The sequence below is a fragment of the Tropicibacter sp. S64 genome (assembly GCF_049803835.1).
In the GTDB taxonomy this organism is placed as follows: Bacteria; Pseudomonadota; Alphaproteobacteria; order Rhodobacterales; family Rhodobacteraceae; genus Pacificoceanicola.
Genome location: NZ_JBNAGK010000008.1, coordinates 57,064 through 168,720, shown reverse-complemented (window position 1 = coordinate 168,720; position 111,657 = coordinate 57,064). Strand labels below are relative to the sequence as shown.

The 111,657-nt window shown below is 65.9% G+C and carries 105 protein-coding genes and 1 tRNA gene (2 of these 106 cut by a window edge); 55 read left to right on the top strand and 51 right to left on the bottom strand.

Translation table 11 applies throughout. The features are described from left to right. The 4 genes in view from ACP159_RS14255 to ACP159_RS14240 are tightly spaced (at most 34 nt apart) and all read left to right on the top strand, a layout consistent with a single transcriptional unit that may run on beyond the window. On the top strand, window positions 1-1,350 hold the 3' portion of the coding sequence (locus ACP159_RS14255) for a GcvT family protein (RefSeq protein ID WP_425100402.1). It extends 1,098 nt beyond the left edge of the window; only the last 1,350 of its 2,448 coding nucleotides appear in the window; its start codon lies beyond the left edge, outside the window; its stop codon occupies window positions 1,348-1,350. A gap of 30 nt (window positions 1,351-1,380) precedes the next feature. After that, window positions 1,381-2,928 carry a trimethylamine methyltransferase family protein gene (locus ACP159_RS14250; RefSeq protein WP_425100401.1) on the top strand — a complete coding sequence of 516 codons (1,548 nt, stop codon included), beginning with the start codon at window positions 1,381-1,383 and terminating at the stop codon, window positions 2,926-2,928. Window positions 2,929-2,939: 11 nt separating this feature from the next. Continuing rightward, a complete protein-coding gene (locus tag ACP159_RS14245) occupies window positions 2,940-3,881 on the top strand; it encodes an NAD(P)-dependent oxidoreductase (RefSeq protein ID WP_425100400.1) in 942 nt (313 codons plus the stop codon). A 34-nt stretch (window positions 3,882-3,915) separates the two neighbouring features. Next, entirely contained in the window at window positions 3,916-4,554 is a 639-nt protein-coding gene (locus ACP159_RS14240) for an REP-associated tyrosine transposase (RefSeq protein WP_425100399.1), read from the top strand. Between the two features lie 18 nt (window positions 4,555-4,572). On the opposite strand, the gene ettA is transcribed toward ACP159_RS14240, so the two are convergent. Then, window positions 4,573-6,228 carry an energy-dependent translational throttle protein EttA gene (gene ettA / locus ACP159_RS14235; RefSeq protein WP_425100398.1) on the bottom strand — a complete coding sequence of 552 codons (1,656 nt, stop codon included), beginning with the start codon at window positions 6,226-6,228 and terminating at the stop codon, window positions 4,573-4,575. A gap of 308 nt (window positions 6,229-6,536) precedes the next feature. Between ettA and ACP159_RS14230 the strand changes: the two genes are divergently transcribed. The 3 genes from ACP159_RS14230 to dacB all read left to right on the top strand — a co-directional run bounded on the left by ACP159_RS14230 (window position 6,537) and on the right by dacB (window position 11,323). Continuing rightward, window positions 6,537-8,978, top strand: a complete 2,442-nt coding sequence (locus ACP159_RS14230; RefSeq protein WP_425100397.1) for a methyl-accepting chemotaxis protein — start codon at window positions 6,537-6,539, stop codon at window positions 8,976-8,978. A gap of 160 nt (window positions 8,979-9,138) precedes the next feature. Then, window positions 9,139-9,726: a nicotinate-nucleotide adenylyltransferase gene (locus ACP159_RS14225; RefSeq protein WP_425100396.1), complete on the top strand. Its 588-nt coding sequence runs from the start codon at window positions 9,139-9,141 to the stop codon at window positions 9,724-9,726. Window positions 9,727-9,817: 91 nt separating this feature from the next. Then, window positions 9,818-11,323: a D-alanyl-D-alanine carboxypeptidase/D-alanyl-D-alanine endopeptidase gene (gene dacB, locus ACP159_RS14220; RefSeq protein WP_425100395.1), complete on the top strand. Its 1,506-nt coding sequence runs from the start codon at window positions 9,818-9,820 to the stop codon at window positions 11,321-11,323. A 48-nt stretch (window positions 11,324-11,371) separates the two neighbouring features. Here the strand turns inward: dacB and ACP159_RS14215 are convergent, their stop codons facing one another. Together ACP159_RS14215 and ACP159_RS14210 are read right to left on the bottom strand one after the other, a co-directional pair. Next, entirely contained in the window at window positions 11,372-11,800 is a 429-nt protein-coding gene (locus ACP159_RS14215; RefSeq protein WP_425100394.1) for a L,D-transpeptidase, read from the bottom strand. Between the two features lie 161 nt (window positions 11,801-11,961). Beyond that, window positions 11,962-12,384, bottom strand: a complete 423-nt coding sequence (locus tag ACP159_RS14210; RefSeq protein ID WP_425100393.1) for a tellurite resistance TerB family protein — start codon at window positions 12,382-12,384, stop codon at window positions 11,962-11,964. A 104-nt stretch (window positions 12,385-12,488) separates the two neighbouring features. Between ACP159_RS14210 and ACP159_RS14205 the strand changes: the two genes are divergently transcribed. Further along, on the top strand, window positions 12,489-14,066 hold the full coding sequence (locus ACP159_RS14205) for a lysine--tRNA ligase (protein WP_425100392.1): 1,578 nt from the start codon (window positions 12,489-12,491) through the stop codon (window positions 14,064-14,066). A 4-nt stretch (window positions 14,067-14,070) separates the two neighbouring features. Here the strand turns inward: ACP159_RS14205 and ACP159_RS14200 are convergent, their stop codons facing one another. Further along, window positions 14,071-14,754, bottom strand: coding sequence for an ImmA/IrrE family metallo-endopeptidase (locus ACP159_RS14200; RefSeq protein ID WP_425100391.1), 684 nt, complete (start codon window positions 14,752-14,754; stop codon window positions 14,071-14,073). A 163-nt stretch (window positions 14,755-14,917) separates the two neighbouring features. Here ACP159_RS14200 and ACP159_RS14195 point away from each other — a divergent pair, with 163 nt between their 5' ends. After that, window positions 14,918-15,334 (top strand): DUF4864 domain-containing protein, encoded by a 417-nt coding sequence (locus ACP159_RS14195; RefSeq protein WP_425100390.1) that lies wholly within the window; start codon window positions 14,918-14,920, stop codon window positions 15,332-15,334. A gap of 227 nt (window positions 15,335-15,561) precedes the next feature. Then, window positions 15,562-17,853: a glycosyl hydrolase family 28-related protein gene (locus tag ACP159_RS14190; RefSeq protein ID WP_425100389.1), complete on the top strand. Its 2,292-nt coding sequence runs from the start codon at window positions 15,562-15,564 to the stop codon at window positions 17,851-17,853. A 70-nt stretch (window positions 17,854-17,923) separates the two neighbouring features. Here ACP159_RS14190 and ACP159_RS14185 read toward each other — a convergent pair whose 3' ends face one another. Beyond that, complete coding sequence (locus ACP159_RS14185) at window positions 17,924-18,406, bottom strand: HugZ family protein (protein WP_425100388.1); 483 nt, start codon at window positions 18,404-18,406, stop codon at window positions 17,924-17,926. Window positions 18,407-18,425: 19 nt separating this feature from the next. Then, on the bottom strand, window positions 18,426-19,094 hold the full coding sequence (locus ACP159_RS14180) for a hypothetical protein (RefSeq protein WP_425100387.1): 669 nt from the start codon (window positions 19,092-19,094) through the stop codon (window positions 18,426-18,428). Between the two features lie 216 nt (window positions 19,095-19,310). Here ACP159_RS14180 and parA point away from each other — a divergent pair, with 216 nt between their 5' ends. Both parA and ACP159_RS14170 read left to right on the top strand, forming a co-directional pair. Next, complete coding sequence (parA, locus tag ACP159_RS14175) at window positions 19,311-19,952, top strand: ParA family partition ATPase (protein WP_425100386.1); 642 nt, start codon at window positions 19,311-19,313, stop codon at window positions 19,950-19,952. Between the two features lie 24 nt (window positions 19,953-19,976). Next, complete coding sequence (locus ACP159_RS14170) at window positions 19,977-20,825, top strand: DUF6206 family protein (protein ID WP_425100385.1); 849 nt, start codon at window positions 19,977-19,979, stop codon at window positions 20,823-20,825. Between the two features lie 165 nt (window positions 20,826-20,990). Here the strand turns inward: ACP159_RS14170 and fsa are convergent, their stop codons facing one another. Then, complete coding sequence (gene fsa / locus ACP159_RS14165; RefSeq protein WP_425100384.1) at window positions 20,991-21,644, bottom strand: fructose-6-phosphate aldolase; 654 nt, start codon at window positions 21,642-21,644, stop codon at window positions 20,991-20,993. Window positions 21,645-21,701: 57 nt separating this feature from the next. Here fsa and ACP159_RS14160 point away from each other — a divergent pair, with 57 nt between their 5' ends. After that, window positions 21,702-23,924, top strand: a complete 2,223-nt coding sequence (locus ACP159_RS14160; RefSeq protein ID WP_425100383.1) for a primosomal protein N' — start codon at window positions 21,702-21,704, stop codon at window positions 23,922-23,924. Between the two features lie 96 nt (window positions 23,925-24,020). Here ACP159_RS14160 and ACP159_RS14155 read toward each other — a convergent pair whose 3' ends face one another. The 14 genes from ACP159_RS14155 to ACP159_RS14090 all read right to left on the bottom strand — a co-directional run bounded on the left by ACP159_RS14155 (window position 24,021) and on the right by ACP159_RS14090 (window position 35,792). Next, the gene (locus ACP159_RS14155; RefSeq protein ID WP_425100382.1) at window positions 24,021-24,452 is read right to left on the bottom strand and encodes an acyl-CoA thioesterase; all 432 of its coding nucleotides are present in this window, start codon (window positions 24,450-24,452) and stop codon (window positions 24,021-24,023) included. After that, window positions 24,449-25,210: a TIGR02186 family protein gene (locus ACP159_RS14150; protein ID WP_425100381.1), complete on the bottom strand. Its 762-nt coding sequence runs from the start codon at window positions 25,208-25,210 to the stop codon at window positions 24,449-24,451. Before ACP159_RS14150 ends, ACP159_RS14155 begins: the two co-directional genes overlap by 4 nt. Window positions 25,211-25,214: 4 nt before the next feature. Then, the gene (locus ACP159_RS14145) at window positions 25,215-26,120 is read right to left on the bottom strand and encodes a sulfite exporter TauE/SafE family protein (RefSeq protein ID WP_425100380.1); all 906 of its coding nucleotides are present in this window, start codon (window positions 26,118-26,120) and stop codon (window positions 25,215-25,217) included. An 86-nt stretch (window positions 26,121-26,206) separates the two neighbouring features. Then, window positions 26,207-27,172, bottom strand: a complete 966-nt coding sequence (locus ACP159_RS14140) for an ABC transporter permease (RefSeq protein ID WP_425100379.1) — start codon at window positions 27,170-27,172, stop codon at window positions 26,207-26,209. A 3-nt stretch (window positions 27,173-27,175) separates the two neighbouring features. Continuing rightward, the gene (locus ACP159_RS14135) at window positions 27,176-27,802 is read right to left on the bottom strand and encodes a LysE family translocator (RefSeq protein WP_425100378.1); all 627 of its coding nucleotides are present in this window, start codon (window positions 27,800-27,802) and stop codon (window positions 27,176-27,178) included. Next, entirely contained in the window at window positions 27,802-28,896 is a 1,095-nt protein-coding gene (locus ACP159_RS14130; protein ID WP_425100377.1) for an ABC transporter permease, read from the bottom strand. Before ACP159_RS14130 ends, ACP159_RS14135 begins: the two co-directional genes overlap by 1 nt. Before the next feature lie 99 nt (window positions 28,897-28,995). After that, window positions 28,996-30,597 carry an ABC transporter ATP-binding protein gene (locus ACP159_RS14125; RefSeq protein ID WP_425100376.1) on the bottom strand — a complete coding sequence of 534 codons (1,602 nt, stop codon included), beginning with the start codon at window positions 30,595-30,597 and terminating at the stop codon, window positions 28,996-28,998. A 98-nt stretch (window positions 30,598-30,695) separates the two neighbouring features. Next, window positions 30,696-31,700, bottom strand: a complete 1,005-nt coding sequence (locus ACP159_RS14120) for a BMP family lipoprotein (protein ID WP_425100375.1) — start codon at window positions 31,698-31,700, stop codon at window positions 30,696-30,698. Window positions 31,701-31,844: 144 nt separating this feature from the next. Further along, a complete protein-coding gene (locus ACP159_RS14115; protein WP_425100374.1) occupies window positions 31,845-32,258 on the bottom strand; it encodes a GNAT family N-acetyltransferase in 414 nt (137 codons plus the stop codon). After that, entirely contained in the window at window positions 32,248-32,835 is a 588-nt protein-coding gene (tsaB, locus tag ACP159_RS14110) for a tRNA (adenosine(37)-N6)-threonylcarbamoyltransferase complex dimerization subunit type 1 TsaB (protein ID WP_425100373.1), read from the bottom strand. The genes ACP159_RS14115 and tsaB overlap by 11 nt, the downstream gene beginning before the upstream one ends. Window positions 32,836-32,851: 16 nt before the next feature. Continuing rightward, a complete protein-coding gene (locus ACP159_RS14105) occupies window positions 32,852-33,415 on the bottom strand; it encodes a NifU family protein (protein ID WP_425100372.1) in 564 nt (187 codons plus the stop codon). Between the two features lie 72 nt (window positions 33,416-33,487). Further along, window positions 33,488-34,183: a hypothetical protein gene (locus ACP159_RS14100; protein WP_425100371.1), complete on the bottom strand. Its 696-nt coding sequence runs from the start codon at window positions 34,181-34,183 to the stop codon at window positions 33,488-33,490. 172 nt (window positions 34,184-34,355) lie between these two features. After that, window positions 34,356-34,811, bottom strand: a complete 456-nt coding sequence (locus tag ACP159_RS14095; protein ID WP_425100370.1) for a universal stress protein — start codon at window positions 34,809-34,811, stop codon at window positions 34,356-34,358. Window positions 34,812-34,928: 117 nt separating this feature from the next. Further along, entirely contained in the window at window positions 34,929-35,792 is an 864-nt protein-coding gene (locus ACP159_RS14090) for a branched-chain amino acid aminotransferase (protein WP_425100369.1), read from the bottom strand. 301 nt (window positions 35,793-36,093) lie between these two features. Here ACP159_RS14090 and fdhF point away from each other — a divergent pair, with 301 nt between their 5' ends. The 3 genes from fdhF to ACP159_RS14075 all read left to right on the top strand — a co-directional run bounded on the left by fdhF (window position 36,094) and on the right by ACP159_RS14075 (window position 40,575). Continuing rightward, window positions 36,094-38,868 (top strand): formate dehydrogenase subunit alpha, encoded by a 2,775-nt coding sequence (gene fdhF / locus ACP159_RS14085; RefSeq protein ID WP_425100368.1) that lies wholly within the window; start codon window positions 36,094-36,096, stop codon window positions 38,866-38,868. 181 nt (window positions 38,869-39,049) lie between these two features. Then, a complete protein-coding gene (locus tag ACP159_RS14080) occupies window positions 39,050-40,261 on the top strand; it encodes a Zn-dependent hydrolase (protein ID WP_425100367.1) in 1,212 nt (403 codons plus the stop codon). 128 nt (window positions 40,262-40,389) lie between these two features. Beyond that, window positions 40,390-40,575 (top strand): hypothetical protein, encoded by a 186-nt coding sequence (locus tag ACP159_RS14075; protein ID WP_425100366.1) that lies wholly within the window; start codon window positions 40,390-40,392, stop codon window positions 40,573-40,575. A gap of 15 nt (window positions 40,576-40,590) precedes the next feature. Here the strand turns inward: ACP159_RS14075 and ACP159_RS14070 are convergent, their stop codons facing one another. The 4 genes from ACP159_RS14070 to ACP159_RS14055 all read right to left on the bottom strand — a co-directional run bounded on the left by ACP159_RS14070 (window position 40,591) and on the right by ACP159_RS14055 (window position 44,486). Next, complete coding sequence (locus ACP159_RS14070) at window positions 40,591-41,286, bottom strand: response regulator transcription factor (protein WP_425100365.1); 696 nt, start codon at window positions 41,284-41,286, stop codon at window positions 40,591-40,593. Next, the gene (locus ACP159_RS14065) at window positions 41,283-43,178 is read right to left on the bottom strand and encodes a hybrid sensor histidine kinase/response regulator (RefSeq protein WP_425100364.1); all 1,896 of its coding nucleotides are present in this window, start codon (window positions 43,176-43,178) and stop codon (window positions 41,283-41,285) included. The genes ACP159_RS14070 and ACP159_RS14065 overlap by 4 nt, the downstream gene beginning before the upstream one ends. Before the next feature lie 133 nt (window positions 43,179-43,311). After that, entirely contained in the window at window positions 43,312-43,593 is a 282-nt protein-coding gene (locus ACP159_RS14060; RefSeq protein WP_425100363.1) for an NfeD family protein, read from the bottom strand. Further along, a complete protein-coding gene (locus ACP159_RS14055) occupies window positions 43,593-44,486 on the bottom strand; it encodes an SPFH domain-containing protein (protein ID WP_425100362.1) in 894 nt (297 codons plus the stop codon). The genes ACP159_RS14060 and ACP159_RS14055 overlap by 1 nt, the downstream gene beginning before the upstream one ends. 258 nt (window positions 44,487-44,744) lie before the next feature. Between ACP159_RS14055 and ACP159_RS14050 the strand changes: the two genes are divergently transcribed. The 10 genes from ACP159_RS14050 to ACP159_RS14005 all read left to right on the top strand — a co-directional run bounded on the left by ACP159_RS14050 (window position 44,745) and on the right by ACP159_RS14005 (window position 53,585). After that, window positions 44,745-46,709, top strand: coding sequence for an AMP-binding protein (locus ACP159_RS14050; RefSeq protein WP_425100484.1), 1,965 nt, complete (start codon window positions 44,745-44,747; stop codon window positions 46,707-46,709). Between the two features lie 130 nt (window positions 46,710-46,839). Continuing rightward, the gene (locus ACP159_RS14045) at window positions 46,840-47,652 is read left to right on the top strand and encodes an ABC transporter ATP-binding protein (RefSeq protein ID WP_425100361.1); all 813 of its coding nucleotides are present in this window, start codon (window positions 46,840-46,842) and stop codon (window positions 47,650-47,652) included. Between the two features lie 47 nt (window positions 47,653-47,699). Further along, complete coding sequence (locus tag ACP159_RS14040; protein ID WP_425100360.1) at window positions 47,700-48,269, top strand: hypothetical protein; 570 nt, start codon at window positions 47,700-47,702, stop codon at window positions 48,267-48,269. Between the two features lies 1 nt (window position 48,270). After that, the gene (locus tag ACP159_RS14035; protein ID WP_425100358.1) at window positions 48,271-49,224 is read left to right on the top strand and encodes a branched-chain amino acid ABC transporter permease; all 954 of its coding nucleotides are present in this window, start codon (window positions 48,271-48,273) and stop codon (window positions 49,222-49,224) included. Window positions 49,225-49,314: 90 nt separating this feature from the next. After that, complete coding sequence (locus ACP159_RS14030; protein WP_425100357.1) at window positions 49,315-49,563, top strand: hypothetical protein; 249 nt, start codon at window positions 49,315-49,317, stop codon at window positions 49,561-49,563. Continuing rightward, complete coding sequence (locus tag ACP159_RS14025; RefSeq protein WP_425100356.1) at window positions 49,556-49,819, top strand: hypothetical protein; 264 nt, start codon at window positions 49,556-49,558, stop codon at window positions 49,817-49,819. The genes ACP159_RS14030 and ACP159_RS14025 overlap by 8 nt, the downstream gene beginning before the upstream one ends. An 80-nt stretch (window positions 49,820-49,899) precedes the next feature. Further along, entirely contained in the window at window positions 49,900-50,976 is a 1,077-nt protein-coding gene (locus ACP159_RS14020) for a branched-chain amino acid ABC transporter permease (protein WP_425100355.1), read from the top strand. 106 nt (window positions 50,977-51,082) lie between these two features. Next, window positions 51,083-52,375, top strand: a complete 1,293-nt coding sequence (locus ACP159_RS14015) for an ABC transporter substrate-binding protein (protein ID WP_425100354.1) — start codon at window positions 51,083-51,085, stop codon at window positions 52,373-52,375. Between the two features lie 144 nt (window positions 52,376-52,519). Further along, window positions 52,520-53,344: an ABC transporter ATP-binding protein gene (locus ACP159_RS14010; protein WP_425100353.1), complete on the top strand. Its 825-nt coding sequence runs from the start codon at window positions 52,520-52,522 to the stop codon at window positions 53,342-53,344. Between the two features lies 1 nt (window position 53,345). Continuing rightward, window positions 53,346-53,585: a hypothetical protein gene (locus tag ACP159_RS14005; protein WP_425100352.1), complete on the top strand. Its 240-nt coding sequence runs from the start codon at window positions 53,346-53,348 to the stop codon at window positions 53,583-53,585. Between the two features lie 8 nt (window positions 53,586-53,593). On the opposite strand, the gene ACP159_RS14000 is transcribed toward ACP159_RS14005, so the two are convergent. Next, on the bottom strand, window positions 53,594-54,418 hold the full coding sequence (locus ACP159_RS14000; RefSeq protein ID WP_425100351.1) for a hypothetical protein: 825 nt from the start codon (window positions 54,416-54,418) through the stop codon (window positions 53,594-53,596). Window positions 54,419-54,522: 104 nt separating this feature from the next. Between ACP159_RS14000 and ACP159_RS13995 the strand changes: the two genes are divergently transcribed. Both ACP159_RS13995 and ACP159_RS13990 read left to right on the top strand, forming a co-directional pair. Continuing rightward, on the top strand, window positions 54,523-55,695 hold the full coding sequence (locus ACP159_RS13995; protein WP_425100350.1) for a phenylacetate--CoA ligase family protein: 1,173 nt from the start codon (window positions 54,523-54,525) through the stop codon (window positions 55,693-55,695). 115 nt (window positions 55,696-55,810) lie between these two features. Next, entirely contained in the window at window positions 55,811-57,493 is a 1,683-nt protein-coding gene (locus ACP159_RS13990) for a peptidoglycan-binding domain-containing protein (RefSeq protein ID WP_425100349.1), read from the top strand. Between the two features lie 146 nt (window positions 57,494-57,639). Here the strand turns inward: ACP159_RS13990 and ykgO are convergent, their stop codons facing one another. Then, window positions 57,640-57,765 carry a type B 50S ribosomal protein L36 gene (gene ykgO / locus ACP159_RS13985; RefSeq protein ID WP_170125850.1) on the bottom strand — a complete coding sequence of 42 codons (126 nt, stop codon included), beginning with the start codon at window positions 57,763-57,765 and terminating at the stop codon, window positions 57,640-57,642. Between the two features lie 94 nt (window positions 57,766-57,859). Further along, window positions 57,860-57,934: transfer RNA gene (locus ACP159_RS13980), tRNA-Val, on the bottom strand. Window positions 57,935-58,202: 268 nt separating this feature from the next. Here ACP159_RS13980 and ACP159_RS13975 point away from each other — a divergent pair. Beyond that, window positions 58,203-59,063, top strand: a complete 861-nt coding sequence (locus tag ACP159_RS13975; RefSeq protein ID WP_425100348.1) for an N-formylglutamate amidohydrolase — start codon at window positions 58,203-58,205, stop codon at window positions 59,061-59,063. Between the two features lie 132 nt (window positions 59,064-59,195). Here the strand turns inward: ACP159_RS13975 and hemF are convergent, their stop codons facing one another. The 4 genes from hemF to clpS are packed head-to-tail and all read right to left on the bottom strand — an operon-like array spanning window position 59,196 to window position 62,271. Next, window positions 59,196-60,086: an oxygen-dependent coproporphyrinogen oxidase gene (gene hemF / locus ACP159_RS13970; RefSeq protein ID WP_425100347.1), complete on the bottom strand. Its 891-nt coding sequence runs from the start codon at window positions 60,084-60,086 to the stop codon at window positions 59,196-59,198. Window positions 60,087-60,111: 25 nt separating this feature from the next. Then, window positions 60,112-60,915, bottom strand: a complete 804-nt coding sequence (locus tag ACP159_RS13965) for an SDR family NAD(P)-dependent oxidoreductase (protein ID WP_425100346.1) — start codon at window positions 60,913-60,915, stop codon at window positions 60,112-60,114. Between the two features lie 18 nt (window positions 60,916-60,933). Then, window positions 60,934-61,929, bottom strand: a complete 996-nt coding sequence (locus tag ACP159_RS13960) for a class I SAM-dependent methyltransferase (RefSeq protein ID WP_425100345.1) — start codon at window positions 61,927-61,929, stop codon at window positions 60,934-60,936. An 18-nt stretch (window positions 61,930-61,947) separates the two neighbouring features. Further along, a complete protein-coding gene (gene clpS / locus ACP159_RS13955; RefSeq protein WP_425100483.1) occupies window positions 61,948-62,271 on the bottom strand; it encodes an ATP-dependent Clp protease adapter ClpS in 324 nt (107 codons plus the stop codon). Window positions 62,272-62,391: 120 nt separating this feature from the next. Between clpS and ACP159_RS13950 the strand changes: the two genes are divergently transcribed. Then, window positions 62,392-63,090 (top strand): HAD family hydrolase, encoded by a 699-nt coding sequence (locus ACP159_RS13950; protein ID WP_425100344.1) that lies wholly within the window; start codon window positions 62,392-62,394, stop codon window positions 63,088-63,090. 55 nt (window positions 63,091-63,145) lie between these two features. Here the strand turns inward: ACP159_RS13950 and iolB are convergent, their stop codons facing one another. The 8 genes from iolB to ACP159_RS13910 all read right to left on the bottom strand — a co-directional run bounded on the left by iolB (window position 63,146) and on the right by ACP159_RS13910 (window position 74,740). After that, window positions 63,146-63,970 (bottom strand): 5-deoxy-glucuronate isomerase, encoded by an 825-nt coding sequence (iolB, locus tag ACP159_RS13945; protein WP_425100343.1) that lies wholly within the window; start codon window positions 63,968-63,970, stop codon window positions 63,146-63,148. Window positions 63,971-63,988: 18 nt separating this feature from the next. Then, window positions 63,989-64,192: a hypothetical protein gene (locus ACP159_RS13940; RefSeq protein ID WP_425100342.1), complete on the bottom strand. Its 204-nt coding sequence runs from the start codon at window positions 64,190-64,192 to the stop codon at window positions 63,989-63,991. Next, a complete protein-coding gene (gene iolD / locus ACP159_RS13935; protein ID WP_425100341.1) occupies window positions 64,189-66,051 on the bottom strand; it encodes a 3D-(3,5/4)-trihydroxycyclohexane-1,2-dione acylhydrolase (decyclizing) in 1,863 nt (620 codons plus the stop codon). Before iolD ends, ACP159_RS13940 begins: the two co-directional genes overlap by 4 nt. A 95-nt stretch (window positions 66,052-66,146) precedes the next feature. Next, window positions 66,147-68,057: a bifunctional 5-dehydro-2-deoxygluconokinase/5-dehydro-2-deoxyphosphogluconate aldolase gene (locus ACP159_RS13930; RefSeq protein WP_425100340.1), complete on the bottom strand. Its 1,911-nt coding sequence runs from the start codon at window positions 68,055-68,057 to the stop codon at window positions 66,147-66,149. Window positions 68,058-68,246: 189 nt separating this feature from the next. After that, complete coding sequence (locus tag ACP159_RS13925) at window positions 68,247-69,281, bottom strand: LacI family DNA-binding transcriptional regulator (RefSeq protein ID WP_425100339.1); 1,035 nt, start codon at window positions 69,279-69,281, stop codon at window positions 68,247-68,249. 112 nt (window positions 69,282-69,393) lie between these two features. After that, window positions 69,394-70,107 (bottom strand): OmpA family protein, encoded by a 714-nt coding sequence (locus ACP159_RS13920; RefSeq protein WP_425100338.1) that lies wholly within the window; start codon window positions 70,105-70,107, stop codon window positions 69,394-69,396. An 11-nt stretch (window positions 70,108-70,118) separates the two neighbouring features. Further along, window positions 70,119-72,497 carry a DUF4384 domain-containing protein gene (locus tag ACP159_RS13915; protein WP_425100337.1) on the bottom strand — a complete coding sequence of 793 codons (2,379 nt, stop codon included), beginning with the start codon at window positions 72,495-72,497 and terminating at the stop codon, window positions 70,119-70,121. A 35-nt stretch (window positions 72,498-72,532) separates the two neighbouring features. Beyond that, window positions 72,533-74,740: an SH3 domain-containing protein gene (locus tag ACP159_RS13910; protein ID WP_425100336.1), complete on the bottom strand. Its 2,208-nt coding sequence runs from the start codon at window positions 74,738-74,740 to the stop codon at window positions 72,533-72,535. Between the two features lie 271 nt (window positions 74,741-75,011). Here ACP159_RS13910 and ACP159_RS13905 point away from each other — a divergent pair, with 271 nt between their 5' ends. The 5 genes from ACP159_RS13905 (at window position 75,012) to ACP159_RS13885 (ending at window position 80,657) form a co-directional block, all read left to right on the top strand. Then, the gene (locus tag ACP159_RS13905) at window positions 75,012-75,713 is read left to right on the top strand and encodes a dihydroxy-acid dehydratase (RefSeq protein ID WP_425100335.1); all 702 of its coding nucleotides are present in this window, start codon (window positions 75,012-75,014) and stop codon (window positions 75,711-75,713) included. Window positions 75,714-75,762: 49 nt separating this feature from the next. Continuing rightward, window positions 75,763-76,548 (top strand): DUF6478 family protein, encoded by a 786-nt coding sequence (locus ACP159_RS13900; RefSeq protein WP_425100334.1) that lies wholly within the window; start codon window positions 75,763-75,765, stop codon window positions 76,546-76,548. Window positions 76,549-76,570: 22 nt separating this feature from the next. Next, the gene (locus ACP159_RS13895; protein ID WP_425100333.1) at window positions 76,571-76,948 is read left to right on the top strand and encodes a hypothetical protein; all 378 of its coding nucleotides are present in this window, start codon (window positions 76,571-76,573) and stop codon (window positions 76,946-76,948) included. Window positions 76,949-77,210: 262 nt separating this feature from the next. Then, complete coding sequence (locus tag ACP159_RS13890; RefSeq protein WP_425100332.1) at window positions 77,211-78,872, top strand: DUF6504 family protein; 1,662 nt, start codon at window positions 77,211-77,213, stop codon at window positions 78,870-78,872. 327 nt (window positions 78,873-79,199) lie between these two features. Then, entirely contained in the window at window positions 79,200-80,657 is a 1,458-nt protein-coding gene (locus ACP159_RS13885; RefSeq protein WP_425100331.1) for a serine hydrolase, read from the top strand. A 351-nt stretch (window positions 80,658-81,008) separates the two neighbouring features. Here the strand turns inward: ACP159_RS13885 and rpsU are convergent, their stop codons facing one another. Continuing rightward, entirely contained in the window at window positions 81,009-81,215 is a 207-nt protein-coding gene (rpsU, locus tag ACP159_RS13880) for a 30S ribosomal protein S21 (protein ID WP_005614280.1), read from the bottom strand. Window positions 81,216-81,411: 196 nt separating this feature from the next. On the opposite strand from rpsU, the gene ACP159_RS13875 reads away from it, so the two are divergent. Further along, window positions 81,412-82,092 (top strand): COQ9 family protein, encoded by a 681-nt coding sequence (locus ACP159_RS13875; protein WP_425100330.1) that lies wholly within the window; start codon window positions 81,412-81,414, stop codon window positions 82,090-82,092. An 88-nt stretch (window positions 82,093-82,180) separates the two neighbouring features. Next, a complete protein-coding gene (locus ACP159_RS13870; RefSeq protein ID WP_425100329.1) occupies window positions 82,181-83,164 on the top strand; it encodes an NAD(P)H-quinone oxidoreductase in 984 nt (327 codons plus the stop codon). Window positions 83,165-83,217: 53 nt separating this feature from the next. On the opposite strand, the gene ACP159_RS13865 is transcribed toward ACP159_RS13870, so the two are convergent. After that, complete coding sequence (locus tag ACP159_RS13865; protein ID WP_425100328.1) at window positions 83,218-84,072, bottom strand: DUF2189 domain-containing protein; 855 nt, start codon at window positions 84,070-84,072, stop codon at window positions 83,218-83,220. A 309-nt stretch (window positions 84,073-84,381) separates the two neighbouring features. Then, window positions 84,382-85,353 carry a DMT family transporter gene (locus tag ACP159_RS13860; protein WP_425100327.1) on the bottom strand — a complete coding sequence of 324 codons (972 nt, stop codon included), beginning with the start codon at window positions 85,351-85,353 and terminating at the stop codon, window positions 84,382-84,384. A gap of 132 nt (window positions 85,354-85,485) precedes the next feature. Here ACP159_RS13860 and ACP159_RS13855 point away from each other — a divergent pair, with 132 nt between their 5' ends. Next, complete coding sequence (locus tag ACP159_RS13855) at window positions 85,486-86,433, top strand: ABC transporter ATP-binding protein (protein WP_425100326.1); 948 nt, start codon at window positions 85,486-85,488, stop codon at window positions 86,431-86,433. Beyond that, window positions 86,430-87,191: an ABC transporter permease gene (locus ACP159_RS13850; protein ID WP_425100325.1), complete on the top strand. Its 762-nt coding sequence runs from the start codon at window positions 86,430-86,432 to the stop codon at window positions 87,189-87,191. The genes ACP159_RS13855 and ACP159_RS13850 overlap by 4 nt, the downstream gene beginning before the upstream one ends. A 352-nt stretch (window positions 87,192-87,543) precedes the next feature. Here the strand turns inward: ACP159_RS13850 and ACP159_RS13845 are convergent, their stop codons facing one another. Next, window positions 87,544-88,605, bottom strand: a complete 1,062-nt coding sequence (locus tag ACP159_RS13845; protein ID WP_425100324.1) for a YeeE/YedE family protein — start codon at window positions 88,603-88,605, stop codon at window positions 87,544-87,546. Window positions 88,606-88,790: 185 nt separating this feature from the next. On the opposite strand from ACP159_RS13845, the gene ACP159_RS13840 reads away from it, so the two are divergent. The 3 genes from ACP159_RS13840 (at window position 88,791) to ACP159_RS13830 (ending at window position 91,411) form a co-directional block, all read left to right on the top strand. Next, window positions 88,791-90,020 (top strand): MFS transporter, encoded by a 1,230-nt coding sequence (locus tag ACP159_RS13840; RefSeq protein ID WP_425100323.1) that lies wholly within the window; start codon window positions 88,791-88,793, stop codon window positions 90,018-90,020. A 60-nt stretch (window positions 90,021-90,080) separates the two neighbouring features. Then, window positions 90,081-90,956, top strand: a complete 876-nt coding sequence (locus ACP159_RS13835; RefSeq protein ID WP_425100322.1) for a 50S ribosomal protein L11 methyltransferase — start codon at window positions 90,081-90,083, stop codon at window positions 90,954-90,956. A 107-nt stretch (window positions 90,957-91,063) separates the two neighbouring features. Then, entirely contained in the window at window positions 91,064-91,411 is a 348-nt protein-coding gene (locus ACP159_RS13830) for a hypothetical protein (RefSeq protein WP_425100321.1), read from the top strand. 108 nt (window positions 91,412-91,519) lie between these two features. On the opposite strand, the gene ACP159_RS13825 is transcribed toward ACP159_RS13830, so the two are convergent. Further along, window positions 91,520-91,729, bottom strand: a complete 210-nt coding sequence (locus ACP159_RS13825) for a DUF1127 domain-containing protein (protein ID WP_425100320.1) — start codon at window positions 91,727-91,729, stop codon at window positions 91,520-91,522. A gap of 323 nt (window positions 91,730-92,052) precedes the next feature. On the opposite strand from ACP159_RS13825, the gene ruvC reads away from it, so the two are divergent. The 5 genes from ruvC to ACP159_RS13800 all read left to right on the top strand — a co-directional run bounded on the left by ruvC (window position 92,053) and on the right by ACP159_RS13800 (window position 95,516). Then, window positions 92,053-92,541, top strand: a complete 489-nt coding sequence (gene ruvC / locus ACP159_RS13820) for a crossover junction endodeoxyribonuclease RuvC (protein WP_425100319.1) — start codon at window positions 92,053-92,055, stop codon at window positions 92,539-92,541. Next, window positions 92,538-93,209: a Holliday junction branch migration protein RuvA gene (ruvA, locus tag ACP159_RS13815; RefSeq protein ID WP_425100318.1), complete on the top strand. Its 672-nt coding sequence runs from the start codon at window positions 92,538-92,540 to the stop codon at window positions 93,207-93,209. Before ruvC ends, ruvA begins: the two co-directional genes overlap by 4 nt. Window positions 93,210-93,212: 3 nt before the next feature. Then, window positions 93,213-94,241, top strand: coding sequence for a Holliday junction branch migration DNA helicase RuvB (gene ruvB / locus ACP159_RS13810; RefSeq protein ID WP_425100317.1), 1,029 nt, complete (start codon window positions 93,213-93,215; stop codon window positions 94,239-94,241). 151 nt (window positions 94,242-94,392) lie between these two features. After that, window positions 94,393-95,031 carry a hypothetical protein gene (locus tag ACP159_RS13805; protein WP_425100316.1) on the top strand — a complete coding sequence of 213 codons (639 nt, stop codon included), beginning with the start codon at window positions 94,393-94,395 and terminating at the stop codon, window positions 95,029-95,031. Window positions 95,032-95,147: 116 nt separating this feature from the next. Continuing rightward, the gene (locus ACP159_RS13800) at window positions 95,148-95,516 is read left to right on the top strand and encodes an STAS/SEC14 domain-containing protein (RefSeq protein WP_425100315.1); all 369 of its coding nucleotides are present in this window, start codon (window positions 95,148-95,150) and stop codon (window positions 95,514-95,516) included. Between the two features lie 42 nt (window positions 95,517-95,558). On the opposite strand, the gene trpS is transcribed toward ACP159_RS13800, so the two are convergent. Then, window positions 95,559-96,587, bottom strand: a complete 1,029-nt coding sequence (gene trpS, locus ACP159_RS13795; protein ID WP_425100314.1) for a tryptophan--tRNA ligase — start codon at window positions 96,585-96,587, stop codon at window positions 95,559-95,561. A 72-nt stretch (window positions 96,588-96,659) separates the two neighbouring features. Between trpS and ACP159_RS13790 the strand changes: the two genes are divergently transcribed. Beyond that, window positions 96,660-97,346 (top strand): rhomboid family intramembrane serine protease, encoded by a 687-nt coding sequence (locus tag ACP159_RS13790; RefSeq protein WP_425100313.1) that lies wholly within the window; start codon window positions 96,660-96,662, stop codon window positions 97,344-97,346. 4 nt (window positions 97,347-97,350) lie between these two features. Here ACP159_RS13790 and ACP159_RS13785 read toward each other — a convergent pair whose 3' ends face one another. The 4 genes from ACP159_RS13785 to ACP159_RS13770 form a co-directional block, all read right to left on the bottom strand. Continuing rightward, the gene (locus tag ACP159_RS13785; protein WP_425100312.1) at window positions 97,351-98,838 is read right to left on the bottom strand and encodes a phospholipase D family protein; all 1,488 of its coding nucleotides are present in this window, start codon (window positions 98,836-98,838) and stop codon (window positions 97,351-97,353) included. An 8-nt stretch (window positions 98,839-98,846) separates the two neighbouring features. Then, a complete protein-coding gene (gene murJ, locus ACP159_RS13780) occupies window positions 98,847-100,400 on the bottom strand; it encodes a murein biosynthesis integral membrane protein MurJ (RefSeq protein WP_425100311.1) in 1,554 nt (517 codons plus the stop codon). A gap of 268 nt (window positions 100,401-100,668) precedes the next feature. Then, a complete protein-coding gene (locus ACP159_RS13775; protein WP_425100310.1) occupies window positions 100,669-103,482 on the bottom strand; it encodes a [protein-PII] uridylyltransferase in 2,814 nt (937 codons plus the stop codon). Then, window positions 103,442-104,632, bottom strand: a complete 1,191-nt coding sequence (locus ACP159_RS13770) for a penicillin-binding protein activator (protein WP_425100309.1) — start codon at window positions 104,630-104,632, stop codon at window positions 103,442-103,444. Before ACP159_RS13770 ends, ACP159_RS13775 begins: the two co-directional genes overlap by 41 nt. 114 nt (window positions 104,633-104,746) lie before the next feature. Between ACP159_RS13770 and rsmI the strand changes: the two genes are divergently transcribed. Genes rsmI through ACP159_RS13750 form a run of 4 tightly spaced genes read left to right on the top strand, consistent with a single transcriptional unit; the run spans window position 104,747 to window position 107,912 of the window. Beyond that, window positions 104,747-105,583, top strand: coding sequence for a 16S rRNA (cytidine(1402)-2'-O)-methyltransferase (gene rsmI, locus ACP159_RS13765; protein WP_425100308.1), 837 nt, complete (start codon window positions 104,747-104,749; stop codon window positions 105,581-105,583). A gap of 28 nt (window positions 105,584-105,611) precedes the next feature. After that, the gene (locus ACP159_RS13760; RefSeq protein ID WP_425100307.1) at window positions 105,612-106,025 is read left to right on the top strand and encodes a YraN family protein; all 414 of its coding nucleotides are present in this window, start codon (window positions 105,612-105,614) and stop codon (window positions 106,023-106,025) included. A gap of 58 nt (window positions 106,026-106,083) precedes the next feature. Next, complete coding sequence (gene gshB / locus ACP159_RS13755) at window positions 106,084-107,019, top strand: glutathione synthase (protein ID WP_425100306.1); 936 nt, start codon at window positions 106,084-106,086, stop codon at window positions 107,017-107,019. Then, window positions 107,016-107,912 carry an alpha/beta hydrolase gene (locus tag ACP159_RS13750; protein ID WP_425100305.1) on the top strand — a complete coding sequence of 299 codons (897 nt, stop codon included), beginning with the start codon at window positions 107,016-107,018 and terminating at the stop codon, window positions 107,910-107,912. The genes gshB and ACP159_RS13750 overlap by 4 nt, the downstream gene beginning before the upstream one ends. Here ACP159_RS13750 and ACP159_RS13745 read toward each other — a convergent pair. Next, on the bottom strand, window positions 107,882-109,396 hold the full coding sequence (locus ACP159_RS13745) for a YifB family Mg chelatase-like AAA ATPase (protein ID WP_425100304.1): 1,515 nt from the start codon (window positions 109,394-109,396) through the stop codon (window positions 107,882-107,884). The two genes, ACP159_RS13750 and ACP159_RS13745, sit on opposite strands and share 31 nt — an antisense overlap. Window positions 109,397-109,766: 370 nt before the next feature. Here ACP159_RS13745 and ACP159_RS13740 point away from each other — a divergent pair, with 370 nt between their 5' ends. The 3 genes from ACP159_RS13740 to coaBC form a co-directional block, all read left to right on the top strand. After that, a complete protein-coding gene (locus tag ACP159_RS13740; RefSeq protein ID WP_425100303.1) occupies window positions 109,767-110,645 on the top strand; it encodes an RNA polymerase factor sigma-32 in 879 nt (292 codons plus the stop codon). Beyond that, on the top strand, window positions 110,642-111,436 hold the full coding sequence (locus ACP159_RS13735) for a ChaN family lipoprotein (RefSeq protein ID WP_425100302.1): 795 nt from the start codon (window positions 110,642-110,644) through the stop codon (window positions 111,434-111,436). The genes ACP159_RS13740 and ACP159_RS13735 overlap by 4 nt, the downstream gene beginning before the upstream one ends. Before the next feature lie 64 nt (window positions 111,437-111,500). Beyond that, on the top strand, window positions 111,501-111,657 hold the 5' portion of the coding sequence (coaBC, locus tag ACP159_RS13730; protein ID WP_425100301.1) for a bifunctional phosphopantothenoylcysteine decarboxylase/phosphopantothenate--cysteine ligase CoaBC. Its footprint extends 1,040 nt past the window's final position; the window shows 157 of its 1,197 coding nt (coding positions 1-157); its start codon is at window positions 111,501-111,503; its stop codon lies off the right edge, out of view.

The window sequence follows — 111,657 nt, the reverse complement described above, 5'->3', positions numbered from 1 at the left end:
GGCGGAGGCGCGGGGAAGGTGCTGGCCGAATGGATCACCGAGGGGCAGACGGAATGGGACATGTGGTCCTGCGATCCGCGCCGCTTCACAGATTACACCGACCCCGACTACTGCGTGCAGAAAGGGATGGAGGTCTACGGCAACGAATATGCCATGCATTTCCCGTGGCACAGGTGGCCCGCCGCGCCGGACCGCAAGGTCTCGCCGGTGCATGACCGGGTCAAGGCGTTGGGTGGTCAGATGGGCGCTTATGCCGGATGGGAGCGGGCGAACTGGTTTGCCGCGCCGGGGGATGACACCTCCGAGGCGGCGACGCAGACCTGGGAGCGCAGCGGGCCGTTCGAGGCGCGTATCCGCGCCGAGTGCGAGGCCGTGCGGGACGGCGTCGGCGTGCTCGACCTGCCGGGGTTCTCTCGGTTTCATCTCACCGGCGCGGGGGCCGGGGACTGGCTGCTCGGTCAGATCGCCGGAGGGCTGCCGAAGCCGGGACGGCTGTCGCTGGCCTATTTCCCGGACAGCCGTGGGCGGATCGTCACGGAAATGTCCGTGGCCTGCAACGGCGTGGACGACTACACGCTGATCACCGCCGCCACAGCGCAATGGCACGACTACGAATGGCTGAAGCGGACCCTGCCGGCGGGGCTGACCCTGCGGGACCGCTCGCGGGACCTTTCGACGCTGATCGTCACCGGGCCGGAGGCGCGGGCGCTGTTCGAACGCATCGGCACGGAGGCCGACCTGTCCCTGCCCTGGCTTTCGCATCAGGCGGCGACGGTTGCGGGCAAGCCCTGTGCCTTGGCGCGGGTGTCCTTTGCCGGGGAGTTGGGCTGGGAAGTCCATGCTCTGAACGAACATATCCCGGCAATCTACGAAGCGGTACTGGGTGCGGCTGCTATGCCGTTTGGCATGTTCGCGCTCAATTCCTTGCGGATCGAGAAGGGGTATCGCGCCTGGAAGGGCGATCTCTCCACCGATTACAGCCTTGTCGAGGCTGGTCTGGAGCGGTTCATCAAGCTGGACAAGCCGCAGGATTTCCCGGGCAAGGCGGTGCTGGCGCGGCAGATGGCGGAGGGCACGGCGAAGCGGTTCGTGACCCTGAAAGTCGAGGCGGGCGCGGCGGATGCGCCTTACATGTCAACGCTTTGGCATGAGGGCAGCGTGGTGGGGGAGACCACCTCGGGGGCCTGGGGCTACCGGGTTGGCGCATCGCTGGCGCTGGGGATGCTGCGCAGCGATCTGGCGGTGCCGGGAACGAGGGTCGAGGTCGACATCTTCGGCAGGCGCTGCGCGTCGGAGGTGATGCCGGAGGGGCCGCTTTGGGATCCGAAAAACGAAAGGCTGCGGGCCTGAGACGGCCCATTTTGAGGAAAGGTCAAGATCGTGACGGCACCCATTGAAATCCATGATCGCAAGCGGCGGCCCGGTGGCCGGGCCGCCCGGGTGGCGACCCGCAGCGCGCCTCTGGCGGAGGACCGGCGCCCGGTTCGGGCGGGTCTGTCCGGTGGGCAGTACAATCCGCTGACCGAGGCCGAGGTGCTGCGCATCCACCATGCGGCGCTGGACGCGCTGGAGCAGGTCGGCCTGTCGCAGGCGCCGGAGAGCGGTGTCCAGGCGATGGTGGCGGCGGGGGCTATTCAGGGCGAGGACGGGCGGCTGCGCTTCCCGCGGGCGCTGGTTGAGGACATGATGGCGAAAGCGGCGAAGGAGATCACGCTTTATGGCCGGGACGAAAAACACCACCTGACGCTGTCCGGGACTCGGGTGCATTACGGCACCGCCGGGGCGGCGGTGAACATCGTCGATCCGTTCACTGGCGACTACCGGCCCTCGACGGCAAGGGACCTGTACGATTCGGCCCGTCTGGCGCACAACCTTGACAACATTCATTTCTTCCAGCGGACCATGGTGTGCTGCGACGTGCCGGACCTCGTGGAGATGGACCTGAACACCGCCTATGCGGCGGTGGCGGGGACGACCAAGCACGTCGGAACGTCAATCTCCGATCCCATCGGCGTGGAGCCGGTGTTCGAGCTTCTGCACATGGTGGCGGGGTCGGAGGCGGCTTGGCGGGAGCGGCCTTTCGTGTCGCTCTCCTGTTGCTTTGTCGTGCCACCGATGAAGTTCGCCACGGAAAGCTGCATCACCATGGAGGCGGCGATCCGGAAGGGCATGCCGGTGCTGCTGCTCTCGGCGGGGCAGGCCGGTGCGACGGCCCCCACGCCCATCGCCACGGCCATCGTGCAGGCGGTGGCGGAGTGCCTCGCGGGCGTGGTCTATGTCAACGCCATCGCACCGGGGCATCCGGCGATCTTCGGCACCTGGCCGTTTGTCTCGGACTTGCGCACGGGTGCCATGTCCGGCGGCTCGGCGGAGCAGGCGCTTCTTTCGGCGGGCTGCGCCCAGATGCACCGCTTCTACGGCATCCCCGGCGGCGCGGCGGGCGGCATGTCGGACGCCAAGGTGCCGGACATGCAGGCGGGCTGGGAGCAAGGCATCATCAACGTACTCTCCGGCCTGTCGGGGCTGAACATGATCTACGAGGCGGTGGGCATGTATGCGTCCCTGCTCGGCTTTTCGCCGGAGGGCATGGTGCTCGGCAATGACGTGATCGGCCAGGCGCTGCGCTGCGTGCGGGGGATCGACGTCAGCGAGGACAGCCTGTCGCTCGATGTGATGAAGGCGGTCTGTCTGTCTGGCGGCCCGGGGCATTACCTCGGCACGGACCAGACGCTGTCGCTGATGCAGACGGAGTACCTGTACCCCGAAATCGGCAACCGCATGACGCCGAAGGTCTGGGAGGAGGCCGGGCGGCCGGAGCTGCTCAAGGTGGCGCACGACCGGGTGCAGACGATCCTGCAGGCGGCGCCGACCATGGTAGCGCCTGACATCGACCGCGCCATCCGCGCCCGTTTCAATATCCGGTTCTGAGGGAGACGGGGATGCAGGTCGGGTTTATCGGGCTGGGGAATGTCGGCGGCAAGCTGGCGGGGAGTCTGTTGCGCAACGGGATTGCGCTGCAGGTGCATGATCTGGACGCGGGCCTCGTGGCGGGGTTCGTGGCGCGGGGGGCGGTTGATGGCGGGTCTCCGGCGGACATGATGGACGCCTGTGACGTGGTCATTACCTGCCTGCCGTCGCCTGCCGCCTCGGCGGCTGTGGTGGCTGCGATGCTGCCGCGGATGCGGGCGGGCAAGACGTGGATGGAGATGTCCACCACGGATGCGGACGAGGTGGTGCGGCTGGGCGCCTTGATCGCGGAAACCGGCGGTCTGGCGGTGGAATGCCCGGTGTCGGGCGGCTGTCACCGGGCGGACACGGGCAATATCTCGATCTTCGCGGGTGGTCCACGGGCGGCGGTGGACCATGTCATGCCGCTGCTGAAACACCTGGGGCGGCGGATCTTGCACACCGGGCCGCTCGGGTCGGCGTCAAAGCTGAAGGTCATGACGAACTACCTCGCCACGGTGAACCTCTTGTCGCTCTGCGAGGCGCTGACCGTGATGAAGGCGGAGGGGCTGGACCTCGGGGTGACCTACGAGGCCATCAAGATCAGCTCCGGGACGTCGTTTGTGCATGAGACGGAAAGCCAGCTGATCCTGTCGGGATCGCGGGACGTGAACTTCACGATGGACCTCGTGCAAAAGGACATCGGGCTGTTCCAGAAGCTGGCAGATGACGGCGGCGTGCCGCTGGAACTCTCTCCGCTGATCATCGCGATGATGACGGATGGGCAGCGGCGGTACGGCGTCAGGGCGCAATCGGACCGGATGATCGAGCGGCTGGAAGAAGCGACGGGCTTGAGCATTCTGGCGGACGGGTTCCCGATGGAACTGATTGACGACGAGCCGGAGGAGGAGGGGTACGAGGTGCGGCGCCGGTAACCTTGTGTTGAGGGTCGTGACGTAGCGTGGCGGGATGCCGCGCTATGTTCGCCCACAGGTCCGAGGGGCCAATGTCTTTTTCACGGTTTGCCTTGCGGAGCGGGGCGGAACATTGCTTGTCGATCACGTGGACGTTCTGCGCGAGGCGGTGAAAGTGACACGGGACAGGCGTCCCTTCGGGATAGACGCGTGGGTTGTGCTGCCGGATCACATGCACGCGGTCTGGACGCTGCCTTTCGATGACGCGAATTACTCGGAGCGCTGGGGTGCAATCAAGGCGCGGTTCTCGAAGTTCGTGCGGTTGAAACTTGGGGAGACGGTGGGTTGCAAACCCACCCATGTCGATCAACTTCGGACGCAGCGGTCGCGGAGCAAGGTCGACAAGCAGGATGCCGGGATTTGGCAACGGAGGTTCTGGGAGCATCATATCCGGGATGAAGCCGACTATGCCGCACATCTGCGGTATTGCTGGAGCAATCCCGTGCACCATGGATTGGTCGAAAAAGCCGGGGATTGGCCGTTTTCATCGTTCCATAGAGAGGTTCGGCTGGGTTTGGCCGACCCGGAGTTTGTCGGTGAGTTGCACGAAGGAAGGTTTGGCGAGCCGGTGGGTTGGAAACCCACCCTACATAGTGCCGGTCCGTCACGCCAAAGGGGTAGGGTGGGTTTGTAACCCACCCATGCACCGCCCTTACCGTGTAAATTTCTTGTGCTTCATGCGCTTCGGCTCCAGTGCATCTGCCCCGAGACGCCGCTTCTTGTCCTCTTCGTAGTCTGTAAACCCGCCCTCGAACCATTCCACATGCGCGTCGCCCTCGAAGGCGAGGATATGGGTGCAGATGCGGTCGAGGAAGAAGCGGTCGTGCGAGATCACCACGGCGCAGCCGGCGAAGTCGACAAGAGCGTCTTCGAGGGCGCGGAGGGTTTCGACGTCGAGATCGTTCGTCGGTTCGTCGAGCAGGATGACGTTGCCGCCCTCCTTGAGCAGGCGCGCCATGTGGACGCGGTTGCGCTCGCCGCCAGACAGCTGGCCGACCTTCTTCTGCTGATCGCCGCCCTTGAAGTTGAAGGCGCCGCAGTAGGCGCGGGAGTTCATCTCCGCGTCGCCGAGCTTGATGAGTTCGGCGCCGCCGGAGATGGCTTCCCAGACGGTGTCGTTGGCCTTGAGGTCGTCGCGCGACTGGTCGACATAGGCGAGCTGCACGGTGTCGCCGAAGGAAATCTCGCCCGCGTCCGGCTGCTCCTTGCCGGTGAGCATCTTGAACAGCGTGGATTTACCCGCGCCGTTCGGGCCGATGACGCCGACGATGCCGCCCGGCGGCAGTGAGAAATTCAGCCCTTCGATCAACAGCTTGTCGCCCATCGCCTTCTTGAGGTTCTCGACCTCGATGACCTTGGAGCCAAGGCGCTGGCCGTTCGGGATGATGATCTGGGCGCGCGACAGCTTTTCGCGCTCGGACTGGTTCGCCATCTCGTTGTAGGCCTGGATACGGGCCTTGGACTTGGCCTGACGCGCCTTCGCACCCTGCCGCATCCATTCGAGTTCGCGCTCCAGCGTCTTCTGCTTGGCCTTGTCCTCGCGGGCTTCCTGCTCAAGCCGCTTCGCCTTCTGCTCCAGCCAGGAGGAGTAGTTGCCCTCGTAGGGAATGCCCCGGCCGCGGTCGAGTTCGAGGATCCAGCCGGTGATGTCGTCGAGGAAGTAGCGGTCGTGGGTGATGATGAGGATGGTGCCCTTGTAGTCGATCAGGTGGTTCTGGAGCCAGGCGATCGTCTCGGCGTCGAGGTGGTTGGTCGGTTCGTCCAGCAGCAGCATCTCGGGCGCCTCGAGCAGCAGCTTGCACAGCGCCACGCGGCGCTTCTCGCCGCCGGAGAGGGTTGCCACATTGGCGTCGTCGGGCGGGCAGCGCAGGGCTTCCATGGCGACGTCGATCTGGCTGTCGAGATCCCACAGGTTCTGGCTGTCGATCTCGTCCTGAAGCCGCGCCATCTCGTCGGCGGTCTCGTCGGAGTAGTTCATGGCGAGTTCGTTGTACTTGTCGAGCAGCGCCTTCTTGCCCGCGACGCCAAGCATCACGTTGTCCCGCACGGAAAGCGATTCATCGAGCTGCGGCTCCTGCGGAAGGTAGCCAACGCGTGCGCCCTCGGCGGCCCAGGCTTCGCCGGAGAAGTCCTTGTCGATTCCCGCCATGATCCGCATCAGCGTCGACTTGCCCGCGCCGTTGACGCCGACGACACCGATCTTCACCCCCGGCAGGAAACTGAGACGGATGTTTTCGAAGCACTTTTTGCCACCCGGATAGGTCTTGGAGACACCGTCCATGTGATAGACATACTGGTAAGAGGCCATGATCCGCTCCGCTTGCAATGACGAGATTTCGGCGCTCAGTACCCTTTTGCGCGCTGCGGCGCAATCGGCCTGCGGAAGGCGGGCGTCGCCCGTCCGGCGGGCAAGAAAAAACTGTCCTGTGCCGGAGGATGGCGATGCGGTCCTGCCAAGGCTTTGGTGCGCCGCACTTTTTCGGACTTCGTTCCGGGCTCTCCCCAGGTGTCGGACCATTTCGCGATTAATTCGATATAAAGAAGTCACGGTCATGAGTGTGTCCGGAGCGCAGGCAGGATTGCCGCGACCGCATGACCCGCACCGGAGAGTCGCCGATGACCGATACACCCCAAAAAACGCCCGCCAGTTTCTGGGCCAGGATGCCCCTCACCCGCAAGTTGCCGATCATGATCGCGGTTCCGACGATCCTGCTGGCCATGGCCATGTCGGGGTTCAGTTTCTGGCAGGCCAGCACCGCGCTGTCCGAGCGGCGGCACATGATCTTCGAGGACGTGCTCTCCAGCCGCGAAGACGCGTTGCGCACCTGGATAAATGAAGTCAACGTCGACATCACTGCGCTTGCGTCGGAGCTCAGTGTCCGCGAGGCCGTTCAGTCGATGACCCGGGCCTGGGACGCGGTGGATGCCTCGACAGGGGACGCCGGTGCCTACCTGCGAAAGACCTATGTCGACGAGAACCCCAACCCGGTCGGTAGCAGGGATCTGCTGGACGACGCCGGGGACCGCACGCCGTGGAGCGGGCTGCACAGCCGGTTCCACGAAGCCTTTCGCACGGTCCAGCAAAAGCGGGGCTACTATGACCTTTTCCTCTTCGATACCCGCGGCAACGTGATCTACTCGGTCTTCAAGGAGGTGGATTTCGCGACCAACGTGATTGACGGCCCCTACGCCGACAGCGGCCTCGGCGCGGTGTTTCGCGAGGCGCTGACGTTGAAGGACGGGCAGCAGGCGCTCTCCTCTTATGCCGCCTATGCCCCGAGCAAAGGCGCTCCGGCTCGGTTCGCCGCCGCCCCTGTCTTTGACAAGACCGGCACACTCGTCGGTGTGGTCGCTCTGCAGATCGGCATCGACGCGGTGACCAATATCCTGAAAGCGTCAAATGCCCTGGGGGAGACCGGCCAGATCAATGCCTTCAACGACAGCGGCCTGGCGCTCTCGGCGTCCCGGTTCGAGGGCGGTCACGTGATCCTTCAATCCCTGAAAAGCAATCCGCTGGTCAAGGCGGCGCTCGAAGGGGTCGAACTGGATGAGATGAGGGCGACGGGACTGAATGGTCATCCGGTCGAAGCCTGGTCGCGCAGCTTCGATCTGGACGGCTTCCGCTGGCACCTGATCTTCGAGCAGGACGAGGCGGAGGTGCTGCGTGTCGAGAATGCGCTGCTGCTCACCACGCTGGGGCAGGTTGCCGTTCAGCTTCTGGTCGTCGTGGCGGTGGCATTCCTGATTGCCCGGGTGTTGACGCGGCGGATCAGCGCCCTGCAGGGCAGCGTGCAGCGCGTGGCCGGGGGCGATTACCGGACCGAGGTCGCGGAGGTGCGGACCGAGGACGAGATCGGCCAGATCGCCCGGGCCTTCAACCGCTTCAAGCGCCAGTTGGCGGAAGGCGAGGAGGCGCGTGCCGAGCGCGATCGCGCGACCCGGCACCAGGAACACGTCATGGAGGTGCTGGGCCAAGGCTTGAACGCACTGTCGAGCGGCCAGTTGTCCTGCCAGATCGAGGAGAATCTCGGGGCGCAATACGAGCGGCTGCGAGTGAATTTCAACGACACGGTCGACGCGCTGACCCTGGTGATCGACGAGCTGCGCGCCAGCGCCGAGTCGATCGACGTGGATGCCCAGGTGCTCAGCGAGGGTGCCGACAACCTCTCCGCCCGGACCGAGAACCAGGCTGCGACGCTGGAGGAAACCGCTGCGGCGATGGAGGAGATCACCAAGAGCGTCCAGTCCACGGCTGGCGGCGCGAAGGAGATCGTCTCCGCGATCGCCTCGGCCCGCAAGCAGGCGGAGCACGGCGAGCAGGTCCGCAACCGGGCGGTGGATGCCATGGGCGCCATCGAAGCCTCGTCCAAGCAGATCAGCCAGATCATCCAGGTCATGGAGGACATCGCCTTCCAGACCAACCTTCTGGCGCTCAATGCCGGGGTCGAGGCGGCGCGGGCGGGCGAAGTCGGTCGCGGCTTTGCAGTGGTGGCGTCCGAGGTGCGGGCGCTGGCACAGCGCTCCTCCGACAGCGCGGCGGAGATCCGCAACCTGATCGTCAATTCGAATGAAAGCGTCAGCAACGGCGTGCGGCTGGTGTCCGACATGGGGGCCTCGATCGAGCGGATCCTGAACGAGGTCGTGCAGGTGTCGGGACGCGTCAACGACATCGCCGCCGGAGCGTCCGAGCAGGCCACGGGTCTGTCGGAGATCAACAACGGCATCACCATGCTCGACCAGGTGACGCAGCAAAACGCTGCGATGGTTGGTGAAAGCGCCGCCGCCGGTCGGGCGCTGCAATCGAAGGCGGCGGACCTGCGCTCGTTGGTCGCGCGGTTCGGCGACGGCGGTCCGGCCAAACGGCGGGCACCCGCGGTGAAGGCGCCGGAGCCTTCGGTCCATGCGGACACGTCCGACCTTGGCTGGGACGCTCTCGATCCGGTGACCATCCCGCTGGACGAGACCCCGCCCGCAAGAGCCACCGGGACCGCCGGGCCGCGGCTGAAGATCGCCGGCGCCGCGCGTCCGGGCAGCGTCGACCTCTGGGACGAGTTCTGACGGCACCCCATCCGTGTCCGGAGTGGGTCGGCGAGGCGGTCCCTGCGGGGGCCGCCTTGTCCGCCCTGGCTTGATGTGACGCGTGCAACCGCCTATTCCGGCGAATGCGGTGTGACGCCGACCGCGGCTCGGGACAGGGAAAATGCGCTCAGAGGACGGGATGATCTTGCGCCCCAGCATGCGGGTGGGGCTGCTCGGCGGGTCGTTCGATCCGCCACATGCCGGGCACCTGCACCTGTCGCGCGAGGCGCTCCGGCGCTTCGGGCTGGACCGCGTGGTCTGGCTGGTCAGTCCCGGCAACCCGCTGAAACCCGATGCGCCCGCGGCGCTGGCCCGGCGAATGGCGGCGGCCCGGGCGCTGGTCGATCATCCACGGATCATCGTCAGCGATTTCGAGGCCCGGGCGGGCTCGCGCTATACCGCCCGAACCCTGTCCCTGATTCAGGCGCACTGGCCCGGGGTGCGGTTCGTGTGGTTGATGGGGGCGGACAACCTGGCGCAGATCCACTGCTGGCAGGACTGGCGCCAGATCATGGGTCGGGTGCCGGTGGGGGTGCTGGCCCGGCCCGGGGCGCGGCTGGCCGCGCGGGCCTCGGTGGCGGCGGCGGTCTATCGCGCCGCGCGGCTTCCGGCGACCGAGTCGCAGCTGCTCGGGCTGGCGGAGCCGCCGTGCTGGTGTTTCATAAACATCCCCATGCGCCCGGAAAGCTCCAGCGCAATCCGCGCGCGAGGGGAGTGGACGCCGTGAGCGCCAGACGCGCTGCGCGGGCGTCAAAATGTGATCACCGGCCCGGGTTCAGGGCCTTGCGACCCCTGCTGCCTTCCGATTAGATCGCGGCATGACGAAAGAGATTTCCAGACGCGGATTCCTGCGGGCTGCCCTGACTTCGAGCGTGGTCCTGGCGGCGGGGCCAGTGTTGGCCAATCCGCCCGAGCGCTCGCTTCGCCCGATTGCCCGCGGCACCGACTTCCTCAAGCAGATCCAGACTCCCGCCGAGGCGCTGATCAGGCAGGCGAAACTGGGCGGCGACGTGGCCTTCAGCGTGGCCGACGTGAAGACCGGGCATGTGCTGGAAGAGTACAATGCCACGCTCGGGCAGCCGCCCGCCAGCGTGGCCAAGGCGCTGACAGCGGCTTATGCGCTGGAAACCCTGGGCCCGGGCCATCATTTCGTTACGCGGCTGATCGCGACCGGCGGGATCAGCGACGGGGTGATCGCGGGCGATCTTGTCCTCGCCGGTGGCGGCGATCCCGATCTGGACACCGACGGGCTGGCGGCGCTGGCGGCGGACCTGAAGGCGGCGGGCATCCGCGAGGTCAAGGGCGCTTTCAAGGTCTGGGGCGGTGCGCTGCCGGATGTGCGGACCATCGACACCGGGCAGCCGGATCACGTAAGCTACAGCCCGGCGGTGTCCGGGCTGAACCTCAACTACAACCGCGTGCATTTCGAGTGGCGCCGGTCCGGTGGCACATACACCGTGACCATGGAGGGCCGCAGCGAGGCGCACCGCCCGGCGGTGCAATTCGCGCGGATGGCCGTCGAGGCGCGCAGCCTTCCGGTCTACACCTACGCCGACACCGGCGGGCGCGACGAATGGACCGTGGCAAAGGGCGCTCTGGGCGACGGCGGGGCGCGGTGGCTGCCAGTGCGCAAGCCGGAACTCTATGCCGGCGAGGTCTTCCAGACCTTTGCCCGATCCCACGGTATCGTGCTGAAAACGCCCGAAATCTTGCGGGATCTGCCGGAGGGCGAGACCGTGGCCAGCCACGAGAGCGCGCCGCTGCGGATCATCCTGCGCGAGATGCTGAAATGGTCCACCAATCTGACCGCCGAGACCGTCGGCCTCGCCTCAACGATCAAGCGGACCGGGACGCAGCCGAAGGATCTGCGCGAGTCGGCGGCGGCGATGAATGCCTGGGCCAGGGAGCGCTTCGGGCTGACCTCGATGGCCTTCGTCGATCACTCGGGCCTCGGCGAGGACAGCCGGATCAGCGCACCGGACATGCGGGCCGCCCTGGGCCATCTGCGCGAGACCAGCGGTCTCAAGGCGCTGATGAAGCCGTTCCATTTCCGAGACGAACAGCGCAGGCCTATGCCGGATCACCCGGTCGAGGTGCATGCCAAGACCGGAACCCTGAACTTCGTCAGTGGTCTGGCCGGCTATGTGGACCTGCCCGACGGTACCGAGCTGGTGTTCGCTATCTTCGCCTCCAACGAGGCGGAACGGGCCAAGCTGAGCCGGGACGAGCGCGAACGTCCGCCCGGCGGCGCCGCCTGGAACGCACGGGCGAAATCCCTGCAGCAGGGGCTGATCGAACGCTGGAGCGTGCTGTACGGCGCATGACCGCCCGGTCTGGCGGTCATGGTGACGGATGGACGGTGCGCCGTGGCGTCAGTTCTGGATCACGACGCGCATGTTCTGCTTGCCGACGAGTTGGGTCAGCTCGAACAGGCGGGCGGCGTGATCCGGATGCAGGCGCACACAGCCGGCGGAGGCCGGACGGCCAAGGCGGCTGATCTGGTTGGTGCCGTGGATCGCGTAATTGCCGTTGAAGAAGATGGCGTAGGGCATCGGCGCGTTGTTGTACAAGCTGGACTTGTGGTACTTCGACAGCCACTTTGCCGACCAGGTGCCGCGCGGCGTGTACTTTCCCTGGCGCGCGGTGGAAACCGGCCAACGGTAGGCGACCTCGCCATTGTAGACCACGGTCATGGTCTGCGCGGATATGTCGACCTTGGCCACCAGCGGCGCGGCGGCGCCCATGATTGGCATGAGGCTCAGCAGGAGGATGCCGAGGATGGTGAGTGTCTTTCTGTTCATGGTGACCCCCGAAACGAAATGCGGATTATCCCGACCCTGAAAATGTTCAAACAGCTTACAATACCGGGGGTTACCGGTCAGTCAGGGAATCCTGACCCGCCGGACATTTTTTGCCTCGGGTTTGACACAGATGCGTTTCGAATTGCCGGATTGTTTCGCGATCACCCGGGCAGGTGCCGGGCCCGCGCCCCGCGTTCGATGGCGGCGGCGTGCAGGCGGTCGATGTTGAGCTCGTAGCGGATCTCTTCGAGCAGGCGCAACTCGGCCTCGCGCAGGGTGCCATCGGCGGCGGCGACGTCGCAGGCCAGGGCATAGGCGGTCTCGAACAGCCGTTCGGGCAGGTTGTCGCGGATCAGGCCGAAAAGCGCGTCGAGGCCGTCCTCCTGTTCGAACAGGTCGAAGACGAGGCGGGCCATGTCGCTGACCCGGTCGGCATCGTAGTCGCCGAAGATCGGCAGGTTGTCGACCGCGCTCTCGATCTTGACCAGCTCGGCGGTGCGCACGTTCTCGTCAGACGCGGAGACGGCGATCATCAGGGCCACGAGGCTGTCCTGCGGGCTGAGCGGATGCGAAATGTCGGTCATGGCTTGGCCTTTCAGGGCGAATGCGGCGTTGCGGCGCAATTTATTGACGTCATGGCCCCGGGGCAATAGGAAGCGCACTCGATATCCCAACTGGAGTGTTTCAGATGTCCGAGATTCGCGAAGCTGCGATGAACTCGAAAGCGTGGCCCTTCGAGGAAGCCCGCCGGATTCTGAAACGCTACGAGAAGACGCCGCCGGAGAAGGGATATGTGCTGTTCGAAACGGGCTACGGGCCGTCCGGCCTGCCGCATATCGGCACCTTCGGAGAGGTGCTGCGGACGACCATGATCCGCCGAGCCTTCGAGGCAATCTCGGACATTCCGACGCGGCTGATCTGCTTTTCTGACGATCTCGACGGGATGCGGAAGGTGCCGGGCAATGTCCCGCAGCAGGAGATGCTGCGCGAGCATCTGCAAAAGCCGCTGACCTCCGTGCCCGATCCGTTCGGCACGCATGAGAGCTTTGGCCACCACAACAACGCCATGCTGCGCCGCTTCCTCGACACGTTCGGCTTCGAATACGAGTTCTACTCGGCGACCGAATTCTACCGCAGCGGACAGTTCGATGACGTGCTTCTGCGAGCGGCGGAACGCTATGATGACGTCATGGCCATCATGTTGAAATCGCTGCGCGAAGAGCGGCGGCAGACCTATTCGATCTTCCTGCCGATCCATCCGGAGACGGGCCGGGTGCTTTATGTGCCCATGAAGCATGTGGATGCAGCGAAGGGTGAGATCACCTTCGACGACGAGACCGGAAAGGAATGGACCCTGCCGGTGACCGGCGGCAACGTGAAGCTGCAGTGGAAGCCGGATTTCGGAGCCCGTTGGGCGGCACTGGGTGTCGACTTCGAGATGTACGGCAAGGACCATTCGACCAACACGCCGATCTATGACGGCATTTGCCGGGTGCTGGGACAGAAGGCGCCGGAGCATTTCACCTATGAATTGTTCCTCGACGACCAGGGCCAGAAGATTTCCAAGTCCTCCGGCAACGGGATTTCCATCGACGAATGGCTGACTTACGCCTCTACGGAGTCGCTGTCGTATTTCATGTACCAAAAGCCGAAAACGGCGAAGCGGCTGTATTTCGACGTCATTCCAAAGGCGATGGACGAGTATCACCAGCAGCTTCGGGCGTATCCGGATCAGGATGTGACGGCGCAGTTGAACAACCCGGTCTACCATATCCACAACGGCGCTGTGCCGGAGAGCCGGATGGTGGTGCCGTTCTCCATGCTGCTCAACCTCGCCAGCGCGGCGGGGGCGCACGACAAGGAGGCGATGTGGGGCTTCATCCGACGCTACGCGCCGGATGCCTCGCCCGAGACGCATCCGGACCTCGATGCGGCGGCGGGGTATGCGGTCAAGTACTACGAGGATTTCGTCAAGCCGACGAAGACCTTCCGCGCGCCGACCGACGCGGAGCGGGCGGCGATGGAAGACCTCGCGGCGCGGCTGCGGGCCTGGGACGGGGCGACCGACGACGAATCGCTGCAGAGCCTCGTGTTTGCTGTTGGCAAGGAACACGGGTTCGAGCCGCTGCGCGACTGGTTCAAGGCGCTCTACGAGGTGCTGCTCGGCCAGAGCCAGGGACCGCGGTTCGGCGGCTTCATCGCGCTTTATGGCGTCGACGAAACCGTGGCGCTGATCGCAGATGGCCTGGCGGGCAAGCTCGGCTGATCGGTCAGGAACCGATGCGACGCGCGTAGCCTCCGAAGGATGGGACCGGCGGCACCTCCGCCTTGGGTTTTGCGGCTTCGACCTCGGCCTTGGCGGCGGCAACCTTGAACGGGTCGTGGTCGTCCGCGCGGCGCTGCGGCATGGTTTCCGCCGCCTTCGTCAGGTCCAGCCATTTCGCCCGGTCATAGACCGCCTGGGTGGGCACGTTGAGCGTTTCGGCCACAAGCTGTGCTTTGCCGTCGTACCAGAGGGTCTTGAACGTGTCGGCGGGCATCAGCAGGTCGAAAGCGAAGATTCGCGCCTCCCGCAGGGCCTTGCCATCGGTGGGGTGATAGAGCGCCTGAATACCGACGCCGGGATGCAGCTCCCGCGTTTTCGGAATGTGCAGCAGCCAGTGGCCGAGGCCGGTGGCGAGGGTCATCCGGTCCTGCCGGGTCTTGCCCAGTTTCGGCAGCCAGATCACCGGGTGCCGGTCCAGCGGCACGTCGAGAAGAATTTCGTTCGGACTTTCCGAATATTCCACGTCGACGTTCAGAGCGCGGCAGAGCTTGTCCAATGGACCGCCGTCGCGGAGGGTAAGGCCCGGGTTCTGTGACATCATGTCGTCGATCGTCTGAACGATTTCCTCCTCCGTCATGTCGGCGGCAATCGGTTCGATATAGGGGTATCTTGGGTAGGCCCTTGGCATGTAATGGTCCTCTTGAATGGGTATCTGCAGCTGGGCTGTGTGCACGGCTTTCGTGCTTTTACACCCGAAGGCTTTACAGACCGCCAAACAAATCCGTCGCTTTTGACCCGAATGCGCGGCGTTCTATCTAGTCAGGGAGAGAGCGGCTTTCGGGAGGTGTGAAATGCTCAGGCTACTGAAGGGTGTGGCGCTCGCGGCGATGTTGGCCGGGGCGGTGCAGGCGCAAGACGGGATGGCCCCGGGCAGCGCCATCGAGGGGACGATCCGCAGCCAGGTCGATGCCTTTCTGACGGACGATTTCGGGACCGCCTTCACCTTTGCCGGGCCGGGTATCCAGCGCATGTTCGGCACGCCGGAGAATTTCGGCGCGATGGTGCGCAATGGCTATCCGATGGTGTACCGGCCGGAAGACCTGCGGTTCGGCGAGTTGCGCGAGATCGGCGGGGCGCTGTGGCAGAAGGTCTTCGTGGTCGATGCGGAGGGTCGCACGCATGTGCTCGACTACCGGATGGGCGAGTATGACGGCGGCTGGCGGATCGACGGGGTCCAGATTCTGGAGGCTCCGGAGGTGAGCGCATGAGGATGTGAGGTCCCGGCGCGAAGGCCGGGACTGCGTGGCGCCCCGACTCTTGAGGCAGTGAGCGTTGACTTTCTCCCGGCGCGAAAAATCGACTCCGCCCCCTCGCTGCAAAAGTCGGGGCTCTTGCAGCGGGCACCGTACGGTGGTGCAAAGGGGCGTTAACTTCACGATAAGTATTTCTCTTTCCGACCGAGGCAGCGTGGCCTCTCGCGTGGAAAGGGACTCCGATGAACAAAGCGATCACCGACGGTATCGTCTTCATGCCCCCGGCGTTTGCCGCAGGCAATCTTGCACAATTCTCGCGCGGGGACGGCACCCCGGGATCGGCGACGTACAACAACCTGCCGACTGCCGCCTTCGTGCCCGCCGATGCGGACTTTGCCGGGTGCCTCGAGATCCAGAAAACCGACACGACGCAGAAGCTGCGGTACATGGGGCAGACGCCGATCTATCCCGGCTGCTACCTGCGGATCACGGTCCGGATCAAGGCCATTGCCGGATCGCTGGCCAACGTGCGGATCGCGGGCTGGCCGGGCAATGCCAGCGAGTCCATGGTGAGCGGCGTCACGACCACCGGCCCGATCACTCCGCTGACCACCTACGGCGAGGTCGTCACCGCGACCGCCATCGTCGGGACCGGCGTGCGGGGCGGTGTGGACATGGCCTGGGGGCCGACCGCGACCTATGGCCATTTCGGTATCGACCTGACCGGCGCCAGCGGCGGCGTCTTCCGCATCGACGACATCGTGATCGAGGACATCACCGAGGCCTTCCTGCGCGACATGATCAATGTCGTGGACGTGCGTGACTACGGTGCGGTCGGCAATGGCGTGACCGACGACAGCGCGGCTTTCGAGGCGGCGGATGCGGATGCGGACGGGCGCAAGATCTTCGTTCCGGCGGGCACGTACCGACTGAACCAGTCGGTCGAGATCAACAACCGCATCGAGTTCGAAGGCAAGGTCAGCATGCCGACCGATGCGATCCTGTCTCTGACCAAGGATTTCGAGCTGCCGACCTATATCGACGCCTTTGGCGGGGATGAGGAACTGGCGCTGAAGAAGGCGATCCAGTCGCTGATGAACAACGCCGATCACGAGAGCCTGGACCTGGGCGGGCGGCGCATCTCGATCAACGGACCGATCGACGTGCATGCCGCCGTGCCGAACCGCGACACCTACGCGCAGCGCCGGGTGATCCGCAACGGCCAGCTGCGTGCGGAGGACAGCACTGCCTGGAACACCCAGACGGTGACCAGCACGGCGACCTATTCGGCGAACAACCAGTGGAAACTGACCAACGTCAACAACATCGCCAATGTGCAGGTCGGCAGCCATGTGACCGGCGCCGGTGTGGGCCGCGAGATCTATGTCAAGGCGGTCAATATCGGGGCGCAGGAAGTGACCCTGTCGCAGCCGCTCTCGGATGCGGTGGGCACGCAGACCTACACGTTCACCCGCTACAAGTACATTCTGGATTTCAGCGGCTTCGACCGGATCAACGTGTTCGAGATCGAGGGCGTCGAGTTCCAGTGCAACGAGCGCGCCTCCGGCATCCTGCTCGCGCCGCTCGGCACGATCAACGTCATCCGCAACTGCGTGTTCAACCGTCCGCTGAATCGGGGCATCACCTCGCCCGGCGACGGCTGCCAGGGGATGCTGATCGACCATTGCCAGTTCATCTCGAACGAAGGTGACATCTGGGCACAGAACCGCCAGTCCGTCGCGATCAACACCAACGCCAACGACGTGAAGATCCGCAATTGCCGCGCCTCGCAGTTCCGCCATTTCGCGGTCATCAGCGGCGCGCATTCGGTGATTTCGGGGAACCACTTCTTCCAGGGAGACCCGAACCCCAACGGCATCCGCACCGCCGGCATCGTCATCGCGATCCGCGCCTGCAACTGCCAGATCACCGGCAATTACATCGACAATTGCTTCATCGAGTGGACCAACGAGCGCGAGCCGGAGCCGGATTTCTCCGGCGGGTTCGGGTTCGCGGGGCTGTCGATCACCAACAACATCATGCTGTCGTCGGAAGTCGCCTCGTGGTTCTCGTCCATCGTGGTCAAGCCCTACGGCACCGGCCACTACATCAATGGGTTGAACGTCTCGGGCAACACCTTCCGCTGCGTGAACGCCTATATCGACCGCGTGGAGCGGGTGGATACCTCCTTTGCCAACCTCAACCTCGGCAACATGAAGAACGTCTATTTCACCGGCAACACCTATCACAACGTGACCAAGGGCGCGGAGAACCCGCTGCTGGTGACCCACGGCCAGAACAGCCATGCGCAGGTCTGGGAAGTGGACACGGACGACCGGCTGCCGTTCGGCGGGCAGGCGATGGAGATCGAGAGCCTCGTGGTGCGCTCGCGCCCGCGTGATGCCAACAACGTCTCGCAGTTCCATAACCCTTATGCGGCGGGTGAGCAGGGCACGAAGAAGGACAAGGTCCATGTGCTCTGGCCGGTGCCGATGATGGGAGACGTCACCCTGCGGGTGCGCATGGACAAGTAAACCCGCGTTGGCGGGATTTAGACCGGCCGTGTGCCGGTCCGGGCCGGGCCTGCCTTGCGCGGGTCCGGTCCTAGTGTTTGAGGTCGTCCGGGGTGAGGTGAAACGCCTTGCCGAAGCCGCCAATCAGGAAGGCCCCGTTTGGGTCGATGCGCATCAGGGCGAAGTCCGCGAAGCCGATGTAGAGTTTCGCTTTCGGCTGTCTCACCAGGTAGTGCGTTGCAAGGGCGGCATGGTCCGGGTCGCCGTGGTGGATGAACCGCGCGGTTCCCTGAAGGCTCAGGCGCGGGTGGGTCAGCGGATCGCCCTTGGCCTTTGGCTCCCCAACCATGAGCGAACAGAGCGGATTGGCCTTGAGCGCCTGCGTGTGGCTGGCCAGATCGGACACCAGCGCCAGCGGCAGGCCATCCGGCCCCGGCACCACGGCGATGCGGCTGACCAAGGGGGCGCCTGTCGATGGGTCAAGCACTGCCAGCGCGCCGAAACGGGCAGTGGTCATCAGGTCCCGCGCCAGGGCGCGCGCCTCGTCATCGGTGGGGCGGATCGGGGAGGCCATGGGGCGAGAGTAGCGGCTTTCAGAAATTCTTCCAGATGCCGAATTTCACACCCATGGAGGAATCGCCGGTGACCCCGTAGGTCGCCCCGGTCTCCACCATGATGCCCCGCCGTCCGAGCGGAAACACGTAAGACGGCACGATGCGGACAAAGGCCGGATCGTCGGCGGGCTGGCCGGTCTGGACCTGCAACAACACCTTGCGGTCATGGGCGAGATTGCGGCCCCAGGTGAAGTCGATCTTGTAGTCGGTCAGGCTGGTGTCGATCTGCACCTCCGCCAGCGCGTCCATGGTCAGCCAGCCGCGCTGCAGCCCCCACCCGACGGACAGCCCGGGGCGCAGGACCGTGCGGTCACCGATCTGGCCGAACCCGAATGCCACGGCGACTTTCGGCCCGGACTCGCGGTCGAGGAGGGGCCATTGCAGGAAGGCTACGGTCTTGCCCGCGCCGGAGACTGATCGGCCCAGGTCCAGCCCGAGCGTCAGCCGGTCCGTCATGCCGTATTCGAGGTAGAAGGTGTAGTATTGCTGCGTCGGGTTAGGCGAGGTCCAGTGCTCGAGGTTCTGCGGCCAGGCCAGTTGCACCCCGGTGCTGAGGAACCCGGTGCCGCGCTCGCGTGGCCATGCCCCAGCCAGTGCGCCGGTAGCGGTGGCGAGCAGGAACAACAGCGGGAGCAGCAGACGGCGCAAGATCGGACCCTCGGGACAATGTCGCCATCTTCCCGGAATGTTGGTTAAGGCCGGGTTAAGGCCCGGCAAAGTGAGGCCGGTCATGCCCCGGCACCCGGACGTTTCGTGACAATGCGACACTGCGGCAGGTGCCTGGCCCGCCCCACGGGTTTTCCGGGCTGGATTCTCCTATACTGCGTGTGCACTGTGGTGAGACACACTCCGAAGGGACGGACCATGGCGGGACAAGTCATCACAGTGGCGCAGCAGAAGGGCGGCTCGGGCAAGACCACCACGGCGGTCAACCTCGGCGTGGGTCTTCAGGCTTTGGGCCACCGCGTCGCCTTCATCGACCTCGACCCGCAGGGTAGCCTCGGGCGTTGGTTCATGACCCGCGCGGAGAGCCATCCGGACCGGCTGGAGGGCATGGACTTCGCCACCTCCTCGGCCTGGGGCATCTCCTACGAGGTGCGCAAGATGACGGCGGATTTCGATTTCGTCATCGTGGACACGCCGCCGAAAGCGGACAGCGACCTCAGGCCCGCGCTGAGGGTGGCGGCATTGGTGCTGGTGCCGGTCTCGGTCAGCCATGTCGACCTCTGGGCGACGGAAGGTGTTCTCGACCTTGCCCAACGCGAAAGCGCGGAGACGCTGCTTGTGATGAACCGCACCCGTACCAGAACGCGCCTTGGTGCCGACGTGGCAGAGGCCGCGACGCAGATGCATGCGCGGATCGCCGAGGCGGGCTTCGCCAATCGCGTGGTCTATGCCGAGTCGCTCGGGCTTGGCCTCGGCGCGCTGGAGATGCCGAAAGGCCCGGCCCACGCCGAGGTACAGGCCCTGACGGCAGAGGTGGCGCAGGTTCTGGCAAACGGGTAAGGACGGCGCAAAGGAGTGCCGACCATGACCGACCTTGCGACCCTTGCCGAGCTGATCCGCGCCGACAGTGCGTCGCGGGGGCAGACGATCTCGAAGCTCGGCTACTTCTGTGCGCCGTTCCAGCCTGCCGACGGGCCATTGGCAGACAAGGTCATCAAGGTCTACCGGAGCCTGCCGGATGCCTCGGCGCTGGACCGGCTCAAGCGCTGCCACGACCACTACGTCGAAGCGCTGAACATGGCCGATGTCGGCCTGCCGGAAACCGAGTTCCACTTGCTCGACATGGACGGCGCCCGCATCCCGGTGATCGTGCAGCAGGCGCTGCCGACCGACCGGCTGATGCGCCCGCTGATGCAGACCGGCACGCGGGAGGAGACGCTGGAAATGATGGAGGCGGCGGGCGTCGTCATCGCCCGTTTCTGGCACTGGTCCCGGCGCTCCAACAGCCGCATCGGGTTCCACCCGTCGATCCGCAATTTCGCCTATGTGGATGGCACGGCGCGGTTCTTCGACACCTTCCCGCCGCTGATCCACTACTCGCGGGACGAGATGGGGCAAATGCTGCTGCTGTTCTCGGAAAAGCGCCTGATGCGGATGGTCGGTCCCCTCCTGCAAAAGAAGGTCACCGGCATCCAGGACGAATGGTACTCCCCGCCGGAAACGCTGGTTGGCCTCGTCGGCAGCGCCTGCCGCCTGCGTCCGGAACTGGCGAAGGATTACCTCGCCTGGGGCCGTGACTTCGCCAGCCGCGCCATGCAGCCCTGGGCGGACGAGGCCCTCGGGGGCCTGAAAACCCCGCCGCGCCTTCCGGGCTACTGGACCGGCTTCCGCAAACTTCTCGGCCTGCAAGGCGAGCCCAACATCGGAAAATGAAAAGGGCGGAGCGCTCATCGAAAAGCGCACCGCCTCAACTTCTTTGGTCCGAAAATACCGCGGGGTCCGGGGCAGCGCCCCGCAAGAAAATTTTCCCCGCGCCGCAGGCGCGGTGTCCGCCCTTCGGGCGGACGGGTCGCCTCCCCGAAGGGGAGGCGAAACACCTCAGACGATCTTGATCCCGGCGTCCTTGATGTCCTTGAGGAAGGCGTCGAGCCCCTTGTCGGTCAGCACGTGGTTCGCCATCGCCTTGATGACCGCGGGCGGCGCGGTGGCCACATCCGCGCCGATCAGCGCGCAATCCTTCATGTGGTTCGCGGTGCGGATGGAGGCGGCGAGGATCTGGGTCTCGTAGCCGTAGTTGTCATAGATCTCGCGGATGTCGCCGATCAGCTCCAGCCCGTCGATGTTGATGTCGTCGAGACGCCCGATGAAGGGAGAGATGAAGGTCGCCCCGGCCTTCGCCGCGAGCAGCGCCTGGTTAGCGGAGAAGCAAAGCGTGACGTTGACCAACTTGCCCTCGCCGGTCAGCACCTTGCAGGCTTTCAGCCCGTCCCAGGTCAGCGGCACCTTCACGGCGATGTTCTCCGCGATCTCGGCCAGCTTGCGGCCCTCGGCGATCATCGTTTCCGCATCGACGGCGGTGACTTCGGCGGAGACCGGCCCGGAGACCATGTCGCAGATTTCCTTCGTCACTTCGAGGATGTCCCGGCCGGACTTCTTGATCAGCGAGGGGTTGGTGGTCACGCCGTCGACCATCCCGAGATCGTTCAGCTCACGGATGGCGTCGACGTCGGCGGTATCGACAAAGAATTTCATGGGGGCAGCTCCCTTTGATGGCTTGGCCTTTGCTGCCTCGGGCTTTACCCCTTTTCCATGGCCCGCAAAACCCTCCTTCCGCATGAATCGGACATCGGATTCTACGAGACCGGCACGTTGGTTGCCGTGCTGACCGCGCAGCCGCTGGACCGTCCGCTCGACTACAAGGCGCCGGAGGGTGGCTGCTTCCTGGGGGCCTTCGTCGAGGTGCCGCTGGGTCCGCGCAAGGTGCTGGGCGTGGTCTGGGGACCGGGGCTGGGCGGCTTCGATATCGCCAAGGCGCGGTCGATCATCCGCGTGCTCGACACGCCGCCGATGCGCGAGGAAATGCGGATTTTCCTGGAGAAATGCGGGGCGTATACGCTCACGCCGCTCTCCCTGATGCTGCGGCTGGCGACGCGCGCGCCGGGGCTGTGCGATGCGCCGTCGATGCGCAAGGTCTACCGGCGCGGCGATGGCACGCCCTCCCGGATGACCGACGCCCGGCAGCGGGTGATCGAGGCGGCGGAGGAGATGGGCGGGCTGGCCCTGACCCTGAAGGAACTGGCGGACTCGGCGGGCGTGACGACGCAGGTGGTCAAGGGCCTGTTGCCCTCGGGAGCAATCCTCGAAGAGGAAAGCCCGCGCGACACGCCCTTTCCGAGGCTGCACCCGGACTACGGCTCCAAGCCTCTGACGGAGGATCAGGAGGCGGCCGCGGCACAGCTCCGGGCGGCGCAGGTGTCGCACGAGTACCGCACGACCCTGCTCAAGGGAGTCACCGGCTCGGGCAAGACGGAAGTCTACCTGGAAGCGGTGGCCGAGGCGCTGCGGCAGGGCAGGCAGGCGCTGGTGCTCCTGCCGGAGATTGCCCTCTCCGCCGAATTTCTCGCCCGGGTCGAGGCCCGTTTCGGCGCAAGGCCCGCGGAGTGGCACTCCGGCGTGACCATGACCGAGCGGCGTCGGACCTGGCGGATGGTGGCGGAGGGCCATGCGCAGCTGGTCGTCGGTGCCCGCTCGGCGCTCTTCCTGCCCTACCAGAACCTCGGCCTGATCGTCGTCGACGAGGAGCACGATACCTCCTACAAACAGGACGAGGGCGTGATGTACAACGCCCGGGACATGGCGGTGCTGCGCGCGTCGATCCTCGGGGCGCAGGTGGTGCTGGCCTCGGCCACGCCCTGTCTGGAAACCTGGGCCAATGCGGATGCGGGCAAGTACGACCGGCTGGTGCTGACTTCGCGGTTTGGCGAGGCGGTTCTGCCGGAAATGAAGGCACTGGACATGCGTCCGGAAAAGCTGCCGTCCAACCGCTGGATCTCCGCCCGGATGGAAACCGCCGTGCGGCAGCGGATGGAGGCCGGGGAGCAGGCGCTGCTGTTCCTCAACCGGCGCGGCTATGCCCCGGTGACGCTCTGCCGGGCCTGCGGTCAGCAGATCGGCTGCCCGCATTGTGACGCGCGGATGGTCGAACACCGCTTCCTGCGGCGGCTGGTCTGCCACCAATGCGGCGAGTCGACCCCCATCCCGGACCGCTGCCCGTCCTGCGACGCCGAAGACAGGCTGGCCCCGGTCGGACCGGGGGTGGAGCGGCTGGCGGAGGAGGCGACGACGCTGTTTCCGGATGCCCGCATCGCGGTGCTGTCCTCGGACCTCTACGGCACGGCGCGGGAGCTGAAGGAGCAGATCGTTCAGATCGCGGAGGGCGGCGCGGACATCATCATCGGCACGCAGCTGGTGGCGAAGGGGCACAACTTTCCGCTGTTGACACTTGTGGGGGTGATCGACGCGGATCTGGGGCTGCAAGGCTCGGATCTCAGGGCAGCCGAACGCACGTTCCAGCTGATGCGGCAGGTGGCGGGACGGGCCGGACGGGCAGACAAGCCTGGCGTCGCGATGCTGCAGACCTACCAGCCCGAACACCCCGTCATTCGCGCCATCCTTGGCGGCGACGAGGAGGCGTTCTGGAAAGCGGAGGCGGAGGAGCGCCGGGCGGCGGGGATGCCGCCCTATGGCCGGCTGGCCGGGATCATCCTGTCTGGGGGTGAGGCGCAGCAGGTTTTTGACCTCGGAACCCACCTGGCCCGGAACGACGCGCCGCTCCGTCGGGTCGGGGCGGTTGTCTATGGGCCTGCGCCCGCGCCGATTGCCCGTGTGCGGGGACGCCACCGGGTGCGGCTGCTGGTGAAGGCGGAGAAGGGCGTGGCCCTTCAGGCGGCCCTGCGGGAGTGGGTTGCCGGGGTGACGCTGCGGGGCGACCTGCGTCTGGCGATCGACATCGACCCGCAGAGCTTCTTTTGAGGGGGTGCGGGGCAGAGCCCCGCCCTACAGGCTGTCCCGAAAGGCCGATGACGGGCGGTCCCTGCGTAGGGCGGGGCTGCGCCCCGCATCCGTCCCTCAGGTGACAATGCGCTCGAACACCCGGCGCAGGTCGCCGGGCAGCGCCAGCGGTTTGCCGTCCGCATCGGTCAGCACCATGGCAAAGAGACCCTCCGCATTGGCGCTCTCCCGATCCCCGGCGAACAGGCCGACCTCGAAGCGCAGGGAGGAGCGGCCCAGGTGCCCGATCCTGAGCCCCGCGGTCACCGGGTCCGGAAAACCCAGTTCGGCGTGGTAGCGCATTCCCGTCTCCACCACCACGAACCGATACGCACCCGGGCCGCGGAGGGTGATCCCTTGGCCGATTTTCCAGTAGCTCACCGCGGTATCGACCAGCGCGAGATAGGCGGCATTATTCATGTGGCCCAGCTCGTCGTTGTCCGCCCAGCGGGTCTGCAGCGGCAGGAAGGCGCGGTAAGCGCCACGGGTTCCCGGCGGCGGCCGGCTCATCCGGACCTCAGCAGGCGGAAGGCGGTGGACGCGCCCCAGCCAGCCGCGATGGCGATGGCGAGGGACATCAGCCCGTAGGCCAGCGGCTGCCTGCGGGCCAGTTCGTAGAGCCAGCGTTCCAGCCCGACCTTGCGCACCGCGATCACCGTGTCGAAGGAGGACACGACGCGCCCGCCGCGGGTCAGGAAGATGCGCATGGGATAGCTGCCTTCGACCAGGTTCGCGGGCATGGCGATGGCGGTGTCGAAAAGGGTGGATTCGCGGATCTGCACCTGGCTTTCGAGAAGCTGGTAGGTGCCCTTGTCCTCGCGAATGCGGATCACCGCCGCCGAGAAGGCTTGCGGATCCTGCACCTGCATCGGGGCACCGACGGAGCGGATGGCCCGCGGGATCGAGATCTTGTGGCGTAGGTCCTCGACATCCGAGATCACCTCGTCCCATGGGCCGGAGGTGGCAATGGCATAGAAGGACGGCGCGGCGTCGACGTCCACGGACTCGGTGTTGACCCAGATGCCGAAGCGCCGCTCCTTGCGGCGCACAGTCAGCGGCTGCAGCGGTCCCGCGAGGGTGATGATGACCTCAAGCGGCGCGCCTTCCGGGATCGGTTCCTCGCGCTTGATCGCGCCGAAGATCAGGATGTCGGAGCCATCGAAATCGGTGGAGATGGAGACCTCGTCCTGGCTCAGGCCGAGCACCACCTCCTCGGCCCGGAGCGGCAGGGCAATCAGCAGGAGGGCGAAGGCGAGCAGGACGCGCATCGGCCTACATCCCGGCAATGCTGAACACCTCGGAGGGTTTCAGCAGCAGTTCGAGACCCAGCTTGGCGCAGACCAGCAGCACCAGCCCGGCGAGCAGGATGCGCAGTTGCTCGGCCTTGAGCTTCGCGCCGATTCCGGTGCCGAACTGCGCGCCGATCACCCCGCCGAGCAGCAGCAGCACCGCAAGGACGATGTCGACGGTGTAGTTGGTGGCCGCGTGCAGCATGGTGGTAAACGCGGCGACGAAAATGATCTGGAACAGGGACGTGCCGACGACCACCTTGGTCGGCATGCCAAGCAGATAGATCATCGCGGGCACCATGATGAAGCCGCCGCCGACACCCATGATCGCCGCCAAAACGCCGACCAGCATGCCGACGAGCAGTGGCGGGATGACGGAGATATAGAGGCCGGAGGTGCGGAAACGGACCTTCAGCGGCAGGCCGTGGATCCAGTTGTGCTTCTTGCGCTGCGGGCGGACGCCGGATTTCGAACGGCGCAGGGCGCGGACGCTCTCGATCATCATCAGCCCGCCGATGACGCCGAGGAAGACGACATAGAACAGCGAGACGAGCAGGTCCACCTGTCCGAGTTTCTTGAGATAATTGAACAGCCAGATGCCGAAACTCGCCCCGACGAGGCCACCGATGAGCAGGACGGAGCCCATCTTCAGATCGACCGTCCGGCGTTTGAAATGCGCGAGGACGGCGGAGAAGGAGGAGGCGACGATCTGGTTCGCACCGGTGGCGACGGCCACGGCGGGCGGGATGCCGATGAAGAACAGCAGCGGCGTCAGCAGGAAGCCCCCGCCGACGCCGAACATGCCGGACAGCACCCCGACAAGGCCCCCAAGCCCGAGGATCAGCAGGATGTTGACCGAAACCTCGGCGATGGGGAGGTAGATCTGCATGTCGTCAGTCTGCGCTGCCGCACCGTCAAAGGCAACGGGTCGGCACAAGGTTTCGTGTGTGTTCGCGGGCGTTTGCCCGGTCTGGGTCAGCGTTCCTTGACGTAGGGCTCGCCGCCCGCGCGGGGCGGGATCGCCTTGCCGACGAATCCGGCGAGGATCACCACGGTCAGGATGTAGGGCAGGGCGTCCATGACCTGCACCGGCACTGTAAACGCACCGAGGTCAATATTCTGATAACGCAGGGCTACCGCCTGCAGGAAGCCGAACAGCAGGCAGGCGCCAAGCGCGTACCAGGGCCGCCACTTGGCGAAGATCAGCGCGGCGAGCGCGATATACCCCCGGCCCGCGGTCATCTCGCGCACGAAGCCGGCTTGCAGGCCGGTGGCGAGGTAGGCGCCCGCGAGCCCGCAGAGCACGCCGGTGATGACCAGTGACGAGTAGCGCAGTCCGGTGACGGAGACGCCGGCGGTGTCTACCGCCTCGGGGGCTTCGCCGACGGCGCGGAGGCGCAGGCCGTAGCGCGTGCGGTAGAGCACCCACCATGTCAGCGGCACTGCCAGCAGCGAGACATAGACGAGGATCGAATGGCCCGAGAGCATGTCGGCATAGATCGGGCCGAGCACCGGCACGCCCCGGAGCGCCTCGGCGAAGGGCAGGTGGATCGGCGCGAAGCGTCCGCCTTCGAGGAGGGCAGGTGTCCGGCCGCCCTGTCCGAACCAGACTTGCGCGATCAGCACGGTGATGCCTGAGGCGAGGAAGTTCAGCGCCACGCCGGAGATCAACTGGTTGCCCCGGAAGGTGATGGAGGCGAGGCCATGAATGGCCGAGAGCGCCATGGAGGCGGCGATGCCCGCCAGCATGCCGATCCAGACCGAGCCGGAGGTGAAGGCGAAGGCGGCGGAGAAGAAGGCGGCGATCAGCATCTTGCCTTCGAGGCCGATGTCGATCACGCCGGAGCGTTCCGAGAACAGCCCGGCGAGGCAGGCCAGCAGGAGCGGCGTGGAAAGGCGGATGGTGCTGCCGCCAACCTGGATGAGGGTGTCGAGATCCATATGTCAGTTCCTTGCCGTGGCGAGCCGGAAAGCAAAAAAGGTGAAGAACAGGCCGAGGGTGGCTTCGATGCCGCGGCGCGCCCGGGTGTAGACTGCGCGAACCGGCGCGGCGGAGAGCGCGAGCGCGTAGGCACCATGCCCGGCGAGCGAGATCAGGAAGGCGCCGAACAGGAACGCCGCAACGACAGGCGCGGGGGCGCCGTGGGTGGCCCCGACAGAGGCAATGGCGATCCAGAAGACGATGGCCTTGGGGTTGGTGATCTGCATCAGGTATCCGGTGAGAAAGGCCCGGGCGCGGCTCAAGGGGGGCATCTGCGCCGGGATCACGCGCGGCGGATGGGCGGCTTTGCGGAACGCGCCGAAGGCGAGCCACAGCAGGTAGGCCGCGCCAATCAGGCGCAGGATCGTCACCGCCCAGGCGGCTTGCTGCATCAATGCGCCGACCCCGGCGAGGGTCAGCGCGGCCAGCGTCGCGGCGCCGCAGGCGACCCCGACGGAGGCGATTACTGCGGAGGCCCTGCCCCGGGAGAGCGCCACGCCGAGCAGCATGGCCACCGCAGGCCCGGGGGAGAGGACGGCAACCAGCAGGATGGAATAGGCGGCCGCGAAGCCGGGGAGGTGGTCGAGCATCACCGGGCCTCCTTGCCGAACAGCAGGAACAGCTTTTCCAGCGGCATCCGCACCATGTTGTCGAGCGCCCCGGTGAAGAGGATCACCAGCGCCTGGATCACGGTGATCAACTCGCGCGGGATCGAGGTCCAGAGCGCCAGTTCCGCGCCGCCCTGGTAGAGGAAGCCGAAAAGCAGCGCCGCGAGGAAGATGCCAAGCGGATGCGAGCGGCCCATGAGGGCCACGGCGATGCCGATGAACCCCGCGCCTTCGGTGGCGTTCAGGACGAGACGTTCGGCTTCGCCCATGGTGGTGTTCAGCGCCATCAGCCCGGCGAGGCCGCCGGAGATCAGCATGGCAACGACGATGATGCGAACGGGCGAGATGCCGGCGTATTTCGCGGCGGTTTCGGAATGGCCGAAGGCGCGGATCTCGTAGCCGAGCCGGGTGCGCCAGATCAGGAACCAGAAGCCGATGCAGGCGGCGACGGCGAGGAAGAAGGTCACGTTGGCCGGGGAGCCGCGGAACAACGGATTGCCGGCGGTGGCGAACATGTCCTGGAACGTGGGCAGATGCGTCGGCGCGGGGAAGTTTGCTGTCGCCGGGTCCATGGCGCCGGTGGGGCGCAGCAGGTTGACGAGGACGTAGTTCAAAACGGCGGCGGCGATGAAGTTGAACATGATCGTGGTGATCACGATGTGGCTGCCGCGCTTCGCTTGCAGGTAGGCCGGGATGAGGGCCCAGGCCGCACCGAAGAGCGCGGCGGCGACGGTCGCCCCGACCAGCGCCAGCGTCCAGTGCGGCCAGGGGATAAACAGGCAGGCCAGCGCCACGCCGAGCCCGCCGAGCATGGCCTGCCCCTCGCCGCCGATGTTGAACAGCCGGGCATGGAAGGCGATGGCAACGGCGAGGCCGGTGAAGATGAAGTTGGTGGTGTAATAGAGCGTGTAGCCCCAGCCGGACGACCGCATCAGCGCGCCGTCCACCATCAGGGTGAAGGCGGCGACCGGGTCCTCGCCGATGGCGAGGATCACCAGCGCGGAGATCAACGCGGCGAGGATGATGGAGAACAGGGGCACGAGAACCGCGTCGGCCCAGGCGGGCATTCTGGTCATGGGGTGCGTCCTTCGGTGGTCTGGTTCGCGCGGTGGATGTCGGATGCCTCCGGCGGGGATATTTGGAGCAATTGGAAACAGGGCACGGAGCGGGACGTCCTAGTCATGCGCGTCTGCCTTCTGGTCTGCCTGCGCCTTCAACTGGTCGTCCACAGCCTCGATGGGGCGCTTCCCCTTGGTGTCGGTGACGCCCGCCATCAGAAGGCCAAGCTCGGTCTGGTCGGTCTCGGCGGGCAGGCGCTCGCCCATGATCCGGCCGTCGAACATCACCGCGATGCGGTCCGAGAGCGACATGATCTCGTCCAGTTCGACCGAGACCAGCAGGATCGCCTTGCCCTCGTCGCGCAGGCGGACGATCTGCTGATGGATGAATTCGATCGCACCGATGTCGACGCCTCGCGTGGGTTGGCCGATCAGCAGCAGGTCCGGGTTGCGCTCGATCTCGCGGGCGAGGACGATTTTCTGCTGGTTGCCGCCGGAGAAGTTCGCAGCGGCGAGGTTCGGGTTCGGCGGGCGCACGTCGAAGCGCTCCATCTTCTTCGCCGCTTCCGCCTTGATCGCGGCATTGTCCATAAGGATGCCGGTCTGGATCTCCGGGTCGCGGTGGTAGCCGAAGACGGTGTTCTCCCAGGCGGTATAGGGCAGGATCAGCCCTTCATGGTGGCGGTCTTCGGGAACGTGGGCGATGCCCCGGGCGCGGCGGCTCTGGCCATCGGAATGCTTGCCGGTGAGGTCGATCTCCTGGCCATTCATGCGGATCGTGCCGGTGGCGTCGGCATAGCCGCCGAGGACTTCGAGCAGTTCGGACTGGCCATTGCCGGAGACGCCCGCGATGCCGACGATCTCGCCGGCGCGGACGGTGAGCGAAATCCCCTTGAGCCGTTCGACCCCGGCGCTGTCCACATGGCGCAGGTTCTCGATTTCGAGGACGTTGCCACCCGGGTGGGCCGGTTTCTTGTCGACCCGCAAGAGGACCTTGCGGCCGACCATCAGCTCCGCCAGTTCCTCCGGCGAGGTTTCCGCTGTCTTGACCGTCGCGGTCATCTCGCCGCGCCGCATGACGGAGACGGTGTCCGTGATTTCCATGATTTCACGCAGCTTGTGCGTGATGAGGATGATCGTCTTGCCTTCCTTGCGCAGCCCTTCGAGGATACGGAAGAGGTGGTCGGCTTCCGCCGGTGTCAGCACCCCGGTGGGCTCGTCGAGGATGAGGATGTCCGCTTCGCGATAGAGCGCCTTGAGGATCTCGACCCGCTGCTGGTGGCCGACGGAGAGGTCTTCGATGAGCGCGTCGGGATCGACGTTGAGCTCATACTCCTCCGCGAGCGATTTCAGAACGCCGCGTGCCCGCGCGAGGCTCGGCCGCAGCATCGGGCCGTCCTCCGCCCCGAGGATGACGTTTTCAAGGACGGTGAAGTTCTGCACCAGCTTGAAGTGCTGGAAGACCATGCCGATGCCGGCGGAAATGGCAGCCTGGCTGTCGGGGATCTCGGTCTTCTTGCCACCGATGAAGATGTCGCCACTGTCGGCCTTGTAGAAGCCGTAGAGGATCGACATCAGCGTGGACTTGCCCGCGCCGTTCTCGCCGATGATGCCGTGGATGGTGCCACGTTCGACGCGGATCGAGATGTCCTTGTTGGCCTGAACCGGGCCGAAGGCCTTGGAGATGCCTTTGAGTTCGATGGCGGGGGCTTGGGTCATGTCGCGCCTTGTGTTGGTGCCCTGCGACGGTGGCAAGGGCCTCTGGCGGATAGAATACGGGCCGGGATGGCGACACCCCGGCCCGCTGGGTCGTCAGATCAGAAGGTCAGCGCCGGGCAGGTGTCGTCCGACGAGTAGTCGTGCACGGAGACTTCGCCTGCGATGATCTTCTCGCGCGCCGCGTCGATGGCAGCCTTCATCTCGTCCGAGATCAGCGTCGCGTTGTTGTCGTCGAGCGCGTAGCCGACGCCTTCCTCGGCCAGGCCGAGGACCTGGACGCCGGTTTCGAGGTCCGCACCGGCGGTCATCGCCTTCTCCACGGCCACATCCACGCGCTTGAGCATGGAGGTCAGGACCTTGCCCGGGTGCAGGTAGTTCTGGTTGCTGTCGACGCCGACGGAGAGGATGCCCTCGTCCGCCGCGGTCTGGAGCACGCCGAGGCCGGTGCCGCCCGCAGCGGCAAAGATCACGTCCGCGCCCTGCGAGATCTGCGCCTTGGCCAGTTCGGAGCCCTTCACCGGGTCGTTCCAGGCCGCCGGGGTGGTGCCGGTCATGTTGGCGATGACGGTGGCATCGGGGTTCACGGCCTTCGCGCCCTGGGCATAGCCGCAGGCGAACTTGCGGATCAGCGGGATGTCCATGCCACCGACGAAGCCGACGGTGCCGGACTTGGAGGCCATCGCGGCGGCCATGCCGACGAGGTAGGAGCCTTCATGCTCGGAGAACAGGATCGACAGGACGTTCGGGTGCTCGCCCGGATCGACGAAGCCGTCGATGGTCACGAACTTGGTGTCCGGGTAATCGGCGGCGACGGAGGCGATCGGCGAGGACATGGAGAAGCCGGTGGTCACGACCGGGTTGAAGCCAGCCTCGGCAAAGCGGCGCAGGGCCTGCTCGCGCTGGGCTTCGGACTGCAGCTCGATGTCCTTGTAGCTGCCGCCGGTGGCTGCCGCGAAGGCTTCGGCGCCATTGTAGGCCGCTTCGTTGAAGGATTTGTCGAACTTGCCGCCGAGGTCATAGATCAGCGCCGGATCGGCGAGGGCAGCGCCCGCGCTGAGCGCGAGGGCGCAAGCGGTGCCGAGGGTCTTTGCGAAAAAGGTCATGAAGGTGCTCCCAGTCGGTTAAGCGGGCGGCCCTCTTGGCGGGGACGCCTTGTGGAATGCCCGTGATTAGGGCGCGTGCCCGGGAAATGGTCAACCGATTCTTGAAGAATTGTCGCGGCTTGCCGGGGCCAAGTCCTGCTGACGTCAGGGCAAATCCAGCCGCATGACCAATGCGTCGACAGCTTTTCCGGGGGAGCGGTGGTAGTATCCGCGCCTCACACCGACCTGCACGAAGCCTTTTGCGCGGTAAAAGGCGAGGGCGGGCGTGTTTTCGACGGAGACTTCCAGGAAGACACAGGCGGCGTCGCGCCTGGCGATGTCGCACAGGAATTGGGCAAAGGCCCGGGAGGCTTCGCCGCTGCGCTGGTGGTCCGGGTCGGCGGCAAGGGCGAGGATTTCCGCCTCCCCGGCGATGACCTGCCCGAGGACGAAGGCGTGGTCCGTGTGGCTCAGCAGGGCATTGGGTTGTTCGAGCGTGGCGGTGATCTGCGCGGCGCTCCAGGGGTCGAGATGCCGGTAGGCGCGGGCGGAGATGTCCGCCACCTCCTCAGGAGTCAAGGATCACCGGCGGCAGGTCGCGCGACGGGGCGGCATCGGCGGGGCGGATGTAGAGCGGCGCGGGGCGGGGCGCATCGGCCGGTGCCTGCGCGGCGAGGCGGGCGATCATGACGACGTGGTCTGAAGGCGCGTGTTCGGTGGACAGGGCGAAGGGCATGTTCGGCATGCCCGCGGACAGGGCGGGTTCGCGCATCCTGTCATGGTCCATCAGGTAGACCTGCCCACGCGGCGCAGGCACGGCGGTCTGGGCCCAATTCGACAGGTGCATGGTCGTCCGGAACAGCGAGACACCGACCGCCGGGATGCCCAGTCCCAGCGCAAGGCCCCGGGCCGCGCTGACGGAAATACGAATGCCGGTGAAGTTGCCGGGGCCGATGCCGACGCCGAGGGTATCGAGGTCGGACCAGGATTTGCCCGCGTCCGCGAGGGTCTCTTCTAGCAGCGGCATCAGCCTTTCGGCCTGACCCCTGGCCATCTCTTCGTGGCGCGTGGCGAGGACCTCGGAGCCGCACAGCAAAGCGGCGGCGCAATGCGCCGCCGATGTATCGAATGCCAGAACGGTCTTTTCAGACGGCATGGTTTCGTGCAGTCGCTCAGACCGCAACCGGGCGTACCTCGGTCACTTCCGGGATGTAATGGCGCAGCAGGTTCTCGATGCCCATCTTGAGCGTCAGCGTGGAGGAGGGGCAACCGGCGCAGGCGCCCTGCATGTGCAGGTAGACGACGCCCCGGTCAAAGCCGTGGAAGGTGATGTCGCCGCCATCCTGTGCCACCGCCGGGCGCACGCGGCTGTCGAGCAGTTCCTTGATCTGCGTGACGATTTCGCCATCCTCGCCGTCGTGGGAGGCATGGCCGCCCGCCTGCGCGGCGCCATCGCTCATCACCGGCTGACCGGACTGGAAGTGCTCCATGATCGCGCCGAGGATCGCCGGTTTCAGGTGATCCCAGTCGATGGTTTCGGCCTTGGTCACGGTGACGAAATCCGTGCCGAAGAAGACGCCGGTGACGCCGTCGACGGCAAAGAGTCGCTGCGCGAGGGGGGAGGCCCCGGCACTCTCGGCACTGGGGAAATCGGCGGTGCCCATTTCGAGCACGGCCTGGCCCGGAAGGAACTTCAAGGTTGCCGGGTTGGGCGTGGATTCGGTCTGAATGAACATCTGTCTCGCACCTTTCGTGGCTTGCCCCCTATATGCGCCTCGCGGCGCTAAGCGTCAAGGTTTGGAACGATTCTAAGTTCGTCGCCGCCGGGCGAGGGCAAGACCCGGGAACAGCGCCGCTACGAGCATCGGGAGTGTCGCGGGCAGTGGCACGGCGGCGGTGACGTAGCCCCAGGCTATCGAGTCAATGCCCCAACCGTCCGCCCCGAAGTCGTCGAAAGGAAAACTGACCTTGGTCACGGATTCGGACGGGCTGAACACAAAGCCCCGGAACTCAGCGACATTCCCCGACCCGCCCGTTCCGTCCATGGTCTGGGATCCCGATCCGTAGTCGATGAGACGGACCGGGCTGTCGATCATATAAAAGGAGAGGTATGCCAGGGCGCTTTCGAAGGTCAGGGACAGGACGGTGAGACCGCTGAAAGGACCGTCATCTGCCAGTTCGAGGGCATAGCTGCCAATCGGATCGGACCCGCCGATCGTGCCCGCGCCGGTTTCGATTTTCGCCGGGCCGCCGCCGACACCGATGCCCGCAATATGCAGACCGCCGTAGCCGATGGTGCCGTCAATCTCCTGCCCGCCAGCGTATCCCGTCTCGAAATCGAGGACGTACTGCGGCGCCGCAATTTGCGCGGTGCCGAGCCTGAGGGTATAGGCTGCGACGTTGCCGGAGGGGGTTGTGGCCTCGGTATAGGTGGCGGCGCAGGGTGCCGTTGCGCTGCAGGCGCAGGCGCAAATCAGAAGCGGGCGAAGAAATCGAACGGGCATGAAAGCGCCTCCACAAGCGGAACCAGACGTCATCAAGGGTACGACTGGCGGCTGTTCATTGTCAAAGCCGGGCGAGGCGATGCCGGGGACAGTAACAGAGGTCACCTGTGCCGTAGCGGAAAATGGCGGTCCCGGGCGAAAAAGCCTGCACGGCGAGGAAGAGGCGGTCAGGTCAGGTGACGGCCTTCAGCCGTTCGCGGCTCATGTCACCGGGCACGATGGTGATCGGGATCGGCAGGGACCCGGCGTTCTTGGTCAGTTGCGTGACGAGGGGGCCGGGGCCCTTCTTGTCTGCCGCCGCGCCGAGCACCAGCACGCCGATTTCCGGGTCATCCCGAACCTGTTCCAGAATTTCCGTCAGCGGATCGCCCTCGCGAATGACCAGTTCGGGATCGACGCCCTGCTTGTCGCGCATCCATTTGGCGAAGACTTCGAAATGCGCCTCGATGCGCTCGCGGGCCTCCTCGCGCATGATGTCGCCGACGCCGATCCAGTGGTTGAACTCGTCCGGCGGAATCACCGAGAGAATCTCCACACCCGCGCCGGTGTGTGCGGCACGCATGGCGGCGAACTGCATTGCGTTCAGGCATTCTCGGCTGTCGTCGAGCACGACGAGGAACTTGCGCATCTTGGGTCTCCTGCGGGGGAACCGTGGCAGAGCCGCCGCTGTCTGTCCAGCACCCATGCGCGGGCCGCCGGACGCCGCTGTTTGCCTGACGGCAAGAGCGCCCCGCCCGCCGTCCCGTCAGGTCGCGCTCTGTGCCCAGTCCCAATACATCTCGCGCACGCGGCGTGTCACGGGGCCGGCCTGATACTCGGTGTCCTCGAAGCCGGTGACGGCAGTGACCTTGCTCATGTTGCCCGAGAGGAAGACCTCGTCGGCGGCGCGGAAGTCGTCGAAGGTCAGCACGGTCTCGTGCACCTCCATGCCGTCCGCCTTCATGTTGGACAGGTGACGCGCCCGGGTGATCCCGGCGAGGAAGGTGCCGTTGGCGATAGGGGTAAAGACCGCGCCGTCCTTCACCATGAAGACGTTCGCCGTGGCGCTCTCGGCGACGTTGCCCATGGCGTCCGCCACCAGAGCGTTGCCGAAACCGCGCGAGCGGACTTCCGTCAGCATCCGGGCGTTGTTCGGGTAGAGGCAGCCCGCCTTGGCGTTGACCACGGCGCTCTCCATCACCGGACGGCGGAAGCGGGTCATGCCGAGTTTCACCGTGGCGGTGTCGTCGGCGAAGGGGATCTCTTCGAGACAGATGGCAAAGCCGGTTTCGTCCTGTTGCGGCACGATGGCGGTGATGTCGCCGTTGATGCCCCAGTACATCGGGCGGATGTAGACGGCGGCGTCCTTCGGGTAGGCTTTCAGGCCCTCCCAAACGATCTGCACCATGTCTTCGGTCGAGACGGTGGGCTTGAGCATCAGGGCTTCGGCGGAGCGGTTCACCCGCGCACAATGGGCGTCAAGGTCGGGGCAGACGCCGCGCACATACCGCGCACCGTCGAAGACGCCGGAGCCGAGCCACGCGCCGTGATCCGCCGCGCGGATGATATGCGCGTCGCCGTCGTGCCACTGGCCGTTGTAGTAGGTGCGGATGTTCTTGCCTGTGGCCATGTCGTTCTCTCCCGTGAATTTTGCGCGGAGGTTAGGCGGGGCGGGAAGGGAGGTCCAGAGGGTCTGGCGGTGTGATCGTTTCGGGTCTTGGGTTGAGTTTTTGGGCCAAGAAAAAGCAGCGGCGCGTGGTGCGCCGGTGGACCAGGGTATTTGAGCCAAGAAGAAACGGGGCGGGGTGTTTGGAGCGAGGTTGCCGCCTATCGGAAACGCGAAGGGCCGCAAAAATGCCGACAGGAGTCGGGATTGATCTGCGAAAGCCGCCCGCGACATGGTTTAAGGACCGCGACAAAGGAGACGCGCGATGTCCGATACGATCCGATTCACGCTCGATGGCGAAGAGGTTGTGGCCGAGAAGGGGCTGACGATCTGGGAGGTGGCCAATGGCCGGGGGCTGAAGATCCCGCACCTGTGCCACAAGCCCGCGCCCGGGTATCGCCCGGACGGCAACTGCCGCGCCTGCATGGTAGAGATCGAGGGGGAGCGGACCCTGGCGGCGTCCTGTATTCGCGAACCCTCCGAAGGGATGGTGGTCAACACCGCCAATGCGAGGGCCACCTCGGCGCGGAAGATGGTCATGGAACTGCTGCTCGCCGACCAGCCGGAGCGGGAGGCGGCGCATGACAAATCGAGCCACCTGTGGGACATGGCGGAATTGAACGGGGTTTCGGAGTCGCGTTTCCCGACGCTGGAGGCGGAGCGCATCCCGTTGCTCGACGACAGCCATGTGGCGATGCGCGTGAACCTTGACGCTTGCATCCAGTGCAACCTGTGCGTTCGCGCCTGCCGCGAGGTTCAGGTCAATGACGTGATCGGCATGGCGGGGCGGGGGCATGATGCCTATCCGGTGTTCGACGTGTCGGACGAGATGGGGGCCTCCACCTGCGTGGCCTGCGGCGAATGTGTGCAGGCCTGCCCGACCGGTGCGCTGATGCACGCCACGGTTGTGGATGAGGCGCAGGTCGGCGACAGCAAGGACTACGACAGCGCGGTCGAGAGCGTCTGCCCGTTCTGTGGCGTCGGATGCCAGGTGTCGCTCAAGGTCAAGGACGGCAAGATCAAGTATGTCGAGGGCATCAATGGCCCCGCGAACGAAGGGCGGCTTTGTGTCAAAGGGCGGTTCGGTTTCGACTACATCCACCACGAGCATCGCCTGACGAAACCGCTGATCCGTCGTGACGATGCCCCCGCAAAGGGGCTGAATGTCGATCCGGGCAACTGGCAGGAAGTCTTCCGCGAGGCGACCTGGGAGGAGGCCATGGAGAAAGCCGCCGGGGGGCTGGCGAAGCTGCGCGAGCAGGGCGGCAAGACCGTCGCGGGCTTCGGCTCTGCCAAATGCTCGAACGAGGAGGCCTACCTCTTCCAGAAGCTGATCCGGCAGGGTTTCGGCCACAACAACGTCGACCACTGCACGCGGCTTTGCCATGCGTCCTCCGTCGCGGCGCTGATGGAGAACGTCGGCAGCGGCGCGGTGACGGCGACCTTCAACGAGATCGAGAACGCGGATGTGGCCATCGTCATCGGCTGCAACCCGATCGAGAACCATCCGGTGGCCGCGACCTACTTCAAGCAGTTCACCAAGCGTGGCGGCAAGCTCATCGTCATGGACCCGCGCGGCGTCGGCCTGCGCCGGTTCGCAACGCATATGCTGCAGTTCAAGCCCGGTGCGGATGTGTCGATGCTGAACGCGATCATGCACACCATCGTGGAAGAAGGCCTCTACGATCAGCAGTATATCGAGGCCTATACCGAAAACTGGGAGGCCGAGAAGGAGCACCTGAAGCAGTTCCCGCCGGAGAAGATGGAGGTGCTCTGCGGCATCCCCGCCGAGACCCTGCGACAGGTCGCGCGTGATTTCGCCACCGCCAAGGCGGCTATGATCTTTTGGGGTATGGGCGTCTCGCAGCACATCCACGGCACGGACAACTCGCGCTGCCTGATTTCGCTGGCGCTGATGTGCGGGCAGGTGGGTCGGCCCGGCGCGGGTCTGCACCCGCTGCGCGGCCAGAACAACGTGCAGGGCGCGTCCGATGCGGGGCTCATCCCGATGTTCCTGCCGGATTACCAGACGGTGACCGACGACGGGGTGCGCAGCGCCTTCACCGAGGTCTGGAAATCGGGCGATTTCAGCGCCGAGAAGGGGCTGACCGTGACGGAGATCCTCGACGCGGTGCACGCGGGCGAGATCAAGGGCATGTACGTGCTCGGGGAAAACCCCGCCATGTCCGACCCGGATGTGGAGCACGCCCGCGATGCGCTGGCGAAGCTGGAGCATCTGGTGGTGCAGGACATCTTCCTGACGGAAACGGCGAATTTCGCCGATGTTATCCTGCCGTCCAGCGCCTTTGCCGAGAAGTCCGGAACCGTGACCAACACCAACCGGCAGGTCCAGATGGGCCGCCCCGCCGTGCCGCCTCCGGGCGAGGCGCGGGAGGATTGGGCGATCACGGTGGATCTGGCGCAACGGCTTGGCCTTGCATGGGACTACGCCAGCCCGGCGGATGTCTTCGCCGAGATGAAGCTCAACATGAAGTCGCTGAACAACATCACCTGGGAGCGGCTGTCGCGGGAGAACGTGGTGACCTATCCGTCGCTGTCGCCGGAGGACCCGGGGCAGGCGATTGTCTTCGCGGACGGCTTCCCGCGCCCCGAGGGCCGCGCGAAGTTCACGCCGGCTTCCGTCATTCCGCCGGACGATCTGCCCGACGCGGAGTATCCCATGGTGCTGACCACGGGTCGGCAGCTGGAGCACTGGCACACCGGGTCCATGACTAGGCGCTCGAAGGTGCTGGACGCTGTGGAGCCGGAGGCGAACTGCTCTCTGCACCCGTCCACGCTGCGCAGGCTGGGCGTGGAACCGGGCGGCATGGTGCGGCTGTCGACGAAACGCGGCTCCATCGAGATCATGGCGCGGGCGGACCGGGCGATTGCCCCGGACATGGTGTTCCTGCCCTTTGCCTATGTCGAGGCGGCCGCGAACATCCTGACCAACCCGGCGCTCGACCCGTACGGAAAGATCCCGGAGTTCAAGTACTCCGCGGTGCGCGTCGAGAATGCCGAAGCGCTGGCGGCCGAATAGGACGGGTCCGGCGCTCGTTGGCCGCCCTTCGGGCGACAACATCGCCCCGCCCGCCGTCCCATGGAAACGCGCCCTCGGGCGCGTTTTTCTTTTGAGTATTTGGGAAGAGAAGAAATTATCATGATAAATTGACACCCGGGCCCTGGGAGCGCAGACTCGGGCGGGAAAGGAAGGTGTCCTGATGATCCCCGTGAACCCCGACCGCTTCTTGCAGGATTTGCATTCGCTCCGCGCCATCGGTGCGTCCGGCGTGGGCAAGGGCGTTGTCCGTCCGGCTTACTCCGCTGCCGACATCGAGGCACGGGACTGGCTGGCACAGCGCATGATCGACGCCGGGCTGACACCGCAGTTCGATCCGATGGGCTCCTTGTTTGGTCTGGTGGAGGGGCCGTCGCTGCTCATGGGCTCGCATTCCGATACCCAGCCTGAAGGCGGCTGGCTCGACGGCGCCTTGGGTGTGATCGCGGCGCTGGAGGTGGCGCGGGCCGCGAAGGAAAGCGGTGGGCCGCCGGTCTCCGTCGTGTCCTTTCAGGACGAGGAAGGCCGCTTCGGCGTCACCACGGGCAGCGCGGCCTGGTCCGGTGTCCTGCCCGCCGAAAAGATCGGGGCGTTGACCGATCCCAAGGGTATCACCCTGCCTGAGGCCCGCGCGGCAATGGGTGACAGGCTCGGCGGATGGGTCGATCCGAAGCGGTTCACCGGCTTTCTCGAGATGCACATCGAACAGGGGCCGCTGCTCGACCAGACCGGCGGCAAGATCGGCGTGGTCGAGGCGATTGTCGGCATCCGCGACCGGGTGATCCGCTTCGAGGGCCAGCAGAACCACGCCGGAACCACCCCGATGGCCCTGCGCCGCGATGCCTTTCAGGCACTGGGCCGGTTCAACACGCTGATCAACGAGCGCTTCCGCAATGTCGTCACCCCGGCCACGGTCTGGACCATCGGCCACGTCAGCCTGCACCCGAACGCGCATTCGGTTGTTCCGGGCAAGGTGGCCTTCTCGATGCAATGGCGCGATGGCGAGGCGGAGCGGTTGCGGCGGATGGAGGAGATCATCCGGGAAAGCGCGGAAGAAGTGGCGCAGGCGATGGGCATGACGCTGGCGTTTGGTCCGATGCTTGGGGTGGAGCCGGTGGCCATGGATCGGGCCATGCGGTCCGCGCTGGCTGAGGCGGCGGAGGCGGAGGTGCCGGAGCAATGGCGGCAGATGCCCTCCGGCGCCCTGCACGACGCCTCCAACATGGCGCGGCTGATGCCCGCCGCGATGCTCTTCGTGCCGTCGATCGGTGGCATTTCCCATGATTTCGCGGAGGATACGGCGGAGGCGGATCTGGTGTCCGGTCTCAATGTGCTGGCGCGAGCGGTGGCGCGGATGCCGGCATCGACGGGCTGATCCCGGGCCGCGTGCGCAAGCGACGTGTTTTCCGGCTTCCGACGGCTGGCAAAGGCGGTGCGCGGCACATGTCGGACGGGACGCGGATGGAGCGGCGTACTACGGTGGTACAGGATCGGGAGGCGTGTATGGATATCGTATCGCTGGGATTTTACGCGATGGTCTGCGGGCTTCTGGGTCTGGCGGGACCGAAGCTGGGGCGGGCGCCGATGCGGCTTGCGATCGGCGCTGTGGTTGGCGTGGTGGCGGTGACGCTGCTGCCCGTGATGAGGGGCGCTTTGGGTCTGGACGGCTACGTGATGGCGCTGCCCTGAGAGCGCGGGGCCCTGTCAGCCCCAGTCCACTTCCCCGAGGAAGATGTAGCCCGCGCCATAGATCGTCTTGATCAGCCGCGGGTTTTTCGGGTCCTCGCGCAGCTTGGTCCGCAGCCGCGAGATGCGCACGTCCATCGCCCGGTCGAAACTCTCCCCAGCCGCTCCGCCGAGCATTTCCTGCATCTGCGCTCGGGTGATCAGACGCTTCGGGCTTTCGAGGAACAGCCGCAGGACTTCGCCCTCGGCCTGGCTGATCGGGGTTTCCGTGCCGTCCGCATCCTCCAGCGAAAAGCGGTCGAAATGCGCGGTCCAGCCGTTGAAACGAGCGGTCATGCCCGGTTGCGCGCGTTTCGGGCCGCGCAGGCGGGCGCGGACGCGGGCGACGACTTCGGAGGGGTCGAAGGGCTTGATGATGTAGTCGTCGGCGCCCAGCTCCAGCCCGGTAATGCGGTCCTGCACCTGGGCGCGTCCGGAGATGATGATCACCGAGGCCCCCTGTTCCAGCGCGAGGCGGTGCACGAGGCTCAGCCCGTCGCGGTCCGGCAGGCCGAGGTCGACAAGGCAGATGTCGGGCGTGGTGCGCCGCAACGCGGCCTCGAATTCGGTGGCGCGGGCGAAGGTCAGCGTGCGGTAGCCCGCCTCCGTCAGGGCTTCGGACAGCATCTCGCGGATGGCCGGTTCGTCGTCGAGAATGGTGACAAGGGCGCTCATGCCTCGGCTTTAGCCTTGCCGAGGAAGGCGGTCAAATCCTCCGCCGTGAAGGGTTTGCGCAGCACCGGGCCATGCGCCCGGGCCTTCGCGTGCAGCGGGTGCGATTTCGGCAGCGCGGTCATCAGGCGCAGCGGGATGCCGCCCAGCCGGTCGATGAGGGAAACGCCGGGGTCCTCGCCTTCGAGGCTGATGTCGGAAAGCACCAGCGAAAGCCCCGGCAGCCCCTCCGCCAGGGTCAGGGCCTCGCTGACGGAGGTCGCCTCGACCACGGCGAAGCCCATGCCGGTCAGCATCTCGCGAACCGAGGCCCGCAGGTCGGCGCTGTCTTCGACCAGCAGGACCAGATCGCCGATGCCGGGTTCCGGCAGCGGCGGAGCCTCGCGCAGGGGCAGGCGTAGCGTGACACGCGCCCCCTCCGCCGTGTTCGACAGCCGCGCCGAGCCGCCAGCGAGCTTGGTCATGTCGTAGACCATGGCGAGGCCGAGGCCGGAGCCTTCGCCGCCCTTGGTGGTGAAGAACGGGTCCAGCCCGTGGTCCAGCGCGGCGGGGGAAAAGCCGGGGCCGGTGTCGCTGACGGTCAGTTCGAGCCAGGTGCCTTGCACCGCCCGCACCTCGATGCGGATCGTGCCCTCCGACCCGCAGGCGTCGCGGGCATTCAGCACGAGGTTCAAGAGGGCGTCCTGCAACAGCCCCGGGTCCGCCATGTAGCGGCCCTCGGTCTCCATCCGGGAGACCAGCGCGATGCCCGGCGGCAGCGAGGGGGTTGCCAGCGTGGCCAGGTCATCGAGGAAAGCCCCGAGATCGAGCGGGCGCGGCTGCCAGCTGCGCTGGCTGGTTATGTCGGCGATCCGTCCGAGCAGGTCGCCGCCGCGCCGGGCGGCGGAGAGCGTCGCGGTGATCAGCGGCTGGGCCGCCTCGTCCTGCGTCATGCGGGCGAGTTTCGATTGCATGCCGAGAATGATCGTCAGAAGGTTGGAGAAATCATGCGCCATGCCGCTGATCAGCTGCGCGGCCATCTCGCGGCGGCGGGTCTGCTGCAGGGCGGCGCGGGTCTGGGTCTCTTCGGTGATGTCCTGGGACAGGATATAGACGCCGGGCTCCAGCGGATCGGGGGTGAAGGCGGCGCGGATGCGGCGGGAGCTGTCCTCGTCGGTGAATTCGAAAACACTCGGCTGGCCCTGCATCGCGCTTTCGAGGTGTGGACGGACGCGCTCGTAAGCCTGCGGACCGAGGGTGTCGGCGATATGCCGCCCGATGATCTCCGACGGCCGCCCCGGCATGACGGAGGCAAGGCGGCGGTTGGAGAAGGTGTAGCGCCCGGAGGCATCGACGCGGGCGATATGGGCCGGCATCATCTCGGTGGTGGTGCGGGTGCGGGCCTCGATCTCCTGCAACTCGCGCCGGGCTTCCTTGAGGGCGCTGTTGCTTGCGGCCAGTTCGCGGTTGGTCTTGGCCAGTTCCTCGGAGCGTTTCAGCACCTCCTCGGACAGGGTCTCGGAGCGGCTGCGCAGCAGCGCCTCCTGTGACTTGGTGTCGGTGATGTCCGTGTAGACGGTGACCCAGCCGCCCTGCGGCAGCGGCGCCCCCTCGACACTGATCGTGCGGCCATTGGCGCGGGTGCGTTCCATGTAATGCGGCTGGAAGGCGCGGGCGATTTCCGTGCGGGTGGCGATGAACGCCTCGGGATCGTCCACCGGGCCATACTCGCCGCGCAGCGTCAGGTGGCGGATCGTGTCCTCGAAGCGGGCGCCGGGCGTGGTGTGTTCCGGCGGCAGGTCGAACATCTCGGCAAAACGGGCGTTGCAGACCGCGAGCCTGAGGTCGCTGTCGTAGATGGTCAGGGCCTGCTGGATCAGGTTCAGCCCGGCTTGGGTGAGGGCGGTGGTGCTCATGGCGGCGACGGTATGCGGGATTGATCGGCGCGAAAAGGGGCCCGGACGCCGCGCCGCCTGCCGGGGCGGCGGCGCTGTTCCTTCGGAAGGCGCCCCGCCCACCCCGGCGATCCCTCGGGCTGGCCCGGGGACGTCAGTCGTTGATGTCGCGGTCCCAGACCTTCACCTGCCCGCGGCGCACCCCGACGGCCTTGCGCAGCACCAGCCAGGAGAGCAGCGACAGGACCGCGAAGTAGACGAGCAGCCGCGGCAGGCTGGCGGCCAGCCAGAGCGCCAGCCCGCCGCCCACCAGAAGCGTCAGCCCGGTCAGCCCCGCTCCCAGCGCGAACCCGAGGAACAGGAAGGCCGGCACCAGCATTTCGAGGATACCGAGACCCAGCGCCGCCACCATCCAGAGCCACCACAGCGACCACATCAGCTGCGCCCCTTGAGCATCCGGAAGGCGTCGCCGAAGGCTTCGAGCGCCTGGGCCGGCACCACGATGGTCTGCTTGCCCGATCCTGCGCCAAGCGCATTCAGGGCCTCGACCTGTTTCAGGGCCACCTGATATTGCGCGGCCTCGACGCCGTGCTCGGCAATCGCCTTTGCTACGACGCCGGTGGCATAGGCTTCTGCGTCCGCCTGAACGCGGCGCGCCTTGGCGGCCTGCTCGGCGGCGTAGAGTTCCGCATCGGCGTTCAGTTCCACCGCGCGCTTGCTGCCCTCCGCCCGGGTCACCTGGGCCCGGCGCTCGCGTTCGGCGTTCAGCTGTTGGAGCATCGCGTCGCGCGTCGCCTGGTCGAGGTTGACGTCGAGGATCTCGGCCCGTGTCACCTCGATCCCCCAGTCATCCACCGCGTCCATCACGTTCAGCTTGATCGTCTGGATCAACTGGCCCCGGTTGGCCTGCACTTCGTCGAGGTCCATCTGGCCGATGTTGGCCCGAACGATCCCCGCGACGGTCGTTGCGATGGCGGCGTCGACGTCGCGGATGCGGTAGACGGTCTTTTCCGGCTCGGTGATGCGGTAGAAGACCGAGGTGTCGACCTGCACCAGCACGTTGTCCCGGGTGATCGCATCCTGCGAGGCTGTGGGCAGCTGGCGTTCGAGAATGGAAATCTTGTGCGCGACCTTGTCGAGGAAGGGGATCACGAAATTGATCCCCGGCCCGAGAACCGCCCGCAACCGGCCGAACCGTTCGACCACATGCTTTTGCGACTGCGGGACGATGCGCACTCCGAGCCAGATCGCGACCAGAAGGAAAGCCGCGAGGAACAGCAGCGGCAGGCCTTCCTGGCCGCCGGTGGCAATGACGTCTTCCACGTTCATGAAAGTCCTCCTGAACAGACTTTCGGCACCTTAAGGCGCAGGCAGACGCCGCGCAATCGCGGCGACGGCTCCGCCGCGGCGGCATGGCGGAGCCGTTACAATTCGTAAGATTTGGGAAATGTTCAGGAAAACGTTGACCGGCAACCTGACCCACGACCAAGATGGTCACCAGAATCGCGGATAAGCGATCCGGCCTTTGAGGAGAGGCCGAATCTGGGTGCCGGGAACGGCATGACGGGAGGAAAAGCATTGGTTCAGATGGCGATGGGCGCAGAAGGCTTGCGCTCGGTCCCTGCCTTGTTGGCACGCAACGTGCGGGAGTTCGGGGATGCCCCGGCCTACCGGGAAAAGGAATTCGGCATCTGGCAAAGCTGGACCTGGAAGGAGGCCGCCGAGGAGATCGAGGCGCTGGCGCTGGGCCTGATGAACCTCGGGGTGAACTCCGGCGACCACGTCGCCATCATCGGCCGCAACCGCCCTTCGCTCTACTGGTCCATGGTTTCGGCGCAGATGTGCGGGGCGGTGCCGGTGCCGCTCTACCAGGACGCGGTCGCGGAGGAGATGGAGTATGTGCTTGGCCACTGCGGCGCGCGCTTCGTCATTGCCGCCGACCAGGAGCAGGTCGACAAGGTCATCGAGATTCAGGACGACCTGCACCAGTTCGAACACATGATCTATGTCGATCCGCGCGGAATGCGGAAGTACGATCACACGACCTTGCACGACTACAGCCATGTGCAGGCGCAGGGGCGCGCGGCGCGGGACGAGTTCATCAAGGAGCTGGAGCGGCGGCGCGGTGCCCTGGGTTATGACGACAAATGCGTCATGCTCTACACCTCCGGCACCACGGGCAAACCGAAGGGCGTGGTGCTGTCCAACCGCAACATCATCGAGGCGGCGAAGTCCTCCGCCGAGTTCGATAACCTGCGCCGGGACGACGAGGTGCTGGCCTATCTGCCGATGGCCTGGGTTGGCGATTTCATCTTCTCCATCGGGCAGGCCTACTGGAAAGGCTTCTGCGTCAACTGCCCGGAGTCGGCCGATACGCTGCTCACCGACCTGCGGGAAATCGCCCCGAGCTACTATTTCGCGCCGCCGCGCATCTTCGAGACGCAGCTGACGCAGATCATGATCCGCATGGAAGACGCGGGCGCGACGAAACAGAAGATTTTCCGGTATTTCATGGACCACGCCCGCAAGGTCGGCCCCGCCATTCTGGACGGCAAGCCGGTGAGCGGCATGGACCGGCTGAAATACCGGCTGGGCGAGTTCATGGTCTACGGGCCGCTTAAGAACGCCATGGGGTTTTCAAAGGTGCGTGTGGGGTACACGGCGGGGGAGGCGATCGGGCCGGAAATCTTCGATTTCTATCGCTCGCTGGGGATCAACCTGAAACAGCTTTATGGTCAGACGGAGGCCTCCGTCTTCATCACCGTGCAGCCGGATGGCGAGGTGCGCTCCGATACGGTCGGCGTGCCCGCGCCAGGGGTGGAAATCCGGATCGCCGAGAATGGCGAGGTCTTCTACCGCTCTCCGGGGACCTTCGTGGAGTATTACAAGAACCCCGAAAGCACCGCCGACACGAAGGACGCCGAGGGCTGGGTCGCGACGGGGGATGCGGGGTTCTTCGAGGAAGGCTCCGGGCATCTGCGAATCATCGACCGGGCGAAGGACGTGGGGCAGATGGCGGACGGGCGGATGTTCGCGCCCAAGTATGTCGAGAACAAGCTGAAGTTCTTCCCGAACATCCTCGAGGCCGTGGTCTTCGGCGCCGGGCGGGACCGCTGCGTGGCCTTCATCAACATCGACCTGACGGCGGTCGGGAACTGGGCGGAGCGCAACAACATCGCCTATGCGAGCTATCAGGAGCTGGCGCAGCACCCGCAGGTGCTCGACACGATCCAGGGCCATATAGAGGAGGTGAATGCCTCCGTTGCGGAGGATGACATGCTGGCGGGCTGCCAGATCCACCGCTTCCTCGTCCTGCACAAGGAACTGGACGCGGATGACGGCGAGATGACCCGGACACGGAAGGTGAAGCGCAAGGTGATCGGCGAGAAGTTCGATGATCTGATTGCCGCGCTCTATGATGGCTCGGAGACGGTCTATACCGAGACCGAAGTGACCTACGAGGATGGGCGCAAGGGCAAGATCAAGGCGACGCTGACTTTGCGCGATGCAAAGGTGGTGCCGGTGGCGCCCAAGGCGATGGCGGCGGAATGACGGCTGTGCGGCGCTCGTTCTGCGAACATCGCCCCGCCCGCCGTCCCATCGGGCGCGTCTTGCCCGGTGTTGCGTCCGCGGCACGGGTTGCAGTGGGTATTTGGACCAAGAAGAAGACAGGGGCGGGCGCGTGAAGGATACCGAAGGATACGTCACGGCGGACGGACGCCAGATTGGCGGCGTCTTGATGGAGCTGAAGAACATCACGCTGAAGTTCGGCGGGGTGACGGCGATTTCCGATATCTCCTTCGACATCCGCGAGGGGGAAATCCGGGCGATCATCGGCCCGAACGGCGCGGGCAAGTCGTCCATGCTCAACATCATTTCGGGATTCTACACACCCACCGAAGGCGAGCTTTGGTACAAGGGTGCGAAGCGGCCCGCCATGAAGCCTTACGAGGTGGCGCGGATGGGGGTGGCACGGACCTTCCAGAACATCGCGCTGTTCGAGGGAATGACGGTGCTGGACAACGTGATGACCGGGCGGCTGACCAAGATGCACGCCGGTATCGCGGCGCAGGCGCTGTGGTATGGCAAGGCGCGGAATGAGGAAATCGAGAACCGCGAGAAGGTGGAGCGGGTGATCGATTTTCTGGAAATCCAGAACATCCGCAAGACGCCGGTGGGGCGGCTGCCCTATGGTCTGAAGAAGCGGGTGGAGCTGGCGCGGGCGCTGGCGGCGGAGCCGTCGATCCTGCTGCTCGACGAGCCGATGGCGGGGATGAACGTCGAGGAGAAGGAGGACATGAGCCGCTTTATCCTCGATGTGAACGACGAGTTCGGCACCACGATCTGCCTGATCGAGCATGACATGGGTGTGGTCATGGACCTCTCCGACCGCGTGGTGGTCATGGACTACGGCAAGAAGATCGGCGACGGCCCACCCGAGGAAGTGCGCAGCAATCAGGATGTGATTGATGCCTATCTGGGGGTGGCACATTGATGCTCTGCCTGCGGTCCATACAGGGTGCTCGCACTGCACGACGGTTAGTGTCAGCCCTTGCCGTGGTCGCGTCGGGACTGCTCGCGCAACCCGCCGTTGCGGCCGTAGACGAGGGGCTGATGCTCGCGTTTGACCGTTGCTTTCAGGCTGTGGTTTCCGGCGCACAGTTGGAGGAACTTGCGGCCTACGATGTCAAACCGAAAGGTATCGACGAGTGGGACAATGCCAACTTTGGTGGGGAGGTGGTAACGGATCTGGGCACGATGCCACTGGAGGCGTCGATCCGGCATGATGTCTTGTTCATGTGCAAGATGGGCAGCGTCGTTCCCGATCCAGCGGTCGTTACATTCGAGGATGCGGAAGACAGCATTCTGGCATGGTTTGACTGGTTGGACACGACTGGTGTGGCGCAGCGTATCGAGACCTTGCCGTTCCATGTCTATTCAGTCTTGTGCCTGCCTGAAAACAGCGGCGTGGCCGTCAGCGTCAGTGCCATGACGATGAGTTCGGCGCGCGCGGGCGCCAGCGAGATTGATCCGCCGATACCGGATCAATTGGAATTCACGGTAATTCTGACCCTTCCCAACAACTTCGACGAATGCAAGCAGGACCTGTGACATGCTGAACGACATATTCATCACACCCTTTGCAGACATGTTCGCTGCTCCGGACTTCCTGTTGCAGGTGCTCTGGGAGGGATTGGTTTCCGGCATTCTCTATGCGCTGATCGCGCTGGGCTTCGTGTTGATTTTCCGCTCGTCGCGGATTTTCAACTTTGCGCAGGGCATTATGGTGGTGTTCGCCGCCTTGACCCTCGTCGGCTTGCATGCCTTTGGTGTGCCTGCGTGGATTTCGGTGATCCTCACGCTTGGGGTCATGTTCGGTCTGGCGGTGAGCATCGAGCGGATCGTGCTGCGGCCGCTGGTTGGCCAGCCGGACATCATCCTCTTCATGGCGACCATCGGCATCACGCTGTTCCTCATCGGCTTCGGCGAGATCATCTTCGGCGGCGAGAACAAGGTGATGATCACCGAGGAACTTGGCATCCCGACCGATAGCGTGGTTCTTGAGCCCTGGGGCGGGCTGCTGATCCTCGAGCAGAAGGACATCACGGCGGTGGTCGTGGCGGCACTGCTCGTGATGGCGCTTCTCCTGTTCCTCAACAAGACGCGCATGGGCCGGGCGATCCGGGCGCTGGGGGACGACCATCAGGCGGCGCTTTCCGTGGGGATCTCGCTGCAGACGGTCTGGGTGCTGGTGTGGTTCATCGCCGGGATCATCGCGCTGGTCACCGGCATCGCCTGGGGCGCGAGGGCCGGGGTGTCGTTTGCACTGGAGGTCATTGCCTACAAGGCGCTGCCGGTGCTGATGCTGGGCGGGCTCGAGAGCATCACGGGCGCGATCATCGGCGGGCTGTTGATCGGCGTCCTTGAAAAGCTTTTCGAAATCTATTGGGGGCAACCTCTGATGGGCGGCAACACGGAGACCTGGTTTGCCTTCGTGCTGGCGCTGATCGTGCTGCTGTTCCGCCCGCAGGGGTTGTTCGGGGAGCGGATCATCGAGAGGGTCTAGACAGGCCCCGGCGGAGGATGCCTCCGGCGGGGAGATCTGGAGCAAGAGGAACCGAGGCGCTGCGTCGGGTGTGTGGACGAAGAGGATACCATGTCAAAACTGATTGCCATTCTGAACGTCATCGCCTGGTCCGGGTTCTGGTGCTTCGGCTATCTAGCCCTGACCACCGACCCGGCGGCCTCCGGGCGCATGGTCGTTGCGCTGCTGCTGGCGGTGGCCGGCGCCGGGGCGGGGTTCTGGGCCTGGTTCTGGCTGGTGCGGCACAGCGAACAGACCGGCTATGCCCCGACGAGCGGCAGCCGGGCGCGCTACGAAGTGGATGAGGATCTGCATGTCTGAGAAACGCAAACCCCCACGACCGGAGGATGTCGAAGAGGACGGCTCCGAGCGCTCGCGGGATGTGTCGGACGTGGCGCGGGGGGCCGACGGTCTGACCGAGAGCTTCGACACCGAGGCGGCGGCGCGCGGGATGCTTGAGGCGCAGATCGAGGCGGCGCAGGCGATGTTCACCGCGTCCATGGCCGTGACCACCGGCTCCTTCAAGGCCATGGCGGCCTTCTGGGGGGCGGTCGGGCAGGACAAGGGCAAGAAATAGGTCCGCGACAGGCGGGTTTCGGGAGGAACCGGACGTAGGGCGGGGCTTTGCCCCGCACGCCGGCAAAGGGGAAGACAGGGATGCTGTATCGCACCGCAGGACAGTTCAAGACGAGTTACGAGGCGGACCAGGCGCTGTTCCCGGTCAAGCAGGATGCGTTCCTGCTGGGGGTGATCCTGCTGCTGGCGGCGGTGGTGTTTCCGCTGACCGCGAGCGAATTCGCCTTCCAGACGCTGCTCATCCCGATCCTCATCTATTCTCTCGCCGCCCTCGGTCTCAACATCCTCACCGGCTTTGCCGGGCAGCTCTCGCTCGGTACCGCCGCCTTCATGGGCGTCGGCGCCTATGCCTGCTACAAGATGATTACCCTGATGCCCTGGATGAACCCGGTCATCGCGATCCTGCTCTCGGGTATCTTCAGCGCGGGGATCGGGGTGGCTTTCGGCATTCCGTCGCTCCGGATCAAGGGCTTTTACCTCGCGATTGCGACGCTGGCGGCGCAGTTCTTCCTCGTCTGGCTCTTCGAGAAGTGGTCCTGGCTCTACAACGACAACGCCTCCGGGGCGATCCAGGTGCCGAACCTCGAGATGTTCGGGGTTTACGTTTCCGGGCCGCAGGCGAACTCGCTGGTGCAGTATTATGTCGTGCTGTTCATCGTGATCCTGCTGACCTGGGTCTGCATCAACCTGACGCGCGGCACGCTGGGCCGGACGTGGAAGGCGACACGGGACATGGACATTGCCGCCGAGCTCATCGGCATCAACCTGATGAAGTCGAAGCTGACGGCCTTTGCGGTCTCGTCCTACATCGTCGGCGTGGCAGGTGCGCTCTTCGTCTTCATGTGGCGGGGGGCGGCGGAGCCGAACCTCTTCGACATACCGCTGTCGTTCCGCATCCTCTTCATCGCCATCATCGGCGGACTCGGCTCGGTCATGGGCAACTACCTCGGCGCGATCCTGATCGTCGGGCTGCCGGTGGTGCTGAACCTCGTGCCGAATGCGCTTGGCATCCCGATCGGCTCGGCCACGGTGGAGCATCTGAACATCATGATCGTGGGGTCGCTGATCGTGTTTTTCCTGATTGTCGAGCCGCATGGCCTTGCGCAGCTGTGGCGGCTGATCCGGGAGAAGCTGATCATCTGGCCCTTCCCCCACTAGGGGGTGCGGGGCATAGCCCCGCCCTACGAAACCGCGCGTCCGGGTGGAGCCGGGGGCGCATAGTCCGAAACGAAGTGACAAGACCAATTCTCAGGGAGGAGAACCCATGAAACACTTCACGAAACTGGCGATTGCCGCCGTTGTTGCCGGTGTGACCGCCGGTGCCGCGATGGCCCAGGAACTCTACACGCCGAACCTCGCCTACCGGACCGGGCCGTTCGCGGCCACCGGCATTCCGCTGATGAACGGCCAGGCGGATTACCTGAACATGCTCAACGCCCGCGACGGCGGTATCGGCGGCATCATGATCAACGCCGAGGAATGCGAGACCGGCTATTCCACCGAAAAGGGCGTCGAGTGCTACGAGAAGACCAAGGGCACCGCGATCGTCACGCAGCCCTGGTCCACCGGCATCACCTTGCAGGTCCTGCCGAAGACCAACGTGGACGAGATCCCGATCCTTGCGCCGGGCTACGGCTTCTCGCCGATGATGGACGGCACCACCTTCCAGTGGGCCTTCAACACCCCCGCGGGCTACTGGGACGCGGCGGACATGATTCTGCAGTATCTCGAAAGCCAGGGTTCGCTCGACGGCAAGAAGATCGCCTTCCTGCACCTCGACCACCCCTTCGGCAAGGAGCCGCTGCCGGTTCTCGAAGCGGCGGCCGCGGCGAAGAACTTCACCCTCGTGCCGATCCCCGTCGGCCTGAAGGAGATGCAGAACCAGTCCGCGCAGTGGCTGCAGATCCGCCGTGAGCGTCCGGATTACGTGGTCATGTGGGGCTGGGGCGCGATGAACGCCGGGGCCATCACCGAGGCGGTCAAGACCAAGTTCCCGATGGAGAATTTCATCGGTGTCTGGTGGTCCGGGCATGACGCCGACCTCGCCATCGTCGGGGACAAGGGCAAGGGCTACAAGTCCATCTCCTGGTCCTTCCCGAACATGGATGCGCCGGTGATGGCGGACATCAAGAAGCATGTCGTCGACGCGGGCAAATCGCTTTCGAACGAGACCGAGATGCAGGGCGTCTTCTACGGCCGCGGCATCGTGATCTCCGCGATCCTCGCAGAGGGCATCCAGGCGGCGCAGAAAGAGTTCGGCACGGCGCAGATCGACGCGAAGCAGCTGCGCTGGGGTCTCGAGAACATCGACATGACAGAGGAGCGGATCAAGGAACTCGGCCTCGAGGGCATGGTGCCGCCGTTCAAGACCTCCTGCGCCGACCACACCGGCGGTGCGGGCGGCTGGATGCTGGAGTGGGACGGCACGAAGTTCGTCAAGGTCTCCGACCATCTGACCCCGAACGTCGACGGCTACAAGGCGCTCGTCGCCGAGAAAGCCGCCGAATACGCCGAGGCGAATGCGCCCTGGGCCAAGAACGAGTCCTGCGGCGGCTGATTGCGGGACTGCCCGGGGGCTGCGGCTCCCGGGCCTGACAGGCCTTTCCCGGGGGCGTATGCGCCCGGGGCGGGTTCGGGAATTTCGGGTATTTTTGCCAAGAAGAAACAGAGGCGCCGCGCCTCTGTGCGAGAGGACTGCGCCATGCTGGATGCATCACGGACCGATGAGGCCCTGCTCGAGGTCAACAATATCGAGGTGATCTACAACCATGTGATCCTCGTGCTGAAGGGCGTGTCGCTGAGCGTCCGGAAGGGCGGGATCACCGCGCTTCTCGGCGGCAATGGCGCGGGCAAGACGACGACCTTGAAGGCGATTTCCAACCTGCTGCATTCCGAGCGGGGCGAGGTGACGAAGGGTTCGATCCTCTACAAGGGTGAGCGGGTGCAGGATCTCGATCCGGCGGCGTTGGTGAAGAAGGGCGTCATCCAGGTGATGGAGGGGCGGCATTGCTTCGAGCATCTGACCGTCGAGGAGAACCTGATGACCGGCGCCTATACCCGGCGTGATGGCAAAGGGGCCATCGAGGCGGACTTGCAGATGGTCTATGATTATTTCCCCCGGCTCAAGGAGCGGCGGAAGTCGCAGGCCGGGTATACTTCCGGCGGCGAGCAGCAGATGACGGCGGTGGGCCGCGCGTTGATGAGCCGTCCGGAGATGATCCTGCTGGACGAGCCGTCGATGGGCCTTGCGCCGCAGCTGGTGGAGCAGATCTTCGAGATCGTGAAGTCGATCAACGAGAACGAGGGTGTCAGCTTCCTGCTGGCGGAGCAGAACACCAACGTGGCGCTGAAATACGCGCATATGGGCTATATTCTGGAGAATGGCCGGGTGGTGATGGACGGGCCTGCGGCAGAGCTGCGGGAGAATCCGGACGTCAAGGAATTCTATCTCGGCATGTCGGACGAGGGGCGCAAGTCGTTCCGCGACGTGCGCTCCTACCGCCGGCGCAAGCGCTGGCTGGCCTGAGATGCTGTGCAACATCATCGACCATCGCAAGCGCCGTCATCGCTGGAAAAGCGTGGTGGTGATCCTCGAGGCGACGGCGCAGGACAACGGCGCGGCGGATGCCGATTTGGCGGAGGGGGACGCCGGGACGGTGCTCTGCCTCGAACGCAAGGGGCTGTCCCTGGCGGAGGCGATCACCTGGGCGCAGGGGTTCGACGTCGATGTGACGCTCTTCGTCTACGACGGGGAGGCGCCACGATGACCGGACCGTCAGGCCGCCGCCGTGCTGCGCATCTCGTCGATCCGGGCGAGCGCCTCGTCGCGGGTATTGCGGATGTTCGGGCGGAAGTCCTGGGACGTGGCGCGGCGGCGGATTTCCTCGGCCGTCTCGGAGCCGGGCGCATAGCGGACGGTGCCGAGAGAATGGGCGAGGTTCAGCTTCTTGCCCCGGAAGGCGTGCTGCACCCAGGCTGCGGGTTCGATGCGGCAGCCATCGTAGTTGATCAGGAAGAACCACTTGTCCGCGCCTGTATCGGCGATGCGCTCTTCGATGTGATCGTAGAAGTCGCCGACGTCGCGCGAGTGGAAGAAGGTGAAATGCGAGAAGTCGATCTCCATGATCCCGGCCTCGGGATCGAAGTGCACGCGGCGGACGAAATCGCCCAGCGTGTAGTTGGGATCGTGCAAGACGCCGCCGCTGCGGCGCCTGGACGGCAGCGCGTCGAGCCGCACCAGAGCGTCGGCGCGGTTGGTGAAGAGGTTCGGATCGAACCGTTCCGTGCGGGCATCGCGTTCGATCTGCCGCGCCGTCTCGGGGGAGGCGTCGAAGCGCACGGTGCCCATGGAATGCGCCATGTTCAAAGACCGGCCCCGGCGGGCGTAGTCGATCCAGGCGGAGCTGTCGACGCGCAGGCCGTGCAGGTTGATGAGGAAGAACCACAGGTCCTCGCCGCTCTGGGCGATGCGCGCTTCGATCCGGTCGTAGAAGCGGTTCACCATGGCGCTATCCGTGAAGTTCAGGCCGCTGAGATCGACCTCCATGGTTTGCCGCGCGTCGTCAAAGCGGATGCGCGGATCGAAATCCGATGTGGTCATGGGGGCTCCTCCGTTCCTCCGGGCCTGCCACAACTTAAAGGGGTGAGTTTGCCCCGTCCTTGTTTCAGATCAAAGCGCCCGCTCAGGGGCGGATGGAGACGGTCATGACCAGCTATTTCGACGATTTGGAAACCCGGTCGCCCGATGCGCGGGAGGCGGCACAGCTGGCGGGGCTCAACGCGCAGCTGGCGAAATACGCCATAGACCCGCTCGAGTCGCTCGGAGACCTCAAGGGGCTGCCGGTGCTGCGCAAGTCCGAGCTGTCGAAGCGGCAGGCCGCGATGCCGCCCTTCGGGGGGCTGCCAGTGTCGAACATCGCGCATGTGTTCCAGTCGCCCGGGCCGATCTACGAGCCCGGCGGGAACAGCCATGACTGGTGGCGGATGGGGCGGTTCCTCAATGCCTGCGGCATCGGGCCGGGGGACATCGTGCAGAATTGCTTTGGCTATCACCTGACGCCGGCGGGCATGATCTTCGAGAACGGCGCACGGGCGGTGGGCGCGGTAGTGCTGCCCGCCGGAACCGGCCAGACGGAATTGCAGGTGACGGCGGCGCGGGATGTGGGTGTGACGGCCTACGCGGGCACGCCGGATTACCTGAAGATCATCCTCGAAAAGGCGGACGAGATGGGCGTGTCGCTCGGCATCACCCGGGCAGCGGTGGGCGGCGGGGCGCTGTTTCCCTCGCTCCGGGCCTGGTACAAGGATCGCGGTATCACCTGTCTGCAATGTTACGCCACGGCGGACCTCGGCAACATCGCCTACGAGAGTCCGGCGCAGGAGGGCATGATCCTCGACGAACACATGATCGTCGAGATCGTCACCCCCGGCACCGGCGATCCGGTTGCGCCGGGCGAGGTGGGGGAGGTCGTCGTGACCTCTCTGAACCCCGATTATCCGTTGATCCGGTTTGCCACCGGCGATCTGTCGGCGATCCTGCCCGGGGCGAGCCCCTGCGGGCGGACCAACACCCGGATCAAGGGCTGGATGGGCCGCGCCGACCAGACGACGAAGATCAAGGGCATGTTCGTGCGCCCCGAGCAGGTCGCGCAACTGGTGGCGAAACACGACAGCATCGCGCGCGCCCGCGTGGTGGCGAGCCGCGAAGGCGAAATGGACGTCATGACCGTCCGGATCGAGACCGGCGCCAGCGATGCCAGTGCCTTCGAAAACAGCATCGCGGAGGTGCTGAAGCTGAAGGGACGGGTGGAATTGGTGCCGCCGGGCGGGCTGCCGCGCGATGGTCTGGTGATCGAGGATACGCGCACCTACGACTGATCCGGGCCGCCGGTTCATGGCCTGATATTGGATAACCGGCGGGGTAGGCCCTATTTTCCTCCACAAACGGCGGGGCGGAGTCCGCGCCGCGCAACGGAATGTGGAGGAGAGATCCATGGTCTTCAAACGACTGGCCCTTGCCGGGCTGCTGCTGGGGTCGACCGCTGGCACGGTGCAGGCTGCGGGCGATGCGCTGATCATCGGCAATTCGCGCTATGGCGCGGTGCAGAGTTTCTTCGGCGCGGCGCGGGTGGTCGCGGCGGGTGACAGCCTGCGCGAGGTGGGAGTCGACGTGACGGCGATCAGCGATGCGGACGGCCGCGCCATGGACGAGGCGTTCGCCGCATTCGTGGACGGTATCGAGGACAAGGAAACCCCGCTGATCGTGATCCTCGCCGGAGCGTTCATGCACGGGCCGAGCGGGTCCTATCTGCTGCCGGTGGATGACGGGCGCGGGCCGGATGCGGCCAGCGTGTTGACCGGCGCCTTCCCGGTCGATGCGGCGCTCGACATCCTGGCGGCGGCGCCGGGGCGGTCGTTCCTGATCCTGGGCGAGACCGCCAGCGATCAGGACGCCGGGCTTTTCCTTGAGGCGGGTCTCGGCCCGATCGACGCGCCGCAGGGCGTGACCGTTGTGCGCGGCCTTGCCCCGGACGTGGCGGCCTGGGCGATGCGCGACATGACCACGCCCAACGCGCGGCTCTCGGACGTGGCAGAGGGCTACGAATTGTCGGTCGAGGGGTTCAATCCGCCGTGGCAGGTGGTGCTGCGCCCGCAGGACATCACCGGGCCGAAGCCCGCGCCAGTGCGCCCCGCCGGGCCCGATCCCCGGCAGGCGCAGGCGGATGAGGCGGCCTGGCGGCTGGCCCAGCAGGCGGACAGCGCCGAGGGCTACCGCACCTACCTGCAGGGCTTCCGGGACGGCGCACATGCCGCTGCCGCCCGGCAGAGACTGGCCGCGATCGAGTCGGAACCGTTCTATGCAGAGCGGCGGCGCGAGGAGGCACTGGCGCTCAGCCGCGACGCCCGCCGCGAGATCCAGCGCGACCTGTCGATTCTGGGGTACAACCCGCGCGGCATCGATGGCCTCTTCGGACCGGGCACGCGGGGCGCGGCGAAGGCGTGGCAGAAGGCCACCGGACGAACCCAGTCCGGCTACTTCGACCAGCCGCAGATCGTTGCGTTGAAAGAGGCGGCGCGGGCGCGGTCTGCGGAATTGGAGGCCGAAGCGGCGCGGCGGGCGGCGGAGCTGGAGCGCGCGGACAACCGCTTCTGGGCGGATGTCCAGCGGCGCGGCGACGAGGAGAGCCTGCGGCGATACCTCGATGAATACCCGGACGGGCTGCACGCGGACCAGGCCCGCGATGCGCTGGCGCAATACGAGCGTCAGCGGGAAACCTCGGCGGCCCTGCAGGACAAACGGGCCTGGGAGCGGGCGCGGGAGGCCAACACGGCGCAAGCCTATCGGGTCTACCTGAACGAACGTCCGGACGGGGCCTTCGCGCAGGAGGCCGCCGCCCGCATCGCGGAACTGGGCCGCGCCGAAGAGGACGCCCGGGCCGGGGCGCGGGCGCGGGCGGAGGAAGACTCGCTCGGGCTGAACCCGGTGGCACTGCGCCTCGCCGAAGCGCGGCTCGCGCAGCTTGGCCTGCGTCCGGGGGCGGTGGATGGCCGCTTTGACAAGGACACCCGCCGGGCGCTGCGCGAGTACCAGCGCACACACGGGCTGCGGGTTTCGGGCTTTCTCGACGAGCAGACCGTGGTGCGGTTGCTGGCGGATGGCATTCTCGGTCGGTAGGTGGGCGCACACCACCAGCGTCCTTACCCCACCCTGACCCTCCCCAAAGGGGAGGGACACCGCACCCCACGCGTCTCGCCCGGTCACAAAAGAAAAAGGCCATCCCGGAGGATGGCCTTTCTACACGTCTGTCGTGCTGCGATAGCTCAGCCCTGACGGGCCTTGAACCGGCGCTGCGTCTTGTTGATCACGTAGACGCGGCCCTTGCGGCGCACAACGCGGCAATCGCGATGGCGGTTCTTGAGCGAGCGGAGCGAGTTTGCGACCTTCATCGTGGTCTCTCCTCTGTTCGTCGCGGCGCCAGGGCGCCATGCGAAGTGTTGCCGTTTGCCTCCGGGACCGAAATCCCCGAGGCGGTGAAATCCATGGTGGGCGATACTGGGATCGAACCAGTGACCCCTTCGATGTCAACGAAGTGCTCTACCGCTGAGCTAATCACCCATGTTATGGCCTGCGCTGCCTTTTTTGCCCCGTGATTCCGGCGGTTCCGAAAAAACGAGGCGCGGAAAACCGCGCCGGTGGAGCGCTCTATAAAAGGAGTCGTTGGGGGGATCAAGCGCTTTTCAAAAGAAGTTTCACGGGCTTCGACATATTTGCGTTTGATTTGCCCGTGGCGGCATGGCTTGATGGTTCGGACGGGCCGTATTTCCGTGCGGTTCCGCTTGGTTGCAGCCTGATCGCACGGTATCGTGCGGCGCAAGGAGACGCGATGCCGAAGGCAGCCTACTATGAGACACTCCCGGATGTGACCACCTCTGCGGCGGTCTTCGCCTCGCCGCATTCGGGGCGGGATTACTCGTGGGCTTTCCTGCGCAGCACGGTGCTCGACGAGCAGACGATCCGGTCCTCCGAGGACGCCTTCGTCGACCGGCTGTTCGACTGCGCCCCGCAGTTCGGTGCACCGCTGCTGCGGGCCGGGGCTCCCCGCGCCTATGTGGACCTGAACCGGGCGCTGGATGAACTCGACCCGGCGCTGATCGAAGGCGTGCGGCGTGGCGGGCACAATCCGCGCGTGGCCAGCGGGCTTGGCGTGGTGCCGCGGGTGGTGGCCGGGGGGCGGGCGATCTACCGCGGGAAGCTGGCGCGGGCCGAGGCGGAGGCGCGACTGACGCGGATCTGGAAGCCGTATCACTTGCGGCTGCAGCACCTCCTGGACGCGGCCCATCGCGATTTCGGCGAGGCGATCCTGATCGACTGCCATTCCATGCCGCGCGAGGCGCTGGACAGCACCGTGCGGTCCGGCAGCCCGCGTCCGGAGATCGTCATAGGCGACCGCTTCGGTGCCTCGGCCAGCGGCGAGATCGTCGCGCGGGTGGAGGCGGCCTTTGCCGCCGCGGGCCTGAGGGTGGTCCGCAACGCGCCTTTCGCCGGAGCCTACACGACGCAGCACTACGGGCGGCCGTCGAAAGGCCAGCACGCGGTGCAGATCGAGATCGACCGCGCGATCTACATGGACGAGCGCAGCATCCGCCCGAACCAGAACTTCCACGCCTTCCGCAAGCTGCTGCGCGGCGTCGTGGCGGAAATCGCCGCCATCGGGGCGCGGGACCAGCGTATGGCGGCGGAGTAAGGCAGGGAGGCGCTGCACTCGCTCAGATTCCTGCGCGCCGCCTGAAAGCAGCCTTGAGGGCCCCCTGAAGGCATCGGCCTGCTGCTTCGGCGAGAGGCAGGCGTCACGGCCTGGGAAAGCCCGGGACGACCCTCAGACCCACTTCGCCAGCGGCGGCAGGCTCATCAGCACCGCGTTCGCGTCATGCCCCGTGGCCAGCCCGAACTTCGTTCCCCGGTCGTACACGAGGTTATACTCCGCGTAGAGACCACGGTGCACAAGCTGTGTGTCCTTCTCCGCCTCTCCGAAGGCCAACCCGCGCCGCCGCTCCACCAGCGGCACGTAGGCCGGCAGGAACGCCCGCCCGATGTCCTGCGTCAGGGCGAAATCCGCGGCCCAGTCGCCGCTGTTGCGGTCATCCATGAAGATGCCGCCGACGCCGCGCGCCCGGTTCCGGTGCGGGATGTAGAAATACTCGTCCGCCCAGGCCTTCAGCCTAGGATAGAGATCCGCCCCATGCGGGTCGAGATGCGCCTTCTGGACCGCGTGGAAATGCGCCGTGTCGTCTTGGTACTCCAGACAGGGGTTCAGGTCCGAGCCACCGCCGAACCACCATGCACCCGGGGTCCAGAACATCCGGGTGTTCATGTGCACCGCCGGGCAATGCGGGTTCTGCATATGCGCGACCAGCGAGATCCCGGAAGCCCAGAACCGCGGATCGGCTTCGATCCCCGGCACGCCCCGTGCCGCCATGGCCTTTTGCGCCGGGACCCCAAGCGTGCCGTAGACGGTGGAGACATTCACGCCGACCTTCTCGAACACCCGCCCGCCGCGCAGGACGCTCATCAGGCCGCCGCCCGCGTCGCTGCCGTCATCCGAGTGGCGCCGGGTTTCCGTGACCTCGAACCGGCCCGGTGCCGCGTCGCAGAACGGCCCCTCCGCGTGGCTGTCTTCCAGCGCCTCGAAGGCGGCCACGATCTCGTCGCGCAAGGCCCGGAACCACGCGCTCGCCTGTGCCTTCTGCTCCGCCATGATGTCGCTCATGCCGTCTCCCCCCTCAAATCCGAAATCAATGCGCCGGTGCGGCCACCGAATCGAGCAGCGTGCGCCCGCCATCGACGGTCACGATCTGCCCTGTCATGAAGCCCGCCGCGTCGGAGGCGAGGAACTGCACCGCCTCGACCAACTCGTTCGGCGCAGCGATGCGGCCCAGCGGCGTGTGCGCCTCGATGTCCTTGCGGTACTCCGGATGGTCCTTGAGCAGGGTCTTGAGGCTCGCCGACATGACCGATCCGATGCCGACCCCGTTCACCCGGATGCGCTCCGGGGCCAGCGCCACCGCCATCGAGCGCGTCATCTGGTCCAGCGCCGCGTTGGCCACCGAATAGGCCAGCAATTCCGGGTTCGACAGCCGCGCCGCGATGGAGGACAGGTTGATGATCGAACCAACCGGGCCGCTGTCCTGCCCTTCCGCCTGCTTGATCATGCGTTTTGCCACGATCTGGCTCAGGCGCAGGGAAATCATCAGGTTCTGGTTGATCATCTGCTCCATCGAGCCATCGTCGAGGTCCAGCGGATCGGACATCACCATCTGCCGCGAGCCGTTCACGAGGATGTCGACCCGGTCGTAGGTGTCCAGCGTCGCCGACAGCAGGTTCGCCAGCGTCAACCGCTCCCGCAGGTCGCCGACGAAATAGTGCATGGTGCTCTCGTCCGAGGTCTTGCCGCCGCATTCCTTCACCAGCCGGCTTTCATCCATGTCGGCGAACATGACGTTCGCACCCTTGTTGACGAAGTGCCGGGCGATGGCGAGGCCGACGCCGTTGGCGGCGCCGGTGACAATGGCGGTCTTGCCTTCGATGCTGAAACTCATGGCAGGCTTCCTTTTTCCTCAGGTCCTGCGTGCCGGTCCCTTCGGGCGGGCGGCGTGCAGGATCTTGAACTGGGACGTGCCGGCAACCTCGGCATGATCACGGAACAGGGCGGACAGGGTGGCCTCATACGGCAGATGGCGGTTCGCGACCATCCATACCTGTCCCTGCGGGCTCAGCATGCGGGCGGCAGCGGCCATGAAGGCCTGCCCAAGCTGCGGTTCGGCCTTGCGGCCGACGTGGAAGGGCGGGTTCATGACGACGGCGTCGAGCGGTCGCTGCGGTTTCCACGCGGTCGCATCGGCCCAATGGAAGGTGGCGCGGGGGTCGGTGACATTGACCTTGGCACAGTCGAGCGCAGTCAGCTCGGCTTCCACGAGGTGCAGCGCCGTCACGCCCTCGCGCAGCAGGATCTCCCGAGACAGCCAGCCCCAGCCCGCACCGAGATCGGCGACGGTGCCATTGAGCGTGTCCGGCAATGCCTTGGCCAGCGCCACGGAGGCCGGATCAGGGCCATCGGCGCTGAACACGCCGGGGGCGGTCATGTCGCCGGACGTCGTGCGGGCCATGGCGGGGCGGGCCCAGTCCTGCAGGGAGGTCCCGGCGCGAAACCAGACGCATTTTCCATGCGCCTTGGAGACCTGCCCCAACAACGCCACCTTGCTTTTCAGGGCCTTCGCGATGGCCTCGACGCCGTCGGTCTTGGCCCCGTTGACGACGACCAGCCCACCGGGCGCGGCGGCCTCGGCCCGGGCGATCATCGCCTCGGCCAGATCGCGGGCGCGCGGCAGCGTGACGACAACAGCGGCAAACCGGCCCTCCAGCGCGGTGGCAACCTGCGCCCCCTGCGCCTCCCAGGCCGTCACCTCCGGCGCGAAGGTCTGGACCACGAGGCAGCGCGCCGCCGGCAACGGCAGGCCGTCCGAGACTCGCGCCCCGACCAGCGCAACAGGCCCGTCGTCAGGCAGGGCAAGCCCGCCGGACGAAATGGCAAATCGGAGGCGTTCGGAACTCATGCGAAGGCGGGCTGTGCCCTATTCCTTTTCCATGGTGCATTGCAGCGGATGCTGGTGCCGCCGCGCGAAATCCATGACCTGGCCCACCTTGGTTTCGGCGATCTCGTGGCTGAACACGCCGACGACGGCGACGCCCTTCTTGTGGACGGTCAGCATCACCTCGAAGGCCTGCGCATGGGTCATGCCAAAAAAGCGCTCCAGCACATGCACCACGAATTCCATCGGGGTGAAATCGTCGTTCAGGAGCAGCACCTTGTAGAGCGGCGGTTTCTTCGTCTTGGGGCGGGTCTCGAGCGCCACACCCACGTCGCCGTCACCGGGACGGGTCGGATTGCCCGCCATGGCACGGGGCGAAAGGATCGGTCTCATCACGTCAGCCAAGCTTTTGCATTCCATCATCAGAGGCCTCTATATAACGTCTCGGCCCGCCGCGAAAAGGGTCCGTATCAAAAGGGGGCCAGAATGGTGAAAATTTTGCAAACAATCGCCTTCGATGCAGACGATACGCTCTGGCACAACGAACGGTTCTTCCACCTGACGCAGGGTCGATTCGCCGAACTGCTGGCCGACTACGCGGACCGGGACACGCTCGACTCGCGGCTGCTGGAGGCGGAGAAACGCAACATCGGGCACTACGGTTTCGGGGTGAAGGGGTTTACCCTTTCCATGATCGAAACCGCCATCGAGGTGACGGATGGCAGGGTCCCCGCCGCGGTGATCGCGCAACTTCTGGAGGCCGGGCGGGAGATGCTCGACCATCCGATGGAGCTGCTGCCGCATGCCCGTAAGGCGGTGGAGGCGGTGGCCGGGACACATCACGTGCTGTTGATCACCAAGGGCGACTTGCTGCATCAGGAGCGCAAGCTGGCGCAATCGGGGCTTGGAGACCTGTTCGACGGGGTTGAGATCGTCTCGGACAAGATCCCCGCCACCTACGCCCGCATTTTCGGGGCCTGCCCCGGCGGGCCGGAGGCGGCGATGATGGTGGGCAACTCGATGAAATCCGACGTGCTGCCGCCGATCGCCGTGGGCGCCTGGGGAGTGCATGTGCCGCACGATCTGGCCTGGGGTCTGGAGCACGCCGAAGCCCCGGAGGCAGAGCGGTTCCGGGAACTGCCGGACCTGTCCGGGCTGGCGGGGCTGGTGGCAGAGCTCGGTTGAAGGAGGCTGACGTCTCCCTCGCCGCAGACGCTTGCGCGTCGCTTGCCGCGGACGGTTAGGCGTCCCTCGACATGATCCATTCGACTTCCGGGGCGGGCACGAAACGCCACTTCCGGATCGGCCCCGCCATTACGTTGAGATAGTACATCTCGAACCCGTAAGGCGCGCCGCAGGGGTGGTGCCCGCGCGGCACCAGCGTCACGTCGCCGTCCTTCACCGCCATGGTCTCGTCCAGCGATCCGTCATCGGTATACACCCGCTGGATGCCGAAACCGTCCGCCGGGTTCAGCCGGTGGTAATAGGTCTCTTCGAGATAGGTGATGTTGGGGTAATCATCCACGTCATGGCGGTGCGACGGGTAGGACGACCAGTTGCCATCCGGCGTGAACACCTCCGTCACCAGCAGCGAATCGCAGAAGTCCTCATTCTCCATGGCGATGTTGTTGATGAAGCGGGTGTTGGTGCCCTTGCCGCGCTGAGTCAGGGTGATGTCGTCCGGCCCGATGAACCGCGCTTCATGCCCGCCCATGCCCGGCGCGGCGCAGATGGCGATAACGCAATCCGTGGTGGCCTCCGCCATCCACTCCGAACCGTTCGGCATGTAGACGCAATGCGGCGCGGTACGCTCGAACACGCTCATCCGGTCGCCGATCTCGCCCCAGTCCCGGCCCGCGCCCGTCACCTTCGCCTTGCCCTCGACCATCACGAGGATGATTTCCCTGTCGCCGCAGGCATCCGCCGCCGTCTCCCCGGCGGCCAGCCGGTACAGATCGAAGCCGACATAGGCCCAGTCCGGCGACGTCGGCCCCTTCGCATTCTCCACGGTGATATTGTGAACCCGGCCAGAGGTGCCGATGGGTTTGCGCAGCAGATCGCTCATGGAACAGAGCCTTTCGCGTTACTCGCCATCCCCGTCCGAAGGGGGATCAAAGGCGATGAAGAATTGGTGGGCACAGTAGAGCCCGATGGCCCCGAACAGCAACGCCCATCCGGGGTTTCCGGTGGACAACTCGACGATGGCCCAGCCGGTGCACAGCGCGACGGTCAGCACCCTGCGCCAGAGCGGTCTGAAGAAAGGGTGCTGGACATCGAACAGTTTCATCGGCTTGCGCGGTCCTTCAGTCGGGTTTCATAGGTCTCGCGGGCGGCGAGGACCTCCGCGCGGTCGGAGACTTCCGGCACCGCGACGTCCCACCAATACCCGCCATCGGGGGTGGAGGGGTAGGGGTCGGTGTCGATCACGATGACGAACGGGCCTGTGGCGGCCTTCGCCCGCTCCAGCGCGTCCTCCAGTTCCGCGATCGACGCCACGTGCACCGCCGCCGCGCCCATGCTCGCCGCATGCGCCGCGAAGTCGATGTTCGACGGATTCACGTGGTGCGCCGTGTCCAGCAGGTTGTTGAATTCCGCCCCGCCGGTGGCCATCTGCAGCCGGTTGATGCAGCCGTAGCCGCGGTTGTCGGTCAGCACCACGGTGATCTTGATCCCCATCATGCAGGCCGTCGCCAGCTCGCTGTTCGCCATCATGTAGCTGCCGTCGCCGATCATGCAGATCACGTCGCGCTCCGGCTGGGCCATCTTGATGCCCATCGCCCCGGCGATCTCGTAGCCCATGCAGCTGAAGCCGTATTCCATGTGATAGGCCCCCGGACGCGGCGCCTTCCACAGCTTGTGGAGCTCGCCCGGCATGGTCCCCGCGGCGCACATGACCACGGTGTCGGGGCCGGAGGACCGCTGCACCGCACCGATAACCTGCTGGTCGGTCGGCAGGGTGTTGCCGCCCAGTATTTCCCCTACCGCGTCGCTGCTTGAGGGGCGGGGCGCCTCGCACAGCGGATCGACCGCGGCGAACCAGTCCGCCTTGAGCGCGGCGTCGGGGGCCGCCGCCTCGTGACCCTCGAGTGCCAGCGCCAGTTCCGTCAACGCCACCTGCGCATCCGCCATCAGGGGCATCGCGCCGTGTTTCATCGCGTCATAGGCCGCGACATTCACGCTTACCAGCGTCCGGCCAGGTGCCTTGAACAGCGCCCAGGACCCGGTGGTAAAATCCTGGAACCGCGTGCCCACCCCGAGCACCAGATCGGCCGTCTCGCAGATCGCGTTCGCGCAGGACGCCCCGGTCACCCCGACCGGCCCGAAGTTCAGCGGATGGTCCCAGGGCAAGGCCGACTTGCCCGCCTGCGTCTCGACCACCGGAATGCGATGCGCCTCGGCGAAGCGCCGCAGGTCCTCGCAGGCCCCCGAATAATGCGTGCCGCCCCCGGCCACGATCACCGGGCGCCTCGCGGCGCGGATTGCCTGCGCCACTTCGGCCAGTTCCCGCGCGTCCGGACGGATGCGTCGCTGGTGCCAGACCTTGGGTTCGAAGAACGCCTCCGGGTAATCGTAGGCCTCGGCCTGCACATCCTGGCAAAACGCCAGGGTCACCGGGCCGCAGTCCGCCGGGTCCGTCATCACCGCCATAGCCCGCGGCAGGCAGGTCAGCAGGTGTTCCGGCCGGGTGATGCGATCGAAGTAGCGGCTGACCGGCCGGAAGCAGTCGTTCGCCGACACCGTCCCGTCGCCGAAATCCTCAACCTGCTGCAACACCGGATCGGGGTGGCGACCCGCAAACACATCCCCCGGCACCAGCAGCACCGGCAGGCGGTTCACATGCGCCAGCGCCGCCGCCGTCAACATGTTCGTCGCCCCGGGCCCGATCGAGGAGGTCACCATCATCGCCCGCCGTCGCCCCGACTGCTTGGCAAAGGCAATCGCCGCATGCGCCATGGTCTGCTCGTTCTGGCCGCGCCACGTCGGGAACGCCTCCCGGGCACTGTACAGCGCCTCACCGAGACCGGCGACGTTGCCATGGCCGAAGATGCCCCAACAGCCTTTCACAAAGCGATCGCCCTCGTCGGTCATTTGCTGCGACAAATACCGCACCATCGCCTGCGCGGCGGTCAACCTGATCGTTCCCATGCCATCCTCCCCGGGGCGCGCCGCCCCATGTTTCTTCTTGGTCCAAATACCCGGGGGGTACGGGGGGCGAAGCCCTCCGGCCTTCCCCTGAAAACTCAGGCCGGGGCCCGCGCCGCGTCCCAAACGTCGCACAGGCGAGTAAACCGCTCCGCCATCATCGCCACGGCGTCCGCATCCGGCAGATCGCCCTTCATCCACGCCCGGGCCGCATCGCCAAAGATCGTGCGCCCCACGGCAAAGCCTTTGACCAAGGGCTGCTTGGCCGCCAGTTGGAAGGACGCCGCCAGCTCGGCCTCGGGCGCATCCAGCCCCAGCACCACGATGCCACGGGTGCGCGGATCATTGCGCTCGATGGCGTCGACCGCGTTCTGCCACGCCGCATCGGTCCTGAACGGCTCCAGCTTCCACCAGTCGGGGTAGACCCCCGCATCGTAGAACTGCTGGATCAGCACTGCGGTCGTGGTGTCGTCCACGGGGCCAACCTTGGAGGGGATCACCTCCAGCAGGAATTCCAGCCCCGCGCGGCGGGCGGCAGTGAACAGGCGCAAAACGCGTTCCTCCTGCAGCGCCCGCAGGGTCGCGTCGTCGTCGGGGTGGCAGAAGACCAGCAGTTTCACCACGTCCTCGACCGCCCATTCGCGGAACCGGCCAAAGTCGATGCCGAGGTCTTTCTCGAACTGGATCGGGCGCGAGCCGGGGTCCTCGGTCGGGCGACCGATCCACAGGCCGGAGCCGGACGCGCGGTGCAGCGCCGAACGGCCAATGCGGTTGTCGCACAGGATGCCGTAGCCGGGCTGGCCGTTCTGAACTTTTAGCGCCGCGTCGAGGCAGAGTTCCTTGAATTTACCGCCCTTCTCGGGCGTATATCCCGCCATCTCCTCCAACTGCATGCGGTGGTCAAAGGCAAAGGTGCGCAAGACATCCGCCTGCGCGCCGGGCCGCGTGTGGCGGTTTGTGGCCCAATGCACCTGCTCCAACTCGGCATCGTTGCGCAGGTCGGGCTGGAGGATGCCGCGCTCAAAGAAGAACTGCAGTTCCTCCCAAGACGGATAGGCGGGCGTGCAGCCGTGCCGCGACACCGCAAACGCGCCGCAGGCATTGGCGTATTTCAGCGCGGTGGGCCAAGGCTCGCCATCCAGCCAGCCTTTGAGCAGCCCGGACATGAAGCCGTCACCCGCGCCCAGCACGTTGAACACCTCGATGGGGAAGCCCGGTCCGGTCTGGCCCTCGTCGAGGCTGTCCGGGATGTCGCCCTCAAACGCCACCGCCCCCATCGGCCCGCGCTTGCAGACCAGCGTGGCATGCGACACGGCCCGCACCGCGCGCAGGGCGGCGATGGTGTCGGTGGAGCCTCCGGCGATGTGGAATTCCTCCTCGGTGCCGACGATCAGGTCGAACAGGTGCAGCGTCGATTGCAACTGCGCCGTCACCGCCGCGCTCTCGGCAAAGCGGCTTTCGCCGTCGCCATGGCCCAACACACCCCAGAGGTTCGGGCGATAGTCGATGTCCAGCGCCGTCTTGACGCCATTCTCACGCGCAATGGTCAGCGCCTTGAGCACGGCGGCGCGGGTGTTTTCGTGGCTCAGGTGGGTGCCGGTGGGCACGACCGAGCGCGCGGATTTGATGAAGTCGGGGTCGATGTCGTCCTCGCACAGCGCCATATCGGCGCAATTCTCGCGGTAGAAGATCAGCGGGAACTGTTCCTGGTCGCGGATGCCCAGGATCACCAGCGCCGTCAGCCGCTCCGGATCGGTCACGACGCCCCTGGTCTCGACCCCCTCGCGCCTGAGCTGCTCGACGATGAACCGTCCCATGTGCTCGTTGCCAACCCGGGAGATCAGCGCCGACTTCAGCCCGAGCCGCGCCGTCCCGCAGGCGATATTGGTCGGAGAGCCGCCGATATACTTGTCGAAGGACGCCATGTCCTCCAACCGCCCGCCAACTTGAGCGCCATACAGGTCAACACCGGCACGGCCAATCGTGATCACGTCCAGGGGTTTCGGCATGAGGGGTCCTTCCGGGGGTCGAAAACGGTACGGCGCGGCGTGCGCCTGCCTGCGACAACGATGCGCGGAAAGTGCGCGGATGAAGGAGATTGGTCAAGAATGCGCCCCCCGCTTCCTCGCATGAATGATAGGTTGCGTGCCAGGTATGCGGGATCGGCGGCGTGCGTCAGCCGGTTTCCTGCTGCAGCGTCACACGGACTCCGGCAGGTACAGGTCCGGCTGCAGGAAGTGCTGGCCGGTCAGGGCCGGAGCGTGATCATGCGCGATGCTGTCGTTCATCAGCCGGACGGTGTCGCGGCACAGCCGTTGCAGCGGCGTCGCGATGGCGAGGCAGACATGATGCTCGGCGAGGGCAGCGCGGCTTTCGATGGTCAGTTCGTGAACGATCAGGGTGACATCTCCCGGTTGCCGCGCCTCCCGCAGCGCCGAGATCGCCCCTTCCATGCCGCCACCCGCGCAGTAGATGCCGCGCAGGTCGGGGTGGCGTTTGAGCAGTTCCCGCGTCGCCTCGCAGGTCTGCGTCCGGGTCTCGAGGTTGACCCGCGTTTCCAGCACGGAACTCTCCGGCGCGTACTCGCGCAGGTAGCTGCGAAACCCGGTTTCCCTCAACTCGTGCCCGTGCCAGCGATGGCCGCCGACGTAGACCGCGATCTTGCCCGGGGTTTTCATTGCTGAGGCCATCATGTGACCGGCGATCCGCCCGGCCTTGAGGTTGTTCAGCCCGACATAGCTCTGGCGAATCCCCTGCGCAAAGTCGTTGAGCAGGGCGAAACAGGGTTTGCCCCTGTCCTGGATACGGCTGACGGCATCGCTGACCTGCAGGTCCGACACCGCCGTTGCGGCGATGGCGTCGCAGCTTTGCGCCATTTTTTCCATCAAGGCGGCGAATTCGGCCGGGGCGTGGGTTTCGGCAAAGGCGAACCGCGCCTTGCCCCGGATGTTGGGCGCGTCGGCTACGGCCTGCTCCATGGTCTCGCGCAGGGTCTGGTAAAACGCGTGGCGCTCCTTGTGGAACACGAAACCGAAGCGCCGCTCCGGCAGGTCGGCGGTCATCCGTTGCCCGATCAGTGCGGTGGCGTGATAGCCGAGCTTGCGTGCCGCGTCATAGACCCGGCGGGTCGTCTCCTCGCGCACCCGGGCGCGGCCATTGAGCACGCGGTCCACTGTGGCAACGCTGACGCCGGATTCCCGGGCAAGGTCGGTTATGGTAGGTCTGCGTGCCATGGTTTGAGGGGGTCCTGTCAGCCGCGGGTTTCGGACTGATGGGAAATGAGGGAATATCTGTCAAGCGTGGGCGAGCGAAGAGAACCCGGGCCTGACCTTGGGTCTCGGGCCATCAATAGCCGCAGACTGCCCCCGCCGTGGCGAGCACCTGCTCCGGATAGGCGGGCAGGCGCATGAAGGTCACGCGGCGGTTCTCGGCCGCTCGCGGGTCATAGGTGTTCTTGAGCACATGTTCGCCGAAGCCCACCGGGTAGAGCGGCAAGGTCACGTAGCCGCCGGTCAGCGCCGCGGTGACGGACGCCGCCCGCCGCCGCGACAGATCGCAGTTGTATCCCTCCGAGCCCACGGCATCCGTATGGCCGATGATGGCAAAGGCCGCGCCCGCAAGCGCCGGGTCCTGGAAGGCGTTGATCAGGCTCACGACCTTGCCGATCTGGTCGGCGCGGACCTGGGCGCTGTCGTAGTCGAACTCGATGGTGACGGCCACGGCAGGCAGGGCGACCTTGCCATGGCTCGGCGGTGGGGCGGTGTAATCCGGCGTCTGCGGCGGCGGGGCGGGTTGGGCCGTTACCGCGCCGTCGTCGAGGTCGAGAACCAGCGTCTCGAACTGGATCGCCGAGCCGGTGACGGATTCGAAGGCCATGCCTTCCGCGCTCCCCTGCACCGCCGCGCAATTGGCGGCGGTGGGTTCCGAGAGGCAGGCGGCGAGGGCGGATTGCGGCGCGGCGGGCGGCTGGAAGACATCGGTCTGACCGGGGATGAAGATCTCCCCGGACTGGGCGAGGGCCATGACCGGCATCAGGGCGAGAGCAAGGGCAAGACGCATGGCAAATTCCCTCAATGCGCGGTGACGACGGCGGAAATCTGCGCCTTCGCCACGTCGGGGTTGTGGCTCGACACCGCCTTGAAGCTCGCGCCGCTCAGCGTCTGCTGCTCGTCGGCGCCAAGGTCGAGCGCCAGCACCTCGTTCACCACTGTCTCGTACTTGCCCACGCCGGAGGCATTCTGCGAGACGTCGCAGGACACGGACGACGTGTCCCGCGTCTCCGCCTGGATCGCCGCCGTACCGCCGTTGCAGATGGCGAGGATGGTCTCAACGCCGACATACTGCGTCTTCAGCGAGCCGCGCGGCGGGAAAATGTACTGCCCGCCTGCCGGGATCACTTCGTCCGGCAGGGCGGGGTGCGGGTAGAGCACGCAGGAGCGTTTCTGGTCGTCGATGTTGATCAGGGTCAGGCGGCAGTCCTGCTTCGGCTCCACGATGATCTTCAGCCCTTCGCCCACCTTGTAGGTCGGTTTGTCGGTGTAGACCGTCAGATGGCTTTGCGCCGGGGCGCTGTGCTGGCCCGGGTCATAGGCCGGGGCGGCGGCGGCATCGGCATAGGTCGTCGGACGGGCGACCGGCTTCGCCGCCGGGGCCGGGGGCACGTAATCCGTGCCCGCCAGCACCTTCGACACCGAGGCCGACAGATGCGTCGGCGTCCTGTCCACGGGCACGATCGGCCGGTAATCGGTTACCTTCTCCAGCAGCGCCGGATAGGCCGCGGTCCATTCGTCCCGGGCAATCGGCGACTGGTCGAGCCGCAGGATCAGGCTGGCGAGGTCGGTCCCGGCAAAGGCGGAGCGCTGGCGCAGCGTGTCCTCGGTGATCCCGAGTTCGTTGGCCGCCTGTGCGAAGTTGATGAAACGGTCGACATGGTAGACGAACAGCCCGCGGATCGGCTCCAGCCCGCCCGCCGTGATTTCCGGCTCCAGCCCGGCGCTGCGCATTGCGCCGAAGAATTGTTGGGTGTCGGCGGCGAGATACTTCGCCACCTCCTCCTGTCCCGGGTAGATCTGGTCGATCACCTGACGCGCCTCGGCGGGCAGCGAGAAATCGGCCATCGCCACGTCCCGCACCTTGTCCTCGTTCAGTCGGATGCCCTTGGAATGGCAGGACATGCAGGAGATGCCGTTGACCACTTCCCCGGTGCCGTCCGAATAATCGTCGTCGCGCACGATGGCGGTCGGGCCGACGTTGAGCCGGGCGCCGTCGGCGGTGTTCAGGTAATAGGCGTGAAACCCGTTCGGCAGGGTGAAGATCGACTCGCCGCCGTCATGGTGAAAGGCATGGGCATCGCCATAGCTGGTGTCGGTGAACGCCCCAACCGGACCAAGCGGGTTCTGGAAGAAGCTCTGCACGCCTTTCGATCCGGCGAAATCGTAGGAGGTCCAGAAAAAGCCGGTGTTGATCGCGTGCCGTTCGATCAGCCGGTTGTTGGTGCTGACCCCGGAGTTCTGGAACCCCGCGCGGATCACTTGCCCGCTGCGGATGTTGCCGATCAGGTCCAGCGACAGCTTCGCCTCCAGCCCCTGCACCGTGTCGGGCAGGCCGAGGAGGTCATAATAGAGAGGAGAGACCGGCGCTGTGGCGGCAAACCAGTCGGCCCGGATGATCGGCACCTGCGTGCCGGCGGTCTGTTGCAGGATGCTCAGGTTCGGGTCGGTCTGCGACGTCATCGCGTAAGGATACTTCGACGCCAGAAGCTCCCATGTGTCGGTACTCCACGCGATTTCCGGCAGGTAGATGCGCATCAGCACGCCATGCGGGCCGACCGGCTCCATCTTGTAGGGGATCGGATTCCACGACAGCGCGTTGACCAGCTTCACCGTCGCCGCCGTATACCCGGCGAGGTTCTCCTCCGTCACATCCGTGTCGTTGTGCAGGGGGCGCAGGGAGAGGTAGCGGATCTGGCCGCGCCGGTTGGTCGGCTGCGCCGCAAGGTCCGCCTGCGCGGCGGCATAGAGATCCCGCAAGGGCACGAAGTCCCGCGCGGGCGGGGCGGCGTTGGCCAGTTCGGTGATCCAGTCCGACACCGCCTTCATCTCCGCATCGGTGGGGTAGCAATCGGAGGCGGTGCAATCGTCCGGCATCGAGGGGAAGCTGTACTCTCCGATCACGTCGTAGAGTTTCGAGCCGACCGGCTGGCCCTGGATGACGAATTTCGTATCATGGGCGAGGCGGCGCAGGTCGAGCACATGGCCGAAACCCGACTTCGCCTTGTCCAGCCCTTCCTTCAGCGCCCCGTCCTGATGGCACCGGGCGCAATGTTTCTCCAGCGTGGCGTAGACCGCTGTTTCCTGCGGCGTGGCATCGCCGGGCAGCGGCATGGCGTCATTGGCCAGCGCCGGGGCGGCGAGAAGGCTCAGGGCGGTGGCAAGAAGGCGCGTCTTCATCGAAATGTCTCCCGGGGCGCGGCGGCCCGCTGCGATCAATTGCATTGAATGTTCAGGTATTTCTTGGAGGCCCAGCCGGTCGCCCCGCCGATGCCCTCGTAGGGGTTCATGCACTGGCCCGCGGCGCAGCGCACCTGCGCCCACGAGCCGTCCTGCGCCAGCACCGTCACCCGGTCACCGAGGTAAAGCTCGGACAGCTTCTTGCCGGATTTCGTGCTCGGCGCACTGCGCACGGAGAGGTAACCCGAGCCGGTGCTGCGGTTGTACTGCGAAATCGGACCAAGCCCGGTGACCCACCCCGTGCAGGTCTTCCGCGCTGCCGGGCGGTTGGAGGTGAGCAGCGGCGAGTAGACCCAGCCGCGCTGTCCACGGTCCGTCAGGATATTCGACCACTGGCCATTGGTGCCGGTGACGGTGACCATCGCACCGGAGGGCACCTCCGTCACGATGCCGTAATTCGTTCCCGGCCCGCTGCGCACGTTCAGCGACATGTCGGAGTTGTTGTCGACGTACATGCTGTAGCCCGAGGGTGCCGGGGCGGGGGCGCTGCCGCCGCTGCGGATCACCTCGGCGGTATAGCGGTCGCCGCCGGAACAGTAGCTGTCCGAGGGAATGATCCGCTGCGATTTCAGCTGTGCGAGCCGCCCGTCCGCCTGGCTGCGGTAGGTCACCTCGTAGGCCACGGCGTAATAGCCGTTCGTCGCCTGGAACAGCCGCGTGTTCGGGTTGCCCGGGAACCACTGGGACACGAAATCCAGCGCTTCGGCGACGGAGGTGCGGGAGGCGGTGATGATGTAGCATTGCGAGGAGGCCAGCGTGTAGTTGCCGCTCCGCAGGCTGTACCCGCTGCCGCCGCCGGAGGAGCGCGCCGGGCCGGAGCCTTTCAGGTAGGTGATCCGTGCCAGCGTGACCTGCCCGATGCAGGAGGCATTGCTGCCGCAGGCATCGCGGGTGCCGGTGCGCCAGGCGCTCTGGTCCCCGGCGGAGGTGTGGTTCTGGTTGCCGTAGGCGCGGGTCATCTCTTCGTCGAGCCCGGCAAGATAGGCATCGGAACAGATGGCCCGCTCCGTGCTGTTCAGCCCGCCATTGCCGCACCACGGCCGCAGGTTCGTCGGCGCTGGTGGCGGGGTGTAGGTCGGGGCAGGGGGCGTGTATGTCGGCGCGGGTGTGTTCGCCGCCGTATCGGTCCCGGGCGCCGGATCGCCGCCGCACTGGCTGTTGACGTAGCCCTGCGCGAAGATCGCGTAGGCGTGCCCCTCGCAACTGGCGAGATAGGCCTCGTAGCCGAAGCATTGGCCGAGGTCCTTCGCCTCTTTATACAGACTGTCGCAGAGCGCCAAATCCATCGCCGTCTCGTCCTTGCCCGGCAGCGGTGCCGGGTTCACCGGCACATCCGTCACCGTCCCGGGATTTGTGCCGAGAGCAGCCATCAGCACCTTGGACCGCGCGAGGATGTCCTTCATCGGGATGGCGAAGTTGACCGAGTCCTTCTTCGAGCCCGCATGATGCAGCCCGATCACCTTCTGCAAGGAGGCGTCGATCACCGGCGAGCCGGAATTCCCCGGCAGCGTGTCGCAGGTGTGCAGAAGCTGGTGCCCGGACAGGGCAGGGCGGTTGGCGCGGCATTGCTCGCGGCTGATCCGCTGCGCCTCGCCCATCGGATGGCCGATCACCCAATAGGGGTCGCCGTCCTGCGGCGTCGCATCGGAGAGCGTCAGCGTGCCATAGTCGGACGACGGATTCCCGAGCACCTCCAGCACCGCGTAATCGAGATCTTCATAAGCCTCCACCGGCGTCGGCGAGACGATGTAGGTCCGCGTGCCTTCCTCCACCCCCTGCTGTGTATAGCCGGCCACGAACTGCACCGCGTCGATGCGCGTCGCCTTGGCCTGCGGGTTGTTCAGGATGCCGGGAACGCAGTGGTAATTGGTCAGGATGTGCTTGTCAGAGACGATGAAGGCGGTGCAGGGGAAGATGCCGCTGTCGGTCAGAATGTCGAGCCGCCCGACCGAATGGCCCATCTTCGCAAAGACGCTGGTGGGCGAATAATTCTGGATCGACTCGTTGTTGTACTGCCCAACCGACATCTCGAAATCCATATCGCCGGTTCCGGCGCTCTGGTTGCGGTTCAGGACCACCCGGCCAAAGCTGCTGCGGTCGAAGCCGACGAAATCCTGAGCGTGCAGGACGCCGGGCATGGGGGCGAAAGCAAGGGCCAAAGCCAAGGCCGTCAGGTGTCGCATGGGTGTCCCTCCCGGTGGTCCGTCTGTCGCAGCGTCAAGCGCGATGATCGGCGGCGGGCCATGAGTCTGTCAACGTGGGAAAACCCGACCATGGCAGCCTGTGACCCGATCCACGTCCGCGTCAACTGGCGATTGTCCAATGACTGCGCGTACTTGCTCCGTGGCGGGCCGTTCGCTATTGCAAAAGCATGCGTTAACGCTTCGGGAGGATGCACAGAGCGATGATCTGGATCGAACCTGTCGTGACAGCGGCCCCGGAAGGGCGCGCCGCGTGAGGGCGGTTTCGGCCCTGCTGCTCCCGGCGGCGCTGGTGCTCGGTGGCTGCCTGCCAGCCCCCGGCGGATCGGGGAAGCCGCCATTGGCCAAGGCGGTTCTCGCCGGAGGCGCGGTGACCGTCAGCGGGCCGGAGGGCTACTGCATCGACCCGGCAACCCTCACGCGTGGCCTCTCCAGCGACTTCGCGCTGATCGCATCCTGCATGGCCTTGTCGGAGGGCAAGGTCGGCTTCTGGGTCGAGCCGGTGCTGGTGACCGTCACGGTGGGCGCCGAGGGACCGCAGGAGCCGCTGCCCACCGCCGGTGCCATCGCCGCGACCGCCGGGGCCACGCTGCTGGGCGGCGGCATGTCTGGCGGCTTCGTCACCGCCAACCTCGACCGCGGCGGCGAGAAGCGCCTGACCGGCGGCGACCCGCGCCACTGGCGCGGCGCGTTCGCGGTGAACGGGCGGCTTGTGATGCTGGCGCTCTATGCGCCCGAGGGAAGTGAGTATGCCGGCGCGCGGGGCGGGCGGATGCTGAGCCAGGTCCGCGACCAGATCGAGGCCCTGAGCGCAGCGCGAACCGATCCCGTCGCGGCGGAGCCGATGGCCGCGCCCGCCGGAGAGACCGCGCCCACAGGTGGTCCGGCTCGGACGGCGACACGAAAGAAGGCGGGTCTCTTTGGCCGTTTATTCAATCCGAAGGATTTGCCATGATACTCGCGCCGGACCGGGCACCGAGGCAGACCCAGGGGACGAGGCGGGCATGGGACAACCGATGACGGGCGAAAAGCGGGGCTTGCTGACCAGGGCGCTGCATCTGGCGGCGCTGCGGCGCTGGACGCAGATGGCGCGGGCCGCGTCGCAGACCGACCTGCCGGACCTGCGCCGCCAGCGTGGCATGGCGCGGCGCCTGAAGGCGCAGCTGGACGCGCTGATCCATGTCGCCGACGCAAGGCTGGCGCTTCCGGTGATCGGCAACCAGGCCTTTCCCCGCCCGGAGGACGCCGACTGGGCCTGGCGTCCGGAACTCTGGTGCGGCCCGCTGGCGACGCCCGGCATGTCCTCCGTCAAGTCGCAGAGCATGCTCGGCGCGGAGGCGACGCTGTTCCACGATTGCGCCAAGTCCGAACTGACCCTGCGTCAGCTGCGCAACACACGCGAGGCGGACCTCGCCGCCTATGGCCTCCGGATGGACGTGTTCCGCTTCGACGGCTCCTACCTGAGCCTTGCCATCGACCTGCCGGAGACGGCGCATATCGGCCTGACCCGCAAGCACCTGATCCGCATCGACACCATCGTGGAGATGGAAAAGCGGCTGGAGATCTTCGCCCGGCTGAACATCAGGCACGGGCCGAACACCGAACAGATCGTGCGCGAACTGCCGCTGCACCAGGACGAGATCCGGGTGGAATTCGACCTCGCCTATACCAAGCTGAACGAGAAGCGCGTGGAGCGGATGTGGCTCGACCTGATCTTCGAAGGGCCGCAGATGAACCAGGTGGTGCTGCGCGACCTGACCTTCAGCCGCCGCAAGCGTGCGGAACTGTGAACACGAACGGGGGCCGCCGGGCATGAGCAAGTTCGAACTGACCAAGACCCGCTTCCGCGAGGGTGTCTGGCAGGGTCTGCTGACCCCGCTGGCGAAGGACGCGGGGCGGCCGGAGATCGCGGTGACCCTGCACGATCGGCCGCTGCACGGCGTGACGGTGACCGAGGTTCCGGGCGGCGGCCGCTGGGCGCTGGAAGTGCCGGTGCCGCTCGATGCGGTGGGGGACGGGGTGCAGACCTTCCTGATTGCGGACGCCAACGCGGACACGGTGCTGGACAGCTTCACCCTGATCGCCGGCGAGGTGCTCGGCGACGACATCCGGGCGGAGATGGAGCTGTTGCGGGCGGAACTGGACATGCTGAAACGGGCGTTCCGGCGGCATTGCCTGGAGACGATGTAGGGCGCTTGCCGAACCGCGCGTCGCAGTCCCGGGCCTGACCCGGGACCTCCCCGCCCTACGCGGTCTCCATCCCCACGCGGTCTCCATCCCCACCCCAACCCTCCCCAAGGGGGAGGGAGCCGCCGCCACACCCGTCCGGCCCGAGGCCCCGATCGGGTCTTGCCGGACGGGGTGCCGCTGCGCGGACCGGGGCGACCCCGCTGGACTCGACTCCCCTCCGCCCATGCGCTAGAACAAAGAGAGAACACGATACCGCGCTCCCATGCCTCACCGCCGCATCCTCTCGCTCTGGTTCCCGCGCCTTGGCGCCGAACGCCTGATCCGGGCGGAGCCCTGGCTTGCCGAAATCCCCTTCGTCACCGTCGCCACCGAGGGTCCTGCGCAGGTCGTCGCCTCGCTCTCCCCGCTCGCCACGCAGGCCGGGCTCTACAAGGGCCAGCCGCTGCGCGACGCCCATGCCATGTGCGCCGACCTCGTCACCCGCCCGGCCATCCCTCACCGCGAACAAAATTTCCTCGACGCGCTGCACCGCTGGGCCGGGCGCTATTCGCCTTGGGTCCGCTCCGAGCCGCCGGACGCGCTGGTGGTGGATCTCACCGGCTGCGCCCATCTCTTCGGCGGGGAGGAGGCGCTGGCCGCGCAGGTGCACCGCGATTGCGGCGACCTTGGCCTCACCGTCCGCCTCGGCCTCGCCGACACGCTGGGCGCGGCCTGGGCGCTGGCCCGCTACACCACGCAGGACGTCACCCCCCACCGCTCCGGCGATGCCATCGACCAGGAGGCGCGGGCAACGCGGGCGCGGGCCGGGAAAAGGCGGCACTGGGAGCGCGGCGGCCTGCCCCCCGGCGCCCCCGCCCGCGCGCTCCCCGAAGGCCATATCGCCGAGATCGGCAAGAGCTGGAGCGCCATCGCGCCGCTGCCCGTCGCCGCCCTCCGGATCGACGCCTACACGCAGGAACAGCTGCACCGCCTCGGCCTGCGCACCGTGGGTGACCTGATCGGCCAGCCCCGCGCCGGTCTCGCCCGCCGCTTCGGGCGCGGGTTGGTGGATCAGCTCGACAAGGCCACCGGCAGCGCCCCCGAGCCGATCAGCGCCCTGCCGCCGCCGGAACGCTTCGCGGTGCGGCTCTCGCTCCCGGACCCCATCGGCTTCGCGGAGGATGTTGCCGCCGGACTCGACCGCCTCGCCCGCGCCCTCTGCGTCAAACTCAAGGACAAGGGCCTCGGCGTGCGCGTCCTGCGGCTGGAGGCGCACCGCGCCGATCACACGATGCAGTGGCTGACCCTGAAACTCGCCGTCGCGGGGCACGACCCGGAGCGCCTGCGGCCTCTGCTGGCCATGAAGATCGAGGAAATCGACGCCGGACCCGGCATCGACATGCTGCGGCTGGAGGCGATCACCACCGAGCCGATCTATGACCGCCAGATGGCGGGCCACGCGGAGGCGGCGGCGAAGGGCGTGGCGCGGCAGGCGGGAGGCTTCGGCCCGGCGAAGGAGGACCTGATCAACCGCCTCTCCGCCCGCATCGGCATGGAGGCGATCACCCGCCGCCACCGTGGCGACAGCCACATCCCCGAGAAGGGCGCGCAGCGCCTCACCGCCGCCTGGTCCGAGCCCGCCCCGGACTGGCCAGACCCGGAGGTGCCGCGCCCGCTGCAGATGTGGCGTCCGGAGCCGGTCATGGCCCCGGACAAACCCCGGCTGGGAGACAGCTTCCGCTGGCGCGGGCGGACCTTCGGCGTGGTGGAGGCGACGGGGCCGGAGCGCATCCTGCCGGAATGGTGGCTGGAGGACCCCGAGTGGCGCTCCGGCCCGCGCGATTACTGGCGCGTGGAAACCGACCGGGGCGACCGGCTCTGGCTGTTCTACGCTCACGGCGGGGCGCTGTCTTCGGGCTGGTTCTGCCAGGGCGAATTTGCCTGACCCCGCCCCCATGGACCAAATCGGGAACGCCCGAAACAGGACTCACCCGCGCCGCGAACCGCCGAGTCGCCGTCATGATCCCGCCACAATCTGCCTCATTCTCGCCACAATCCCTTGTCTTGCGGTCAAGGTTTGAGCACCCCCAACATCTGCCAACCAATGGTTAACGAAAATCATGGTTAATCAAAGGATTGGAGGCTTCTCTTGAGACGCGGGCCGTGCTAGCCTTTCGGTAATCAAAAAAATCAGTCCACCGGAAAAATCCGGGGACACGAGGCAGTAGATAGGCGGAACATGCAGACGCGACGTCGCAGGCAGACGGGCCGTATGGGCCTGTACCTTCTCACTTTGATCTGGCTTGCCCTCCTGGTGCCGCTGAGCGCCATGGCCGCGCCCTATGCGGCCCTGGTGATGGACGCGCGATCGGGCAAGGTGCTGCATGCGGAGAACGCGGAAACGCGGCTGCATCCGGCCTCGCTGACCAAGATGATGACGCTCTACATCGCCTTCGAGGCGGTGGAGAACGGCGAACTCAGCATGGACACCATGGTGCGCGTGTCGCGCAATGCCGCCTCCGAGCCGCCGTCAAAGCTCGGCCTGCGCGAGGGCCAGACCATCGCATTGCGCTACCTCGTGCGCGCCGCGGCGGTGAAATCCGCCAACGACGCCGCAACTGCGATCGGCGAGGCCATCGCCGGCTCCGAGGCGGCCTTTGCCCGCCGCATGAACCGCACGGCCAAGGCGCTCGGCATGACGCGCACCACCTTCCGGAACGCCAACGGGCTGACCGAGGAGGGGCACCTGTCGACCGCCATGGACATGTCGATCCTCGGGCGGCACCTGATCTACGACTACCCGCAATACTACAACCTGTTCTCCCGCATCACCGCCGATGCCGGCGTGCGCCAGGTCAGCCACACGAACAGCCGCCTGTTGCAGAGCTACAAGGGTGCGGACGGGATCAAGACCGGCTACACCCGCGCGGCGGGCTTCAACCTTGTCGCCTCGGCCGAACGCGGCGGCGAACGGGTCATCGCAACGGTGTTCGGCGGCAGCTCGACGGCGTCGCGCAATGCCAAGGTGGCGGAACTGCTGGACCTGGGTTTCCGCAAGACCTCGCCCAACGCGCCGTTCCGCGCGCCGGGCAAGCCGCCCTACCTTGGGGCAGGCGCCGATGTGGTCGTCGCGCAAAGCAGCAACCCGGCGCCCGGAACCCGGGCCAAGACCATCCGCGTCGCCCGCGCCGCGGTGACCCGCAGCCTGCGCCCGCAGGCCAGGCCGCCCGCGGTGACCGCCGCGGACGTCGCGCCACTGGTGGCGGGGGTGCAGGCCGACATCGAAAACGTGCTCAAGGAGGTGCAGACCGTCGCATCCGTCGCGCCCGTCGGACCGCCGCCGGTGGCCGCCGAAACCGTGGGCATCGCGCCGGACACCTCGATCAAGCCGACACGTCGGCCTGAAGGGGTGCAACTGGCCGCCGCCGAGATCCGCGACACTGCAACCCCGGCGCGGGAGGCTGAAGTGGTCACCCGGCTGTCGACCTCCGGCGGGCGGCATTGGGGCATCAACATCGGCCGCTACCCGAGCCGCTTCGACGCGGAGAAGATCCTGCTGAAGACCGCCCTGACCGAAACCGCTTCCCTCGACGGGGCGCTGCGCAAGGTGAACAAGGGCAATCGCGGCTTCGACGCCAACTTCATGGGCCTGACCCGCGACCAGGCCGACCTGGCCTGCCGCCGCCTGCAGGCGCGGCAGATCACCTGCTTCATGATCGGGCCGAGCTGACCCCGACGCAGGTCCTGCGGATCAGGGGTTTCGCCTCGCTCATGCGAGGCGACCGGCGCTCGCTTCGCTCGCTTTCAAGGGGGCGCCGCCCCCTTCTGCGCTTCGCGCATTCATCCCCTGAGGTATTTCGGGACCAAAGAAGACGGGGCGCGGCGCCTCCACTTCTTTGGTCCCGAAATACCTTGAGGGAGTCTCGAATGGACGGGAGCAAAGCTCCCGACAAAAGTTTTGCCCCGACAAAATTTTCCCCGCCAGGAAAACGACAAACCCCCGAAAGGCGCATGCCCCGGGGGTCGTCTGAGGAGCCATCCGGCCCCGACTTCCGTTCATGAAGTCGATCTGTGGCGGGCCTTAGAGAAGACCTTCGCGCTGAGCCTTCTTGCGAGCGAGCTTGCGGGCGCGGCGAATTGCCTCGGCCTTCTCACGTGCTTTCTTCTCGGACGGTTTCTCGAAATGCTGCTTGAGCTTCATTTCGCGGAACACGCCTTCGCGCTGGAGCTTCTTCTTCAGGGCGCGGAGCGCCTGATCGACGTTGTTGTCACGAACACTGACCTGCATGTGGTTGTCACCACCTTTCTAGGTTTGAGTTGCAAAAAGCGCAGGAAGTGGCCGTATAGCCGCCTTCGGCCTACATGTCAAAGGGCTATCGCGCCCGGTCCAGAGGGTGCAGCCCGGCGGCAGCGGGCGATTTGTCCGCTTTCAAGCAACGCGCCGCCCGGATACCCTTGGCCTGCGACGTGGAAAGGAGCGACCCATGCCACACACCCTGCAAGACACGCTGCTCGACGCGGCCCTGGACCATGTGCCCTTCGACGGCTGGTCCGAAACCACCTTCCGCGCCGCGCTGACCGACACCGGCATCAGCCGGGTCGTGGCGCTTGGCCTGTTCCCGCGCGGCGCGGTGGATCTCGCGGTTGCCTTCCACAAGCGCGGCGACGCGCTGATGCTGGCGCGGCTGGCCGAGGCCGACCTTTCGCAGATGCGCTTCCGTGACAAGGTTGCCTTTGCCGTGCGGACCCGGCTCGAAGTGATCGGCGACAAGGAGGTCGTGCGCCGCGGCGCCACGCTCTCCGCCCTGCCGATGCATGCGACCGACGGGGCGAAGCTGATCTGGGGCACGGCGGATGCCATCTGGACCGCGCTGGGCGACAGCTCCCGCGACATCAACTGGTATTCCAAGCGGGCGACGCTCTCGGCGGTCTATTCCTCCACCGTCCTCTACTGGCTCGGCGATACCTCACCGGGCGACGAGGCCACCTGGGCCTTCCTCGACCGCCGTATCGAGGACGTCATGCGATTCGAGAAGGTCAAGGCGCAGGTGCGCGAGAACCGTTTCCTGTCGACGCTTCTCGCCGGTCCGATGAAACTCGCCGAGCACGTGCGCGCCCCGGAGCGGGCGAGCGATCTGCCGGGCGGCGCGCAGCCGCGCCGCTGATCGGGACCCTGTCCCGGCCCCGCGCCGGGACCTCTTGCCCCGCGCGCCCGCTTCCGTCACGGTCCCGTCAAACGCTCAGGAGACCGACATGACCGACAGGATGCGCGCCATCGAGATCACCAAACCCGGCGGACCGGAGGTGCTCCAGCTGTGCGAGCGCCCCGTGCCGACCCCCGCGCCCGGGCAGGTGGTGCTCAAACTCGCTTATGCGGGGGTCAACCGCCCCGATGCGCTGCAACGCGCCGGCATGTACGCGCCGCCGCCCACCGCCTCGGATCTGCCGGGGCTGGAGGGGGCCGGGACGGTGGTCGCCCTTGGCGCCGGGGTCGCCGGGCTGAAGATCGGCGACGCGGTCTGCGCGCTGCTGCCCGGCGGCGGTTATGCCGAATATGTCGCCACCCCCGCTGCCCATTGCCTGCCTGTGCCGCAGGGCATGGACCTGAAACAGGCCGCCTGCCTGCCGGAGACGTATTACACCGTCTGGTCCAACGTCTTCATGCGCGGCGGGCTGTCGGCGGGGGAGCGGTTCCTCGTCCACGGCGGCTCGTCGGGTATCGGCACCACGGCCATTCAGCTCGCGAAGGCCCTCGGCGCACGCGTCTTCGCCACCGCCGGCTCCGCCGACAAATGCCAGGCCTGTTCCGATCTCGGGGCGGAGCGGGCAATCAACTACCGCGAGGAGGATTTCGTCGAGGTGCTGCGCGCGGAAGGCGGCGCGGACCTGATCCTCGACATGGTCGGCGGCGACTATATCCCGCGCAACGTCAAGGCGCTGGCGGACGACGGGCGGCTGGTGCAGATTGCCTTCCTCTCCGGGCCGAAGGCGGAACTGAACTTCGCGCAGGTCATGGCGCGGCGGCTGACCATCACCGGCAGCACCCTGCGCCCGCAAAGCGATCTTGCAAAGGCCCGCATCGCGGAGCAACTGCGTACTCATGTCTGGCCGCTGCTGGACGCCGGGACCGTCGCCCCGGTGATGGATTCGGAGTTTGCTCTGGAAGAGGCCGCCGCCGCCCACGCCCGCATGGAAAGCTCGGGCCACATCGGCAAGATCGTTCTGAAGATCGCCTGACCCGCGGGGGAGGCGGGGCATAGCCCCGCCCTACGGTCTGCCGGAGACCGTGCTCAGAGCACCGCCCGACGATACAGGTGCCAGGTCGCATGACCCAGCACCGGCAGCGCGATCACGAGGCCGAGCAGCATCGGGATCGCCGCCAGCACAAGCAGCCCCGCGACCATCACGCCCCAAGTCAGGATCACCACCGGGTTCTGCTGCAGCACCCGCACGGAGGTCATCACTGCCACCGGCAGTCCCGGCGTGCGGTCGAGCAAGAGCGGCACAGTCACCACCGACATCGCCAGCGCAACCACCGCAAAGACCGCGCCGACGCCGCAGCCGACGATGATCAGCAGCCAGCCTTCCCCGGTTCCGAGAACGGCGGAGACGAATGCCCCGAGGCTTTCCGGCCCCGCCGGTCCCATCGTCGCCCCGTATATCTCGGCGGCCACAAGCATCCAGACCACCAGCAGCGCGGCGAGATACAGGCCAAAGACGAAGATCGCCCCAAAGGAGGGCCGCTCGACCACCTTCAGCGCCGTGAACCAATGGGTTTCCTCGCCCCGTTCGCGGCGTCGACTGAGTTCGTAGACCCCGACCGTCGCCACCGGCCCGATCAGGGCAAAGCCCATGACCAGCGGGAACAACAGCGGGATCAGCGCCATGTGAAAGCCGATGCCCATGAGCACGAGGCCCATGACCGGATAGAGCAGCACCAGGAACATCACGTCGCTGCGGCAGGCGAGGAAATCCTCCCACCCGGCGGCGAGCGCATGGCCCAGATCGTCCATGGTCAGGGTCTGCACCCTTGGGACAGAGGTGTCGTGGCTGCCGATGCGGTCGGCGCTTTCGGCGACGTGGTGCCCGGCCATGCCAAGCGCACGCGCGCCCCAGGACAGCGGGTTTCCGATGGTTTCAGGCATGAGACTTCTCCGTTTTGGCGTTGCGACAAGCGCCAAGCGACCCGGAGCAGACACTGGCCCGTCCGGGCTTCTGCGTGGCTTGATGTGGCAAAGTGTAGCAGGAAATCTGCCGCCTGTCGCGTCACGGCTGTGAGAGGGGTGTTGGGGTGTTGGTTGGGGCCGCGACAGATCTGCCGCGGCCTCGCGGGCATCCCGGGCTTCATCGTGCCGCATCATCCGCGCGATGCCGACCCCATTCCTTGAAGACCCCATTCCCTGAAACCGGGCAGATCCCTTCTCGGGTTCCGGCTCCCCCCGATCAGGCCGTTCTCACCGGCGGTCCCACCGCGTCCGGCGCCCGGGCACCGCCCCGTCCTTGCGCTCTTCCCGGAGGAAAACCACCACCCCGGCACCGACGATCAGCGCGCAGCCCACCCAGGTCGCGACGCCCGGCCACTCGCCGAAGACGAGCCAGCCCCAGAGGATCGCCATCGGCAGTCCGATGTACTCGAACGGCGCGAGGGTGGCGGCATTGGCCAGCCGATAGGCCGCGCTCAGGCAGTAGCCGAACACCGCCGCGCAGAGCCCGAGCCCGAGGAACACCGGCCAATCCCCCGGCGTCGGCCAGACCCAGGGGCGCAGCAGGAACACGAGGCTCTCGTTCTCCAGGCCCTCCGCGAACCGCCCGTCGCCGGCCACCGCGAAGAATCCGGCAGAGACCAGAAGGAACGTCCCCTGCGTATAGGCCGCCAGGGCCGATGCCCGCATGGTCAGCCCGAGCCGCCGCGTCAACACCTGCATCAGCGCATAACACAGCGCCGCCAGCACCGGCAGCAGCAGCACCCAGCGCGACACCGCGACCTCGCTCGCCCAGGGCCGCTGCATCACCAGCACCCCGGCAAAGCCGACGAGCACCGCGCCTGATCGCCACGGCCCGGCCCGCTCGCCGAGCAAAGGCACCGACAGCGCCGTGATGAACAGATGGGCGACGAAGAACAGCGCCGTCGCCTGCCCGAGGGGCATCACCGCCACCGCCGCGTAGAAAGTCATGTTCGCCGCCACCACCAGCGCCCCGCGCAGCGCGTGCAGCAACGGCCGTCCGGTGCGCAGGATGCGCGGACCGCCTTCCGCCATTACGAGGACGAAAGTGAACAGCAGCGCGATGGCCGAGTGCACGAACACCATCTGGTGCAGCGGATAGCCCCCCGACAGCACCTTGATCAGCAGATCGTTGACGGACATGGCGAGGACGCCAAGACAGATGAGGAGGATGCCCAGGGCGGGCCGGTCAGGAGCTTGCATGTCCCTGCCTTATGCGCCGGGTATATCCCGGGACCATCCTGAAAACGACACGCCTTGCCTTTGTGCATTCTCGCACATTGGCAAAGTGAACCGGACAGTCTACTTATTCGCGACGAACAGGAGGAGCACCCCATGGCAATGGTGGACATCCGCGATGCGCGGAAAACCTATGACGGCGGGTTCGAAGCCCTTCGCGGCGTGACCTTGCGTATCGAGGAAGGCGAGATCCTCGCCCTTCTCGGACCCAACGGCGCGGGCAAGACAACCCTCATCTCCGCGATCTGCGGGATCACCCAGCCGACCTCCGGCACGATCACGGTCGGCGGCCACGATGTCATCTCCGACTACCGCGCCGCCCGCCGCCTCATCGGTCTCGTGCCTCAGGAGATCAACCTCGAACCCTTCGAGAAAGTGTTCAACACCGTCTCCTTCTCCCGCGGCCTCTTCGGCCTGCCGAAGAATGACGCGCTTATCGAACAGATCCTCCGCAAGCTTTCGCTCTGGGACAAGAAGGACACCAAGGTCATGGCGCTCTCCGGCGGCATGAAACGCCGGGTGCTGATTGCCAAGGCGCTCAGCCACGAGCCGCGCGTGCTGTTCCTCGACGAGCCCACCGCCGGGGTCGACGTCGAACTTCGCCGCGACATGTGGCAGATCGTCGAGGAACTGCGCCGCGATGGCGTGACCATCATCCTGACCACCCACTATATTGAGGAAGCGGAAGCCATCGCCGACCGCGTGGGTGTCATCAACAAGGGGCAGATCCTTCTGGTAGAGGAGAAAACCTCGCTGATGACCCGCATGGGCAAGAAGGAACTCACCGTTGAACTGGACGATCCCGTGGACTCCATCCCCGCCAGTCTCGCCGCCTTCAACCTCGCTCAAAGCGAAGACCGCAAGACTTTGACCTACGCGTACGACACCGGCGCGGAGCGCACCGGCATTGCCCGCCTGATGTCCGCGCTCTCCGAGGAAGGGCTGGTCGTGCGCGACGTCTCCACCGCGCAGAACTCGCTCGAAGACATCTTCGTCGGCCTCGTCGCAGAGCAGCCGGACCAGCAGAAGGACACAGCCGCATGAACTTCGGCGCGATCAAAGCCATCTACGTCAACGAGATGGCCCGCTTTTTCCGCACGCTGGCGCAGAGCTTCATCTCGCCGGTGATCTCCACCTCGCTCTATTTCGTCGTCTTCGGCGCGGCCATCGGCAGCCGCATCGACCAGGTCGAGGGCGTCTCCTATGGCGCCTTCATCGTGCCGGGGCTGATCATGCTCAGCGTCATCACCCAGGCGATTTCGAATGCCTCCTTCGGCATCTACTTCCCGAAATTCATCGGCACGATCTACGAACTGCTCTCCGCCCCGGTGAACTTTCTCGAAATCGTCATCGGTTATGTCGGCGCGGCGGCGACGAAATCGCTGTTCATCGGCCTTGTGATCCTCGGCACCGCCGCGCTCTTCGTCGACCTGAGCATCATGCACCCGCTGGCCATGCTCGCCTTCCTCGTTCTGACCTGCATCAGCTTCGCGCTGCTCGGGTTCATCATCGGCATCTGGGCGGGCAACTTCGAACAACTGCAACTGGTGCCGCTGCTCGTCATCACCCCGCTGATCTTCCTCGGCGGGTCCTTTTATTCCATCTCCATGCTGCCGCCGGTGTGGCAGACGATCACCCTGTTCAACCCGGTGGTCTACCTGATCTCCGGCTTCCGCTGGGCGTTCTTCGGCCTGGCGGACGTGCCCATCGGCCTCTCGCTCCTCGCCATCGCCGCCTTCACCGGCCTCTGCCTCGCGGTGGTCTGGTGGATCTTCAAGACCGGCTGGCGGCTCAGGACCTGAGGCCCGTGGGGCAGTCCCCCCTCGGGCTTCTCTGGTCCTGAAATACCTCGGGGAGTCCGAAGGACGGGGCAGCGCCCCGAAGAAAATTTTGTCCCGGCAAAATTTTTTGCCCGCCTCGCAGGTCTGGTAAGGGGCCTCGACGGGCCGGAATCGGGCGGGACGGCAAATCTGTACGAAACGCGGTCCGAATCGTACCAAACGCCGAAATCCCGCGGTTTGAGCCCGGTTCGGCGAGGGGGTAGTCTGTACGAAAATCGGCAGGTTTTGTACCAAACTCGGCGGGCCACCCGGCAGCCGGGCGGGCCGACTCGCCACTGCCTCCCCGGTTAATCCACCGCTCGCTGCGTTACCCTCACACCGTCGCCGGCTGCCCCCGCCCGCCGAGCATCCAGTCCATGCTCATGCCGCCGACCCACATGCAGAACAGCGCGAGCCAGGCGGTGCCGGCGAAAATGCTGCCGCCCGTGACCCCCGCGCCGATGGCGCACCCCCCGGCAAGCATCCCGCCAAAGCCCATGAGCGCCGCGCCGATCATTGCGTTTCGCATCGGGGTTGGGCCTTCAAACCCTTGAAATTTCAGCTCCTTGTTGACGAGCGCAGCAAGGAAGGAGCCGATGACCACGCCCGGCACCAGCCCCACGTCGAACTCCAGGATCGACGTGCGGTCGAGGAAGAACATCAGCGTGTTGGCGGAGGGGCCGGTGAAGGTCAGGCTCTCGATCTGCACTGGCTCGAACGCCACCCGCGCCAAGGCCGTCGTCAGCGCCCAGCCCAACGCCACCGCAAACCCGACCCCCGACGCAAACACCAACCGCGTCCAACCGATATTGTTGCGACGGGAAAGGTCCAATGCAAACAAGGCGATAGAAAGCCCGATCACAAGCCCCGCCTGCTCCGGCAGATGCGCCGCGGCGATGAGGTCGACGTTCCGCCCGCCGCTGGTCACCCATTGCCCCGCGATCCAGTCCCGGACCGGCGCCAGCCAACCCTTGAGGCTCATCTGGGCCACCACGGCGAAGATCAGTCCTGAAACCACGCTCCGCAGGTTCCCCGTGGCCGCCAGCACCAGCAGCCGCCCCGAGCAGCCCCGCGCCAGCACCATGCCCGCGCCGAACAGCAGCCCGCCGATGATGGCGCCGGACCAACTGCCCGGCACCGCCATCATCCGCGCTTCGGTTGTGTCAACGAATCCAAGGAGATGCGCCGCCTGCACCCAGACGACGGCGGTAGAGAAGGTCAGCAGCCAAACCGCAATCTTGTCCTGCATCATGCCCCGCGCAAACTCAACTGTCGCGGCCCGAAGGCAAAACCGCGAGCGCTGCGCCGCGACACCGAAGGTCACCCCGGCGATCAGGCCGAACAAGGCCGCCGTCGGGGCCTCTCCGATGCGGTCGACAAGGGGGACGATATCCATGGCGCTTTCCTCTTCCCGAAAGGTGTGGCCTGTATGCAATCCTTTGAATGCGTTTGCCTTGATCCAGATCAGCAGACCCGGAAACCGGCGCAGGCGGCCCCCTCTGCAATCGTCCGCGCGGAATGTGCGGTTTGGCCCGAAGGAATCTCTCGCCAAGTCAGGGGATTGGGCGTAATGCCGATGGCATGAAAACCGTACCCCTGTCCGAAGCCCGTTCCCTGCCGATCTGGCGCCGCCCGATCACGCTGCTGTTCCTGATGGCCGTGGCCATGCCGCTGAGCTTTGCCACCTGGTCGGCGCTGCTGAACAACTTCGTCATCGAGGCGGCGCAGTTCAACGGCTCCGATATCGGCTGGCTGCACACGGTCCGGGAAATCCCCGGCTTCCTCGCCATCGGGGTGATCCTCGTGCTGCTGGTGATGCGCGAGCAGGTTCTGGGCCTTCTCTCCCTCGCGCTGCTCGGGGTGGCCACCGCCGTGACAGCCTGGTTCCCGACGGTCGGCGGGCTGATGATCGTCACGCTCCTGTCTTCCATCGGCTTTCACTACTACGAGACGGTGAACCAGTCGCTGCAACTGCAATGGCTGCCGAAGGACCGTGCGCCGCAGATGCTCGGCTGGCTGCTCGCGGCGGGCTCGGCGGCGACGCTGGTGGCGTACGTCCTGATTGTCATGACGTGGCAAGCCTTTGATCTGTCGTACAACTTCGTCTACATGGCCTCTGGCGGCATGACCCTGATCATCGTCGCCTATTGCGCCTTTGCCTTTCCGCAGTTCGAGAGTCCCAACCCGCAGGTCAAGAAGTTCATCCTGCGCCGCCGCTACTGGCTCTATTACGCGCTGCAGTTCATGGCCGGCGCACGGCGGCAGATCTTCGTGGTCTTCGCCGGGTTCATGATGGTCGAACGCTTCGGCTTCGAGGTGCATGAGGTGACGGCGCTGTACCTCATCAACCTGATTGCCAACATGGCCATTGCCCCGGTCTTCGGGAAGGTCGTGGCCCGTTTCGGCGAGCGCAACGCGCTGATCTTCGAATACACCGGCCTTGTGACCGTTTTCCTGCTGTATGGCGGGGTCTACTGGTTTGGCTGGGGTGTGGTGCTGGCGGCGACGCTCTATGTGCTGGACCACATGTTCTTTGCCCTCGCGCTGGCGCTGAAGACCTACTTCCAGAAGATCGCGGACCCGGGCGACATCGCCCCCACCGCCGCCGTGGCATTCACCATCAACCACATCGCGGCGGTATTCCTGCCCGCCCTGCTCGGGTATCTGTGGCTGGTCTCGCCGGGCGCGGTCTTCGGCCTTGCCGCTGCCATGGCCAGTGTCAGCCTGATCCTTGCCTTGCTCATCCCGCGCCACCCGGAACCGGGCAATGAAACGGTATTCTCCGTGCTGGCCCCCGCGCCTGCCGAATAGGGCATTTCAACGACCGTCGAAACACGGTATCGGGTCGGCGAGACCCGAAAGGACAGATCCATGGCCAAGACCTACACCGCCTTCACCAAACTGATGTCGCAAACGCAAGCCGAGGCGCTTGGCGAGGCGTTGGAGGACATGGACCCGGAACCCACCGGCGTCGGCGTATTCGAGATCGAGGACGGCTCGGGAACCTGGGAGGTTGGCGGCTACTTTCTTGCGCAGCCGAACGACATCGAACTGGCGCTGCTCGCGGCGGCCTACGAGGCGCAGCCCTTCGTGGTCTCCGAGGTGCCGGACACCGACTGGGTCGACAAGGTGCGGCGCGAGCTGACGCCGGTCGTTGCGGGCCGCTTCTTCGTCTACGGCAGCCATGACGCCGACAAGGTGCCCGCTGACAGCGTGCCGCTGCTGATCGAGGCGGCCATGGCCTTCGGCACCGGCCACCATGGCACAACGCAGGGTTGCCTGGAGGCGCTGGATCGCCTCGCGGCGCAGGGCTTCACCGGGCAAAACGTCGCGGACATCGGCTGCGGCACCGCGGTGCTCGCCATGGGCGCGGCTGCGATCTGGCCGAACCCGGTCATGGCGTCGGACATCGACGAAGTGGCCGTCGAAGTGGCGGAGGCCAATGTCGCGGCCAACGGGCTGGCCGAAAAGGTCACCTGCGTCGAGGCGGCGGGCTTCGGCAACCCGGCGCTGACCGACCGTGCGCCCTATGACCTCGTGTTTGCCAACATCCTCAAACAGCCGCTGATCGACCTCGCGCCGGATATGGCAGCGAATCTCCAGCCGGGCGGTTACGCGATTCTGTCCGGCATCCTGACCCGTCAGGCGGATGAGGTGGTTGAGGTTTATGCACAAAACGGCATCAATCAGTTGCGGCGCGATGTGATTGGCGACTGGGTGACGCTGACCTTGCAAAAAACCGTGTGATTTCAGGTCGGATTTAGGGAGAACTCGCGGCACCTGCCCAAGTTTTGCCTTATTTCGCGTCTAATTATGGCGGATATCCGGTGGGGGCCGGACACTCCGAGGCTGCCATGGATAGCACGCTCCAGACCTTTGAAAAGCGCCAGAAAGCGCTGCGCCGCAAGCACAAGCGGATGGCGCAGGGCTATGTCAACAAGCTCGACCGCACCAGCGGCGTCATCATTCAGAAGCCGGACAGCAAGGCTGGCGGATTCATGATCCGTCTTCTGGTCCTGGCGGTTGCGGTGGGACTCGGGTTCAAGGTGTTCCTGCTGGCCGGGCTTGGTGAAGAGGGCTACGGCGCGCATCTGGAGCATTTGCAGTCCGGCAGCATCCTGGAACAGGGCGCAGCCTGGGCGTTGCAGATCGACCCCGCCACCGCCTACCTCGCGCCGCTTCTCGCGCCCTATCTCGGCTGACCGGCAGCCGATCCGTCTTCTCTCGCTCTCTCGCTCACGCAAGAAAAAGGCCGCGTTCCCGATCAGGAGCGCGGCCTTGCACCGTTATGCGTCATGGTCGTGGCCGGTTCAGCGGCCGCGGGCAACAACGTCTTCGATTTCGCTGCGGGACAGGCCGATATCGTCCAGCTCGCGGTCGGTCAGCGCGGCGAGGCTCTTGCGGGTCTGACGGGCGTCATTCCAGGCGGCCAGCATCGAGACGGCGCTGACGATGTAGTAACCCACACGGTTTGCGGCATGCGCGGTGGCGTAGTTGCGGTTCACGTCATAGGTAGACATGGTGGTTCTCCGAGAGGCTGAAACGTGGACGGAATTTCTCCGTGTTCGCTCGCCAAATAGGCAGAATGAAAACTTCCAGCAAGCTCTGGAATTGCATGGCTCCAATGCTTATGCTGCATAGCAGAAAACGTGGTTAAGGCATTACTAAAAAAGACAGAAAACGCTGCGGGACGATGTCGTGTTTCTGATCCCAAACGGCGAATCCGGAATGGTTGCGTCGCCTTTGGGCAATGGATGTCGCAAATGGGCGATGGCTGGTTTTTGCTTGGCCCATGTTCGCGTTTCGTGCTAACCGTGGCTGCAAAACAACAATGGCGAGCAGCATGCGGATAATTGGAATCGATCCGGGGCTTCGGAACCTCGGATGGGGGGTCATCGAGGGCGAACGCGGGCGATTCCGTCACGTGGCGAACGGGACGATTCACTCGTCGTCCGGCGATCTCGGTCCGCGCCTGCTGTCCCTGCATGCCGCCCTGACCGATGTGTTCGAGCGGTTTCGCCCGGACACCGCAGCGGTGGAACAGACCTTCGTGAACAAGGACGCCGTGGCAACGCTGAAACTCGGTCAGGCGCGGGCGATTGCCTTGCTGGTCCCTGCGCAGTTCGGCCTTGAGATCGGCGAATATGCCCCCAACAAGGTCAAGAAGACCATCGTCGGCGCGGGCCATGCGGACAAGCACCAGATCCAGTACATGATCAAGCTGCAACTGCCCTCCGCCACGCTCGACAGCCCGGATGCGGCGGATGCCCTCGCCATCGCGCTCTGTCACGGGCATTATCATGGGGCGCAGGCATTGAAGGTACGGGCATGATCGGACGGATTGCAGGGCGGATCGAGTACAAGGGGCTGGACTCCGTGCTGATCGACGTGCGCGGCGTCGGGTACATCGTGCATTGCTCGGACCGGACCTTGGCGAGCCTGCCGGGGGTGGGCGAGGCGGCGGCCCTTTGGACGGATCTGCTGGTGCGCGAGGACCTGCTCCAGCTGTTCGGCTTCCCGACGCTGGTGGAGAAGGAATGGCATCGCCTGTTGATGAGCGTGCAGGGGGTCGGCGCCAAGGCTTCTCTGGCCATCCTTGGCACGCTCGGCCCGGACGGCGTCAGCCGGGCAATTGCCCTGGGTGACTGGAACGCGGTGAAGGCGGCGAAGGGCATTGGCCCGAAGACCGCGCAACGCGTCGTGAACGAACTCAAGGACAAGGCGCCGGCGGTCATGGCCATGGGCGCGGCGGGCCAGGCGGCGCCCGCGCTGGACGACGCGGTGATCGAGCCGGTGGCGCCCGGTCCGAAGCCCGTGGCGAAAGCGCCCCCGAAAGCCAACGTCTCGGCGCAGGCGGAGGCGCTTTCGGCCCTGTCGAACCTCGGTTATGCGCCGGGCGAGGCGGCAGGGGCGGTTGCGCAGGCAGCCGGAGAGGCTCCGGAGGCGGATACGGCAGAGCTGATCCGCGCCGCGCTCAAGCTGCTGGCACCGAAAGGGTAACGGATGCTGGAACCTGACCCGACCCTCCGCCCCGAACCGCGCCCGGAGGATTACGACCGCGCGCTGCGTCCGCAGATGCTGGAGGACTTCGTCGGGCAGGCGGAGGCGCGGGCGAACCTCAAGGTCTTCATCCAGTCCGCGAAATCGCGGGGCGAGGCGATGGATCACACGCTGTTCCACGGCCCGCCCGGCCTCGGCAAGACGACGCTGGCGCAGATCATGTCGCGCGAGCTGGGCGTCGGCTTTCGCATGACCTCGGGGCCGGTGCTGGCCAAGGCCGGGGACCTGGCGGCGATTCTGACCAACCTCGAACGCAACGACGTGTTGTTCATCGACGAGATCCACCGGCTGAACCCGGCGGTGGAGGAGGTACTCTACCCGGCGATGGAGGACTTCGAACTCGATCTGGTGATCGGCGAGGGGCCGGCGGCGCGGACGGTGCGGATCGAACTCCAGCCGTTCACGCTGGTCGGGGCCACGACGCGGCTGGGCCTGCTGACGACACCGCTGCGCGACCGTTTCGGAATCCCGACGCGGCTGAATTTCTACACGATCCAGGAGTTGGAGATCATCGTCTCCGGCAATGCCCGCAAGCTGGGCGTGACCGTCGAAGGCGACGGCGCACTGGAGATTGCCCGACGCTCGCGCGGCACGCCGCGCATCGCCGGGCGGCTCCTGCGCCGTGTGGTGGACTTCGCCGTGGTCGAAGGCGGCGGTGTGGTGACGCAGGCGTTGGCCGATGGCGCGCTGACCCGGCTTGGTGTGGACAGTCTTGGCCTTGACGGGGCCGACCGTCGTTACCTGCGCCTGATCGCGGAGAACTATGCCGGGGGGCCGGTGGGGATCGAGACGCTGTCCGCGGCACTGTCGGAAAGCCGGGATGCGCTGGAGGAGGTTGTCGAGCCCTACCTGCTGCAACAGGGGCTGATCCAGCGCACGCCGCGGGGGCGGATGCTGGCGCAGAAGGCCTGGACGCATCTTGGAATGGCCGCACCCCGCGGGCCGGATCAGGGCTCCCTGTTCGACGGCTGAGGCGGTGCGGGGCATAGCCCCGCCCTACAGAGCGACGGCCCGGGATCAGGCCGGTTGCCCGGCACCGGATGTGCCTGTATGCAGGGTCGCGACCCAGCGCCGACCGCGCGCGGGAGTATTTGTGAAAGAGAAGAAACAGGGGACCTGCATCATGTCCGGAGCGCTCACACCGGAACAGATCGAAGCGCTGTTCACGCGCAGCGCAGGCGGGTTCCTCTTCGCCCGGTGGGGCAAACCCATCGTGCCGGTTGTCTTTGGCGTCGAGGACAAGACGCTGGAGGTCGTGAAGGGCGCGTTCGAGGCGGTCTGCGTACTGTCCGGCCACAAGATGGCGGAAACGGACCCGGAACTCGGGGCCAACTGCATGGTCTTCTTCTTCCGCGACTGGCAGGAGGTTCTGGACCTGCCGGATCTCGGCCGGATGATCGACGGTCTCGAGCCGCTGGTGGCGCGTCTGCGACGGGAGGGCGCGAACCAGTACAGGCATTTCCGCTTCGATCCGGACGGGTCCATCAAGGCCGCCTTTGTCTTCCTGTGCATGGACGAGGCGCTGCAGGCAATGGATGCGGAGGCGCTGGCCCTGACGCAGGTGGTGCAGACCGCGCTGCTCTGGTCCGACACCGCCTTCCGCGAAACGTCGCCGCTTGGCCGTCTGCCGAGCGGCACCGTCATCCTGCGTCCCGAGATTGCGGGCCTGCTGAGGGCTGCCTACGATCGCATGTTGCCGCCGGTCTCTCGTGACGCGGCTACGGCCCTGAGATTGTATGCGAGGCTCGTCGCGCAGCCCTGAACCGGGCAAGACCTGTCCTTAAGTATCGTCGGATGGCGCATTCGCGCCGGGTGCGTGACAAAATCACGCACCGCGTGCATCGTCTTTTTGGAATGTGACGATATGCCGAGTATGCCATGCCCCTGACTTTCAGTGCGCGCCCGGATCGGTGCACCGTGGAACTGACCGTGCGCGGAAATCTGGCAGCGCAGGATTATGCCGATGCGATGCTGTCGATTTCGCGGGTGATCGACGATCTGGGGCCGATCGGATTGATCGAGGTCGTCGAGAGTTTCTCGGGGTTCGGCGATGACGTCGCTGCCCCGCCCGGGGGAACACCCGCCTCCGTTCTGGCCGGCATCAGCCGGGTGGCGGTGGTGTCGGACATCGGCTGGGTCTGTCCGATCCTCAGCAACGCGCCATGCTGCCCCACGCTGAAGATGCAGTCCTTCCCGATGAGCGAGTTGGACAAGGCCCGCGACTGGGTCAGCGCGGCGATCAAATGAAAAGGGGCGCCGTGAGCGCCCCTTGCCGGTTGTTCAGCGCGGTCAGCGCACCATGCCGACGATCTCGTAGGTCCGCTTCAGGATCGGCTCCGCGATGGCGCGGGCACGCTCCGAGCCGCGGGCGAGGATCGCGTCGATCTCGTCGGGGTTCTGCATCAGGCGCGCCATTTCCGACGAGATCGGCGAGAGCTTGTCGACGGCGAGGTCGGCAAGCATCGGCTTGAAATCGGAGAATTGCTTGCCCCCCACATCGCGCAGCACGTCGTCCACGCTCATGTCCGCCAGCGCGGCGTAGATGTTGACGAGGTTGCGCGCCTCCGGCCGCTCCTCCAGGCCCTTGGCCTCGGAGGGCAGGGCGTCCGGGTCGGTGCGGGCCTTGCGGATCTTGTTCGCGATGGCGTCCGCGTCGTCGGTCATGTTGATACGGGCCATGTCCGAGGGGTCGGACTTGGACATCTTCTTCGAACCGTCGCGCAGGGACATGACGCGGGTCGCGGCGCCTTCGATCACCGGTTCCGTGAGCGGGAAGAAGTCGACACCGAAGTCATGGTTGAACTTCGCCGCGATGTCGCGGGTCAGCTCGACGTGCTGTTTCTGATCCTCGCCCACCGGCACATGCGTTGCATGGTAGATGAGAATGTCCGCGGCCATCAGCGCGGGATAGGCAAAGAGGCCGAGCGAGGCGTTCTGCGCGTTCTTGCCCGCCTTGTCCTTCCACTGGGTCATGCGCTGCATCCAGCCCATGCGGGCGACACAGTTGAAGATCCAGCCGAGTTGCGCGTGCTCTGGCACCTGGCTCTGGTTGAAGAGGATCGAGTCCTCGGGGTCGATGCCGGAGGCGATGTACCCGGCGCACAGTTCGCGCGTCGCGCGGCGCAGCTTGTCCGGGTCCTGCCAGACGGTGATCGCGTGCAGATCCACCATGCAATAGATGGTCTGGAACCCTTGTCCCTGCATCCCTGCAAAGCGCTTCATCGCGCCGAGATAGTTCCCGAGAGTCAGCCCGCCGGACGGCTGGATGCCCGAGAAAACGCGTTTGGTGAAGGCAGTTTGGACCTGACCCTCCGACATGATGGTTCTCCGTCTGGAAATTTCGTCCGGGACGGCTTACCCAGAGGCCGTGATCCCGTCAAGGAACGAGCCATGACCCATCCGCACAATGAAAGCCCGGTCAATCCGCTGCCGCCCGTCGTCGTCGCGCTGGCGCTGGTGATCTTCGGGGTCGAACTGGTGTTCACCCTGGGGGCGCGGGGGCTGGCTGGCGGGCCGGCGGCGATCGGCTGGCGGTCGGACTGGATGGAGCGGTTTGCCTTTTCGGATCGCGTCTTTGAATGGATGCGCGAGACCGGGACGTGGCCATTGGAGCACCTGATCCGCTTCGTCTCATACCCGTTCCTGCACTGGAATTTCACGCAGATGCTCTTTGCCGTGGTGATCCTGCTCGCCATGGGCAAGATCGTGGCGGAGGTCATGGGCGCGGTGCGGATGCTGGCGCTGTTCTTTCTGGGGAGCATCGGCGGGGCGCTGGTCTTTGCCCTGGTGCTCAACGATCCGACGCCGCTGGTGGGGGCGTTTCCCGGGGATTACGCGCTGATCGGCGGCTTCACCTATCTGCTATGGCTCCGGCTCGGTGCGGCGGGGTCGAACCAGGTCAGGGCGTTTTCGATGATCGGCGTTCTGATGGGGCTGCAACTGGTCTTCGGCCTGCTGTTCGGGGCCAACAATTACTGGGTGGCGGAACTGGCGGGCTTCTGCACCGGCTTCATGCTGTCGATCCTGCTGATCCCGGGCGGGTTCACGCGGCTCCTGTCCCGGATGCGCAGCCGCTGAGGCGTCAGAACATGTCGTCCGGCAGGATCGGCACGAAGCGCGAGAAGGATCGTCCGGCTTCCAACGGGAAGGGCAGGAGGTACCCTTCGCGGTTTTCCGGCTTGCGCGCGACTGCCCGCTCCGCCGAGGTGCGCCAGGTGGCGGCTTGCGTCAGCGCCTTGTCGCCGGAGCCCTCTTCGAGCCAGTATTCGCCAAGCCGCGAGAGCAGGTCTGCTGCGAAGGCCTCATCCCGGATCATCACCGAGGCTTCGCTGTCCCAGCGCATCGACCGACCATTGAGGTTGGCCGAGCCGATGATGGTGACGTCGCCGTCAACGATGGCCACCTTGGAATGCACGTAGATCGGACCGGCCCCGGCGACCTTCGGGCCACCGTTTGTTTCCGTCTCGGGTTTCGCGGGACAGAGGAACACCGCACGGTCGCCGAAGGAGTCCCGCAGACGGTCGATGCACTTGACCTGCAGCCCGTGCGCATGCCGCGCGTCCCAGCCGTGATCGCCGTCGAACAGCACCCGGTCCGGCGCAGCTGGCAGGATCATGACCAGTTGCAGGTCGGGCGACGCCTTGGAGGCGTTGACCATGGCGTCGACCAGTGGCGGGTGCCGCAGGAATTGTGTCTCGATGTAAAGATACTTGCGCGCGGCGGCGAAAACCTTGGTCAGCACCATTTCGTGGTCCGTGGCCAGCGGCTTCGGGGCCAGACGGGCGGCACCGGGGCAGGGGGCGGAGAAGGTCCGCACCAGCTTCATGTTGGAACGGCTCTGCGGGCGGGTGGCGGTGTCGTAGCGCTCCGCCGGGTTGGCCAGCGCAGCCGCGCCGCAGTCGATGGCCGCGTTCCAGCATTCGGTGAAATGACCGTGCAGCGCCCCGGCGAAGTCGGTGTCCGTCAGGTCCACGGAGACGTCGTGCCAGGTTTCCTCGGCTGGCTGATCGTGGTCCGGGTCGTCCCAACGGCGCTCGTTCACGTCGAGCCCGCCGATGATGCAATGGGCTCCGTCGGCGATGGCGAATTTCTGATGGATCGTCGCCGGGCGCAGGATCGGACCCGCCTTCAGCACCGCGCGCTGGATCGGTGTGAGCCGGGTGCTGTCCTCGTCCTTCAGGCGCTGCAATTCCCGATTGATGCGCCCCCGCATGATCACGCGCCAGAGGCTTCCGGCGCGCTGCCCGTGCGGCGCGCAAAGGACCTGGACATCGCCTTGCATGACATCGGCAAAGCCCGAGGCATTGGCCCAGGCCTTGCGGTGCAATTCGGAGGTGAAGAGTGGATCGAAGTCCGCCAGCAGCATGCGCACCTTGACACCGCGCCGCGAGACCCAGGCCATGAGGTCAGCCCAGGTGTCCAAGCCGCGCTCACGCACCTCCGGATCGCGCAGGCGGGTCTTCGGGTCGAGGATGCGGAAGGACAGGACCAACTCCCGTTCGGCACCGAAGGCCAACCGTTCCAGGGCCGGAAATCCTTCGGCGGCGGTGATCAGTGCGGTCGGGCTCATGTCTGGCGTCAGTCCTTGTTTCGGCGGCGGCGCAGCAGGCCCCGTATTTCGGAGAGGCGGAACGCGCCGAGCGCCTGTCCCGCGATGCCATAGGACACGATTCCGATGGCAATCAGGAAGGTTAACGCAAAGCCCCGCACCCAGGGTTCCAAAAGAAACGGCGAGAGCGGAATCCGGGCGGCCCAAAGCACCCCGCCCATCACGGCGGAGGCAGCCAGGATGCGCCAGACCCGGCTGTAGAACCGCGCGTCGAAACGGGCGACCTCGCCCATCTTCCGCGATCCGAGGAAGAGTTGCAGCGCCATGGTCCAGCCCGCGACAGTGGTGGCGATGGCCGGGGCGATCCAGCCGAGGACCGGCGCGAGGCCGATGGCGATGGCGGCATTGAGGATCATCGCGACCACGGCGTAGTTGAACGGCGAGCGCGTGTCCTCGCGGGCGAAGAACAGCGGCTGGAAGACCTTCTGAAGCACGAAGGATGGCAGTCCGAGGCCATAGACCGCGACGGCCAGCGCAATGGCGGCGCTGTCGGCGCTGCTGGTGGCCCCGCGCTGGAAGAGGACGGAGACCAGCGGCAGCGGGATCACGACCAGCGCGACGGAAGCCGGGATCGTCAGGGCGAGGGAAAGCTCGCCCGAGCGGGAAAAGGCGGCGCGGCCCCCCACGTCATCCCTGGCTTTCAGCTTGCGTGACAGGTCCGGCAACAGGACGACCGTGACCGCGATGCCCACCACGCCGAGCGGCAGTTGATACAGACGGTCGGCGGCATAGAGCCAGCCCACGGCTTTTTCGAAGCCCGACGCCACGAACTGGCCGACCAGCAGGTTGATCTGCATGACGCCGCCCGCCAGGGCCGCCGGGATCGCGGTGCGCAGGAGGCGGCGCATATCCGGGGTCCAGCGCGGGCGACCGGGACGAACCCGGATTCCCGCCCGTTCGGCCGCAATCCAGACGAGGATCAGCTGTGCTGCCCCGGCCACGGGAATGGCCCAGACCAGCCAGACGATCGCTTCGCCGCCGACCACGCTGCCCAGCACCATGAAGCCGACGACGAAGATATTGAGCAGCACTGGCGCGGCGGCGGCTGCGGCGAAATGCCCGGTGGCATTGAGCGCCCCGGAGAACAGCGCGGCCAGCGAAATCAGGAAGATGTAGGGAAAGACGATGCGCCCGTAGCCAACCGTGAGGTCGAAGCGGGCATCCCCGGCAAAGCCTCCCGCGGTGGCATAGACCAGCGCGGGCATGAACAGAAGCGCGAGCGCCGAGAGGATCAGCAGGACAACGGCAAGCCCGTTCAGCGCATCGCGGGCGAAGATCAGCGGGTCCTCCTCGCCCTCGTATTTCTTGGAGAACAGCGGCACGAAGGCGGCGTTGAACGCCCCTTCGGCAAAGAACCGGCGGAACATGTTCGGCAGGCGGAAGGCGGCCACAAAGGCGTCCATGACGGGGCCGGGGCCGATGTAGGCGAGGATCATCATCTCGCGCACCACGCCCAGGACGCGGCTCATCATTGTCCAGAACCCGACGGTGAGAACGCCGGAGATCAGCTTGATCGGTTTCATGTCTGCCCTGTGCCTCGTGATTGTGCCCTGCTTACCGCAATCCCGATGCCTACGGAATGCAGGTTTTGCGCAGGTTTGGCGCAGGGTTCAGGGGACCAGTCCGGAACCGGGGCACGCCTCTCTCCCGCGCCAGCCACCCGCCGATCCCCCGCAAGACGTCTGCCGGGGCACCGGGCGACAGTGCAAACCATCTTCTGCCGGACCGGAGCTTGAGCGGGGTCGGACAGCCTGCAAAACGCCGGGAGAGCGCAGCGCAAGCGCACCGGGGTTACCCCTGAGCCCGCTCGGACCCCCGGTCGATCGCTTCGCGCAGCTTCTTCTCGATCTGGTCGCGCTTGACCTTGGAATGCAGCTTCAGCCCGAACATGTCCTTGACATAGAACGCGTCCACCACCTGCTCGCCATAGGTCGCGATCACGGCGGAGGCGATGTAGATGTTCTGGTTCGCCAACGTCCGCGTCAGGTCGAACAGCAGGCCGGGACGATCGCGGGTGTCGACCTCGATGATCGTGAAGATTTCCGAGCCCTCGTTGTCGAAGGTGATGTGGGTCGGGACCTTGAACGCCTTCTCGCGCTTCTTGACCTTGTCCTTCGGTTTCATGGCATCGCGCGTGACCACTTCGCCCTTGAGAGTCTTCCGGATCATGTCGCGCAGGCGCGGGATGCGGGTGTCCTCGTAGGGATGGCCGTCCGGGTCCTGAATCCAGAACGCCGCCGTGGCAAAGCCGTCCTTCGACGTGAAGGTACGGGCGTCGACCACGTTGGCGCCCGCCAGCGCCAGCGCCCCGGCCAGTCGCGAGAAAATGCCGGGATGGTCCTGCAGGGCAAAGCAGGCGCGGGTCGCGTCGCGGTCCTCGTCGGGATGGATGTCGATCCGGATCTCGTTCTCGCCAATGTCCTTGAGCAGATTCGCGAAGACCACATGCGCGGTGTAGTGCAGGCCCTGCCAGTAGGGAGGATAATGCCGCGAGGTCTCGTTCTTGAGCTCGGCGCCGGACCATCCCGGGAGCTTCTCACGCAGGATGCGCTTGGCCTCGGTCCCGCGCATCTCGCGGTTCAGATCCTCCATGCCGCCTTCGAGCGCGCGTTTGGTCTGGCGATAGAGCGCGCGCAGCAGCGCGGCCTTCCAGTTGTTCCAGGTGCCCGGTCCGACACCGCGGATGTCGCAGACGGTCAGGACGCAAAGCAGGTCCAGCCGCTCCTTCGACTTCACCGCCTTGGCAAAATCCCGCACGGTGCGCGGGTCGGCGATGTCGCGTTTCTGCGCCATGTCCGACATCAGCAGGTGGTGGCGGACCAGCCATTCGACGGTATCGCACTCCTTCTTCGACAGGCCGAGCCGGGGCGCGACCTTGCGGGCGATGATCGCGCCGAGGATCGAATGATCCTCGTCCCGCCCCTTGCCGATGTCATGCAGCAGGAGCGCGACATAGAGCACCCGGCGGTTGACGCCGCTCTTGAGGATCGTCGAGGCGACGGGCAGTTCCTCGACCAGGTTGCCGTGTTCGATCTCCGAAAGGTGCAGGATGCATTGGATGGTGTGTTCGTCCACCGTGTAATGGTGGTACATGTTGTACTGCATCATCGCCACGATGGGCGCGAATTCCGGGATGAAGGCCGCCAGCACGCCAAGCTCGTTCATCCGGCGCAGGGCACGCTCCGGATTGCCGTGCTTGAGCAGCAGGTCGAGAAACAGCTTCTGAGCCTCCCGGTTCTCGCGCATCGGCTGGTCGATCAGGTCAAGATTGTCCTTGATCAGCCGCATCGCGTCCGGGTGGATCAGGAGGCCGGTGCGCAGCGCCTCCTCGAACACCCGCAGCAGGTTCAGCGGGTCCTTGAGAAACGTCTTGTCCGCCTCGATGGCGAGGCGGTTGTGCACGACCTTGTAGCCGTCCTTGACCTTGGGGGCACGCTTGAAGATGCGCTGGAAGATGGGGGCCCCCTTGGTGTGCGTCGCCTCCAGCGAGGTCAGCAGGATACGCGTCGTGTCGCCCACCTGCGTGGCATGGCGGAAATAGTCCTGCATGAACCATTCGACCGCCCGTCGTCCGCCGCGGTCATTGTATCCCATGCGCGCCGCGACCTCGACCTGCGTGTCGAAGCTCAGAAGCTCGTTCGCCCGTCCGGCGGCAAGATGGAGATGGCAGCGCACCGCCCAGAGAAAGCGCTCGGCCTTGCAGAACGCCTCGTATTCGTCGGGCAGGAAGACGCCCTTGTCGATGAGCTTGGACAGGTCGTCCGCGTGATGCACGTATTTGACGATCCAATAGAGCGATTGCAGGTCGCGGAGGCCGCCCTTGCCCTCCTTGACGTTGGGCTCGACCATGTAGCGCTGGCCCTGTTTCATGTGTCGGGCGTCCCGCTCTTCCAGCTTGGCCTCGACGAAATCGCGCTCGCTGCCGGCAAAGAGGTCCTTCCACAAACGCCGGCTCAGATCCTTCGCCAGCGGCGCATGGCCGATCAGGAAGCGATGTTCCAGCATTGCGGTCCGGATCGTGTAATCCTCCGCGCCGAGCCGCAGGCAATCCTTCACCGTGCGCGAGGAATGCCCGACCTTCAGTTTCAGGTCCCAGAAGATGTAGAGCATCGATTCGATGACGCTCTCGGCCCAAGGGGTGATCTTGTACGGTGTGAGAAAAAGCAGATCGACGTCGGAGAACGGTGCCATCTCACCCCGGCCGTAGCCTCCGACGGCCAGCACCGCGAGGCGCTCGCCCTCCGTCGGGTTCGGGCGGGGATGCAGAACCTTCGTGGCAACCTCGAATGTCAACCGCACCAGGCCATCGGTCACCCAGGTGTACGACCGGGTGGTGCGGCGTGCGCCGAAGGGTTCCTTCTCGAATGCCGCCGCAATGATTTCTCGCCCGGCGGTCTGGGCTTCGCCCAAAATCCGGACGGTCAGCTTTCGCACCGTGGCTTCGTCGGCGCCATCTGGCAGCGCTGCGAACAGCCTCTCCCGCAACGCCGGAAGGTCGAATATCGAGGATGCCGGCGCGATCAGATCGTCCGGCATCCGGTCTTCGGTCTGCCCGGGAGCGGCTTCAGAAGCCGGTGCCGCCGAAGCTGTTTGGCGCAGGGTCAAGGATCACCACCTGTTTGTTTCGGATCGTCGCGACGGCGAGACCACGCTGGTTCGTGCCATCCGGCATCAGGCGGAATACACCACTCACACCGTTAAAACCAGTTGAACGGGTGAGTGCATTTCCGGTCAACGCGTCGCCGCGTCCCTGGGACGCCAGAGCGCCGATGGCGGCGATGCCGTCATAGGCAAGCCCGGCCAGCGGATGCGGCGCGGAGCCATAGGCGGCGGAATAGCGACCGTTGAAGCTCTCCTGCTGTGCGCGGTTCGGCAGGGCGAACCAGGCGCCCTCGGCTCCCGGCAGACCATAGAGATCCGGCCGGACGTCCCAGCGGGTCAGGCCGATGTACTGGGTACTTGCCGGCGAAGCGCCGTTCTCCGGCAGCATGTTCAGGAGCATCGGCATGGCGGCGTTGGTCGCCTCGGTCGCGATGAAGACGGAATCCGCGCCGCTCTGCTTGACCGAAGCCGCCGCGGCCCGCGCGGAGGCGGCGACGCCTTCGGGCGAAAGCGAATAGCCTTCGGCGCTGGCGATGCGGATACCGGCGGAGGTGGCGGCCTGCTCGATGGCCACCTTGCCGAACTGGCCCGGCACGTCGTTGGAGTAGACCACGACGACGCTGTTCTTGCCCTGCCCCTTGGCGTACCGCATGAGACGCTGCGCGGTGTTCGCGAAGGTCGGCCCGAGGATGAAGACGTTGCCCCCAGCGATGGACGGGTTGTTCGAGAAACTCAGGACATTGACACCCTCATCGGCCACGGCGATCCCGGCGGCATTGGCCGACTCGCCGAACAGCGGGCCGAGAATGATCCGCGCGCCCTCGTCCACCGCCCGCTGTGCCTGGGCCGCGGCGGTGCCGGTATTGCCCGCGGTGTCATAGACCTGCAGGTCGACCTTGACTCCGTTGAGCTCGGATATGGCCAGCCGCGCCGCATTCTCCAGCGACTGCGCCACCGGACCGGCGCCAGCGTCGGACTTCGGAATCAGGAGGGCAACCCGGATCGGTTTGCTCGGGTCGATCTTCGGCCCGCCGGAGTTGGCGCCACCGAGAGACGGCATCATGGACGCGTCGCACCCGGTCAGCGCAATGGCGGCAAGGGCAAAGGCCGCAGGGCGGACCGCCTTGCGCGCGGAGGTCAAAAAGGCAAACATGACTGAAGGGCTCCCTCGTTGTCTGCGCGGGCAGGGAAACCCGGCGCGATTTGTAACCAACTATAAAGCAGCCATGAGAGGGGTCCAGTGACGTTTGCGGGGAAAAGTGGTGGATTGGCACCGGGTCTCTACCTTGTCGCGACTCCGATCGGGAACGCGCGGGACATTACGCTGAGAACGCTGGACATTCTGCAGCAGGCGGAGGTGCTGGCCGCGGAAGACACGCGCAGCCTGCGGCGGCTTCTGGAGATCCACGGGATCGCTCTGGGCGATCGTCCGCTGATCGCCTACCACGATCACAACGGGGCACGTGCCCGCCCGCGGCTGCTTGCTGCGATCGAGGCTGGCCAGTCGGTGGCCTATGCCTCGGAGGCCGGAACGCCGATGATATCGGACCCGGGTTTCGATCTGATGCGGGCGGCGCAGGAGGCCGGGCTGGCGGCGACGAGTGCGCCCGGGCCCTCCGCAATGGTCACGGCGCTGACGCTGGCCGGGCTGCCGACGGACCGTTTCCTGTTCGCCGGGTTCCTGCCCAATGCGTCCGGTGCGCGAAAGCGCACGCTCGGCGAACTCGGCGCGGTGCCGGCGACATTGGTGTTCTACGAATCCCCGAAGCGCCTGGATGGCATGCTCCGGGACGCGGAAGAGGTGCTGGGCGCCGAGAGACAGGCCACGGTCTGCCGCGAACTGACCAAGAAATTCGAGGAAGTCCGGCGCGGTTCTCTGTCGGAGCTTGCCGCATTTTATGGACAAAATCCCGCCAAAGGCGAAATCGTTGTCCTGATCGGCAAGGGGGAGGCCGCAGTTGTTAGTGAAACGGTAATGGAAGATGAGATAAGAACAGCACTGGAGACCATGTCCGTACGCGATGCCGCTGACAGCGTTTCGGCCAAGCTCGGCGTCAAACGGCGTCCGGTGTATCAACTGGCCATGAAACTGGCGGGGCAGTAGCCACGGATAACGTCGGAAAGGTGCACAGATGACCCTTGCCTTGCGTGACGACTTTCAGACCATTCCCGGGATGCCGGTGCGCCGTGCACGTGGGCAGGTCAATCATCGGGCCGGGACAGCCGCGGAAGACAGCGTGTCTCGCGACTACGCACGGCGTGGATACCCGGAACTTCGCCGCCGCTGGCGTGGCAAGGCGGGTGAGGTCGACCTGATATTCCGGGACGGCAAGGGCGTGGTGTTTGTCGAAGTGAAATGCAGCCGGACCTTCGACGGCGCGGTTCAGCACCTGACGGCGCGGCAGATCGAGCGGTTGCAGCGCGCCGCAGAGGAATTTCTCGGCACACAGCCGCTGGGTCTGCTCACCGAGATGCGCTTCGACGTGGCCCTGGTCAACGGCCACGGTGAAATCTCGGTTCTGGAGAACGCCATCGGGGCGATGTAACCGCCATTGATCCCGCCTGCCCGTTGCGCCATCTATTGGGGGCAACCGGGGAGTGACTATGAAGATCGCCTTTCAAATGGACCCGATCACCGGGGTTAATATCAACGCTGACAGTTCATTCCGCCTCGCCGAGGAGGCGCAGGCCCGGGGGCATGAACTGTTCTACTATGGCCCGGATCAGCTGGCGTATGAGGAAGGGCGGATCACCGCGCGCGGCCATTGGATGACGGTGCAGCGGGTGGCCGGCGATCCGGCAACCCTTGGCGAGGAGGTCAAGATAGACCTCGCGGATGTGGACGTGGTCTGGCTGCGCCAGGATCCTCCGTTCGACATGCACTATATAACCTCGACCCATCTGCTGGACCGGCTGAAGGGGCAGACATTGGTGGTCAACGACCCGTTCTGGGTGCGGAATTTTCCGGAAAAGCTGCTGGTTCTCAACTTTCCGGACCTGACCCCGCCGACGACAATCGCCCGCGACCTGAGGACCATCCGCGAGTTCAAGGCGAAGCATGGCGATGTCATTCTGAAGCCGCTCTACGGCAACGGCGGGGCCGGGGTGTTCCGGCTGGATGCGAATGACAAGAACCTGTCGTCTCTGCATGAGCTGTTCACCGGGTTCAGCCGTGAGCCGTTGATCGTGCAGAAGTACCTGCCGGATGTCACGGCGGGCGACAAGCGGGTGATCCTCGTCGACGGCGAGCCGGTTGGCGTGATCAACCGTGTTCCGGCGGCAGGGGAGGTGCGATCCAACATGCATGTGGGTGGCCGTCCCGAGAAGATTGCCCTGACCGCGCGGGATCGCGAAATCTGCGCCGCCATCGGGCCGACCCTGCGCGAACACGGCCAGATTTTCGTCGGGATCGACGTGATCGGGCGCTATCTGACGGAGATCAACGTGACCTCGCCGACCGGCATCCAGGAGTTGGAGCGGTTCGACGGGATCAATGTCGCCGAAAAGATCTGGCAGGCGATCGAGGCGCGGCTGGCGTGAGTTGGCAGGCGGAGCTGATCGACGTCGCGCTTCGCCTTGTCTTCAAACGGCAACTGCAACGGCTTGCCGACGTGCCCGTGGCGCGGCGCGCCTTTCGCCGAGCGACGCGTCTGGTCCGACCGACACCGTATACCGTGGTCCGTCATCGCCCCGGTGGCCTGGTCTGGATAAGTTCCGGCGCCGCGCAACCGGGCCGCGTGATCCTGTATTTTCACGGCGGGGGGTATATTGTCGGCAGTCCACGGACGCATGAGGCCATGCTCGCCCGGATGGCGCGGCTCTCCGGCGTCGAAGTCTGTGCCCCGATCTACCGGCTCGCGCCGGAGACGCCGTTTCCGGGTGCTTTCGAGGATGCGCAGGCAGCATGGAGCCGGTTGCGAACGCTGGGATACGAACCGGAGGACATCGTTCTTGCAGGCGATTCCGCAGGCGGTGGCCTGGCGCTGGCCCTGTTGGCGGATCGCTGTCAGGCCGGGGAGCCCCCGGCGGCGGCCTTTGCATTCTCGCCATGGACAGACCTTGCCTTGACCGGCCGCAGCCTGTCCGAAAACCGGGAGGCCGATCCCCTCTTGCCGGCGGAACGGATCGAGGAGCTTCGGGAGTACTATCTGGCCGGGCAGGATCCGACCGATCCGCGTTGTTCTCCGCTCCGCGCCGTGTTTCCGAATTGCCCGCCGGTCCTGCTGCAATGTGCGGACACGGAGATCCTGCGCGACGATACGCTGCGTATGGCCGAGCATCTGCGGGCCGCCGGCGCCTCGGTTACGCTCACGGTGGAGCATCGTTTGCCCCATGTCTGGCACCTGCTCGATGGCTGGCTGCCAAAGGCGCGGGCCAGCCTGCGGCAGGTCGCGGCCTTCGTTCAGGCCTCTTTCACAGTTGTCAGCCGGTAGCTGAGCGCCTCGGCGAGGTGCGGTCTCCGGATTGCATCGGATTCGTCGAGATCCGCAATCGTGCGCGCGACGCGCAGCGTCCGGTGGTAGCCGCGTGCCGATAACCCGAAACGCGCGGCGGCCTTCTGCATCAGCTCCGAGCTTTCGCTGTCCAGAGCCGCCATCTCGTCGAGCGCCTTGCCCTCCGCATCCGCATTCGTGCGCATCGGTCCGTGTTCTCCGAACCGGGCAATCTGCCGGGCGCGGGCGCTGGCCACGCGGGCGGCGACGACGGCGGAACTGTCGCCGGACGCTGGCAGATCCAGGTCGGCATAGGTCACGGGAGGGACCTCGATCCGAAGGTCGAAGCGGTCCATGAGCGGCCCGGAGATTCGCCCGAGGTAGTCGTCACCGCAGGCAGGCACACGGCCACAGGCGCGCGCCGGATCGCTCATGTAGCCGCAACGGCAGGGATTGGCGGCGGCCACGAGCATGAAGCGGCAGGGATAGCGGATGTGGGCATTGGCCCGCGCGATCATCACCTCGCCGGTTTCGATCGGCTGCCGGAGCGTCTCCAGGGTGCTTCGCGCGAATTCCGGGAATTCGTCGAGAAACAGGACGCCGTTGTGCGCCAGGCTGATCTCGCCGGGCCGGACGCTGCGTCCACCGCCGACGATGGCGGGCATGGACGCCGTGTGGTGCGGTTCGCGGAAGGGGCGGGCGCGGGAGATGCCGCCTTCATCAAGCAGACCGGCCAGCGAATGGATCATCGAGGTCTCCAGCGCCTCGATCGGTGTCAGCGGCGGCAAGATTCCGGGCAAGCGTTTGGCCAGCATGGATTTCCCGGAACCGGGCGTGCCCACCATCAGCATGTGATGGCGCCCCGCAGCGGCGATTTCGAGTGCACGCTTGGCCCGTTCCTGCCCCTTGACGTCGCGAAGATCGCGGGTGCCGCGGTCGTCGTGAACCTCGCCAGCCACGGCGGTGGGGATGATGCGCTGACCCGTGAAGTGTTGCACCACCTCGAGCAAGGTCGACGCGCCGAGCACATTGCAGGCCTCGACCCACGCCGCTTCCGCGCCGGATGCGGCAGGGCAGAGCAGGGCCCGGTCCTCCTGTGCCGCACACATTGCGGCGGGCAGGGCGCCGATGACCGGCATCAATGTGCCGTCCAGTGACAACTCCCCGAGGGCGACGGTCTGCGCCACGCTGTCGGAAGGGATGACGTCAAGCGCCGCGAGCAGTCCGAGCGCGATCGGCAGGTCGAAGTGGGAGCCTTCCTTGGGCATGTCGGCAGGAGACAGGTTGATCGTGATGCGTTTGGAAGGCAGCGCGATGGCCATCGAGGAGAGCGCGGTCCGGACCCGGTCCCGGGCCTCGGAGACCGCCTTGTCCGGCAGTCCGACGATGGCGAATGCGGGCAGGCCGGGCGTCACCGCGCATTGCACCTCGACCGGACGCGCCTCCACCCCTTCGAACGCAACCGTATAGGCATGCGCAACCATTGCCGGATTCTCCAACCGCACCGTCCGGTTCACACTGTGTTCCCCTTGGTTAGAAAAGCGTTAACGTTCGCGTCGGTTTCTGGCGCAGCCAGCAATTTTTCGCCGTGTTGCTGGCGGCTGTGACTGGACGCGCTAGCTTCTACATCGACAAAATGTGCATCGGCGCAGGAACTTTTCCTGCACAGATCGGTTGGTCGTCTGAAGTCGCGCGACGGGACCGCCTGAGCCGGGCTGCTGCCACGATACTGAGACCGCCTTTGTCAGGTCCGATGGCCGCAGCAGTCACATGCAAAGTGATCCGCCACCGTTTCCCACGCGTAAGACGTTCGCGAGAAAAGAGCCAGACTGGCGAAAAAGGACAGGGAAAGCAATGGCACTCGATGGAATGAACGACCAGACGTTGTCCCGCAGGGCGATGAAAGCGGAACTTCTCGATGCGGAGACGGAGCGGGCTCTCGCCTATGCCTGGCGCGATGACCGGGACGAGCAGGCGTTGCATCGTCTGATCACCGCCTACATGCGCCTTGCCATTTCGATGGCGTCAAAATTCCGCCGCTACGGCGCTCCGATGAATGACCTCATCCAGGAGGCCGGTTTGGGCCTGATGAAGGCGGCAGACAAGTTCGATCCGGACCGGGGCGTGCGCTTTTCGACTTATGCGGTGTGGTGGATCAAGGCGAGTATCCAGGATTATGTGATGCGCAACTGGTCCATGGTCCGCACCGGGTCCACGTCGTCGCAAAAATCCCTGTTTTTCAACATGCGCAGAGTGCAGGCACAGCTGGAGCGGCAGGCCTCGGCGGCCGGGGAGTCCCTGGACCGTCACCAGATGCGCGAAATGATCTCCAAGGAGATCGGCGTTCCCCTGCAGGATGTGGAGATGATGGAGGGGCGGCTGTCGGGGTCCGATTTCTCGCTGAACGCCACGCAATCCGTCGAGGACGAGGGACGCGAGTGGATCGACACCCTGGAAGACGACAGCGCACAGGCGGACGAGTTGGTCGAGAACCGTCACGACCGGGAGCAGTTGCGCGAATGGCTTCTGGTTGCGATGAGTGGCCTGAACGAACGCGAACGGTTCATCGTCCGGGAGCGCAAGCTGCGGGATGACTCGCGCACGCTGGAGAGCCTCGGGAACGAGCTGGGCCTGTCCAAGGAGCGTGTGCGGCAGCTGGAGGCGGCGGCCTTCGTCAAGATGCGCAAGTCGCTTGAAACCCAGTCCGGCGAGGTGCAACACTTCCTCGCATGAAGGCGTGTCTGACGGTTCTCTTTTTTGCAGGTTTGGCGGGACCCGCCTGGGCAGACCTGTCTGGGGATGTTATTTTCCTTGGAGAGCAACACGATAACCCGGCGCACCATCAGCGGCAGGCGGAGTGGGTTGAACGGATTGGTCCGACAGCACTGGTCTTCGAGATGTTGACCGATGTGCAGGCGGATCAAGTGACTCCGTCGGTGCGTCGTGACATGGCCAAGCTGGAAGCCACCTTGGACTGGGAAGCGGGTGGCTGGCCCGACTTCGATTGGTATTATCCGATTTTCGCGGCGGCACCGGCGGCCGCGGTTTATGGTGCCAATGTGCCTCGGGAGGTGGCCCGTGACGTAATGGGCAGCGCGTTGGCGGAGGTATTCGGCCCGGACGCCGTCACATACGGATTGACGGAAGACTTGCCGGAAGACGAGCAGGAGCAGCGCGAAGCGTTGCAGCTGGCTGCCCACTGCGATGCCCTTCCGGCCGAAATGCTGCCGGTCATGGTGCAGATCCAAAGGCTCAGGGATGCCAGCCTTGCGCGTGCAGCGCTCCGCGCATACCGGGAAACAGGTGGCCCCGTGGTTGTGATCACGGGAAACGGCCACGCACGTACAGACTGGGGCGCTCCGTTTCTGCTGCATCGGGCGGCTCCGGATCTTGTCATAGCAGCGCTTGGACAATCGGAAATCGGAAGCGGTCCGCCCGAAGGTCTGTTCGATGTGATCGCCTGGTCCGAACCCGTGCAACGCGACGACCCGTGTGAGGCGTTCCTTCAACAGCGCGGCAATTGAGTTTTCCTCCCCGAGGCCCTAACACTTTCCGGGTCGGACCACGAAGGCCATCAGGGAGCCAGCCATGCTCAGCGGAAAACGCGTACTCTTGATCGTCGGCGGTGGCATCGCCGCGTACAAGTGTCTGGAATTGATCCGCCTTTTGCGCGCGCGCGGCGCTGCGGTGACGCCGGTCATGACGCGGGCCGCAGAGGAATTCGTCACCCCGCTGAGCGTGTCGG

Excerpts from the sequence above, each read along its gene's own strand:
- ACP159_RS14150 (WP_425100381.1), bottom strand. The coding sequence starts at position 25,210 with ATGCGCGTCCTGCTCGCCTTCGCCCTCCTGCTGATTGCCCTGCCGCTC.
- ruvC (WP_425100319.1), top strand. The coding sequence starts at position 92,053 with ATGCGGATAATTGGAATCGATCCGGGGCTTCGGAACCTCGGATGGGGG.
- ACP159_RS13825 (WP_425100320.1), bottom strand. The coding sequence starts at position 91,729 with ATGTCTACCTATGACGTGAACCGCAACTACGCCACCGCGCATGCCGCA.
- ACP159_RS14245 (WP_425100400.1), top strand. The coding sequence starts at position 2,940 with ATGCAGGTCGGGTTTATCGGGCTGGGGAATGTCGGCGGCAAGCTGGCG.
- ACP159_RS14160 (WP_425100383.1), top strand. The coding sequence starts at position 21,702 with ATGGCCCGCAAAACCCTCCTTCCGCATGAATCGGACATCGGATTCTAC.
- ACP159_RS13860 (WP_425100327.1), bottom strand. The coding sequence starts at position 85,353 with ATGCAAGCTCCTGACCGGCCCGCCCTGGGCATCCTCCTCATCTGTCTT.
- parA (WP_425100386.1), top strand. The coding sequence starts at position 19,311 with ATGGCGGGACAAGTCATCACAGTGGCGCAGCAGAAGGGCGGCTCGGGC.
- ACP159_RS14050 (WP_425100484.1), top strand. The coding sequence starts at position 44,745 with ATGGCGATGGGCGCAGAAGGCTTGCGCTCGGTCCCTGCCTTGTTGGCA.
- ACP159_RS13800 (WP_425100315.1), top strand. The coding sequence starts at position 95,148 with ATGCCCCTGACTTTCAGTGCGCGCCCGGATCGGTGCACCGTGGAACTG.
- ACP159_RS14120 (WP_425100375.1), bottom strand. The coding sequence starts at position 31,700 with ATGACCTTTTTCGCAAAGACCCTCGGCACCGCTTGCGCCCTCGCGCTC.
- murJ (WP_425100311.1), bottom strand. The coding sequence starts at position 100,400 with ATGAAACCGATCAAGCTGATCTCCGGCGTTCTCACCGTCGGGTTCTGG.
- ACP159_RS13865 (WP_425100328.1), bottom strand. The coding sequence starts at position 84,072 with ATGCCTGAAACCATCGGAAACCCGCTGTCCTGGGGCGCGCGTGCGCTT.
- ACP159_RS14030 (WP_425100357.1), top strand. The coding sequence starts at position 49,315 with ATGTCAAAACTGATTGCCATTCTGAACGTCATCGCCTGGTCCGGGTTC.
- ACP159_RS13790 (WP_425100313.1), top strand. The coding sequence starts at position 96,660 with ATGACCCATCCGCACAATGAAAGCCCGGTCAATCCGCTGCCGCCCGTC.
- ACP159_RS13960 (WP_425100345.1), bottom strand. The coding sequence starts at position 61,929 with ATGAGTTCCGAACGCCTCCGATTTGCCATTTCGTCCGGCGGGCTTGCC.
- clpS (WP_425100483.1), bottom strand. The coding sequence starts at position 62,271 with ATGGCGGGCAATCCGACCCGTCCCGGTGACGGCGACGTGGGTGTGGCG.
- ACP159_RS13835 (WP_425100322.1), top strand. The coding sequence starts at position 90,081 with ATGGCCAAGACCTACACCGCCTTCACCAAACTGATGTCGCAAACGCAA.
- fsa (WP_425100384.1), bottom strand. The coding sequence starts at position 21,644 with ATGAAATTCTTTGTCGATACCGCCGACGTCGACGCCATCCGTGAGCTG.
- ACP159_RS13745 (WP_425100304.1), bottom strand. The coding sequence starts at position 109,396 with ATGGTTGCGCATGCCTATACGGTTGCGTTCGAAGGGGTGGAGGCGCGT.
- ACP159_RS13845 (WP_425100324.1), bottom strand. The coding sequence starts at position 88,605 with ATGGATATCGTCCCCCTTGTCGACCGCATCGGAGAGGCCCCGACGGCG.
- gshB (WP_425100306.1), top strand. The coding sequence starts at position 106,084 with ATGAAGATCGCCTTTCAAATGGACCCGATCACCGGGGTTAATATCAAC.
- ACP159_RS13875 (WP_425100330.1), top strand. The coding sequence starts at position 81,412 with ATGCCACACACCCTGCAAGACACGCTGCTCGACGCGGCCCTGGACCAT.
- ACP159_RS13910 (WP_425100336.1), bottom strand. The coding sequence starts at position 74,740 with ATGCGACACCTGACGGCCTTGGCTTTGGCCCTTGCTTTCGCCCCCATG.
- iolD (WP_425100341.1), bottom strand. The coding sequence starts at position 66,051 with ATGGGAACGATCAGGTTGACCGCCGCGCAGGCGATGGTGCGGTATTTG.
- ACP159_RS13770 (WP_425100309.1), bottom strand. The coding sequence starts at position 104,632 with ATGTTTGCCTTTTTGACCTCCGCGCGCAAGGCGGTCCGCCCTGCGGCC.
- ACP159_RS13830 (WP_425100321.1), top strand. The coding sequence starts at position 91,064 with ATGGATAGCACGCTCCAGACCTTTGAAAAGCGCCAGAAAGCGCTGCGC.
- ACP159_RS13840 (WP_425100323.1), top strand. The coding sequence starts at position 88,791 with ATGAAAACCGTACCCCTGTCCGAAGCCCGTTCCCTGCCGATCTGGCGC.
- ruvA (WP_425100318.1), top strand. The coding sequence starts at position 92,538 with ATGATCGGACGGATTGCAGGGCGGATCGAGTACAAGGGGCTGGACTCC.
- ACP159_RS13850 (WP_425100325.1), top strand. The coding sequence starts at position 86,430 with ATGAACTTCGGCGCGATCAAAGCCATCTACGTCAACGAGATGGCCCGC.
- ACP159_RS14215 (WP_425100394.1), bottom strand. The coding sequence starts at position 11,800 with ATGAACAGAAAGACACTCACCATCCTCGGCATCCTCCTGCTGAGCCTC.
- ACP159_RS13805 (WP_425100316.1), top strand. The coding sequence starts at position 94,393 with ATGTCCGGAGCGCTCACACCGGAACAGATCGAAGCGCTGTTCACGCGC.
- ACP159_RS14125 (WP_425100376.1), bottom strand. The coding sequence starts at position 30,597 with ATGACCCAAGCCCCCGCCATCGAACTCAAAGGCATCTCCAAGGCCTTC.
- ACP159_RS13855 (WP_425100326.1), top strand. The coding sequence starts at position 85,486 with ATGGCAATGGTGGACATCCGCGATGCGCGGAAAACCTATGACGGCGGG.
- ACP159_RS13895 (WP_425100333.1), top strand. The coding sequence starts at position 76,571 with ATGAGCAAGTTCGAACTGACCAAGACCCGCTTCCGCGAGGGTGTCTGG.
- trpS (WP_425100314.1), bottom strand. The coding sequence starts at position 96,587 with ATGTCGGAGGGTCAGGTCCAAACTGCCTTCACCAAACGCGTTTTCTCG.
- ACP159_RS14090 (WP_425100369.1), bottom strand. The coding sequence starts at position 35,792 with ATGGCCACAGGCAAGAACATCCGCACCTACTACAACGGCCAGTGGCAC.
- ACP159_RS14225 (WP_425100396.1), top strand. The coding sequence starts at position 9,139 with ATGATCTTGCGCCCCAGCATGCGGGTGGGGCTGCTCGGCGGGTCGTTC.
- ACP159_RS14170 (WP_425100385.1), top strand. The coding sequence starts at position 19,977 with ATGACCGACCTTGCGACCCTTGCCGAGCTGATCCGCGCCGACAGTGCG.
- ACP159_RS14155 (WP_425100382.1), bottom strand. The coding sequence starts at position 24,452 with ATGAGCCGGCCGCCGCCGGGAACCCGTGGCGCTTACCGCGCCTTCCTG.
- ACP159_RS14065 (WP_425100364.1), bottom strand. The coding sequence starts at position 43,178 with ATGAGCACCACCGCCCTCACCCAAGCCGGGCTGAACCTGATCCAGCAG.
- ACP159_RS14130 (WP_425100377.1), bottom strand. The coding sequence starts at position 28,896 with ATGACCAGAATGCCCGCCTGGGCCGACGCGGTTCTCGTGCCCCTGTTC.
- ACP159_RS13915 (WP_425100337.1), bottom strand. The coding sequence starts at position 72,497 with ATGAAGACGCGCCTTCTTGCCACCGCCCTGAGCCTTCTCGCCGCCCCG.
- ACP159_RS14240 (WP_425100399.1), top strand. The coding sequence starts at position 3,916 with ATGCCGCGCTATGTTCGCCCACAGGTCCGAGGGGCCAATGTCTTTTTC.
- ACP159_RS14210 (WP_425100393.1), bottom strand. The coding sequence starts at position 12,384 with ATGACCGACATTTCGCATCCGCTCAGCCCGCAGGACAGCCTCGTGGCC.
- ACP159_RS14075 (WP_425100366.1), top strand. The coding sequence starts at position 40,390 with ATGGATATCGTATCGCTGGGATTTTACGCGATGGTCTGCGGGCTTCTG.
- ACP159_RS14205 (WP_425100392.1), top strand. The coding sequence starts at position 12,489 with ATGTCCGAGATTCGCGAAGCTGCGATGAACTCGAAAGCGTGGCCCTTC.
- ACP159_RS14095 (WP_425100370.1), bottom strand. The coding sequence starts at position 34,811 with ATGCGCAAGTTCCTCGTCGTGCTCGACGACAGCCGAGAATGCCTGAAC.
- ACP159_RS14145 (WP_425100380.1), bottom strand. The coding sequence starts at position 26,120 with ATGCAGATCTACCTCCCCATCGCCGAGGTTTCGGTCAACATCCTGCTG.
- ACP159_RS13870 (WP_425100329.1), top strand. The coding sequence starts at position 82,181 with ATGACCGACAGGATGCGCGCCATCGAGATCACCAAACCCGGCGGACCG.
- ACP159_RS13740 (WP_425100303.1), top strand. The coding sequence starts at position 109,767 with ATGGCACTCGATGGAATGAACGACCAGACGTTGTCCCGCAGGGCGATG.
- ACP159_RS13885 (WP_425100331.1), top strand. The coding sequence starts at position 79,200 with ATGGGCCTGTACCTTCTCACTTTGATCTGGCTTGCCCTCCTGGTGCCG.
- ACP159_RS14010 (WP_425100353.1), top strand. The coding sequence starts at position 52,520 with ATGCTGGATGCATCACGGACCGATGAGGCCCTGCTCGAGGTCAACAAT.
- ACP159_RS14060 (WP_425100363.1), bottom strand. The coding sequence starts at position 43,593 with ATGTGGTCGCTGTGGTGGCTCTGGATGGTGGCGGCGCTGGGTCTCGGT.
- ACP159_RS13785 (WP_425100312.1), bottom strand. The coding sequence starts at position 98,838 with ATGAGCCCGACCGCACTGATCACCGCCGCCGAAGGATTTCCGGCCCTG.
- ACP159_RS14105 (WP_425100372.1), bottom strand. The coding sequence starts at position 33,415 with ATGTTCATTCAGACCGAATCCACGCCCAACCCGGCAACCTTGAAGTTC.
- ACP159_RS13890 (WP_425100332.1), top strand. The coding sequence starts at position 77,211 with ATGCCTCACCGCCGCATCCTCTCGCTCTGGTTCCCGCGCCTTGGCGCC.
- ACP159_RS13925 (WP_425100339.1), bottom strand. The coding sequence starts at position 69,281 with ATGGCACGCAGACCTACCATAACCGACCTTGCCCGGGAATCCGGCGTC.
- ACP159_RS14200 (WP_425100391.1), bottom strand. The coding sequence starts at position 14,754 with ATGCCAAGGGCCTACCCAAGATACCCCTATATCGAACCGATTGCCGCC.
- ACP159_RS14005 (WP_425100352.1), top strand. The coding sequence starts at position 53,346 with ATGCTGTGCAACATCATCGACCATCGCAAGCGCCGTCATCGCTGGAAA.
- ACP159_RS14025 (WP_425100356.1), top strand. The coding sequence starts at position 49,556 with ATGTCTGAGAAACGCAAACCCCCACGACCGGAGGATGTCGAAGAGGAC.
- ACP159_RS14055 (WP_425100362.1), bottom strand. The coding sequence starts at position 44,486 with ATGAACGTGGAAGACGTCATTGCCACCGGCGGCCAGGAAGGCCTGCCG.
- ACP159_RS14080 (WP_425100367.1), top strand. The coding sequence starts at position 39,050 with ATGATCCCCGTGAACCCCGACCGCTTCTTGCAGGATTTGCATTCGCTC.
- ACP159_RS14230 (WP_425100397.1), top strand. The coding sequence starts at position 6,537 with ATGACCGATACACCCCAAAAAACGCCCGCCAGTTTCTGGGCCAGGATG.
- ettA (WP_425100398.1), bottom strand. The coding sequence starts at position 6,228 with ATGGCCTCTTACCAGTATGTCTATCACATGGACGGTGTCTCCAAGACC.
- dacB (WP_425100395.1), top strand. The coding sequence starts at position 9,818 with ATGACGAAAGAGATTTCCAGACGCGGATTCCTGCGGGCTGCCCTGACT.
- ACP159_RS14020 (WP_425100355.1), top strand. The coding sequence starts at position 49,900 with ATGCTGTATCGCACCGCAGGACAGTTCAAGACGAGTTACGAGGCGGAC.
- ACP159_RS13950 (WP_425100344.1), top strand. The coding sequence starts at position 62,392 with ATGGTGAAAATTTTGCAAACAATCGCCTTCGATGCAGACGATACGCTC.
- ACP159_RS14015 (WP_425100354.1), top strand. The coding sequence starts at position 51,083 with ATGAAACACTTCACGAAACTGGCGATTGCCGCCGTTGTTGCCGGTGTG.
- ACP159_RS14035 (WP_425100358.1), top strand. The coding sequence starts at position 48,271 with ATGCTGAACGACATATTCATCACACCCTTTGCAGACATGTTCGCTGCT.
- hemF (WP_425100347.1), bottom strand. The coding sequence starts at position 60,086 with ATGAGCGACATCATGGCGGAGCAGAAGGCACAGGCGAGCGCGTGGTTC.
- tsaB (WP_425100373.1), bottom strand. The coding sequence starts at position 32,835 with ATGCCGTCTGAAAAGACCGTTCTGGCATTCGATACATCGGCGGCGCAT.
- ACP159_RS14135 (WP_425100378.1), bottom strand. The coding sequence starts at position 27,802 with ATGCTCGACCACCTCCCCGGCTTCGCGGCCGCCTATTCCATCCTGCTG.
- ACP159_RS13900 (WP_425100334.1), top strand. The coding sequence starts at position 75,763 with ATGGGACAACCGATGACGGGCGAAAAGCGGGGCTTGCTGACCAGGGCG.
- ACP159_RS13930 (WP_425100340.1), bottom strand. The coding sequence starts at position 68,057 with ATGCCGAAACCCCTGGACGTGATCACGATTGGCCGTGCCGGTGTTGAC.
- ACP159_RS13920 (WP_425100338.1), bottom strand. The coding sequence starts at position 70,107 with ATGCGTCTTGCCCTTGCTCTCGCCCTGATGCCGGTCATGGCCCTCGCC.
- ACP159_RS14000 (WP_425100351.1), bottom strand. The coding sequence starts at position 54,418 with ATGACCACATCGGATTTCGATCCGCGCATCCGCTTTGACGACGCGCGG.
- ACP159_RS14140 (WP_425100379.1), bottom strand. The coding sequence starts at position 27,172 with ATGGATCTCGACACCCTCATCCAGGTTGGCGGCAGCACCATCCGCCTT.
- ACP159_RS13735 (WP_425100302.1), top strand. The coding sequence starts at position 110,642 with ATGAAGGCGTGTCTGACGGTTCTCTTTTTTGCAGGTTTGGCGGGACCC.
- ACP159_RS13965 (WP_425100346.1), bottom strand. The coding sequence starts at position 60,915 with ATGAGTTTCAGCATCGAAGGCAAGACCGCCATTGTCACCGGCGCCGCC.
- rpsU (WP_005614280.1), bottom strand. The coding sequence starts at position 81,215 with ATGCAGGTCAGTGTTCGTGACAACAACGTCGATCAGGCGCTCCGCGCC.
- fdhF (WP_425100368.1), top strand. The coding sequence starts at position 36,094 with ATGTCCGATACGATCCGATTCACGCTCGATGGCGAAGAGGTTGTGGCC.
- ACP159_RS13975 (WP_425100348.1), top strand. The coding sequence starts at position 58,203 with ATGCCGAAGGCAGCCTACTATGAGACACTCCCGGATGTGACCACCTCT.
- ACP159_RS13990 (WP_425100349.1), top strand. The coding sequence starts at position 55,811 with ATGGTCTTCAAACGACTGGCCCTTGCCGGGCTGCTGCTGGGGTCGACC.
- ruvB (WP_425100317.1), top strand. The coding sequence starts at position 93,213 with ATGCTGGAACCTGACCCGACCCTCCGCCCCGAACCGCGCCCGGAGGAT.
- ACP159_RS13995 (WP_425100350.1), top strand. The coding sequence starts at position 54,523 with ATGACCAGCTATTTCGACGATTTGGAAACCCGGTCGCCCGATGCGCGG.
- ACP159_RS14190 (WP_425100389.1), top strand. The coding sequence starts at position 15,562 with ATGAACAAAGCGATCACCGACGGTATCGTCTTCATGCCCCCGGCGTTT.
- ACP159_RS14195 (WP_425100390.1), top strand. The coding sequence starts at position 14,918 with ATGCTCAGGCTACTGAAGGGTGTGGCGCTCGCGGCGATGTTGGCCGGG.
- ACP159_RS14100 (WP_425100371.1), bottom strand. The coding sequence starts at position 34,183 with ATGCCCGTTCGATTTCTTCGCCCGCTTCTGATTTGCGCCTGCGCCTGC.
- ACP159_RS14185 (WP_425100388.1), bottom strand. The coding sequence starts at position 18,406 with ATGGCCTCCCCGATCCGCCCCACCGATGACGAGGCGCGCGCCCTGGCG.
- iolB (WP_425100343.1), bottom strand. The coding sequence starts at position 63,970 with ATGAGCGATCTGCTGCGCAAACCCATCGGCACCTCTGGCCGGGTTCAC.
- ACP159_RS13760 (WP_425100307.1), top strand. The coding sequence starts at position 105,612 with ATGACCCTTGCCTTGCGTGACGACTTTCAGACCATTCCCGGGATGCCG.
- ACP159_RS14070 (WP_425100365.1), bottom strand. The coding sequence starts at position 41,286 with ATGAGCGCCCTTGTCACCATTCTCGACGACGAACCGGCCATCCGCGAG.
- ACP159_RS13940 (WP_425100342.1), bottom strand. The coding sequence starts at position 64,192 with ATGAAACTGTTCGATGTCCAGCACCCTTTCTTCAGACCGCTCTGGCGC.
- ykgO (WP_170125850.1), bottom strand. The coding sequence starts at position 57,765 with ATGAAGGTCGCAAACTCGCTCCGCTCGCTCAAGAACCGCCATCGCGAT.